We start from the raw sequence: 112,137 nt of genomic DNA, 5'->3' as shown, positions 1-112,137 counted from the left end.
GGCCCCTTGGTGAAGGTCCTGCCCTCGATCGCGCTCGCGCTCATCGTCTGGCTGGGGGTTGAGGATCGATGACCTACGATATTATTCTCTTCCTGCATGTCATCGGTTCCACGGTCCTGCTCGGCACGGGGGCTGGCATCGCCTTCTTCATGGTCGCCTCGAACCGAACCAAAAATCCTGCTCTGATCGCACATGTTTCCGGGATTGTTGTCCTTGCCGATACAGTGTTCACGGCAACTGCCGCCGTGTTTCAGCCCATTACCGGATTGATGCTCGCCCGCGAGGTCGGCTGGCCCCTCCTTGAGGGCTGGGTCGCCCTCTCGCTTGCTCTCTACGTCTTCGTCGGCCTGTTCTGGCTTCCGGTGGTTTGGATGCAGATACGTATGCGAGACTTGGCGCGGGCCGCGCAGGATGCAGGTCAGGATCTACCTGACGCCTATCATCGCCTTTATCGCTGGTGGTTCGCTTTCGGGTTTCCGGCCTTTGCCGCAGTCCTGATGATCTTCTGGTTAATGCTTACAAGACCGTCCATCGGCTGGTGATCATCATATCTTGGCGGTCGAAGCTAAATCTTTGTGGTAAAATGCCACTCATATGCTTCGTGAGATTCGCCATTCGTTGCGCTGTTTCCGCTGCTTTTTCTGGTGGATAAGTGGGTTTGACTTTTACGCCACGTCCCTGACAAGAGTTTAGATCGTTGTCTGCCGGCCCCAGTGATCGTCACCCGCGAGCGCGGATCAGCACGGACATGAGAGGCTGGAACGTAGCGGGCCGCAAGCCGGTATGTCCGCTGTAGTCTAGAGCGAAGCGACAAGACCAAATGTCACGGCGGGGCAAGCGGTCATTCTTCGAAAATGCAGCGAAGGTCCGCTATCAGGTGAGGGGCAAAAACCTTCAACAATTGGCTGGGTTTTGAGCGAGGGTTTTGGCAGCCCGCAAATATTCAATAAAATTAGAAATGGCCCACACCGGAGAGGACGGTGCAGGCCATATCGTTAAGGTATGCGGCGGGAGCCGCATGTGCGATGCTATTTCAGAGATGCAACTCCGAGCGAAACACTGAACTCGTCGCACCAGATATAGACTTCGTTGAAGTCATCAACATTTACAGACGCTGGAACCACGTAGGCTTGGAGGCCACCAAAATTTACCAGATCGCCAAGATCGGATGCTTTGACGTATTCGCCATCTTTGCCAAAGCCAACGCTTGGGTCTGGCGCGCCGTCGAGGCTGAAGTCTGTGTCGAGGATAACAATAGCGCCACCGCCTTCAGTTTTCACAACAGTGACACCACCTGTCGTGATGTGATTATTGGCACCCGTGAAGGTTCCTGTGACAGCTACTTCTTCAGCTGACGACAAGGTTGGAGTCAGTGCTGCTACGGCTAGAAAGGTTGCGGCTGCGGCGGTTGTGAAGAGCGATTTCATCGTAAATTCCTTAGATTGGTTTGGCAGTTTCATGTCTGCTGTGCCTCTAAGTTAGAGTTCTGTACTGATCGGTACAATACACAGTTTCGTTAGTTGTGTACTTATCAGTACATAACTATAGCTTACGGAAGATAAGGAGTTTTCTTTATGGCCCGCCCTAGGAAATTTGATATCGAGGACGCCCTCAAAGACGCGATGAATATCTTTTGGCAGCATGGCTATGATGCTGCATCTCTCGCGGTTCTTCTTGAGGGAATGGGGATGACCCGCAGTAGTCTTTATCAAGCGTTTGTAGACAAGAAGACCTTGTTCCTGAAAGCTCTCGACAGGTATGAAGTCGAGGCAGTCGATGCGGCTATTGCGGTATTGACGACTGGGTCTGAAGATGGCGCAGAGCGCATTGACAGGCTTTTCTGCAGCGTAATCGAAGCTGTGAAAAACGGTGATCAGCGAGGGTGTTTATTGTGTTCCGCAGCTGCTGGTCCTGCGGCAGTAGACCCAGATATTTCGGAAGTCGTGCAACGGCAACTCAACAAGATGAGCCAAGCATTTTATGTGGCACTGACACAATCGGCCGCCCACGCGCATACGAGCGAGCAGGAGCGGGGGGATATGGCAGAAATGCTCCTCTCTCAATATGTTGGGCTTCGCACAATGATCAGATCGAAAACCCGAGACGAGGCAGTCCAAAAGAGCGTGAATGCCATGAGAAAATTTGTTGGCGGCGGGAGGTCGGAAGTGTCTGCATGAGCAGACACTGATCCAACAAACAACAAATCAGGCTGCCGCAAAGCAGTCCGTGAGCAGCCTGCTCAAAATGACTTCATAGCAATATATAGCATTCAAAAACGACCGTCTTTGGAACGGTTCGCTGAACCAAAACAGAGAGTGATGATCCACTCCGACCAGGGCTCTCCGTTCACCAGTACAGAGTCGCGATCGTTTCTTAGCAAACATGATCTGGATGCCAGTATGAGCAGGCGTGGGAGCCGCCATGACGCTGCTGTCGCAGCGAGTTTGTTCCAGCTTTTGAAACGGGAACGGATCAGGCGGCAGAGATACCTCACACGGGGTGCTGCAAGGCATGACGTGTTCGATTACATCGAGAGGTTTTACAACCCAACACGCAAGCACACCAACAACGGCACGCTGTCGCCGGTTGACTATGAAGGAAGAGAGTTGAACCTGAAAAAAGCAGGCATCTAGGAAACTAGGGGCACCTCATGTCGCGGTTTGACGGCGTATTCAGGCACTCTTTATCTCTCGCGCCTTTGCATCGCTTTCAGAGCAACCGTTGTCGATTCAGGTGAATATCCTCGAAGATCGCAGCGTAGATCCTCTTCAAGCACGGGCAACGTTGCCGCCAACCTCTTCACACAAATCGATAAAAAGCTTCACATTCCTGTTACAGCCCAACGCCATGTCAGGCGCAGTGATTGGCGCGGGGGTGGTCAGGCGATGGCCGCTGCTCTTGCGTCTCTTCATCTTTGGGGGACCACCAAGGTCCAAAAAATCGGCGCAGCCGGTGCCCGCGGGGGCCGCTGCGTTATTGCACGTGCCCAGCATGGGCATACAAAAGACCGGAGCTAACACATGACCCGAATTTCACTCGCCTCGGCCGCTGCGCTGGCACTTTTTGCCAATGCCGCATCCGCCCAGACCGAAATCAGCTGGTGGCATGCCATGGGCGGCGCGCTGGGCGACACGGTCAACCAGATCGCGACCGATTTCAACGCCAGCCAGTCCGACTATGTCATCACCCCCGTGTTCAAAGGCACCTACGAAGAGGCCTTGACCGCTGGCATCGCCGCCTTCCGCGCAGGCGAGCAGCCGAACATCTTGCAAGTTTTTGACGCTGGCGCAGCGACCGTGATTGCCGCCCAAGGCGCGACCATTCCGGTGCAGGATCTGTTGATCGACAACGGTGTCGATTTCAACATCGAAGACTACATCTCCGGCGTGCGCTACTTCTACGCCGATAGCGAAGACAAGATGATCGGCATGCCGTTCAACTCTTCCTCGCCCATCATGTACTACAACGTGCAAGCGCTGGAAGCCGCAGGCGTCACCCCGCCCAAGACCTACGAAGAATTCGAAACCGTGACCGCCCCCGCGCTGGTCGAAGCCGGCTATATCCCGCTGGCGCAGTCCCACTCCCCGTGGATCTGGGTCGAAAACTTCATGTCCCGCCATGATCTGCCGTTTGCCACGAACGACAACGGCTACACCGGTCTGGACACCCAGATCCTAGTGAATTCGCCAGAGCTGAAAATGCACTGGAACAAGGTCAAGGAATGGCGCGATGCGGGTTTCTACGAATGGTACGGTGCCGCTTGGAACGACAACCAAAAGCCGTTTGAAGAAGGTAAAGTCGCGATCTGGATGGGCTCTTCGGGTTCTTTCGGTGGGCTAAGCAAACTGGACCTGCCCTTCGATTTTTCGGCAACTGTTTTGCCGTACTGGGAATCTGTCACGGCAGAGCCAAAGCAGACCTTTATCGGCGGCGCGGCGCTCTTCGCCATGTCCGGCAAGTCTGAAGCGGAAAACGCCGCAACGGCTGCGTTCTTTCAGTACCTGACATCGCCTGAAACGCAGGTCATGTGGCACAAGGAAACCGGTTACGTTCCGGTCACCACCGCTGCCTACGAGATGGCCAAGGCTGAAGGCTACTATGACGAACTGCCTGCTGCTGAAGTTGGCATCGAGCAGCTGTCGCTGCCCGCAGGCGAGTACACCAAAGGCTATCGCATGGGCTTTTACGTGCAGATCCGCGACGTGATGAACCGCGAATTTGGCCGCATCCTGGCCGGTGATACCAGTGTCGACGACGCCTTCACCGCGATCGAGGCCGAATCGAACGAGCTGCTGGCGAAGTTCGCCCAGACCCAAGGCTAATCACGAAAAATCGCCGAAGGCCCCCTGCGGCCTTCGGCACCCCTTTGGAAATGTCTCATGAAACGTGCCGGATTTACCTCAGCATGGCTGCCAGCCATGCTTTTACTGCCTCAATTGGCAGTCATCGCGATCTTCTTTTACTGGCCCGCAGCCCACGCGCTGCGATCATCATTTTACCTCCAAGACCCCTTCGGGTTCGGTGAAACCTTTGTCGGGCTGTCAAACTTCACATCCCTGCTGACATCCGCCGCCTATAGCCGCGCCGCGTGGTTCACGGTGTTCTTTACGCTGATCGTCACCTTCGGATCGCTTAGCATCGCGCTGCTGCTTGCGGTTAAGGCCGACAAGGTCATTCGGGGGGCTAAGACCTATCGCACGCTGCTGATGTGGGTCTATGCCGTCGCCCCGCCCGTGGCCGGCGTGATCGGTCTGATCATGTTCAACCAAAGCTGGGGGCCGCTCAAGGAATTCTTTGCGCTGTTCGGCTGGGACTTCAAACTGGGCGTGAACTACTTCGATACCGCCTTTGCAATGATCGCCGTGTCGATCTGGAAACAGGTGCCGGTCAATTTCATCTTCTTCCTGTCTGGCCTGCAATCGATCCCGAAATCAGTGCGCGAGGCGGCGTTGATCGACAACCGTTCTGCCACAGGTCGGTTCTGGGACATTACCTTTCCGCTGTTGGCCCCAACTGGGTTTTTCCTGCTGATCACCAATATTACCTACGCGATGTTCGACACCTTCGGCGTGATCGACACGGTGCTAAAGGGGCAGCCGGGCAACAACCCGATGACGCTGGTCTACAAGGTCTATGTTGACGGCTTTCGCGGCAACGATCTTGGCGGATCGTCTGCGCAATCGGTGGTGCTGATGGTGCTGGTTCTGGCGCTGACCGTGTTCCAGTTCCGCATGATCGAACGCCGCATCCATTACACCTGAAGGACCGTGCAGATGACAACTCACAAACGCCGCCTGCGGCTGTCCACGGTGGTGGACCACGCCATTCTGATCGCCGGATCGCTGCTGATGATCGTGCCAGTGCTGATGCTGGTGCAGATGACCTCTATGCCCGATCTGATTAATATGAAGACCGGGCCAAGCCTGTCGATTGGCGACCAATGGGTGCCCAACTTTGAAAAGGCGATGTTTCAGGCCGACGGCTTTTCCGGCATCAACACCGGTACGCGGATGCTGATGAACTCGTTCATCCTTGGCATCGGCTTTGCCTTCGGCAAGATTTTTGTCGGCATGCTTGCTGCCTATGCGATCGTTTACTTCCGCATGCGCTATGCCTCGCTCGCGTTCTGGATCATCTTTACCACGCTTCTTCTGCCGCTCGAAGTGCGCATTCTGCCGTCCTACGAAGTTGTGCAGCGACTGGGGATGCTGAACACCTATCAGGGCCTAATCATCCCGCTGATCGCTTCGGCCACCGCGACGTTCTTTTTCCGCCAATACTTCCGGTCGATACCAGAGGAGCTGGTCGAGGCCGCGCGCATCGACGGCGCCGGGCCCGTGCGGTTCTTTTTTGACATCCTGATCCCGCTTTCGCGCACCATGATCGCGGCGATGTTCATCATCATGTTTGTCTACGGCTGGAACCAATACCTTTGGCCCACCATGGTCACGACTGAAGAGGGGATGTTCACCCTTGTCCGCGGGATCAAGCAAATCACCCAGATGCTGGAAGGCAACCAGATCCCCGAATACGGCCGCGCTAATATGCTTGCCCTGATCGCGATCTTGCCCCCCGTTATGATCGTCATTTTCTTCCAAAGTTGGTTCGTCAAAGGCCTGACTGAATCCGACAAGTAAGGACCACACCCATGTCTCACGTCACACTGACCGCCCTGCGCAAGGTTTACGCCAACGGTTTTGAAGCCGTCAAACCCGCCAGCTATGCCATCACCCCCGGCGAATTCGTCGTGCTGGTCGGCCCTTCGGGCTGCGGTAAATCCACGATGCTGCGCATGATTGCGGGGCTCGAGGATATCTCTGACGGCACGCTGGAAATTGCGGGGCGCGTGGTCAATACGCTCGACCCCGCTGACCGCGATATCGCGATGGTGTTCCAGAACTATGCGCTTTACCCGCATATGACCGTGCGCAAGAACATCGGCTATGGCTTACAGAACCGCAAAATCCCCAAGGATGTCATCGCCGCAAAGGTGGCAGAAGCATCGGCCCTGCTGAACCTTGACGACTATCTTGACCGCAAGCCCAGCCAGTTGTCCGGCGGCCAGCGCCAGCGCGTCGCCATGGGCCGCGCCATTGTGCGAGACCCCGCGCTGTTCCTGTTTGACGAGCCGCTGTCGAACCTTGATGCCAAGCTGCGCAACCAGATGCGGATTGAAATCAAGGCCCTGCAACGCCGCCTTGGCGTCACCAGCATTTATGTCACCCACGATCAGGTCGAGGCGATGACCATGGCCGACCGCATCATCGTGATGAATGCAGGCCGGATCGAACAAATCGGCGCCCCGGCGGAAATCTATCACACCCCCGCGACGACCTTTGTCGCGTCGTTTATGGGGGCGCCGCCAATGAACTTGTTGGACGGCCAGATCGCTGGCGGTGCCGCACGTGTTGGCGATCATACGGTCATGACAGACGCGCCCGCAGCCCCGGGGCCGGTCACCGTTGGCATCCGGCCAGAGGATATTGTCGCCGACCCCAATGGCCCGCTGACCCTCGATATCGCCATCGTCGAAGAACTTGGTGCACACCGCCTGTTGCACGGCACATTGGCGGGCCAACAGCTGAGCGTTCACGTCGGTAAAGACAGCCCCGCCACGACCGGTCCTTTTCGCGCCGCGCTGAAGCCGGGCGCTGTGTCGCTCTTTGACGCCGGAACGGGGGAACGGCTGTGATCGCGACCTTGCCCGCGCTGCCGCTGGTAACAGCACAAGAGCGCACCGCCATTCTGTCCAGCCCGCGCACCGCCGTAGGCCACCGCGCCTTGATGCAGGCGATCCCGGCGATGAATGCGGTGCAATGCGGCGGCACGGCAAGCGCTGCGTCCTTGCCAGACACGCTGTCCGTCGCCGCGTGGAACGTCGAACGCTGCCTGTTCCCGCAGGCCAGTGCCGACCTGCTGCGCCCCTACGCGCCTGACATCGTGCTGTTGTCAGAGGTCGATCACGGCATGGCCCGCACCAGCCAACGCCACACCACGGCGGACATGGCCGGCGCGCTGGGCATGACCTATGCCTTCGGGGTGGAGTTTCATGAACTCGCCCTTGGTGGCCCGACAGAGCGTCATTTTTGCACCGATAATTTCAACGCGTGCGGGTGGCACGGCAATGCGATCCTAAGCCGGGTGCCGTTCGAGCGGGTCACGCTGGTCCGGCTGGACGACCATGGTCATTGGTTCGCCTCGGATGAGCGTGACGCCGACCCGAACCAGCCCCGCGTTGGCGGGCGAATGGCTTTGCTCGCTATTGTACCGACCGCTACGGGCGCGGTCTGCGCCGTGTCGACCCACCTTGAAAGCAACGCGAATGGTGCCCACCGCGCGCAGCAATTTGACCTGCTGATGGACGCCATCGACGCCTTTGCCCCCGGATTGCCCGTTGTGATCGGCGGGGACTTGAATACCGGCAACCACATGCCCCCGGATTTTGACTGGCGGGCAGAGCCGCTGTTCGAACGTGCAGTTTCGCGCGGTTATGACTGGTCCGCGACACCCGATGGCCTGACCACCCGCGCCAGCCTGATTACCCCGCACCCGGACCGCCAGATGAAGCTTGATTGGTTTGCCCTACGCGGCGCTGTGCCATTGGAAACAGCGCTTATCCCCGCGCAAGATCAAACCGGACGCCCCCTGTCGGACCATGATGCTGTGTGGTGCAGGCTGAAAACACAGGGCTAAGCTGTAGCGACTGGCGGATCTGCCGCCTCTGCTCGCACATCGGCGGCAGTTCTGAAAACCTGCATTATATTGACCTGAATCAACTCCAACGCCGCTGAACTGGCGCATTATGACGGTATTGAAACAGGGAGTGCCGCCGATGATGACTGTTACAAAACCAAGTCCGAACAGGGTCGACATCGTCTTGTCTGGCCTTCTTGATACGGCCGAAATGGGCGAAGCCCTTGATGATCTGATTGCGCAGTCAGCGGACGTCACCCACGGCCAGATGCTTTATACTGTGCAGGATTTTGAAATGCCGACGCTGGGCGCGATCACCGCTGAAATCGCGCGCATGCCCAACCTGCTGTCACTTCTGACCCGCTTTGATAAATGCGCGGTCCTCACCGACAGCCCCTGGCTGCGCACCGCTGCCGAATTTGAGGGCGCGATGATCCCGATGATCAGCATCAAGGGCTTTGCATTGGCAGACACCGCCAGGGCAGAAGCGTGGCTTGCGGATAAACCAGACGACGAGAACGAGGAACCCTTCGACAATTTCCCAGTCTAGGGTACGTCAAAGCCGCATGAAACGTCGTCCTCGCAGTGCCCTAAACAAAAGCGGTATCTTATGAAATCTGCCCCGCAAGACCGCCTTGTCACCGCATTGCTGATTATCGCTGCGCTTGGCCTGATCACGGGCAGCGTGTTGTGGCTGTCGGGCAGGGTGGATACGGCGAACATCGTCTGGGCGCTGGGCGTTTGCCCCGTGCTTGCAGTGCTCGTGATCGACATCCTGCGCAGCCTTTTAAAGGGCGAAGTCGGGCTAGATATCGTCGCGGCCCTGTCCATGTCAGCGGCGCTGCTCTTTGGCGAAACCCTTGCCGCCGCCGTTGTCGCGCTGATGTACACTGGCGGCACAGTTCTAGAGCATTTCGCCCAAGGCCGCGCCCGGCGCGAGATGTCTGCCCTGCTATCGCGCGTGCCGCGCACGGCTGCCCGGTATCGCGATGGCAGCTTGGAAGACGTGCCGCTGGACGTCATCGCGCCGGGGGACATGTTGCTGATCCGTCAAGGTGATGTGGCCCCCGTCGACGGCACCATAACCAGCGACAGCGCGATGCTGGACCTATCCGCCCTGACCGGAGAGTCGATGCCCGTGCGCGTGACGTCCGGGCAAAAGGTGATGAGCGGCGCGACCAATGCGGGCGATGCCTTTGACCTGCAGGTCACGCGGGCCGCTGCGCAAAGTACCTTTGCGGGGATCGTGCGGCTGGTCGAGGCGGCGCAGGCGTCTAAGGCACCAATGTCCCGGCTGGCGGACCGCTGGTCGCTGATGTTCCTTGTCGTCACGGTCACGCTTGCGACCGCTGCATGGTGGTTCACAGGCGATCCGATCCGCGCTGTCGCTGTTTTGGTGATCGCGACGCCGTGCCCGCTTATTCTGGCTGTGCCCGTCGCGCTGGTGGCTGGCCTGTCACGGGCTGCGCATTTTGGCGTTTTGATCAAAGGTGCCGGACCGCTAGAGGCATTGGCCCGCATCACGACGCTGATCCTTGATAAGACCGGCACGCTGACAGACGGGCGGCCTCAGATCGTGTCGATTACTGCGCAGGGCGCACTGACGCAGGACGAGGTTCTGTATTTTGCAGCCGCTCTTGATCAGGCGTCGCAACACCCGATCGCGCAGGCGATTGTCGCCGCAGCCAAGGCGGGCGGCGCGAATTTACCGGTGCCGCAGTCCATTGTGGAAACCCCCGGCGAAGGCGTCGCTGGCACGGTCGATGGTCGCCGCGTCGTTGTGGGCGGCGCGGATTTTGTCGCCGCAAAGGTCGGCTCTGCTGGCACCGACGCGGCAATGGCTGGTTCGGTTATCGTGGCGCTGGGCGTAGACGGCAAACCAGGCGGCTATCTGGTGATGGCCGATGCCCTGCGCCCGGGCACGGCGCAGCTGCTGGCCGGGCTGCGCGGCCTTGGCGTTGGTCGCATCCTGCTGGCCACCGGTGACCGCCGCGCCGTGGCCGACGCGGTGACGCAAGGGTTGCAACTGGACGCGGTCCACGCCGATCTGACACCGGATCGCAAGGTCGCGCTGGTCGTGGCCGAACATCAGACGGGGCGCGTGATGATGGTCGGTGACGGTGTGAACGACGCCCCCGCATTGGCGGCTGCCGACATCGGCGTTGCCATGGGCGCGCGCAGTGCCGCAGCATCGGCCGAAGCGGCCGATGTCGTACTGCTGGTCGACAACCTTGACCGCCTGCTGCCAGGGATTGAGATCGCGCAAAAGGCCCGCCAGATCGCAGTGCAAAGCGTTGCCGTCGGGATCGGCCTGTCTGTCGCAGGCATGGTCGTTGCGGCCCTTGGGTATTTGACGCCAGTGCAGGGGGCTGTCGCGCAAGAGCTTATTGATGTCGCGGTCATCCTTAACGCGCTGCGGGCACTGCGTATTTCGCCCAGTGTTTGGACAGCGCCAGCCACGACGTAACCCTGCAAGGCGTTCGGTTTTAGCCAGTCACCACCCCGTCTTTCACCAAAACCCGGCGGCGGCACAGCCCGGCGATGGTGTCGTCATGGGTCGAGATCAGGAAGGTCGTGCCTTCCTCTGCATTGATCTGCGCGATCAGCGCCATGACTTGCATCGCCGATGCGCGGTCAAGATTGCCCGTTGGCTCGTCCGCCAAGACCAGTTCGGGCGCGTTCATCAACGCGCGCGCGACGGCGACCCGCTGTTTCTGCCCGCCCGACAGATTGGCCGTGGGAAAGTCGATCCGGTCCGCTAGCCCCATACGCGCCAGTAAATCGCGCCCGCGGGTCCGGGCGGCTGCCGTTTCCCGGCCCTCGCGGACGGCGGTGGGAAACAGAACATTTTCCAGCGCGGTAAAGTCTGGCAGCAGGTTGTGGAATTGAAAAACGAACCCGATGTGCTTGTTGCGGAACTGGGTTAACTGCGCGTCACCAGCGGCCAGCAAGTCCTGCCCCAGCATCGTATAGCTGCCCGATGTCGGCTGCATCAACGTGCCAAGGATCGTCAGCAGCGTGCTTTTCCCAGATCCCGACGCGCCTAGCAGGGCGGCCATTTCGCCCTTTTCCAGCGCCAGCGTCAGACCGCGCAGGACGTGGGTTGCGGCATCGCCGGACCCGTAGGTCTTGACCAGACCGCGCACCTCTAGCAGGGCGCTCATTGGCCGATGGCCGTAACGGGATCGACGCGCGCGGCGGACCGTGCAGGCAGGATAGACGCGGCGATGGCACCGATGACGGTCAGCAGAATGGCAAGGCCATAGCTGCCCTGCGTGATGTCCATCGGCAAAGTGCCGGATCGAAACGCGTCGCGCGTTGGAAACGGCAAAAGCGCCAGATAACCAAGGCCTGCGCCCGTCAGGCCGCCCATCAAGCCGATCAGCGCCCCTTGGGTGACAAAAACAAAGACGACAAAGCCGCGCGATGCGCCCATCGCCCGCATGATCCCGATTTCCGGCCTGCGGCGATAGGTCGACAATAGCAGCGCCGAGGCGACGCCGATGACGATGGTGATCAGCGCGAAGGTCTTCAGGAAATATCCCGTCTGTGCCTGCGCGGCCAGCGCCTCCATCAGTTGCGCAGCACCGTCGGTCCAAGGCACGGCGTCCAATCCGGTCAGCGCTTGAATGCGCAGCGCTGTGGCATCCGCTGCGTTTAGGTCGGTCAGTTTAATTTCGATCCGCGTGGCCCCCTGCGGCAGACCAAAAAGCGAGCGGGCGGTGGACAGGCTGATGAAGGCGCGCGCGCCGTCCATGCTTCCGTTGCCCGTCTGATAGATCCCGCCGAGCGTCAGTAAAGCCGTCGCGCCCTGCGCCGTTTGCAGTCGCAGAACCTGACCGACGGACAAATCCAGATCATCCGTCAGGTCGCGTCCCAGCACGATGACGCCAGCGCCCAGCCTTTCGGACCCCGCGACCGTATAGCCGGCAAGGTTCAGGATCGCGGATTCCAGTCCCGGCTCTACCCCCGTCACGCTGACCTGCGACACCTGCGCGCCGCGTGTTAAAAAACCGGCCCCGGTGATTTGCGGGGAAACGGCTATGACGCCCGGCACGGTGGCAATCAAAGGGGCCCAAGTGGCGGCCTGCGATAGCGTTGCAGTGCGGGTGCTGCCGCGTTCTGACGCAAGCAGGACATGCCCCGGCGGCGTCACCAGAAGCGGGGGATCGGTATCCTCTGCCGTGATGGTGATGTGGGGGATGTCGCCCACGGTGCGCGACAGGATGAATTCCGCCAACCCGCCAATTAGCGCGGACATAAAGATAAAAATGAAAACGCCGACAGCGACGCCTAGCACCAAAAGCGCGGTCTGGGCCTTGCTGGCCGTCAGATACCGCGCCGCGATCTTGATGGCATAGCGCATCAGGGGGTCGCCACCGTAACGGATTGTCCGTCAGTGACACCGCTGGCATCCGTGATGACAACGTCGCCCACCGCAAGGCCGGATGTGGCGATCAGCCGATCTGCGGGCCAGTCCACGACAGACAGGGCGCGGCGTGCGGCCTTGCCGTCGGTGACAACATAAACATCGCCGCCTGCCAGCGCCGTGCGCGGAACCGTCAGCGCGGCGTCCCGCTGGTCAACGACGATATTGGCCACCACGGTCAGGCCGATGGGGGCCTTAGTCGGGGCATCAAATGTCATCTTAATCGCAAGCCCGCCGGTGGTGACGTCCACCCGGTCAGAGACAAAGCTGACATGGCCATCGCGCACTTCGCTTTCGCCAGCGAGCTGCAAATGCGCAGTCTGCTGCAAGGCGATCTGCGTGGCATAGGCTTCATCCACGTCCGCCGCGACCACGATGTCGCCCAGATCGGCAAGGGTCAGTAGGGGAAGGGTGGGGCCAACGATCTGTCCCGCCTCGACCTGTAGTTGCAGCACGCTACCCGCGATCGGCGCACGAATCGTCAGATTGTCCAATGCCACCTGCGCCTGATCAAGCAGGGCGGTTTGACGCGCAACCTCTTGATCTGCGGACTGCACAGCGCGGGCGTCCGCCTCTAGCACGGCGCGGGCGACGTTGGTGCCAAGCGCCTTGGCGCGGGCGTAGGTTTCCGTTGCTTCAGTTTGGGCAACCAAGGCCGCGTCTAGGCCCGCGACCGCTTGGCGCAAAACGGTGTTCTGCGCGGCGGTGTCGACCTGTGCCAGCGGTTGACCTGCTGCTACGACGTCGCCTTCGGCCACCATAAGCTCTGTCAGATTGCCACTGGCGACGGACCGCACGTCGACCGGTCTGACCGCCGCAACCCGGCCGTTGACCGCAAGGATTCGCGTCACGGGGGCAAGCGCTGCGACCTCAACCGCGACCAGTGGCGGGGCGGCAGGCCAAAGCGTAATATACGCCAGAGCCGACAAGGCGACAGCGACCACAAAGCCGCTGATCCATCGCCACCAACGCCGCGGGGCAGGGGCCGCTTTGATCACGGCAGGGACCTGATGCGGCGGTTGCTGCGGGACCACCGCGGTGGCTGGTGTGACTGTCGGTGCCGGGTTCAAGACAAAACCTTTCGTAGAGCGGGGGCCGTTCAGGCTGCGTGACCTGAAGGGGCGCTACCCGATGACACTACGATAGGCGTTTGATGCACAATTGCTTTGATCTAAATCAGCCGCGCGATGCGCGCTGGGACAGGCCAAGCCAAGGTTTTGCAGACACTGACGCTGCCGGAATGGGCAGTGCCTAGTCGCGGCTGCAGAACAGATCGTAGACCAGATCGATCACCTGACGGGACCGGTCGTCTGCAAGGCTATAGAAAATCGTTTTGCCGTCACGGCGCGGTACGACGAATCCTTCTAGCCGCAAGCGTGCCAGCTGTTGCGACACAGCGGCCTGCCGGGCAGAGAGCAACGCCTCTAGTTCCGTCACGGATTTCTCGCCGCTGGCCAAGTGACACAGGATCATCAGCCGCCCCTCGTGGCTGATCGCCTTAAGAAAATTCGCCGCCTCGGTGGCGTTCTTCATCATCTTGTCGAGGTCTTCACCCCGGATGCTGTCATCAATGATCGGAATACCCACAGGCCAGCCTATTGTTCTAAGTCATTTTTGGTCACAAGACCTTTAGTGCATGAAGATCGCCGCGTCATGCGTCTAATTGATCACTTCACTGCCAGCGTCCGCGAACATGCTGTCCAGCAGACCCCAGAAAAAATCAGGCCCCGGATAGCCTTCGATACGGTTCACTTCCGTGCCCGCGGCGATCAGCACAAAGGTCGGCGTAAAGACCACGGGCCGGGCAAGGGTCAGATCGTCCGGCACCGGGTCGCGCAGATCAATGCGCCGCAGTGGTGCTAAAGCGGCTTCTGGCGTTTTGGGATAGATCGGCCCAATTTCGGCGTTCCACCGGACGCACCACTGGCAGCCAGCCTGTTCGACCATCACCAATTCCATCGCGGGTCCGGTGTCCTGCGCCGCGGCGGGGGCGCCGGCCAAGAGCATCATCGCGCCAAGCGCAGTGCGAAGTGTGATCATAGTCGCAACCTTCCACGGCGATTGACGGAATGCATTACATAACTCATAATTTGAATATGTGAATAACTCAAGGAACGTACGCGTGTTCGATATGACATACCTTGGGGCCGCATTCGCAGGCTTGCTGTCGTTCTTTACGCCCTGCATCTTACCGATGGTGCCGTTCTATCTGTGCTACATGGCCGGAATTTCCATGTCAGAACTGCGCGGCGACGATGAAATCGCCCCCGGTGCGCAGGGCCGATTGGTGCTGCAGGCCGTGTTCTTTGCGCTGGGCGTCACGACGATTTTTATGCTGCTTGGCATGGGGGCAACGGCGGTAGGCCAAGCCTTTGGTCAGTGGAAGCAGCCTCTTAGCTATGTCGCGGCGGCGGTGCTGTTCGTGTTTGGTCTGCATTTCCTTGGTGTGGTCCGCATCCCGTTTTTGTACCGCGAAGCGCGCGTTGAAAGCAAAGTCGAGCCGACGACTGTTGTCGGGGCCTATGTTATGGGCCTTGCCTTTGGTTTCGGCTGGACGCCCTGCGTCGGGCCAGCGTTGGCGGCGATCCTGATGATCGCCAGCGGCATGGGTGACATCTGGCGCGGCGCGTTGTTGCTGGCCGTTTACGGTGTCGGCATGACTGCCCCATTTGTGGTGGCCGCGCTATTTGCAAAGCCCTTTCTAGGCTGGGTGCAACGGCACCGCGCCGCCATGGGTTATGTTGAAAAGGCGATGGGGATCATGCTGATTATCTTCGCCATTTTGATCGTTACCAATTCCATAAATGTCATTGCCCAATGGATGATCGACACCATTCCTGGTGCCGGATCTCTTGGCTAAAGGGAGGATAAGATGCTGAAATCACTCACGCTTGCGCTGGCTCTTGTTGCTGCGCCCGTCATGTCCGCCACGGTTGGCGACGATGGGCTGCACAAGGCACCGTGGATCATCGACACCTTCAAGGACCTGCGCGAGGATTTGGCCGACGCGGGTGCCGAGGGCAAGCGCCTGATGGTCATCATCGAGCAACGCGGCTGCATCTATTGCACCAAAATGCACGAGGAGGTTTTCGTGCTGCCGGTCATCGAAAAGCTGCTGACCGACGACTATTATGTGGTGCAGCTCAACATGTTTGGCGATCTTGATGTCACGGACTTTGACGGCACCGTGCTGCCGGAAAAGGACATGATCGCGCGGTGGAATATGATGTTCACCCCAACCATGATGTTTATGCCCGAATCTGTCCCGGACGATGTTACCGCCGTGCAGGCCGCTGTCGCCACCGTGCCGGGTGCTTTTGGCAAATTTACGACCTTCAATATGCTGAACTGGGTCAAGAATCATGGCTACGACAGCGACGAGCCGTTCCAAAAATACCATGCCCGCATGATCGAGGCGGGTGCCTTTCCTGAATGATCCCAGCGACTTGAGTATGCCGCACTGCAGAAACATTCAAGAATTGTAATTTGTAATTGCGTTATGCTGTCACACCGGTCTACCCTGTATGCAACGGAATGCGAACATGCAGGGGAGGTGTCATGAACCGCACGCTTACAGCCATCGCAGGGGTATGCCTTGCTACGACTGCTGCCGCGCAAGAGGTGGCACCACTCGACGTCAGCTTTGATGAATACGGTGCAATTGCCGCGTCCTTGTCCGGTGTTCCGGGCGATGCGGCCGCCGGCAAAGAGGTGATGTCAGAACGCAGCATCGGGAACTGTGTGGCCTGTCATCAGGTCACCGCGCTCGAGGCTACGTTTCAAGGCAATGTCGGCCCGTCTTTGGACGGTGCAGCGGATCGCTGGGATGAATCCCAGCTGCGCGGCATCGTGGCAAACGCCAAGATGACGTTCCCGGAAACGGTCATGCCCGCCTTTTACAAGGTCAACGGCTATATCCGCCCCGGCGACGCCTACACTGGCAAGGCAGGCACAGAACCACTGCCGCCACTGCTGAGCGCACAACAGATCGAAGACGTCGTCGCCTATCTGACGACGCTCAAGGAATAACGCGGCCCAAAGGAAGAGGTCATCCGATGACAATCACACGTAGACAAACATTTATGATGGCGCTTGGCGCGTCCGTCGCAGCGGCCATGCCGTTTCGCGCTTTTGCTGACGCGTCCGAAGACTCGATCGCAGCCTTTACCGGCGGTGCCGAGATGGGAACCGAAGGTCTGACGCTGACCGCGCCAGAGATCGCGGAAAACGGCAACACCGTCCCGGTCGAAGTCAGCGCACCCGGCGCTGTGTCAATCATGCTGCTGGCCACGGGCAACCCGACGCCAGACGCCGCGATCTTTAACTTCGGCCCGCTGGCTGCGTCGCAAACGGCGTCCACCCGGATCCGCTTGGCCAAGACGCAGAACGTGATGGCGATTGCGAAAATGGCGGACGGCAGCTTCGTTCAGGCCACGCAAGAAGTGAAGGTTACCATCGGCGGCTGCGGCGGCTGATCAGGAGGATATGAACAATGGCTGACAACGTAAAACCCAAGGTCCGCGTACCCAAAACAGCGGCCGCAGGCGAGGCGATCACGCTGAAGACCCTGATTTCGCACCCAATGGAATCCGGGCAGCGCAAGGATGACGCGGGCAACCTGATTCCGCGCTCGATCATCAATCGCTTTACCTGTGAATTCAACGGCCAGAGCGTCATCGACGTGACGATGGAACCGGCGATTTCCACCAACCCTTATTTCGAGTTCGAGGCCACCGTGCCAGAGGCCGGGACATTCACCTTCACATGGTATGACGACGACGGCTCCGTCTACACCGAAAGCCAGGACATCGCGATCGGGTAACCCGAAGCGGAGGACGACAGGGGAGGGACGACAATGAGAACAACAGGACTTTTGACCGCCGCCATCGCATTGGTTGCGACCGGTGCTGTGGCCCAAGATGACCACCAGCTGGTCACAAACGGCGACATCGAAATCGTGACCGAAGCGCCCGCGCCCGACTATATTTCGGGCCTGCGCACAATCTACTCTGGCTGGCGTTTCCGCGACGCGTCGCTGCAGGAAATGCAGATGGACGACTTCGAAAACCCGGCCATCATCGCCGTCGATAAAGCCATCGTGCAATGGTCAACGGTGGACGGCACCGAAGGCAAATCCTGCGCGTCCTGCCACGAAGATGTAGAGCAAAGCATGCTTGGCGTGCGCGCGGTCTATCCGAAATGGAACGAGGACGCAGGCGAAGTGCGCACCCTTGCGATGCAGATCAACGACTGCCGCACCGAGAACATGGGGGCCGAGGCGTGGAAATACGACGGCTCTGACATGACCGGGGCAGAGGCGCTGATTTCCATGCAATCACGCGGCATGCCGGTCAACGTGGCCATTGATGGCCCCGTGGCTGACACCTGGAAGCAGGGCGAAGAGATGTATTACACGCGCTATGGCCAGCTAGAGTTGTCCTGCGCGTCCTGCCATGAAGAAAACTATGACAACTACATCCGCGCTGACCACCTGAGCCAAGGCCAGATCAACGGCTTCCCGGCGTTCCGTCTGAAAAACGACGGTTTGGTGCAGACGCACAACCGCTTTAAGGGCTGTATCCGCGACACGCGTGCGGAAACCTATAGCCCAGGCAGCGCCGAATTCGTCGCGCTAGAGCTTTATGTTGCATCGCGCGGTAACGGCCTGTCGGTCGAAGCGCCGTCAGTTCGCCCGTAACAAACAAGCCCGCGCGTGGTTTTCCCATGCGCGGGCTTTTCTGCCTCTCATTATATTCCAAATCGTGAATAAGTTTACCAAAGGACCGCGCCCATGATCTCTCGTCGTGATTTCCTGCAGGCCAGTGTGGCGGCATCCGCCATCATCGGCGCGTCCGGGTTTGGCCGCTGGGGCCGTCTGGCCGCGCAGCAGGCGCTGACGCAGGACCAGTTGTTGCAGTTCGATACCTACGGCAATGTGTCCCTAATCCACGTCACTGATATTCACGCGCAGCTCAAGCCGATCTATTTTCGCGAACCGTCTGTGAACCTTGGCGTCGGCCCGAACAAGGGAGAGGTGCCTCACATCACCGGCGCCGACTTCCGCAAGCTTTATGGTATCGATGATGGGTCCGCGTCGCACTATGCGCTGTCGTCCGGCGACTTTAGCGCGCTGGCGCAGGGCTATGGCAAAATGGGCGGCCTTGACCGGGTCGCCACGGTTATCAACGCTATCCGCGCCGACCGCCCGGATGCGATCCTGCTGGATGGCGGCGACACATGGCATGGCTCCATGACGTGTTACGAGACGCAAGGCCAGGACATGGTCAACGTCATGAACCTGCTCAAGCCTGACGCCATGACCTTCCACTGGGAATTTACCCTTGGGTCCGACCGGGTGCGCGAAATCGTCCAGGATTTGCCGTTTGCAGCCATGGGGCAGAACATCTTTGACGCCGAATGGGACGAGCCCAGCGAGGATTTCAAACCCTACGAATTCTTTGAGCGCGGCGGCGTAAAGGTCGCCGTGATCGGTCAGGCCTTCCCCTATATGCCCATCGCCAACCCCGGCTGGATGTTCCCCGAATACAGCTTTGGTATCCGCGACGCGCATATGCAGGACATGGTCAACGAGGTGCGCGGCATGGGTGCCGAACTGGTCGTCTGCCTGTCGCACAACGGCTTTGACGTGGACAAAAAGATGGCCGCAAATGTCACCGGCATCGACGTCATCCTGTCTGGGCACACCCACGACGCGCTGCCAGAACCTGTGCTGGTCGGCGAGACGATCATCGTCGCCTCTGGTTCGAACGGGAAATTCGTCAGCCGGGTTGATCTGGATGTGCGCGATGGCCGCATGATGGGTTTCCGTCACAAGCTGATCCCGATCTTCTCTGACGTCATCACCCCTGACGCAGAAGTGGCAAAAGCCATCGACGCCGAACGCGCGCCGTTCAAAGACCGGCTAGAGGAAGTCATCGGGCGCACCGACGACACCTCTTTGCTGTATCGGCGGGGCAATTTTAACGGCACATGGGACGACCTGATCTGCAACGCTCTGCTCGACCAGCGCGATGCGCAGATCGCCTTGTCGCCCGGCGTACGCTGGGGGCCGTCGATCTTGCCCGGTTCTGATATCACGCGCGAAGACATCTGGAACGTCACTTCGATGACCTACGGCAAGGCCTACCGGTCCGAAATGACCGGCGAGACGCTGAAGCTGATCATGGAAGACGTGGCCGACAACCTGTTCAACCCCGACCCCTACTATCAGCAGGGCGGCGACATGGTTCGCGTCGGCGGCATTGGTTATAAGATCGACATCACCAAACCTATTGGAGAGCGGATTTCCGACCTGACGCTTTTGGCAACGGGCGAGGCGATTGACGCCGCCACGCCATATGTCGTCGCCGGCTGGGCCTCGGTCAACGAGGATACCGAAGGGCCGCAGATCTGGGATGTGGTCGAGGATTACATCGCATCACAGGGCACCGTGTCGGTGCCCGACAACACCAACGTCGTCGTTGTTGAATAGGGGAACATCATGAAGACCTTTGCACTCGCAGGATTGCTGGCCATCACCGCCACCTTTGCCATGGCGGAAGGGGTCAACCACAAGGTCGCCGTCCACGTCGACGAGAACGATCCGCAGGTCATGAACATGGCCCTGAACAATGTCGGCAACCTGATCAGCTATTACGCAGAGCAGGGCGATACCGTCACGGTCGAGGTCGTTACCTACGGCCCTGGCCTGATGATGCTAGTCGAAGGGGAAAGCCCCGTCGCCGACCGCATCGCCGCGATGACCTTGGCAAATGACGGCCTGACCTTCGCTGCCTGTGCCAACACATTGGCCGGGATGGAGAAAAAGGCGGGCCACGACATTCCCCTGATGTCAGAGGCGACGGTCGTCCCCTCTGGCGTCGTGCAACTGATCACCCTGCAAGAAGATGGATACGCCTACGTGCGGCCCTAGGGCCCGTTGGCCGAGAAGGAGAGAGACATGGAACACTACAAGGGCTTGAAGCCATCCCGCCGCAATTTTCTGACAGGGGCTGCCGCTGTCGGCGGTGCGCTGGCCGGATCGCGGTTGTCGGCGCAAACCGCCGATCCGCTGATCGTAAACCCGCAGCCGTGGCGCCAAGACCTTGGCGCTGGCGTTGATGCCGCGCCCTACGGTGTGCCGTCAAAGTTCGAGGCTGACGTCATCCGCCGCGACGTGCCGTGGTTGACTGCTGACGCCGTCAGCTCGGTCAACTTTACGCCGCTGCACGCGCTAGACGGGATCATCACACCGAATGGGTTGTGCTTTGAACGTCACCACGGCGGCGTCGCCGTGATTGAGCCGTCAGAGCATCGCTTGATGATCAACGGTTTAGTGGACAAAGAACTGGTCTTCACGATGGAAGACCTGATGCGCTTCCCCCGCGAAAACCACGTCTATTTCCTGGAATGCGCCGCCAACTCCGGCATGGAATGGGCTGGCGCGCAGCTGAACGGCTGCCAGTTTACCCACGGCATGATCCACAACGTGCAATACACCGGCGTGCCCCTGCGGCTGCTGCTGGAAGAGGCCGGCGTGAAGACCGAGGGGAAGTGGATCATGGTCGAAGGCGCTGACGCCGCTGGCATGAACCGCTCTATCCCGATGGAAAAAGCGCTGGATGACTGCCTGGTCGCCTTCAAAATGAACGGCGAGGCGCTGCGCCCCGAGCAAGGCTATCCCCTGCGGCTGGTCGTGCCGGGTTGGGAAGGCAATATGTGGGTCAAGTGGATCCGCCGGATCGAAGTCGGCGACCAGCCTTGGCACGCCCGCGAGGAAACCAGCAAATATACCGACCTGTTGGCCAACGGCGTCGCGCGTCGCTTCACGTGGGAAATGGACGCAAAATCCGTCATCACATCGCCGAGCCCGCAAGCCCCGATCACCCATGGCAAAGGCCCGCTGGTCATCACAGGCGTCGCATGGTCCGGCCGCGGTACGATCCCGCAGGTGGACGTGACGACCGATGGCGGCATGAACTGGCACAAGGCCCGCATGTCTGGCCCTAGCTTCGATAAATCGATGCATCGTTTCTATTATGAAATGGACTGGGACGGCGCGCCGCTGCTGCTGCAAAGCCGGGCGCATGACAGCACCGGATACGTGCAGCCAACCAAGGACGCGCTGCGCAAAATCCGCGGCGAAAATTCAATCTACCACAATAATGGTATCCAGACTTGGGCCATCGATGCTGACGGAAAGGCTGAAAATGTCGAAATCTCTTAATCTCGCTGCAGCCCTACTGACCTTTGCCACCGCCGCCGCCGCGCAAGACGTGGCACCGTCAAAGGACGGCGGATATGGCATCGGCCGCGCTGCGATGCCCGAAGAAGTCGCTGCTTGGAACACCGACATACGCCCCGATGGCATGGGCCTGCCTGTCGGTAGCGGCGATGTGCTGACGGGCGAAGATATCTACGTCGAAAACTGCTCTGTCTGCCATGGCGACTTTGGCGAGGCTGTCGGTCGCTGGCCTGTGTTGGCAGGCGGTGGTGGTACGTTGGAAAACAAGGATCCGGTCAAGACTGTGGGCAGCTACTGGCCCTATTTGTCGACCGTGTTCGACTACGTGAACCGCGCCATGCCTTTTGGCCACGCAGCCTCGCTCAGTGATGATGAAACTTATGCGCTGACGGCCTATATCCTTTATCTGAACGATCTGGTGGATGATGATTTCACCCTGTCGAACGAAAACTTCACCGAAGTGTCCATGCCGAACGTCGATAACTTTATCGACGACGACCGGGCAGAGACGGAGTTTCCGATCTTCATGGCTGAAGCCTGCATGGAGAACTGCAAAGACAGCGTCGAGATTACGATGCACGCCAGCGTGGTCGATGTGACGCCAGAGGAAACGGCCGCCAAGGCAAACGAGGCCGCCGCAGAAGCAGCCGCTGTTGAAGCCCCTGCTGCCGAGCCTGTCACCGAAGCCGCAGCAGAGCCAGCAGCCGAACCTGAACCAGCAGCAGAGCCCGCCCCGGTGGTTGTCGCTGCCGCTGATCCGGCCCTTATTGCGGACGGCGAAAAAGCATTCCGCCAGTGCAAATCCTGTCACATGGTGGGCGAGGGGGCACAAAACCGCGTCGGGCCAGAGCTGAATGCGATTATGGGCCGCACCGTCGGTGCCATCCCTGATTTCCGCTATTCGGACGTGTTTCAGGATGCGATGGCCGCGGGCGAGGTTTGGGATAACGACAAGCTGCACGCCTTCCTTGCCAACCCCAAGGACGCGATGCCCGGCACCAAAATGTCGTTCCGCGGCGTGCGTGACGCCGCCGATATCGACGCACTGATCGCCTATCTGCAAAGCGCCAGCCCATAAGGCAGCGCATCACATAAAGGACCAGTCCCATGCGTAAATTTGCCCTCGCCTTTGTCCTTGTCGCCAGCCCCGCGCTGGCGCAACAGGCCACCGTCTATGACTATGACGGCAGCTTTGACGACGCGACCTTTGGTGTTGAAACTGCCATTGTGGGGCGGGGGCTAGTGATCGATTGGACCAGCCACGTCGGGGAAATGCTGGAACGGACCCGCGCCGATGTTGGCAGCGACGTCGTGATCTATGACAATGCCGATATCTTCATGTTCTGCTCTGCCACGTTGTCCCGCAAGGTGATGGAGGCTGATCCCGCCAACATCGCCTATTGCCCCTACGGCGTGTTCGTCACTGACAAGGACGGTAAAGTGCAAGTCGGCTACCGCAACCAACCCGAAGGCGTCATGCAAGACGTGCAGGCGCTGCTGGACGACATCGCGCGCGAAGCCGCCGGGCAATAGGAAAAGGGGCCGCCCTGCCGGTCAGGCCGGCGGCCCCTTCCGCGTCCATTAGGTGAGCGGCTCAAATCGGAACGCATTCCCGTCCCGTACCGCCCGGCCAAGTCCGGGGGCGGGTAAGTGGAACCCGGCAAAAACGGTGCCTGTATCTGCCAATTGCGCCAATAGCGCAGCGCGGGTTTCGGCCCCTTGCGCGGTGTCCTGATCGGACCCGTTCGGCCAATCGGGCCGGACAAAAGCGATGTGGTGATTGGCAATACAATCGCCCAGCACCATCACGGTCTCTTCTTCTGTTGCGATTTCAAACGCCATATGACCGGGGGTATGCCCGTGGGTGGCGCGGGCAGTGATACCCGGCAGGACCTCATCGCCATCGTTGAACAGATTGATGCCCTCGGCCAGTACCTCTAGCCTGCGGGCGGCCCCGACGGCAAAGGTCAGGCGGTCGGCGGCAATCGTATCGGGCAGGGCGGGGTCGGTCCAATAGTCCCACTCGATCTGCCCCATATGATGCTGGGCATTGGCAAAGAGTGGTTCGTCGAAATCGTCCAGCGCGCCCCACAGATGGTCAGGGTGGCCATGGGTAAAGACAACGTCTGTGACGTCCTCTGGCGTGATCCCCAGCGCATCCATCGCGGCCATCAGATGCCCGGCGGTTGGCATGAAATCTGGGCCAGAGCCTGCGTCGAACAGCACGGTGCGATCGTCACCCCGCCAAAGCGTCAGGTTGCAATCTGGCAGCAGCGAAGCCGCGCCAGCCAGACCGAAAGGTTCCAGCACGGCGTCCGCCTCGGCCACGGGGATATCGCCCAGCACGAAACTGCGCGGCAGCATCAGGTGACCATCGCTCAGCGTATCAAGCATGCCCGCGCCCAGGCTAAGCGTGGTATTCGCCCAGGCGATACGCGGCAGCACCGCGCTGCCAGCCACTGCAATCACCCCCGAAATCAATGTCCGCCGCGAAATCTTCATGGTCGCCCCCTCATATTCGTATCTTTGAATGATAGCAGGGTGGCTGTCATCGGCAAAGCGAATTTAGGCGATCCGGGCAAAGCCTGTAATCAATTGGCGTAGCCCGATCCCGGCCCCGGCAAAGATGCCAGCCATGACCAGCGGCGCCGAATAGGCCAGTACTGAAATCGCGGACAGACCTTGACCGATGCTGCATCCCATTGCCAGCACTGCGCCAACACCCATCAACGCGGCCCCGGCAATCTGGCGGCGCAATTCCCGCGGATCTTCGCAGGCTTCCCAGCGGAAATGGCCTTTGACCAGCGACCCGATGAACGCCCCCAACAGCACACCAAGGACAGAGCCGATGCCGAACGACAAGGAACTGCCGGACGCCGTCATCGCGTAAAGCATGGTCTCGCCCAAGGGGGCGGCAAAGGTGTGGGATTCCACGACTGTCGGCGCAAAGCCTGCGACCGCGACCCACTGCGTGCCCGCCCAGCCCGACACAATCGCCAGCCCGACACAGACGCCCCAAAAGACAGCCCTTAGGTTTGACCGGAAAGGGGCCGCAGACAGTGTCATTGCCAGAACGGCAGCCCCGATGGCGATGCCAATGCCGTTGACGGGCAGACCTGTTAGTCCCGACAGTTCTTGCGCAATACCCGGTGCCGCGTCGGCTGGCGTCTGCGCAAAGGCCGCGACACGCAGGTAAGCCAGCGGGCCAGAGATTGTCGCAAATGCGGCCAATCCCATGACCAAAACGATGACGAAGGACCGCAGGTCACCGCCGCCGAGCCGCGCCAATGCGCCGTAGCCGCAGTTGCCCGCCAGCGCCATGCCGTAGCCAAACATCAATCCGCCAAGGATGCTGGCCAGTGGTTGAAAGGCAAAGGCTAGATAGATCGTCTGTTCAGGCTGCAGCAGCCCGGTGGCCGCAAGGGCGAAACTGCCGATGATCGCCGTGCCAATCGCTATGCCCCACATCCGCAAACGCGTGTCATCTTGCGCGTATAAGGCATCCTCGATCGCGCCGAGGGTGCAAAAACGGCCCAGCCGGGCCGCAAGCCCCAAGACCATGCCGCCAAGCAGCCCCAGCAGCGCCAGAACTGTCGGCTCTCCCATGTTGTTCATCATCCCCAGCCCTCCAACCGTAAGGACTTATAGGTCAATTCCATTCGGAAAAATATAGATCTGGGTGATCTTCCGCCTTTGTTTCCGCATCGCGACAACTTCGTGATCGGGGCGGAACCTGATTGTCGCTTTGGGTGCGATGGGGCAGTGTCATCAGGTAATTCCTGAATGCGATATCCGCGACCATGACCAAGAAGACCCTGAATACGACCAATCTGGAAAAGCTGGGCGCAGAGCGGCTGGCGGCCTTGGTGATGGATCTGGTGCAGGGAAGCGCCGCATTGCAGCGCCGCGCGCGGCTAGAGATTAGTGCCGCGCAGGGCCCGCAGGATATCGCGGTGGATATCCGCAAACGCTTTGCCATGATGCGGCGCGCGACGGCTTTTGTGAACTGGCGCAAACAGAAGGCCCTGATCAAGGATCTGGACGGTCTGTTGCAGATGATCAACGCGAACGTTGTCCCGTATAACGCAGACGAGGGCTTTGATCTGCTGTGGTCTCTCATCCAACTGGCCCCGTCCATTCACGAACGGACCGACGACAGCAACGGGGCCGTGGGCGACGTATTTCGTGATGCCATCGACGCCATCGCAGCCATCGCCCCGCGGATCAACGTCGCGCCTTTGGTGCTTGCGGACCGCATATTGGACGCCGTCGTGGGGGCCGGCTACGGCGAGTTCGACGGCATCATCCCAGCGACCTCTGCCATCTTGGGCAATACCGGGCTAGAGCACTTGAAAGCCGGTGCCAACGCATGGGCCGATGCTGCGCCCACGCCAGAAGAGGTCGAGCGATACAGCGGCTTTGGCCTGTCGCGGTCGGCAGCAGGCAGCATCCAGCGCAACAAAGACCTGACCCGGTCGGTGATCCTTGCGGACATTGCCGACGTACAGGGCGACGTCGATGCCTATATCGCGCGCTATTCGCCCCAGCAGCTGACCTTTGGCACCATCGCGCCGCAAGTGGCGCGCCGATTGCTGGACGCTGGCCGCGTTGAAGAGGCGATGCAGATTATTCGCCGCGCGATGGCCGAGGGCGGCAAGGCGTCACATGGCACCGCCCGCCATGATCTAGAACTGGTCTTTGAGGACGGCTTGAAACAGCAGGGCAATACGGCAGAGCTGACGGATCATTTGTGGCAGCGCTTTGCCCAGACACTGGACGCAGACAGCCTGCGCAGGCACCTGAAGTTGCTGCCCGACTTTGACGATATCGCCGCAGAGGACGCGGCGCTGGATCTGGCCGAACGCTTTGCCAAGCTAGAGGTCGCGATCGATTTTCTAACCGGATGGCCCGCGCTGGACCGGGCGGCACGCTTGGTGCTGGACCGCGCAAAACATCTGGACGGGGACCAGTTCGAGGCGCTGACCCCCGCCGCAGATACGCTGTCTGAAAAGCACCCGCTTGCGGCCGTGATCATCAGGCGCGCGATGATTGATGACGCACTTATCGGGGCAAAGTCCAAGCGGTACCGTCATGCAGCCCGTCACCTTGCGGAATGCCAGTCGAGCGATGCGCGCATCGATAGCTACGGCGCTTATCCGGATCACAGCGCGTATCTGGCGCATCTTCGGCAGAAACATCACCGCAAATCTGGCTTTTGGGACCTTGTTGCGCCGCCCGGCTGACAGCTTTTGAAACCGCCAATCCGCCCCAAATTTCCCGCGAAGGACAGCGTCATGAAAACCGAGCGTATCACATTCAAAGGCCATTCTGGCGACATGCTGGCCGCGCGCCTTGATCTGCCAGACGGGCCGGTGGGCGCGACTGCGATCTTTGCGCATTGCTTCACCTGCTCCAAAGATATCCCCGCCGCGCGCCGCATCGCCGCCCGCCTTGCGGCCAAAGGCATCGCGGTTCTGCGCTTTGACTTCACCGGGCTGGGCCATTCAGAAGGCGAATTCGCCAACACCCATTTTTCATCGAACGTTGACGATCTATTGCTCGCCGCCGCGTATCTGACGGATCGCGGCATGGCTCCATCGCTGCTGGTCGGTCATTCCCTTGGCGGGGCCGCTGTCATCAAGGCCGCGCCGCAGGTGCCCGGTTTGCGCGCGGTTGTCACGATTGGTGCACCTTTTGCCCCCGCGCATGTGTCGAATAATTTCGGCTCCAAGCTAGATGATATCCAAGAGCACGGGGCAGCGACGGTCAGCCTTGCCGGGCGCGATTTTACCATCCGCAAGTCATTCATTGATGACATCAGCACAGCGTCCCTGCGGGATGCGTTGCGGCACCTGAATGCCGCCTTGCTGGTGCTGCACGCGCCGCGCGATGCGACGGTTGGGATCGACAACGCGAGCGAGATTTTCATCGCTGCAAAACATCCTAAAAGCTTTGTCTCGCTTGAAACGGCAGACCATCTGATCACCGCTGAGGAGGACGCAAAATATGCCGCTGACGTGATCGCGACATGGGCGTCCCGCTATCTAGATATGCCAAAGCCAAAGGCCGCGCCGCAGGTGCCAGAAGGCGTGACACGGGTGTCAGAACGTGACCCGGACGGCCTGCTGCAAGATATTGCTGTAGGCGGGCGGCATCAGCTGATCGCGGACGAACCTGTCAGCGTTGGCGGCAAGGATCTGGGGCCGACCCCTTATGAATATCTGGCCGCGGGACTGGGCGCTTGTACCGTCATGACCATCCGCCTTTATGCGCGGCGAAAGGGCATTCCTCTGACGCATGCCGAAGTCGACGTCACCCATGACCGTGAACATCTGGCCGACTGCGAGAACTGCGAAGAGCGGGCGAACAAGACGGATGTCTTTACCCGCCATCTGCGTTTCGAGGGCGATTTGACAGAAGATCACCGCGCGGGGCTGCTGCGTATTGCAGACAAATGCCCCGTGCATCGCACCCTTGAAGCCGTTGCCGTCATTCGAACGCAGCTTGTTGATTAACTGCGGATAGGGTGCCGTACCCCCGTCGTCAGACCTAAACCAACGTCAAGGCAAAGCTTTGGGCCGTTTGACAGGAACAGGGCTTTATTGCGCATCATAAATCGTCATTCTGTATAGGCTAATAGCGACCACAGTTAGGAACGCCCGATGCCTCTGCAGATGAACCGCGATGTCTTTATTACCTGTGCGGTGACGGGGTCTGGCAATAGTCAGGACCGCTCGCCGCATGTGCCGCGCAGCCCCGAACAGATCGCGGCGTCGGCGATTGCTGCGGCAAAGGCTGGGGCGGCGATTGTGCATTGTCATGTGCGTGATCCGGGCACCGGGGTGCCATCGCGTGATCCGGCGCTGTATCGCGAGCTGTCCGAACGTATCCGCGATGCCGACGTCGATGTGGTCTTGAACCTGACCGCTGGTATGGGCGGCGACATGGTGTTCGGACCGCCCTCTGCCCCGCTACCCCTTCGCCCTGCGACTGACATGGTCAGCGCCGAAGAACGCCTTGTACATATCGAGGATTGCCTGCCCGAAATCTGCACCCTCGATTGCGGCACGATGAACTTTGCCGAAGCCGATTACGTCATGACCAACACGCCCGGGATGCTGACGGCCATGGGCGCGCGCATGGAAGAACTGGGCGTCAAACCAGAGATCGAAGCCTTTGATACCGGTCATTTGTGGTACGCCAAGCAACTGGTCAAAGACGGCGTGCTGTCGTCCCCCGCGCTGGTGCAGCTTTGTATGGGTGTCCCTTGGGGGGCGCCAAATGACCTGAACACCTTTATGGCGATGGTGAACAATGTCCCGGACGACTGGCACTGGTCTGCCTTTTCCATCGGACGCGATCAGATGGCCTATGTCGCCGCCGCTGTGCTGGCGGGCGGCCATGTGCGCGTCGGGCTAGAGGATAACCTGTGGCTGGCTAAAGGCGAGCTGGCCACGAATGAAGCGCTGGTTGCCCGCGCCGCCGGTATTATCACCGCGATGGGCGGCAATATCATGGGGCCGGATGCGGTCCGTGCGAAACTTGGCCTGACAAAGCGAGCACCAAAATGACCAATACAGCAGCGATTATCGGCGGCGGAGTCATTGGCGGCGGCTGGGCCGCGCGCTTTGTCCTGTCAGGGTGGGATGTCGCGATCTTTGACCCCGATCCAGACGCCGGCCGCAAGATCGACGCCGTCATGGCGAACGCCCGGCGGTCCTTGCCCGCCCTGTCAGAGGTGGCTTTGCCGCCGGAAGGCCAGATCAAATTTGTTCCAACGCTGGCCGAAGCCGTCGCAGATGCAGATTGGATTCAAGAAAGCGCGCCAGAGCGGCTGGAGATGAAGCACCGGATCCTGAAAGAGATCCAAACCCACTGCCGCGAGGATGCGCTGATTGGCTCCTCAACCTCTGGCTTTAAGCCATCAGAGCTGCAGCAAGGCGCGCTGCGCCCGGACCAGATCTTTGTCGCGCACCCGTTTAACCCCGTCTACTTGCTGCCACTGATAGAACTGGTGGGCAGCGATAAGACAACCGCGCGTGCCCATGACATTCTGACCCAAATCGGTATGAAGCCCCTGAAGGTGCGCAAGGAAATTGATGCGCATATCGCGGATCGCTTTCTAGAGGCGGTCTGGCGCGAGGCGCTTTGGCTGGTCAAGGACGGCATCGCCACCACGCAGGAAATCGACGATGCGATCCGCTACGGCTTTGGCCTGCGCTGGGGGCAGATGGGCCTGTTCGAAACCTACCGCGTCGCCGGAGGAGAGGCGGGCATGGCCCACTTTATCGCCCAATTCGGACCCTGCCTGCAGTGGCCTTGGACCAAACTGATGGACGTGCCAGAGCTGACGGACGAACTGGTGCAGACCATCGCCAGCCAGTCTGACGCCCAATCCGGTAGCCATAGCATCAGGGAGTTAGAGCGCATCCGCGACGACAATCTGGTGTCCATGATGCGATCCCTCAAGGGGCGCAACTGGGGCGCAGGTGCCTTGCTGAACGAACATGATGCACGGCTGGGCGCGGCAACCGAACCTGACTTCACCAAGCCCATCATCAGCGTGAACCGTACGGTCCCGGTCGATTGGTCCGACTACAACGGCCACATGAACGAAAGCCGTTATGGGCAGGTCTGGTCCGACGCCGCCGATACCGTGATGCGCATGATCGGCGCGGATGCGGCCTATATCGCGGCGGGCCTCAGCTATTTCACCGTTGATACGCACACCAAGTTCATGAACGAATGCCTTGTCGGAGAGCCGATCACCGTCGTGACCCAAATCGTCGAAGGGGCGGGGAAAAAGCTGCGGCTGTACCATGAAATGAAAAACGCGTCAGAAGATGTGGTGGCAAGCTGCACGCAACTGCTGATTCACGTCAGCCTACAGACGCGAAAGTCATGCGAGCCTGCGCCTCTGGTTCTTGAAAAGCTCGCGGCGATCGTAGCGGCGCAGGCTACGATGCAGGCGCAGTCCTAAAACGGCCACGACAATTGAATCGGCCGCGTCCGGAGCGCATCAATAACCGCGACGCCCGATGTCGCGGCCCGTGCGCGCAGCACGACCATCGCAGCAGCGCGCGCGTCCTCGCCTGCGTCGTGGTGGTCAAAATCAAGGCCAAGCTCTTGCTTTAGATTAGCAAGCCCGTGGCCGCCATTGCCCTTCAGCTCTGGCCAGGCGGCGCGCGCAATCGTCACGCTGTCGTGCTAGGTCAGGCGCGGGCGCGGCAGTTGATGGGCGCGGCAAGCCGCATTGATGGCCTTTTCGTCGAAACGGCTGTGCTGCACCATCGGATGCCGAGACAACAGTGGCACCATCGCGGGCCAAATCTGCGCGAACGTCGGCGCGCCGCGCACAGTGTCCGCGCCGATCCCGTGCAACTGCGTGTTAAACGGCGCAAATGCCATCTGCGGGTCAACATAGACCGACCACATATGGATGGTGTCATCATGGCCCACGCAGGCAATACCGATCTGACAGATGCTCGCGCTATCGCCGCAGGCGGTTTCGACATCCAGCGCAATAAACTGGAAATCGCCGTCAGGCATGTCGTCAATCAATGGGGCACCCTGCGCATCAGCGCCTCTTTTATGGCGATCAATGTGTCGCAATAGGCGTGTGGACCGCCGACATCAACAGTCGGCCGCGCATAGGGCTGAAGCCGTCGAAATGATGCCATCGCATTGCAAATTGTCAGGGACAAAACCGTGCAAAAAAATACGTTCAGATCAAAAATGGAAGGAAGGTTTGGTGGAGCCTAGGGGGATCGAACCCCTGACCTCTTGCATGCCATGCAAGCGCTCTCCCAGCTGAGCTAAGGCCCCAAACCGTATGACGCGAACCGCGTCGTCTGTGTGCCGCTGTCTATGCAGCCATCGGGGCGAGATCAAGTAAGAAATCGCGCCCCGACGAGAAGTTTTTTAATCGTCGTCGCCTTTGGCAACATCGGCGATTTCGTCAAGGCTGACGGTATCGTCGTCGTCGTCTTCCAGGACATCATCGCCCAGATCGACGTCCTCGTCTTCATCATCGTCGTCGTCCAGGACCAGATCGTCCTCTTCGTCGGCGACTTTCATCTTCTTGGTCTGCGCATCTTCAGCGTCAGCGACCATGGTCCGGGTTTTGCCAGTGTCTGTGTTCACGACACTGCCCGTGTAGGGGCTGATCACGGGTGACTTGTTTAGGTCATAGAAACGCTTGCCCGTCTCAGGACATAGGCGCTTTGTGCCCCATTCTTCTTTTGGCATGGGTTTCCCCCTTTGAATGTCGGTGCTGCCCTTGCGGCGGCCTGTTTTCCACTGCCATAAGGCAGGCACGGTGTCAAAGACCTTTGGCGCAGGCGGAACAAAGGATCCATATGGGCCGCGATCTGATTATTGGCAACCCCCCGATTACGGTGGACCTGCGTCGGTCGGCTGGCGCACGCAGATTAAGCCTGCGCGTGTCGCGGCTGGATGGCAAAGTCACCCTGACGATGCCGCCCCGCGCGCCAGAGCGCGAGGCGGTTGCGTTTTTGACCGAACGCGAAAGTTGGCTGCGCGGGCACCTTGCGGATGTGACGCCGCCTGTGTCGGTGATTGCAGCGGGCGAGGTGCTGTTTCGCGGTGCGAACCTACCGATCGTGACGGCTGGGGGGCGGCGTGCGCGAATCCGTGATGGGCAGCTGGAATTGCCGGAAGGGGCAGGCGCGCGTGCCGTGATGGCGGTGCTTAAGGCGCAGGCGCGCGATGCGTTGGCGGCGGCCTCTGATCGCTATGCGGCCCAGATCGGGCGGTCCTATGCGCGTTTGACCCTACGCGACACGCGTTCGCGCTGGGGGTCGTGTTCATCCGCCGGTGCGCTGATGTATTCGTGGCGTCTGATTATGGCCCCGCCAGAGGTGCTCGATTACGTGGCCGCCCACGAGGTCGCGCATCTGGATCAGATGAACCACAGCCCCGCGTTTTGGGCCGTCGTGGCCGGTCTGATGCCCGACTATGCGGCGCGGCGGGAATGGCTGCGCGAAAACGGGGAACTGCTTCATCGTCTGCGTTTCGATGATTGACGCCGCCGTGTGCCTGATCCCATGATCGCCCCATGATACAGCCCCGTCCGATTGCGCCCCCCGGTGCCGCCCATGACCGCGTTTTCCGCGCGTTGCGCACGCGTATCCTTCATGGTCAGATCGCGCCGGGCACAACGCTGACCTTGCGCGGCATCGCAAAGGAATATGAGGTGTCGATGACTCCTGCGCGCGAGGCCGTGCGCCGCCTCGCGTCAGAAGGTGCACTGTCGCTGTCAGCGACGGGCCGGGTCAGCACGCCGCTTTTGTCTAACGAACGAATCGAAGAGCTGGCAACGCTGCGTGCATTATTAGAGCCAGAGCTGGCATCGCGTGCCTTGCCCCGCGCGCATTTTGCCTTGATCGAACGGCTCGAGGCGATTAACCACGGCGTAAGCCAGATGGTCACCCGTCACGATGCCAGCGGCTATATCCGCATGAACCTTGAATTTCACCGCACGCTTTATCTGCGTGCGCAGGCACCGGCCATTTTGGCGATGACGGAAACCGTGTGGCTGCAACTGGGGCCGACGATGTGTGCGCTTTATGGCAAATTGAACCGCACAGACCCGCCGACGCATCACCGTTTAATCGTGGCTGCGTTGAAGGCAGGGGATGAACCCGGGTTGCGGCTGGCGGTGCGGGGCGATGTCACCAAGGGTCTGCGGCTTCTTAAAACCTAGCGATTGGCGCTGGCGGCGCAGGGGGCTGTCTGCCCCCCGGCGCTACGCGCCGTCCCCCGAGGATATTTTTAAAACAGAGAGGGCGGGCTTTTACCGGGTCTTAACCTTGTCCCGTCAATCTGGATAAGCGGGACAGGCAGGGATGCCGATGACCGTAAACAGAGAGGCCCCCGGAGGTCATCCGGGGGCTGATCGCATTATTAGGCGTGGATCGCGCCGTCGCCGCAGGCCAAGGCTGCCTCGCGCACAGCTTCGGAGTACGTGGGGTGGGCGTGGCAGGTACGGGCCAGATCCTCTGCTGCGGCACCAAATTCCATGGCAACGCAGATTTCGTGAATCAGATCGCCGGCCATCGGGCCGATGATGTGCGCGCCGAGGATGCGGTCGGTTTCCTTGTCGGCGAGGATCTTAACGAAACCGTCACCCATGAAGTTCGCCTTAGCCCGCGCGTTGCCGAGGAAAGGGAACTTGCCAACTTTATAGGCGCGGCCCGCTTTTTTCAGTGTTTCTTCTGTTTCGCCGACAGAGGCGACCTCGGGGTGGGTGTAGATCACGCCGGGGATCACGCCGTAGTTTACGTGACCGTGCTGGCCGGCCAGAATTTCAGCGATGGCCATGCCTTCATCTTCGGCTTTGTGGGCGAGCATCGGGCCGACAATCGCGTCGCCGATGGCGTAGATGCCGGGGGTGCTGGTCTGATAGCGGGCGTCGACGTCGATCTGGCCGCGCTCTGTCATTTTGACGCCCACTGCGTCTAGGCCAAGGCCGTCCACAAAGGGGCGACGGCCGGTGGCAAGCAGCACGGTATCTGCGGTAATCTCTGCTTCAGTTTCGTCTTTGCGCATTTTGTAGCTGACGGTCGCTTTTTTGTTCTTGATGCTGACGCCTTGGACGGCGGCCCCAAGAATGAACTTCAGCCCCTGCTTGGTCAGCATTTTCTGAAACTGGCGGGCGATTTCCGCATCCTGACCGGGGGTGATGGCGTCAAGGTATTCGACGACCGTCACCTCGGAGCCGAGGCGCGCATAAACCGAGCCGAGTTCCAGCCCGATGACGCCCGCACCGATCACGACCAGCGACTTGGGGATTTTGTTCAACTTCAGCGCACCGGTCGATGTGACGACAGTTTCCTCGTCAACCTCGACGCCCTTCAGCGGCGACGGCTCGGACCCGGTGGCGACGATGATGTGCTTGGCGTCATGGACGTCATCACCGACCTTGACCTTGCCGGGGGCAGGGATCGAACCCCAACCCTTGATCCAATCGACCTTGTTCTTCTTGAACAAAAACTCAATGCCGCCCGTGTTTTGGCTGACGGTTTTGTCCTTGTAGGCTTGCATCTGCGGCCAATCGACCGACGGCGTTTTGCCCTTCAGGCCCATTTCGGCGAAGTTATGTTCCGCTTCATGCAGCATTTCAGTTGCGTGCAGCAGCGCCTTGGACGGGATGCAGCCTACGTTTAGGCAGGTGCCACCGAGCGTGTCGCGTCCTTCGACGCAGGCGGTTTTCAGACCGAGCTGCGCGCAGCGAATGGCCGAGACATAGCCGCCGGGGCCGGAACCGATGATGATGACGTCATAGCTGGCCATTGGGGCCTCCGTTCAGAAAAGGGCAGAAATTAACATAAGCATGGTCGCCAAGAAGCCAAACATCCAGATGATTGACCGCCACGGCGTCAGGCCGAAATAATAGGCTGGCACATAGGCAATCCGCGCAATCAAGAACACCCAAGCGCAGCCTGCGGAAAGGCCGGTCGCCTTGTCGCCAAGCGTGACAACGACCACCGCCAAGGTGAACATGATCAGCGCTTCGAAATGGTTGTTCATGGCGCGGATTAAGCGGCCCGTGCGCGGTGTGACCTGTTCGGGAATTGGTTTACCAAGGCGGTCCGGATCGCGCGGGCCCATGGTTTTGCCATTGGGCAGTTCCATATTCACCCGCACTGACATCAGCGCAAATTGCACCCCTTGCAAAAGACCAGCAAGGGTAAGGACGGTCAATTCAGGGGTCATGGCGGCCTTTGCTTTCGTCAGCGCCGGGCAGGTTAGTCCTGCCCGGCTTATTTTTTACAGGTCCATCAGCAGACGGCGTGGATCTTCTAGCGCTTCTTTCACGCGGACAAGGAACGTCACCGCGCCTTTGCCGTCAACGATCCGGTGATCATAGGATAGCGCCAGATACATCATCGGGCGGATCACAACCTGACCGTTAATGGCCATCGGACGATCCTGGATCTTGTGCATGCCCAGAATACCGGACTGCGGGGGGTTCAGGATTGGCGAGGACATCAGCGAGCCATAGACGCCGCCGTTTGAGATGGTGAACGTGCCGCCCTGCATATCAGCCATGGACAGCTTGCCGTCACGGGCTTTGCCACCCATTTCGGCAATCGCCTTTTCGATACCCGCAAAGGACATCTGATCGGCGTCCTTCAGCACGGGAACGACGAGGCCGGTCGGTGTACCAGCGGCGATGCCCATGTTGACGTAGTTCTTGTAGACCACATCGGTGCCGTCGATTTCGGCGTTCACTTCCGGCACTTCGTGCAGGGCGTGGATGCAGGCTTTGGTAAAGAAGGACATAAAGCCAAGCTTTACGCCATGTTTCTTAAGGAACAGGTCTTTGTATTCGTTCCGCAGATCCATAACGGCGGTCATGTCGACCTCGTTATAGGTCGTCAGCATGGCAGCGGTGTTCTGGCTGTCCTTCAGACGCTTAGCAATGGTCTGACGCAGGCGTGTCATCTTGACCCGCTCTTCGCGGTCAGCTTGATCGGCAGACGATGCTGCGCGCGGGGCTGCTACGGGTGCGGCGGCCTTAGGTTGCGCCAAGGCTTTCAGCACGTCCTCTTTCATCACGCGGCCGTCTTTGCCGGTCGCGGTCACGGCATCGCGGTCGATACCCTTTTCAGCCATCAGCTTTTGGGCAGAGGGGGCGTCTTCGGGATCGCGCGGCTTCGTGTCTTCCGGGCCAGCGTTCACCGTCCCCGTGCCGCCAGTCGCTGGCGTGTCAGCAGGCTTTTCAGCCGGGGCTGCGTCGCTGTTAGCTTTTGGCGCAGAGGCCGCCGCGCTATCCGCGCCGCCTTCGCTGATCTGCGCAAGCAGGGCATCGACGCCGACAGTCTCGCCTTCGGCGGCGACGATTTCGGACAGGGTGCCTGCGATCGGGCTTGGCACTTCGACGGTGACCTTATCGGTTTCCAGCTCGCAAAGCATTTCGTCGACGGCGACGCTGTCACCGGGCTTTTTGAACCAAGTCGCGACGGTCGCTTCGGTTACGGATTCGCCCAAGGTTGGGACACGGACTTCGGTGCTCATTTCGTAATTCCTTCGATGTTCAGGGCCTCGGCGACAAGGGCCGCCTGCTGGGCTTTGTGCTGGCTGGCCAGACCTGTCGCTGGCGACGCAGCGGCCGCCCGACCGGCATAGACGGGCCGTGTGTGTTTCGCTTTGATCCGGGTCAGGCACCATTCAAGGTTGGGTTCCATGAAGGACCAGCCGCCTTGGTTTTTGGGTTCTTCCTGACACCAGACCATCTCGGCGTTTTTGAACCGCTCCAGCTCGTTCACCGCGGATTGGGCGGGGAAGGGATAGAACTGCTCGAACCGCAGGATGTACGTGTCAGTGATGCCGCGGGCGTCACGTTCTTCCAGCAGGTCGTAGTAGACCTTGCCGGAACACATCACGACGCGCTTGATCTTGTCATCCGCCACCAGCTGGGTGTCGGAATGACCCTTTTGCGCATCATCCCACAGCACGCGGTGGAAGGACGAGCCGGTGGTGAAATCGGCAGCATCGGACACGGCCATCTTGTGACGCAGCAACGATTTCGGTGTCATCAGGATCAGCGGCTTGCGATAGCTGCGGTGCAGCTGGCGACGCAGAATGTGGAAATAGTTCGCAGGCGTCGTGCAGTTGGCGACGATCCAGTTGTCGTTGCCGCACATCGTCAGGAACCGTTCCAGACGCGCGCTGGAATGCTCTGGTCCCTGACCCTCATAGCCATGCGGCAGCAGGCACACGAGGCCTGACATCCGCAGCCACTTGGCTTCGCCAGAGCTGATGAACTGGTCGAACATGATCTGCGCGCCGTTGGCGAAATCGCCGAACTGCGCTTCCCACAGGGTCAGGGCGTTCGGTTCGGCCAGCGAATAGCCATACTCAAAGCCCAGCACCGCGTATTCCGACAGCATCGAATCGATGACTTCGTACTGCGCCTGACCCTCACGGACGTGGTTCAGCGGATAGTAACGCTCTTCGGTGTTCTGGTTGATCAGGGCAGAATGACGCTGGCTGAACGTGCCGCGCGTGCTGTCCTGTCCGGCCAAGCGGACCGGGTAGCCTTCCAAAACGAGCGAGCCGAACGCCAAGGCTTCACCGGTTGCCCAGTCAAAGCCTGTCCCGCCTTCGAACATCTGTTTTTTCGCATCAAGCAGACGATCAATCGTCTTGTGAGTGGCGAAATGCTCGGGCGGGGTCGTCAGCGCCTTGCCGATATCGGCCATCGCCTCGGTACTAATCGCGGTTTCGCCGCGCTGATAGTTGTCTTTGTCCCGGTCCAGGTGCGACCAGCGGCCGTCAAGCCAGTCAGCCTTGTTCGGCTTGTAGGTCTTCCCTGCTTCAAATTCAGCATTCAGCATTGACTGGAAAGAGGCTTTCATGTCCTCAATCTCGCCCTCAGGAATCAAGCCATCCTTGACCAGACGATCCGTATACAGCGTCAGCGTCGTCTTTTGCTTTTTGATCTTTGTGTACATGACCGGGTTGGTGAACATCGGCTCGTCGCCTTCGTTGTGACCAAAGCGGCGGTAGCAAATGATATCCAGCACCACGTCTTTGTGGAACTTTTGGCGGAATTCCGTCGCGACGCGAGCGGCGTGGACCACAGCCTCTGGATCGTCACCGTTGACGTGGAAAATCGGTGCCTCGACCATCAAGGCGATATCGGTGGGGTAGGGGCTGGACCGGCTGAAGTGCGGCGCTGTGGTAAAGCCGATCTGGTTGTTCACCACGATATGCATCGTGCCGCCCGTGCGGTGGCCACGAATGCCGGACAGCTGAAAGCCTTCTGCAACAACGCCTTGGCCAGCAAAGGCAGCATCGCCGTGCAGCAGGATCGCCATAACCTTAATACGGTCCTTGTCGTTCTTCTGGTCTTGCTTGGCGCGCACCTTACCCAGCACGACGGGGTTCACCGCCTCTAGGTGGGACGGGTTGGCCGTCAGCGACAGGTGAACAGTGTTGCCATCAAACTCGCGGTCGGACGACGCACCAAGGTGATATTTGACATCGCCAGAGCCTTCGACGTCTTCGGGCTTAAAGCTGCCACCTTGAAATTCGTTGAAGATCGCGCGGTAAGGCTTCTGCATCACATTGGCCAGAACCGACAAACGGCCGCGGTGTGGCATGCCGATCACGACCTCCTCCATGCCGAGCTGGCCACCGCGCTTGATGATCTGCTCCATCGCGGGGATCAGGCTTTCGCCGCCGTCCAGACCGAAACGCTTTGTGCCCATGTATTTGACATGCAAGAACTTTTCAAAGCCCTCTGCCTCGACCAGTTTGTTCAGGATTGCCTTGCGGCCATTCTGGGTGAAGCTGATTTCCTTACCATACCCCTCGATCCGCTCTTTCAACCAAGCGGCTTCATCAGGGTTAGAGATGTGCATGTACTGCAGCGCAAAGGTGCCGCAGTAGGTACGCTTCACGATGGCCATAATCTCGGCCATGGTGGCGACCTCAAGGCCCAGTACATTGTCGATAAAGATCGGACGGTCCATGTCGGCTTTGGTAAAGCCATAGCTTGCCGGATCCAGTTCCGGATGCGCGGTGACTTCGCGCATGCCCAGTGGATCCAGATCAGCAATCAAGTGGCCGCGGATGCGGTAAGCGCGGATGATCATCAACGCGCGAATGCTGTCCAGAACGGCGGCGCGAACCTGGTTCTCGGTCAGGTTGACGCCCTTTTCCTCGGCCTTTGCAGCGATCTTTTTGCCAGCAGCAGCCGGTTCCTGCGCCCACTGGCCATCCAGCGCCTGCGTCAGGTCATCGTTTGGTACTGGCGGCCAGTCCATCCGGCCCCAGCTTGCACCAGCGGCCTCGGCCTTAGCATCGGCGGGCGCATCACCCAAAGCGGCAAAGAAATCCCGCCAGCTTTCATCAACCGCCTGCGGATTATCCGCATAACGCGCGTAAAGTTGCTCGACGTAATCGGCGTTATGCCCTTGCAAAAAGCTAGAGGCGTGAAGCACGTCGTTCGGGGATTGGTCGTTCATGGCAGAGCCTTTCGGACAGCACGGGTGGTTAAAGGGGTCACGGACCCAAAAATGGGAGGGCGGTTAGAGGTCATAGGTGTCCACCGGCGGCAACGATGCCTTCGAGTAGATCTCGCTGATTGCTTTGTCGTTGCAATAGACGCTTCTCCAAAGCCGCCCGCGCTAGGCGGCTGTGCCCACGTGAAACAGCGGCTGTCAGAAGTTCTTGCATATAGCGATCAGAGAAACGACGACGACGAAAATCGTCGAAGAATGTTTTTCGGGTCAGTGTCCCCTCAAGCGCGGAGACCGCCGATGGTTTAAGAAGTTGCATCGAAGCCAGCACCGGCATGAACGGGTGGGTCAGCCACGGGCAGGGAAACATGACCGAATTTGCCCCGACGAGGCGAAGCGCGTGCAACTTGTCTTCGACAACCATAGGGTCGTAAAAGACATAATTTTTGGCGGCGCAAGCTGCACCTTCCGCCCCGTCGACATAGGGACCGGTCCAATCGCCTAGCCCGCGACCTGGTTCGAACCGACGTTCAAAAGGCACGACATCATGGATCAGCGAAGTTTGCGGATTGAACGTGACGGTGATTGGATCGGGGAACAAGCGCGAAAATGTGAGTGCACCGAATCCACCCATGGAATTTCCGTATAAGCTGAACCCGCTATAGGCGGGCACCAGCGTGTTGGCGACAAGCGTTTCAAGGGTGGGATAAAGATCAGGGCAGCGATACCAATTTTGCTCGATCGCCATGACGCCCAAACAGCCCCAGCCCTGCTCTAGTATTAACTTGTCGCCCCACGGCCGGCGCTGATCATTGCTGTTCAACGCGGCACGATTGTCAAAGGTCGCCACAAGGCGATCCTTCCCAGGGATATGCACAATCACATGGGTTGGCAGCTCGATATACTGCCCGCCCAGTTCACTAACCTCCTTTCGGATGTCAGCGAACTGGGCGTAGCGGCCAGTGGATGTGTCTTGCGCGTTCATTGCAAGCGAGCCTTACTTTGCAATAGCTGCCAGAACGGCCTCGCCCAGCGTCGCAGGGCTATCCGCGACGATGATGCCAGCGGCTTTCATCGCTTCGATCTTGCTTTCGGCGTCGCCCTTGCCGCCAGCCACGATGGCACCAGCGTGACCCATGCGGCGACCCGGAGGTGCGGTGCGGCCAGCGATGAAGCCCGCGGTTGGCTTCCAACGGCCCGCTTTACGCTCGTCAGCCAAGAACTGTGCGGCTTCTTCTTCAGCAGAACCACCGATTTCACCGATCATGATGATCGAGTGTGTTTCGGGGTCAGCTAGGAACATCTCGAGGATGTCGATGTGCTCGCTGCCCTTGATGGGGTCGCCGCCGATGCCGACAGCTGTGGACTGGCCCAGACCCGAATCGGTCGTCTGCTTGACGGCCTCATAGGTCAGCGTGCCGGAGCGGGACACAACACCAACGCTACCGCGTTTGTGGATGTGGCCGGGCATGATGCCGATCTTGCAAGCGTCGGGGGTGATGACGCCGGGGCAGTTCGGGCCGATCAGGCGGGACTTGGAGCCTTCCAGCGCGCGCTTGACCTTCATCATGTCCAGCACGGGGATGCCTTCGGTGATGCAGATGATCAGCTCCATCTCGGCGTCGATCGCCTCTAGGATCGAATCGGCTGCGAAGGGCGGCGGAACATAGATGACCGAGGCATTTGCTTCGGTGCGTGCACGTGCTTCGTGGACCGAATCAAAAACCGGCAGGTCAAGGTGCGACTGACCGCCTTTGCCGGGGGTCACGCCGCCGACCATCTTGGTGCCATAGGCGATGGCCTGCTCAGAGTGGAATGTGCCCTGCGAGCCGGTGAAGCCCTGACAGATGACGCGGGTGTTTTCGTTGACGAGAATGGCCATTGGGGCCTCCGTATATTGTGTCTTGGCGGTCGCCCGCCGGAAATTAGCGGAACATGGCCTGCGCGATGATCAGACCAGCCTGACGGCCAAAGGCCGCTCCGGCATTGATCTCGCCTGTGGGGGCGGGTTGCGCAGACTCTACGATGATGACGTCCGTCGCGGCCTGTTCACTTGCAGGCAAGATCGTCACAGGTGTGGCCAGCGCGGCCCCACCAGACGGGCTTTGCGACTGCGGCCCGGACCTGACTTCGCCGGCATCACTGCAGGCTGCCGTCAGGCCAAGCGTCGCAAGCAGAGCGACGGAACGAATCACCCCTTCACCGCCTTCACGATCTTCTGCGCGCCGTCCTTCAGGTCGTCGGCAGCAATCACATCAAGGCCGGAATTGCGGATGATCTCTTTGCCCTTCTCCACGTTCGTACCTTCAAGGCGCACGACCAGCGGAACCTTTAGGCCGACTTCTTTCACTGCAGCGATCACGCCTTCGGCAATGACGTCACAGCGCATGATGCCGCCGAAGATGTTGACCAAGATACCTTTGACGTTGGGGTCAGAGGTGATGATCTTGAACGCTTCCGTAACCTTTTCCTTGGTCGCGCCGCCGCCCACGTCGAGGAAGTTGGCAGGCTCTGCGCCGTACAACTTAATGATGTCCATCGTTGCCATGGCCAGACCAGCACCGTTGACCATGCAGCCAATTTCGCCGTCCAGCGCGATGTAGTTCAGGTCGTACTTGGATGCGGCCAGTTCCTTGGGGTCTTCTTCCGTCTCGTCGCGCAGGGATGCGATGTCGGGGTGGCGGTACATGGCGTTGCCGTCAAAGCTGATCTTGGCATCAAGAACCTTCAGATCGCCCTTGTCGGTCACGATCAGCGGGTTGATCTCCAGCATTTCCATGTCCTTCTCGGTGAAGGCTTTGTAAAGCTGACCCATCAGGGTGACGCACTGCTTGACCTGACCGCCAGTCAGACCCAGCGTGAACGCAACGCGGCGACCGTGGAATGCCTGATAGCCGGTGGCGGGATCGACGCTGAACGACAGGATCTTTTCCGGCGTGCTGGCTGCGACTTCTTCGATGTCCATGCCGCCTTCGGTCGAGCAGACAAAGCTGATGCGGCTTGTCTGACGATCAACGAGCAGGGCCAGATACAATTCTGTTTCGATGCCAGAGCCGTCTTCGATGTAGATGCGGTTCACAACCTTGCCAGCGGGGCCAGTCTGGTGCGTAACCAGCGTGCGGCCGAGCATTTTCTTGGCTTCCTGTGCGGCTTCTTCAACCGACTTGGTCAGGCGAACACCGCCCTTTTCGCCGGCGTCAGCCTCGACGAAGTGGCCCTTGCCGCGACCACCTGCGTGGATTTGTGCCTTGACCACCCACAGCGGGCCGTCGAGTTCGCCAGCCGCGGATTTCGCGTCTTCGGCTTTCGTGACCGGGCGGCCGTCACTGACCGGGGCCCCGTAAGTCCGCAGAAGTGCCTTGGCCTGGTATTCGTGAATGTTCATGTCGCGTCCCTTGTCCGATTGGGTTTGTAGCCTTGAACCATATCTGGATTTAACAAAAAACTACTGGACGCTGTTCCTGACAATAAATCCGACATTTGTGATCACAGCCACGAAACGTGTGATCACAAAGCTGATTATTTCAGCAGGCGTGGACGATTTCTTAATAATCCGCCCGCCAAGCTGCGCAATCGACTCATGGGTCGGCCAACCCTGCGCTGAAATGTGCGCACCCCCGTGGACCTTTTGCGCAAGCCATCGCTGACAAGGGCAGGGCGCATCGTGCAAAATTGAAAAAGCCGCGCCGCAAATTCTGCGGCGCGGCTTTCAAGCATTATGTCCTGATGCGGCGATTAGGCCAGCGTCGGGTCAATTTCTTTGCATGCGGCGACAAGGCCCTTCACGGCGTCGACGGACTTGTCGAACATCGCCTGCTCGGGCTTGTCCATCTTGATCTCGACCACACGCTCGATGCCGCCAGCACCGATGATCGTCGGCACGCCAACATAGAAACCATCAAGGCCGTAAGCGCCGTCAACATGCGCGGCGCAAGGCAGCAGACGCTTCTGGTCCTTCAAGAAAGCCTCGGCCATCTCGATCGCGGATGTTGCGGGGGCGTAGAAGGCAGAGCCGGTCTTCAGCAGGCCAACAATCTCTGCGCCGCCGTCACGGGTGCGCTGCACGATGGCGTCCAGCTTGTCCTGCGTGGTCCAACCCATCTCGACCAGATCGGGCAGAGGAATGCCGCCAACGGTGGAATAACGGGCCAGCGGCACCATGGTGTCGCCGTGGCCGCCCAGTACGAATGCTGTCACGTCGCGCATGGACACATTGAATTCGTCAGCCAAGAAGTGGCGGAAGCGGGCAGAGTCGAGCACGCCAGCCATGCCGCAAACCATCTTGTGCGGCAGACCAGAGAATTCGCGCAGCGCCCAGACCATCGCGTCCAGCGGGTTGGTGATGCAGATCACGAAAGCGTTCGGCGCATGGGCTGCGATGCCTTCGCCAACGGATTTCATAACCTTCAGGTTGATGCCTAGCAGGTCATCACGCGACATGCCCGGCTTGCGCGGTACACCAGCGGTCACGATGCAGACGTCAGCGCCCGCGATATCGGCGTAATCATTCGTGCCCTTAAAAGAGCCGTCGAACTTGGCCGAGGGGCCCGATTCGGCGATATCCAGCGCTTTGCCCTGCGGCGTGCCTTCGGAGATGTCGAACAAGACGACATCGCCAAGTTCTTTGACAGCTGCGAGGTGGGCAAGCGTACCACCGATTTGTCCGGCGCCGATAAGTGCAATCTTGGGTCTGGCCATAGGAAGGCTCCTGCTAATATGCGGGTTGAACTTGGCGAGCTGGTTATTCCTTTGACATAAGGGGTGCAAGGGGACAGCCAAGAACACCCTTTTCCGGGTCTTAATCGCCAGCGTAATTTCACCCGGCGAAGGCTATCTTTCATAAGGTTTCGATGATGATCACCTTCGATCTACTTTTTTTCGCGCTTGCCATTCCGGCGGTCCTATTTGCGGCTATTTCCAAGGCGGGCTTCGGGTCTGGGGCCGCCTTTGCCGCCTCTGCCGTGCTGGCGCTAGTGGTGCCGCCGGGGGCGGCGCTGGGCATCATGTTGCCCTTGCTGATGCTGATCGATGTCACATCCTTGCGGCCTTATTGGCGCAAGTGGGACGCCCCATCGTCGCTGCATATCTTGATCGGTGCGGTGCCGGGCGTCGTGCTGGGTGCGTTTATATACGCCGCTGTAAACGCAGATTCGTTTCGTCTGCTGATCGGGGTGATCTGCATCGCCTTCGTGATCTGGCAGGTCGGGCGGTCGCGCGGGATAATTCGCGTCGGCAGCTTCAAATTCTCCCGCCCTTGGGCATGGGTCACAGGGCTGACCGCCGGTTTCACCAGCTTCGTCAGCCACGCTGGAGGCCCCCCGGTCGCGGTCTTTCTGCTAGGCCAAAACGTGCCCAAGACGACCTATCAGGCCACAACAGTCATCGTCTTCTGGGCGATCAACCTGATGAAGTTCGTACCCTATTTCTTTCTGGGGATCTTTAACGCGCAGACCGCAATGGCAGATCTGTTCCTCGCGCCGTTTGCCATCGCTGGCACGTATATCGGCGTGCGGGCACACAACTATGTATCGGACCGAGTGTTCTTCGGCCTGACGTATGTCTTGTTACTGGCGACCGGCACCCGTCTGCTCTGGCAAGCGCTGACTTAAGCTTAAGCCAAAACGAAAAAGGCCGCCCACGATGGGGCGGCCTGATCACAAATCCAGCGTGGATTAGTTCATCGGTGCTTCGTACTGGGGCAGCTCTTCCAGCTGCTCTTCGGTCATCGACACATAGGCGCGCATGTCGTCGCCGTCGGTCTGCTTCATCAGCTGTACGTCATCATAGGCGATGGACACTGGCTTTTCGCCCAGACCCAGGAAACCGCCTACGTCAACGATCACGTCGGTCACTGTGCCGTCTTCGGCAATGATCAGATCGCTGATTTCGCCAACTTCTTCGTCATTCGGTCCATAGATATCGAGGCCGGTCAGCTCTTCTGCTGTGACGTCCGCGTTCACGGCTGTGGTGTAGCCGTCCTTTTCCATCATTGGCGCGCCTGCACCGTCCATGGTGTCGGCCGATTCCATGTTGGTCGATGTGGCGTCAGTGTCGGACATCGTGTCCGTCATCTCTTCCGTTGTCGTCTCGGTCATGGTGTCGGCTGGCATCTCTTCGGCTGGCATGGCTTCATCAGTCGGGGCCATTGTGTCGGTTGTGGCTTCTGGTGCCAATGTGCCGTCAGTGGTTGCGGGCGCTTCGGTGGTCATTGCGCCGTCAGTGGCAGTGCCATCAGCAGCGACGTGGCTTTCAGCAAATGCGCCGTTGGCAACAACAAGAGCAATCGCGGTAGTTGCAAGAAAACGTTTCATGACTGGTTCCTAACGAGTGGTTTCATGGGCCAGAGCTTCTAGCCCTTCTATGTCCACACAACGCCGCTATTTCGCGTTTGGTTGCACATCGTTGGGTTAATATTTGCGCGGCGGCGATAAACCGCCAGTGCCTAGGTCGGGGTCGCGGGAACCAGCCCGTCGCGGTGCATCAGGCTGAAATCGTGGCCTGATGCGATAATGCAAGCAGGCCCGCCGGGCTGGGTTATGGTCATCGTCCATGTGCCCTTTGCGCTGACATAGATATCGATCAACAGGTTCTGCGGTGTCAGTGCCGTTGCCAATGGATGCTCTTTATATATGCGCGCCAACGCGGCAGGCATGTCGGCCGATGACAGGCAGACCGCCCCTTGCGCGAACACACGCGGAGCGAGCATCATGAAAAGGCTAAAGGTCAACAGCAGGTGGGTCATATGGCGGCGCATGGCGTGTCCTTTGATTGCATGCCCCAATCCTGCGCTGCCGTGGTAAATCAGCCCGTCAGGCACCGCGCGGCAGGGTTAACACGCTGCGCTGCGGCATTTTGGGGTTGAACTATTGCGTCTCATTTGATCAATTTCGCGCAATCTTATTGCGAGGCTGAAAATGCAAACCCGTCCCACCCGCTCTGCCCTCTATATACCAGGCTCTAAACCGCGTGCGCTGGACAAGGCGCGCGGGCTGACCTGCGACGTCATCCTGTTCGACCTTGAAGACGCAGTCGCCCCCGATGCCAAGATCGAGGCGCGCAGCAACTTGCATGATGCCTTGGCGCAGGGCGGCTATGGTGGGCGGCTAAAGCTGGTGCGGATCAATGGGCTGGACACAGACTGGGGCGCTGATGATGCCCGCGCCGCAGCAAAGATGCCCTGTGATGGCGTGCTGGTGCCCAAGGTCAGCAGTCCCGCCGATCTGGATGCCGTCGCCGATTTGGTGCCGGACCTGCCACTTTGGGCGATGATGGAAACCCCGCTGGGCATCCTGAACGCGCAAACCATCGCCGCCCATCCCCGGCTTGAAGGCTTCGTGATTGGCACCAACGATCTGGCCAAGGATATGGGCAGTCGCACCCGCGCCGCCCTGACCACTGCGCTACAGCACTGCTTGCTGGCTGCGCGCGCCGCTGGGATTGTCGCCATCGACGGCGTCTATAACGCCTATCAAGATCAGGACGGCCTGCAGCGCGAATGCATTGAAGGGCGCGACATGGGGTTTGACGGCAAGTCCCTGATCCATCCAGCGCAATTGGACACGGCCAACGCTGTCTTTGGCCCAACGGCCGAGGATATCGACCTTGCCCACCGCCAGATCGCGGCCTTCGACGCCGCCGTGGCCGAAGGGCAGGGGGTGGCTGTTCTGGACGGCCGCATCGTCGAGAACTTGCATATCGTCACGGCCCGGGCCACGCTGGCGAAAGCAGACGCTATCGCCGCATTGGAGCGCACATGACACTAATCCTACTGGGCCTGATCTTGTGGTCAGGCAGCCACCTGTGGAAGCGGCTTGCACCTGAAAGCCGCGATGCCATGGGGCCAAAGGGACGGACTGCCGTGGCAATCCTGTCGGTGCTTGGCATCGTCTGCATGGTAATCGGCTACCGCGCCGCCGACGGCGCTGTGTACTGGGGCCGCACGCCCGCGATGACAGGTATCAATAACCTACTGGTCTTGCTGGCCTTCTACCTTTTTGCCGCCTCTGGCAAAGGCACCCGCGTCACCCGTGCGATCCGTCATCCGCAATTAACCGCCGTCATCGTTTGGGCTGTGGCGCATTTGCTGGTGAACGGCGACACCCCGTCCTTCTTGCTGTTTGGCGGTTTGTTGGTCTGGGCCGTGGCGGAAATCTTTGTGCTGAACAAGGCGCTGGGCCCGCGCGGCGCTTATCACGCGCCACCCATCAAATCGGAAATCATTGCAGTTGTCGCGACGCTGGTCGTATTTATCGTCGCTGCCGGTATTCACATCGCTCTTGGCTACAACCCATTCGGATAAATCATGACCAAAATCTATCGCCTCCTGACCGAAGACGACACCTCTGCCTTCTGCCACAAAGTCTCTGACGCCCTGTCCAAAGGGTGGGAGCTCTATGGCACGCCTACCTACGCCTTTGATCAGGCGAACGGCGTCATGCGCTGCGGGCAGGCCGTGACCAAGGACATTTCGGTCGACTATCACGCCGATATGAAGCTGGGGCAGCAATGACCAAAACCAACGCCGGCCGCTTTTTCGAAGATTACGCGGTCGGCGATGTCATTACCCACGCCGTGCCGCGTACGATCCAAATGGGGGAACGGGCGCTGTATCACGCGCTTTACCCCGCGCGGCACGCCCTGCATTCTGCCGATACCTTTGCGCAAAGCTGCGGTTTGCCGTTCAGCCCGCTGGACGATCTGGTCACTTTCCATACCGTCTTTGGCAAAACCGTGCCCGATGTGTCCCTGAACGCTGTCGCCAACCTTGGTTACGCCGAAGGCCGCTGGGAAACCCCGCTTTGGCCGGGTGATACCATCACGGCCACGTCCGAAGTGATCGGCGTGAAGCAGAACTCCAACGGCAAAAGCGGCGTCGTGTGGGTCCGCACCACTGGTCGCAATCAGCACGGCGCAGTCCTGTTGTCCTATGTTCGCTGGGTCATGGTCCGCAAACGCGGTGATGGCCCTGCGCCGCAAACCGTCATTCCTGATCTATCGGGTAGCGTTGCTGCCACTGATCTGGTCATCCCCCGCGGGCTGGATTTCACCAACTACGACTTCGCCCTCGCGGGCGAGCCGCACCGCATGAGCGACTATAAGGTTGGCGATATTATCGACCACGTCGACGGCGTCACTGTGGAAGAAGCAGAACATATGCTGGCCACCCGCCTGTGGCAGAACACTGCCAAGGTCCACTTTGACGCGACCAACCGTCCTGACGGCAAGCGGCTGATTTATGGCGGCCACGTCATCAGCCTTGCCCGCGCGTTGTCTTTTAATGGACTAGCCAATGCGCAGCTGATCGTTGCGCTGAATGGCGGGGCCCACGCTAATCCTTGCTTTGCAGGCGACACGGTGCGGGCCTGGTCCGAAGTGCTGAATACCGCTGAAACCACTGCCCCGGGCATCGGCGCAATCCGCCTGCGTCTGGTCGCGACAAAAGGCACCGCTGGCGAATTGCGGGATGATGACGGCAAATATTTACCCGATGTTCTTCTTGATCTGGATTATTGGGCGCTGATGCCACTTTAAGGGGCGCGATAACCTCGACTACAAGTTTTGTGATCACGCCTTGAAAATACGTGATCACAAACGCCCAAAATCCGCCGGGCGCGGCGTTATCGCGCAGAATTTGACCGCCGCTGCGCGTGACTTCGCGTTCGTGATGGTGCAGAACTAGACCAATTGCGCACCCGGACGCGGGATGCCGTAGCTTAAGGGAACTGACATGGCTGATGCAAACCGGGGCAATCGCCCGCTTTCGCCGCATTTGACGATTTACCGTCCGCAGTGGACGTCGATGACGTCGATCTTTACGCGGATCACCGGCAATGCGCTGATTGTGACCGCGCTGCTGATCGTATGGTGGTTTGTCGCCGCTGCGACCGGCCCCGACGCCTTTGCCACCGCTGATGGTTTCATCACCAGCTGGTTTGGCGATCTGATCATGTTCTTCTCTGTCGCGGGGATCTGGTATCACACGCTCGCTGGCATCCGTCACCTGATCTGGGACAGCGGCCGCATGCTAGATGTCGACAAGTCGGAAACGTTCGGTCAGGCCATGGTGCTGATCGCCGTGCTGCTGACGATTTTCACTGTCATCGTGCTGTAAGGGGTTCTGACCATGGCTTATATGACCGACCGTAAACGCGCCGCTGGCATGGGTTCCGCAAAATCCGGTACCCAGCACCACTGGCACATGATGATCAGCTCTGTCGCACTTGCTGGCCTGATCCCTTTGTTCATCTTCACCTTCGGCAGCATCTACGGCGCGCCCTATGAAGATGTCGTCGCCTATTATCAGCGTCCGTTCCCGGCGATCGTCGCATTGCTGACAATCGCTGTCGGCTTCATCCACTTTCGCGGTGGTGTGCAGACCCTGATCGAAGACTACGTTCACGGCACAGCCAAGAAGGTCGCGATCATCGCGATGATCTGCCTGTCCTATACCGCAGCTGCGGCCGGCGTTCTTGCCGTCGCTAGCCTTGCCCTTTGAATCGCTTGAGGAACTGACCGATGGCTGCTTACGAATACGAAACCCACACTTATGACGCGATCGTTGTCGGCGCTGGCGGCTCTGGCCTGCGTGCGACGCTGGGTCTGGCCGAACAGGGCCTGAAAACCGCCTGCATCACCAAGGTGTTTCCGACCCGGTCCCACACCGTTGCGGCCCAGGGCGGCATCGCTGCGTCCTTGTCCAACATGGGCCCTGACCACTGGCAGTGGCACATGTATGACACCGTCAAAGGCTCTGACTGGCTGGGCGACACCGACGCGATGGAATACCTCGCGCGTGAAGCCCCCAAGGCTGTGTATGAGCTAGAGCACTACGGCGTGCCGTTTTCCCGGACAGAAGAAGGCACGATCTATCAGCGCCCCTTCGGCGGCCACACCACCGAATTCGGTGAAGGCCCCCCCGTGCAGCGCACCTGCGCCGCAGCCGACCGCACAGGCCACGCGATCCTGCACACGCTGTATGGTCAGTCGCTGAAGCAGAAGGCCGAGTTTTACATCGAATACTTCGCCATCGACCTGATCATGGGCGAAGACGGTCAGTGCCAAGGCGTTGTCGCATGGAAGCTGGACGACGGCACCATGCACGTCTTTAACGCCAAGATGGTCGTGCTGGCCACGGGCGGCTATGGCCGCGCCTACTTCAGCGCGACCTCTGCCCATACCTGCACCGGCGACGGCGGCGGCATGGTCGCCCGTCAGGGCCTGAAACTGCAGGACATGGAATTCGTGCAGTTCCACCCCACCGGCATTTACGGCGCTGGCTGCCTGATCACCGAAGGCGCGCGCGGCGAGGGTGGTTACCTGACCAACTCCGAGGGCGAGCGCTTTATGGAGCGTTATGCGCCGACCTATAAGGACCTTGCGTCCCGCGACGTCGTATCCCGCTGCATGACGATGGAAATCCGCGAAGGCCGCGGTGTTGGCCCGAAAAAGGACCACATCCACCTGAACCTGAACCACCTGCCGCCGGAAACGCTGGACCTGCGCCTGCCGGGCATCACCGAATCGGCCCGTATCTTTGCTGGCGTCGATCTGACCAAAGAGCCGATCCCGGTGCAGCCGACCGTTCACTACAACATGGGCGGCATCCCCACGAACTATTGGGGCGAAGTGCTGAACCCGACGGACGAAAACCCCGATGCCGTCGTGCCTGGCCTGATGGCCGTGGGCGAGGCAGGGTGCGCCTCTGTGCACGGTGCGAACCGTCTTGGCTCTAACTCTTTGATCGACCTCGTGGTCTTTGGCCGCGCCGCCGCGATCAAAGCTGGCGAAATCGTTGACCCAAACACGGAAAACGCGCCGCTGAACCAAGCGTCCGTTGATGCGGCGTTCGACCGTTTCGACAAACTGCGCAACGCCAATGGCAGCACCCCGACCGCTGCCCTGCGCCTTGAAATGCAAGAGGCCATGCAAGCCGACGCCGCCGTCTTCCGTACGGATAAGACGCTGGCCGAAGGCGTGGAAGCGATGAAAAAGATCGCCGCCAAGCTGGACGATCTGCACGTGACCGACCGCAGCCTTGTCTGGAACAGCGACCTGATGGAAACGCTGGAACTGACAAACCTGATGCCGAACGCGCTGGCGACCATCGTCTCTGCCGAGGCGCGTAAGGAATCCCGCGGTGCCCACGCGCACGAGGATTACCCTGATCGCAACGACGCAGACTGGCGCAAGCACAGCCTTGCGACAGTGGACGGCGCGAATGTGAACCTGACCTATCGTCCGGTCCACATGGACCCGCTCACCACCGAAGCTGAAGGCGGGATCGACCTGAAAAAGATCGCACCGAAAAAGCGGGTGTACTGATGCGCGCTTTCGGCCTGATTGCGGGTTTGGCGGTGTTGGCGGCTTGCACTCCGCCCACGCCACCGACCTTGCAACAGGTCGAAGCCAAGTGCAGCCAAGAGGCACGCGCAGCGGCCGGACCGACCGGTCAGGTCACTGTCGGTGCCTCTAGCAGTAACGGGCTGCGCTCTGGCATCTCGATCGGTGTGACGGACGATTTCTTGCGCGGCCGCGATCCGGCCGTCGTTTATGCGGAATGCTACACCCGGTTGTCCGGTGCCGCGCCGCTGACCCCTTATTCGCCTACCGCAGCCCGGTAAGGCCGTTTGCAGACAGGAGCCTGAGACATGGTTGAATTCACGCTACCCAAAAACAGCCGCATGGTGACGGGCAAGACTTGGCCCAAGCCAGACGGTGCCAAGAACACGAAAAAGGTGCAGGTTTATCGCTGGAACCCTGACGACGGCAAAAACCCGCGTTTGGATACCTATTTTGTCGATCTGGACACTTGCGGCCCGATGGTTCTGGACGCTTTGATCAAGATCAAAACCGATATCGACCCGACCCTGACGTTCCGCCGGTCTTGCCGCGAAGGGATCTGCGGATCCTGCGCGATGAACATCGACGGCGTGAACACGCTGGCCTGTATTTCTGGCCTTGATGAAGCCAAGGGCGATATCAAGATCTATCCGCTGCCGCACATGCCTGTGGTTAAGGACCTGATCCCCGATCTGACGCATTTCTATGCGCAGCACGCCAGCATCATGCCGTGGCTCGAAACCAAGACGAATGCTCCCGCGAAAGAGTGGAAGCAGTCGATCGAGGACCGTGAAAAGCTAGATGGTCGCTACGAGTGCATCATGTGCGCCTGCTGCTCTACCAGTTGCCCGTCTTACTGGTGGAACTCTGACCGCTACCTTGGCCCAGCTGCCTTGCTGGCGGCGCACCGCTGGATCGTTGACAGCCGCGACGAGGCGACGGGCGAGCGTCTGGATGATCTGGAAGATCCGTTCAAACTGTATCGCTGCCACACGATCATGAACTGCGCCAAGGCTTGCCCTAAGGGTCTGAACCCGGCCAAGGCGATTGCAGAGATCAAGCACATGATGGTCGAGCGGATCGTTTAATCCTGACTGGACGTTACAACGCAAACGCCGTCCCTTGTGGGCGGCGTTTTGTTTTGAGTACTTAGAAAAAAGGGAGGAACGACATGGGCGAGCCTTTGGACGCACAGGCGCTGCGGGACATCGCGCCGGTCATCTGTTATCCCAATGACAGCTTGGCTGTACCGCAAGCCGCATTGGATCGCGGTGCCTTACCGCTTGTGCCGGTGTCTCGCGTCACTGTTCCTGCCCGAGAGGCCGCATCGATCCGCGTGAAGGCGGGGCAGGTGCTGCGCATTCACTGCCTGGACGGGCCGCAGGTGGGTGATTTGAACCTGTTCAACGCAAATGACCTGTCAGAGCGGTTCTATTCTGGCAAAACTCGCGCCCTGCACGGCAGCCATGTCACCACTGGCGACCAGCTTTGGTCGAACTTCCCCTATCTGCGCCCTATGGCGACAGTCACGCATGACACGCTGGGATGGTACGGGCGGGATGCATATGGCGGTGCGGTGCACGACGTGATCGGGACGCGCTGCGATCCCTATACGGCGCGGCTGCTCGGCGGGGGTGATTACCATCACTGCTGCCATTCTAACCTGACCCGCGCCTTGGCTGATGCGTCTGGCCTGCCGCTGCTGGATGCGGAACCGCATGTGCATGATGTGCTGAACGTTTTCATGTGCACCGGTTTTACCGCAGACACCGGGCAGTACTTCATGAAAGCCAGCCCCGTGCGCAAGGGCGACTACTTAGACCTTCTTGCGGAAATTGACCTGCTTGCGGTCCTGTCGGCCTGTCCCGGTGGTGACTGCAGCGCCCAGCATTCGTCCGACACGGCGGTCTGCTATCCCCTCGCGATGGAGGTGCTGGATCCAAAAGGGGCGGAACCTTGGCAGGAGCCGCCCCTAAATTCGTATTCACGCAGCCACGGCGTTTAGGCGAAAGCGGCTTCCAGCGCGATTTCAACCATATCGCCAAAGCTACGCTCGCGTTGATCGGACGGCAGCGCCTCTCCGGTGATGATGTGGTCGCTGACGGTCATCACGGCCAAGGCGCGGCGCTTGTAACGGGCGGCAAGGATATAAAGCTCTGCCGCTTCCATTTCGACTGCCAGAACGCCATGACGGATCATCTGTTCCGTAAGGTCGGTACGTTCGGCATAGAAGGTGTCAGAGGAATAGATGCTGCCGACATGGGTTGGGGTGCCGCGCTTTGTCGCCGCAGCATGGGCCGCCTGCAGCAGGCCGAAATCGGCGACGGGGGCGTAGTTCAGTTCGCGAAAGATCGTGTCCGACGGGGTGCCGGAAGAGCAGGCCGTCATTGCCAGCACCACGTCGCGCACCTTGGTTCGATCCTGCATGCCGCCGCAGCTGCCAATCCGGATCAGTGTCTGGACGTCGTAATCCTTGATCAGCTCGTTCGCATAAATCGACATCGACGGCATACCCATGCCCGAACCTTGAATGGTGACGCGGTTGCCATTCCACATGCCCGTGTAGCCCAGCATCCCGCGTACTTCGTTAATGCAAACGGCGTCGGTCAAAAACGTCTCTGCCGCCCATTTGGCGCGGTAAGGATCGCCCGGCATCAGGACGGTTTCAGCGATATCACCGGGTTTTGCGCCAATATGAATAGTCATGTCTTGGTTTCCTTGTTGTTTCGACCGAGTATTGCTGGAAACCGCATCGAAAGAAAAGCCATGCTACGCTACGTGATCTTTCTGCCGCTTCTACTGGCCGCCCCCGCCACGGCGCAAGACGCGCAAGAATTGGCCCTGGCCCGCACTGTGCTGAGCGATCTACAAACGCTGTCGTTCAAGAAAAAACGTGAATACTGCGGCTATCTTGGGCTGACCCGGGACGGCACATTGATCAGCAGCGATCCGGTGGCTGGCGATATGGCTAGCTGCGCCGCGCGCTTCCCGGACGACATTGCGGTGATCGCGTCCTATCATACCCATGGCACATTCGATGAGGGCTATTTCAACGAAATGCCCAGCACGATTGACGTGGAAAGCGATAGCGCCGCCTATATGAATGGATATGTGGCAACGCCTGGTGGACGGTTGTGGTTTATCAACGGTCGCACACGGGTATCGCGGCAGATTTGTGGTTTAGGGTGTTTACCTGTCGCACCCCAATTCCGCAAAGAGGCTGATGGCGAGGTTGCCGAAGAATATACCTTCGAGGCATTGCGACGCCATCAGCGATAGATTTAGATTTCCAGCGTGCTGGGATCTGTGCCGTTTGCCATTTCCGACTTGTACCATTCAGGCTGGCGGCCTTTGCCGGTCCAGGTCTGTGTTGCGTCGGCAGGATTGCGATACTTAGGCGCAGAAACGGACTTTGGACCGCTGCCGCCACGCTTTTTGCTGCCAGCCATATCGGCCAGGTCGCTCAACGAATAGCCGAAATCAGCGGCTGCTTTTGCAGCGGCGTCATGGGCCATCTTCAATTCGCGGCTCTCGACGCTCTTCAGCGCGGCATCGACGTCCTTGCGCAGTTTTTCCAGATCCTTGCGGGTCATAGATTTTAGATCGGCATTCATATTCAACTCCTGAAAAAGGCGCCGGGAATAGTCCCAATAGGCCCGATATAATGCATTTGTACCGAAGTCGATAATATTTAGTTAATGCTGTCCTATAGTGCAGCGACTTCTGGCCGGTCAACCAAAGTCACGATGTCTTCCATAATGCGATTAAGGCGGAAATCCTTTGGCGTATAAACGCGGGCAACGCCCATTTTCTGCAAGCGCAGCGCGTCTTCGTCAGGAATGATGCCGCCAGCAATAACGGGAATATGCCCAAGCCCAGCAGCCTGTAATTTCAGCATAAAGCTTTCAATAAGAGGTATATGTGACCCCGAAAGGATCGAAAGGCCGATGACATGGGCCTCGTCATCCTGCGCGGCCCGCACCAATTCATCAGGAGTCAGGCGAATACCCTCATAGGCAATATCCATTCCGCAATCACGCGCACGAGTTGCAATTTGTTCCGCGCCATTGGAATGACCGTCTAAGCCGGGCTTTCCGACGAGAAACTTCAACCGGCGCCCTAATTTCGCCGAAACCGCATCCACGCGCGCGCGAATCTCGTCCAGATCTTCTGTGCGATTTGACGGCGCGTGGCTGACACCCGTGGGCGCGCGGTATTGGCCAAAGGCCGCCCGCACGACGTCGGCCCATTCGCCTGTTGTCACGCCGGCCCTTGCCGCATCAATCGAGGGGGGCATGATATTTGTGCCATCTTGTGCGGCCTTGCGCAGGGCTGTCAGGGCAGCCTCAACCGCTTTGGGGTCGCGCGCGGCCTTCCATTTTGCAAGGCGATCAAGCTGGTCCGCCTCTGCCGCTGGGTCGGATACCATGATGGCATCGTCGCCAGCGGTCAGCGGTGATGGCTCGCCGCTTTCCCACTTGTTCACCCCCACCACTGTTGTGGCGCCGGTTTCGATCCCGCGGATACGGGCGGCGTTGGATTTCACCAATCGCCCTTTCATGTAGGCAATCGCTTCGACCGCGCCGCCCATGCCGTCAATTGTTGCCAATTCTGCGCGCGCACCGTCCATCAAAGCCTGCACTTTACGATCAATCGCCGGGTTGCCGTCGAATAGATCGTCAAATTCCAAAAGGTCCGTCTCATAGGCCAGAATTTGTTGCATGCGCAGGGACCATTGCTGGTCCCAAGGCCGCGGCAGACCCAGCGCTTCATTCCAAGCGGGCAATTGCACAGCCCGTGCACGGGCGTTTTTCGACAAGGTCACGGCCAGCATCTCGATCAGGATGCGATAGACGTTGTTTTCTGGCTGCTGTTCCGTCAGCCCAAGCGAATTGACCTGCACGCCATAGCGAAAGCGGCGATATTTGGCGTCCTCTACCCCGTAGCGTTCGCGGCAGATTTCATCCCATAGGGCGACAAAGGCGCGCATTTTGCACAGCTCTGTCACGAAACGAATCCCCGCGTTCACAAAGAAAGAGATTCGTCCGACCATTTGCGGGAAATGCTCTGCGGGTACTTTGCCTTTCAAATCGTCCAGCACTGCCGTTGCGGTTGCAAGTGCGAATGCCAATTCCTCTTCCGGTGTCGCGCCGGCCTCTTGCAAATGGTATGAACAAACGTTCATCGGGTTCCATTTGGGCAGGAATTCACGGGTATAGGCCGCGATATCGGTAATCATCCGCAACGACGGGGCAGGGGGGCAAATATAAGTGCCCCGCGACAGGTATTCTTTGATGATATCATTTTGCACGGTGCCTTGCAGGGCCGAAATATCGGCCCCTTGTTCCTGCGCCGCCGCGATATAAAGCGACAAAAGCCAAGGCGCCGTCGCGTTGATCGTCATCGAGGTATTCATTTGGTTCAGCGGAATATCTGCAAACAGCATCCGCATATCGCCCAAATGGCATACTGGGACCCCGACCTTACCGACCTCGCCCTGCGCTAATTCATGATCGCTGTCATACCCCGTTTGCGTCGGCAAATCGAAGGCCACGGATAATCCGGTCTGCCCCTTTGCCAAATTGCCGCGATATAGCGCATTCGACGCTTTCGCGGTGGAGTGACCAGCATAGGTGCGAAACAGCCAAGGGCGGTCGGTCATTGGGGAATCTCCGTCATTCATTGCGCAACTTTATTACGTTGAGTGTCGGTTATATGTAACTTTGAACCGCCGTCAAGCGCTGCGCTGCGGCATGGCGGGATTTACGAGGCGGCGCAAACCTGTCACGGTTCCGCCATGACGCATTCCGTGACCCTGCCGGCCTGGGCCTTTGTCCTTATTGTGCTGTTCGCGGCCGTGACCTTTGCGTCGCATTTCCTGTTTCCTTCTGTCCGCTGGTTCTTTCGCAAAAGGGCAGAGCGGGTCATTGCGCGGCTGAACCAGCGTCTTGCGCGCCCGATAGAGCCGTTCAAGCTCGCGCGCCGCTACGACATGATCCAGCGACTTATCTATGATCCAGAGGTGACGCAGGCGATTGTCGATTATGCCCACGAACACGACGTTCCCGAAAACGTCGCCTTTGAAAAAGCCAAAAGCTACGCCCGCGAAATCGTCCCTAGCTTTTCTGCGACGGCCTATTTCTCTTTCGGGATGCGGGTCGCGCGGTTTTTGTCCAACACACTATACCGCGTTCGCATCGCGACTTTTCCACGCCAAGAACTGAACCAGCTTGACCCAGAGGCGACGATCATCTTCGTGATGAACCACCGCAGCAACATGGATTACGTCCTTGTCACCTATCTGGTCAGCCGCGCTGGCGCGCTGTCCTATGCGGTCGGCGAATGGGCGCGGGTTTGGCCGCTATCCGCGCTGATCCGCGCGCTTGGCGCTTACTTTATCCGCCGCCGGTCGCGCGGTGATTTGTACCGCCGGGTGCTGGCCCGCTACGTCCAGATGGCCACCGATGCAGGCGTCACGCAGGCCATGTTCCCCGAAGGCGGCCTATCCTTGAACGGAGAGGTGAAGCCGCCCAAGCTGGGCCTGCTGAACTACATCGTCAGTAATTATCGCCCGGGTGGGCGGGACGTAATCTTCGTCCCCGTAGGACTGAATTATGACCGTGTGCTCGAAGACCAATTCCTGATCGGCGCTGATAAACGCGGCGTCCGGCGCTTTCGTCCGCCTGCGATGACTGTGTTACGCGGGATTTCTTGGCATCTTTGGCAACGCATCACCCGGCGCTTTGACGGTTTCGGCACCGCCTCTGTCGGCTTTGGCGAGCCCCTCGAACTCTCGCTCTTCCTTAAGGCGCACCCAGACCTGACGGGCGATCGGACAGAGGTCGTGGCGACTGAATTGATGGACCGGGTCCGCGCCGTCGTCCCTGTTCTGGCCACCCCGCTGATCGCGCGTCTTTTACTGCGCAGCCCTGGCCTATCCCCGGCAGAGCTGCTGACGCAGACGACCATCTGCCTTGACGCACTGCACACCCGCGACATGCCGCTGCCGCAGCGCAGCCCTTCTATCCTCGTCGATGACACCCTGTCCCGGCTGACAGAACGCGGGCTGGTCGCCGTCACGCCCCAAGCCATCACGATCACCGAACGCGGGCAGGACATCTTGACCTACTACGCCAATTCCATCGCGCACCACTTTCCAGACGAAGAATCCGTTACGTAATTAAATTACAAAATACTCCGCTTTGGGGTTGCATCATTACGCTGCGCTTGCATACTCAGGCACAGAAGCCGACTCTGCAGCGCGGCAAAAATATGATGGATGCAATGATGGAGACGGACATGCCCCTTGATCTGGACCCCGCCACCAAGGCGAGCCAAAAGCCCCTTTACGCAATCGGTGAAATGCCGCCCCTTGGCCATGTGCCGGACCAGATGTACGCTTGGACGATCCGGCGCGAACGGCACGGCGAGCCTGAAAAGGCGTTCGAGGTCGAAATCGTTGCCTGCCCCAAGCCCGACAGTCATGAAGTGCTGGTCATGGTGATGGCCGCTGGCGTCAACTATAATGGCGTTTGGGCGGGCCTTGGCGTGCCGATCAGCCCGTTTGACGTGCACGGCGCCGATTTCCACATCGCCGGTTCCGACGCTTCTGGCATCGTTTGGGCTGTGGGCGACAAGGTGAAGCGCTGGAAAGTCGGCGACGAGGTTGTGATTCATTGCAACCAGGACGACGGCGATGACGAGCACTGCAATGGCGGCGATCCCATGTTCTCGCCTAGCCAGCGGATCTGGGGCTATGAAACCCCTGACGGCTCTTTCGCCCAGTTCACCTGTGTGCAGTCGCAGCAATTGATGCCCCGCCCGCAGCACCTGACGTGGGAAGAATCCGCCTGCTACACCCTGACGCTGGCGACCGCTTACCGCATGTTGTTCGGCCATGAACCGCACGACCTGAAGCCCGGTCAAAACGTGCTGGTCTGGGGGGCCTCCGGCGGCCTCGGGTCCTATGCGATCCAGCTGATCAATACGGCAGGGGCTAATGCAATCGGCGTCATCTCAGACGAATCCAAGCGCGAATTCGTCATGTCGCTGGGGGCCAAGGGCGTGCTGAACCGCAATGATTTTAGCTGCTGGGGCCAGATGCCCACGGTAAACACGCCCGAATACAAAGAATGGTTCAACGAGACCCGCAAGTTCGGCAAGGCGATCTGGGAGATCACAGGCAAGGGCAACAACGTCGACATGGTGTTTGAACACCCCGGCGAGGCGACCTTCCCCGTCTCAACCTTCGTGTGCAAACGCGGCGGCATGGTTGTGATCTGCGCCGGCACCACCGGCTACAACCTGACCTTTGACGTGCGCTATATGTGGATGCACCAAAAGCGGTTGCAGGGCAGCCACTTTGCGAACCTCAAGCAGGCCTCTGCCGCCAATAACCTGATGGTCGAACGCCGCCTTGATCCGTGCATGTCCGAAGTGTTCGGCTGGGACGACATCCCCGCCGCTCACACCAAGATGCGCAAGAACGAGCATAAGCCCGGCAACATGGCCGTGCTGGTGCAAAGCCCGCGCACCGGTTTGCGCACCTTTGAAGACGCGCAGTTTGAATCGCGCGGCTGAATAACACGGCTGAAGCTATCGCAAGGCGTCCGCATCTGCGGGCGCCTTTTGCCATTTAGAATCTGTTCATCTGTATGACCAATCACTGACCTGCACGCCCTGCGCCCAGCAAAGGGCCTTTGGTACCCGTCAAGTCGGTTCCGTGACGCCCATCGTTTGAAGTCAAATGTTTGTGCGGCTGGCACCCCCCTATATCGGGGGAGGCTTAAGAAGTGAGTATTTTGTTAAATTAACGCGTGCTACCTTGAGTTGTTAATGACTCATTAACGATTTGTAAGGGAGTGTGAACGTGGGACATAAGTGGATAATCGACGTTCTGGCCGACTTGGAGTCTTTCGCGTTCCAAAATGGTCTGCCTCTTGTGGCGGATCGGATGCGTGAAGCCGCAGTCGTGGCATCGGCAGAAATCGCGTCGACATCCGAGGGCCACGCAGGCCGGGTGCGCATTGATGCGGAACAAACTGAACCGCTTTTTGCAGCGGCTCGAAGCCACAGACCAGCTTGACCAACTTCAAGAGCTGATCGTTAGCTTGCGGCAGGCGTTAAATGTCGATCACGTCGTCTATCACTGGGTCAGCGTCGACGGCGAACAATACGGATTTGGAACCTACGACCCCGGCTGGGCGCAACGCTATCAGGACATGGAATATATCCGCGTCGATCCGGTGGTGTCGGGCTGTTTCCAACGCTTTCACCCTGTCGATTGGAAGCGGATGGACTGGTCGTCAAAGGCCGCCCGGGCATTTCGCGCCGATTCGATTGCGCACGGCGTCGGCAATCAGGGTTTCACGATTCCGATACGCGGCCCTAATGGGCAGTTCGCCCTTTTTACCCTATCGCACACTGCGACAGATGCCGAATGGGACGCCTTCACCGCTGATTACCAGCGCGACTTGATTGTGATCGCCCATTTTCTGAACGCCAAGGCGCTTCAAATCGAAGCAGGTCGTACCCCCGATGCGATACGCCCGCTATCCCCGCGCGAGGTTGATGCGCTCAGCTTTCTGGGCATGGGCTATTCCCGGTCTCAAGCCGCTGATTTGCTGTCGATTTCCGAACATACGTTGCGGGCCTATATTGAAAGCGCACGGCATAAACTGGGTGCCCTCAACACCGTCCACGCTGTGGCCCGCGCCCTGTCCGAAGGGCTGATCATCATCGGCGGCGCTGCCAAAGATGCGCCCGGCGGCTGGCCGGGACGCCAAGGCGATACCGATGTTGCGCCCGACTAAGCACCGTTCGCAGGGCATCATTTTCTTAACCAAGTGATCCGAAGACTACCCCATCGCAACGACAGGGGCCTTCGCCATGATTCGCTACATCTATGCCAACGACTTCCACCGCCACCCGGACCTACAAGCCAGCATGCACAAAGACCGCGCCGCCCAATTCCGCGACCGCCTGAAGTGGGAGGTCTCGGTCGATAAGAACGGCTGGAAACGTGATGAATACGACGCGATGAACCCGCTTTACGTTGTATGGGAGGAGACGCCCGGCGTGCACGGCGGGTCCATGCGCTTTCTGCCGATGTCGGGGCGCACCATGGTGAATGACCACTTTGCGGATTTGATGAGCGGCGAAATCAAAAGCCCGCTGATCTGGGAATGCACCCGCTTTTGTCTGTCCCAAGGGGCCAGCCCGCGCGTCGCTGGTCTGCTGATGCTGGCGGGCGGGGAATTGATGCGGGCGTTCTCCTTGACCCATCTGCTGGGTGTCTTCGATGCCCGCATGATCCGCATCTACAACGCCATCGGTGCCGCGCCAGAGGTGCTCGGTAGTTCTGGCACCGGGCGCGATACGATCAGCGTCGGGCTTTGGCCTTACCGCGCGGATGACCGGCTGAAGGTGTTGCGCCGGGCCGGCGTTAGCTCTGCCATATCAGAGGCGTGGTTCGCGCGATCCTTTGGCCATGTAATCGGGCAGGCATCGTCAGAAAAGGCGGCCTGACATCTGGCAGGGGGCGGCGGGGGCGGATAGGGTCGCGCCATGAATACACCCGCCCCCACCATCACCTTTTCCGAAGATCAGGCCGCCGCTTGGGACAGTGTCGAAATGACGCTGCGCCAGTCCGGCGTCGATCTGAACAATGACCTTCTGCAGCCGCCGCAAAGCGACGTCAGCGAAGTCCTTGCGGTGATCGGCAAGGCGGGCAGCGGCAAAACGATGCTTTTAGCAGAGCTTTACCGCGCGCTGGAAAAGGCCGGGGTCGAGATCGTCTCTGGTGACTACGAGGGCAAAAAGCGGACCGGTCGACGCACGCTGGCGATTTTGGCCCCGACGAACAAAGCCGCGTCCGTGCTGCGCAATCGCGGCGTACCGGCGACGACGATTCACCGGATCCTGTACACCCCCGTTTACGACCCCGAATACGAAAAAGTCGCCGAATGGCTGGCCGGGCAGGGCGAGCGGCCGGATGTGGAACAGCTGACCGATGTCGCGCTGGACCGGGCCTATGTGTCGTACCAAGGGCACAAATCCATTCCGGCTGCGCTGGCTGCCGCAGGTCTGCGCGGCAGTGATTTCATCACCGGTTGGAAGCGGCGTGAAGAGACGCTGGATATTGGGTTTATCGACGAATCCTCGATGCTGGATGCCAAGCAGTTCGAAGACTTGCAGGAAATCTTTCCCACGCTGATCCTGTTCGGCGATCCGGCGCAGTTGCCCCCTGTGCAATCCAGTGGCGGCATGGTGTTTGAAACGCTGCCCGAAAAGCGTGTGTTGACGCTGAACCGCATCCACCGGCAAAGCGCGGATAGCCCGATCCTTGATCTGGCGCACGCGCTGGCCGATCCGATGCTGGATTTCTACCATTTTGAACGCATGGTCGCTGAGGCGGCAGAGAAGGACGAGCGCGTCGTCATGGCGCAGCGGGTAGAGGCGGATTTGATGGCCCGCTCGCCCTGCCTTGTCTGGACGAACAAGACCCGCATCCGCCTGATCCATGCCTTTCGCGCCGCCTATGACGCGCCGGGCGATAGCCTGCTGCCGGGCGAGCCGCTGATCTGCGACGGGATCGAATTGCCGGTGAAGCACCGTAAAAAGCGGCTCGATCTAGAGGCACGCGGCCTGATCAAGGGCGCGCAGGTTATCTATCTGGGACCTGGAAAACGGCCCGGTTTCAGCCGTTTGCATGTGCTGGGCGCACTGGACCCGCAGATGTCCGCCGCGAGCATCGTGAAAATCGAACTTGAGGGCGATGAAGAGCCGTTCATCCCCTTTGCCGCCAAGATGGGCGCGACGTTCCTGCATGGCGCCGCCGTGACGATCCACAAAGCGCAGGGCAGCCAGTGGGACACGGTCCAAGTCTTTGCCCCCGATATCGAAATGGCATCGCGCATGGGCCGGGTCGAGGCGGGGCAGCCGCTGTGGAAACGGCTGGCGTATGTTGCCATCACGCGGGCCGAAAACCAGCTGCGCTGGGTCGTGCGGAACCGTCTGGCGAAACCGGCAGAGCCGTTCTTGCGGATCGACGATCTGGACAAGGGGCCAGCGCCGCTGACCCTGACCATGCAAGAGGACGACGAATAAGGCGGCACCTTATCCGCGGATAAAACGTACGCCTTATTTATCAAATATTTACCTTTTTAGCGCAGCAGCCCCAGCAGAGGCAGCCCAGCCTGCGGCGATCGCGATCACCAGCGATAGCAGGCCGTAAAAGAACGGCTGCACATGGGCAAGGTTGTAAAGCCAGCGTTCCAGCCCGACCTTTTGTACCGGAATGACCGTGCTGTGGGTGTCGATCACCTTGCCGCCGCGCGTCAGAAAAATCCGGGCAAGATAGTCGCCCTCAATCAGGTTGGCGGGCAGACTGAATGATGTGCGGAATAGCGTGTCTTGTTCCAGATCGACCGCGCCTGCGTTCATCTGAAAAAGCGCGTCTTTGGCCCGGATACGGATCAACGCTTGGCTGAACGTGTCGCTGTCGTCCACGGTGGCCCCGACGGACCGGATCGCGCGGGGGATGGTGACGCGGTTACGCAGGTCTTCGGTATCGCTCAGCACGTCCTCGATCGGGCCGCTGGTGGCGACGGCATAGAAGGACGGGGCACGGTCGACGATCACCTCGTCTGTATTGACCCAGATGCCCATGCGCCGCTGTTTGCGAAAGACCGACACGGTCTGGTCGGGGCCGGACACGGCGATGATGACGCCCAGCTTACCCTTGTCGAGCGGCTCTGGCGCGGTGCGGCTAACAGCACCGAAGATCAGGATGTCAGAGCCGTCAAAGGTGGCGGTAATGGACACGGAATCTTGGCTCAGGCCCAGCACGATGGTTTCGCTATGGGCCTGCGTGGCGAAAAAGATCAGGGCGAGGATGGCGCGGATCATAGGTCACCTGCCGCTTTAAGAGAGTACAGCTCTGCCGGTTGCAGCAGCAGATCAAGGCCAAGTTTACCGCAGACCAGCAGCACCAAGAGGGCGAGCAAGATGCGCAGGCTTTCGGCCTTTAGCTTGGCACCGATGCGGGTGCCGACTTGGGCACCGATGACGCCGCCGACGATCAGCAGCAAGGCCAGCATGATATCGACGGTATAGTTCGTCGTGGCGTGCAGCATCGTGGTGTAGGCCGTGACAAAGATGATCTGGAACAGCGAAGTGCCGATCACGACTTTGGTCGGCATGCCCAGCAGATAGATCATGGCAGGCACCATGATGAACCCGCCGCCGACGCCCATAATTGCGGACAAAATGCCGACCAAAACGCCGACCAGCAGGGGCGGGATGACCGAAATATAAAGGCCAGAGACGCGAAACTTGACCTTAAGCGGCAGGTTGTGGACCCAGTAGTGATGCTTGCGCGTCTTGCGTGCGCCGGGCTTGCGCGATTTCAGGATCGCGTTCAGGCTTTCCACCAGCATCAGCGCGCCGATGATGCCAAGGAAGACGACGTAGAACAGGCTGACCAGCAGATCGACTTGGCCAAGGCTGCGTAGGTAGTTGAAGATCAACAGCCCAAGGGTAGAGCCCACGAGGCCGCCGATTAGCAGGACCGTGCCCATGCGCAAATCGACGGTGCGCCGTTTTAAGTGCGCCAGCAGCGCAGAAAAGGACGAGGCGACGATCTGGTTGGTCGAGGTGGCAACCGCCACGGCAGGCGGGATGCCGACAAAGAACAACAGCGGCGTGATCAAAAAGCCGCCGCCGACGCCGAACATACCCGATAAGACGCCAACCAGCCCGCCCAATCCCAGAATTAGGAAAATGTTAACCGAAACTTCTGCGATGGGCAGGTAAAGTTGCATCGAACGTCCGATTGGAAGTGGTTTAACCCACCAGACTGCGGATCGGCGGCAGTGTCAAACGGACAGGTTAGCGTTCTTTGACGTAGGGCTCGCCTCCGGCCTTTGGGGGGATGGCTTTGCCGACAAAGCCGGCAAGGATCACGACGGTCAGAATGTAGGGCAGGGCGTCAAGCAGCTGGGTCTGGACGCTGAAGCCAAGCGTGCGCTGGATTAGGTCGGGACGCAGGGCAAGCGCCTGCAGAAAGCCGAACAGCATGGTCGCGCCAAGGGCGGGCCAAGGCTTCCATTTGGCGAAGATCAGCGCAGCAAGGGCGATATAGCCACGGCCCGCGCTCATGTCTTTGGTAAAGCCGGCCTGCAGGGCGGTGGCAAGGTAGGCACCGGCCAGACCGCAAAGCACACCGCAGATCGCAACAGCGGCAAAGCGCAGGCCGACGACGGACACGCCAGCGGTATCAACAGCGGCGGGGTTTTCGCCCACGGCGCGCAGGCGCAGGCCAAAGCGGGTCGCGTAAAGCACCCACCACGTCACGGGCACGATCAGCAGGGCGATATAGACCAGCGCGGTGTGGCCGGAAATCAGCTCGTAATAGATCGGGCCAAGGATGGGCACGTCGCGCAGGGCGTCGGCAAAGGGCAGGGTGATTGGGTTGAACCGTGCAGCGCCAGCAAGCTGGGGCGTGCGGCCACCTTGACCGAACCAGCTTTGCGCGATGACGACGGTCAGGCCAGCGGCCAGAAAGTTGATCGCGACGCCAGAAATCAGCTGGTTGCCGCGAAAGGTGATCGAGGCGACGCCGTGGATCGCGGACAGCAGCAAGGACGCACCGATGCCAGCCAGCAGGCCGACCCAGACGTTGCCGGTGGTGTAGGCGATGGCAGCGGACAGGAAGGCGGCGGCAAGCATCTTGCCCTCTAGCCCGATGTCAAAGATGCCAGCGCGTTCGGAATACAGGCCCGCGATACAGGCCAGCAGCAGGGGCGTGGCCAGACGGACGGTGGAATCAAGCAGTTGCAGAAGCGTCATCAGGTCCATGGTGTCACTCCGCCGCGGTCAGTTTGGATTTACGCTGGGCCGCACGGCGCCGCGACAGAAAGAAGCTTTCCAGCGGCATGCGGACCATGTTGTCTAGGGCCCCTGTGAAGAGGATCACGAGGGCTTGAATCACGACGATAAGTTCACGCGGGATGCTTGTCCAAAGCGCTAGTTCCGCGCCGCCTTGGTACAGGAACCCGAACAGGATCGCGGCAAGGAAGACGCCAAAGGGATGGCTGCGGCCCATCAGGGCGACGGCGATCCCGATAAAGCCTGCGCCCTCTACCGCGTTCAGAACAAGGCGTTCAGCTTCGCCCATGACGTTGTTTATCGCCATCATGCCAGCCAGTGCGCCAGAGATGGTCATAGAGATCATGATGATTTTGGTCGGGCTGATGCCTGCGTATTTGGCGGCCGATTCCGAATGGCCAAAGGCGCGGATTTCATAGCCCAGACGCGTGCGCCAGATCAGCGCCCAGACCGCGATGCAGGCGGCGATGGCGACGAAAAAGGTGATGTTGGCAGGCGCGCCGCGGAACATCACGGTGTCAGCGGTTGAGAACATATCTTGGAACGACGGCAGGTGCGTCGGTTCGGGGAACTTGCCCGTCGAAGGCTCCATGCTGCCCGCAGGTTTCAGCGCGCCGACCAGCAGGTAGTTCAGCAAAGCGGCTGCGATGAAGTTGAACATAATCGTCGTGATGACGATGTGGCTACCGCGCTTGGCTTGCAAATATGCGGGGATCACGGCCCAAGCGGCACCGAACAGGGCCGCGCCCAGCGTGCCGCCGAGTAGGGCGAGCGACCAATGCGGCCATGGGATATAAAGGCAGACAAGGGCGACGCCAAGACCGCCGAGGACGGCCTGACCTTCGCCGCCGATGTTAAACATGCGGGCGTGAAAGGCGATGGCGACGGCGAGGCCGGTAAAGATGAAATTCGTCGCGTAATAAAGGGTATAGCCCCAGCCATAGGTCGATCCGATGGCACCATCGACCATCAGCTTCAGCGCCTCCCACGGGTTTTCACCGATGGCAAGGATCACGAGGGCAGACAGCAGCGCGGCCAGCACCAGCGAGATAACGGGGATCAGGACCACATCGGCCCATTTTGGCATCGCATCCATGATTTATACCTTCTCGCCTGTACCGGCGTAGGCCAGACGTTCTTCGATTTGGGCGACGGTGACATCGGCGGGATCGCCGGTCATGCCAGCCATCAGCATCCCGAGTTCTTTTTCGTCTGTCTTTGCCGGGTCGCGTTCGCCCATGATGTGGCCGTCAAACATGACTGCGATGCGGTCGGACAGGGCCAAGATTTCTTCAAGCTCGACACTGACCAGCAGGATCGCCTTGCCTTGATCGCGCAGGGCAACGATTTGCTGGTGGATGAATTCGATCGCGCCGATATCGACGCCGCGTGTGGGCTGGCCGATCAGCAGCAGGTCGGGATTACGCTCGATTTCCCGCGCAAGGACGATTTTCTGCTGGTTGCCGCCAGAGAAATTCTTGGCCGCCAATTTGGGATCGGGCGGGCGCACGTCGAAACGGGCCATCTTCTCTTCGGTATCTTGCAGCATCGCGGCGTGGTTCATGAAGGGGCCGGTGCGGAATTTGTCGTCAAGGTGGTAGCCGAAGGCGATGTTTTCCCACGCGGCGTAATCCATGATCAGACCTTCGCGCTGGCGGTCTTCTGGCACATGGGCAATGCCGCGCGCACGGCGGCTTTGGCCGTCGGATTTGGTGCCGGTCAGATCAATCGGCGTGCCGTTCATCAAAATGGTGCCGGTGCCTTTTTCATAGCCGCCCAGCACTTCCAGAAGCTCGGACTGACCGTTGCCCGCGACGCCCGCGATGCCAAGGATTTCGCCCGCACGCACCTGAAGGTTGATGCCCTTAAGGCGGTGAACGCCCTTGTCGTCGGTGACGTTCAGGTTTTGCACATCCAGAATGACCGCGCCCGGGACGCTGGGTGTTTTGTCGACCTGTAGCAGGACTTTACGTCCGACCATCAGCTCTGCCAGCTCTTGCGGGCTGGTTTCGGACGTCTTGACCGTGGCGGTCATCTGGCCGCGGCGCATGACGCTGACGGTGTCGGTGGTTTCCATGATTTCGCGCAGTTTATGCGTGATCAGAATGATGGTTTTGCCTTCGCGGCGCAGGTTTTCAAGGATTCGGAACAAATGGTCCGCTTCCGCCGGGGTCAGCACGCCGGTGGGTTCGTCAAGGATCAGGATGTCAGCCTTGCGATACAGTGCTTTCAGGATTTCCACACGCTGCTGCATGCCAACGCCGATGTCTTGCACCAGCGCGTCGGGTTCGACGTTCAATTCGTATTCATCGGCCAGCGCCTTAAGCTCGCGCCGCGCGCGGGCAAGGGACGGGCGCAGCAGGCCGCTGTCTTCGGCGCCAAGGACGATGTTTTCAAGGACGGTAAAGGTCTCGACCAGTTTGAAGTGCTGGAAGACCATGCCGATGCCGGCCGCGATGGCGGCTTGGCTGTCGCGAATCTCTACTTTTTTACCAGAGATAAAGATCTCTCCGGCGTCGGCTTTGTAAAAGCCGTAAAGGATGCTCATCAGCGTGGATTTGCCAGCGCCGTTTTCACCGATGATGCCGTGAATCGTGCCGGGCATGACGCGGATGCTGATGTCTTTGTTGGCCTGCACAGGGCCAAAGGCCTTGGAGATGCCTTTGAGTTCGATGGCGGGTGCGGTCATGCTGTGATCCCTTCTGCGCCGACAAAGCCGACAAGGCGGGCGATTTTGCCGTCCTGCAAGCCCGCGACATAGGTGCCGTGCTGGCGCGCTGCGCCGTTTTCGCAAAAGGCGACGATGGTGCGCTGGTGGTCGCCGTGGCCATCAGATTGCACGACCTTTGCCGTCCAGCCGGGTGCATTGGCGGTGAACTGGCCGACGTAGGCGTCAAGGCCGTCCAGCGTCGTGATATCCGCGCCGGTGCGGGGATCGGCGTAAACAAACTGATCGGCCATGGCGGCAGCAATCAAGTCGCGGCGCTGGGCGGCGTCTGCTGTGCCCCAAGCGTCGAAAAAGGTCTGGATCATGTCTGTCATGCCGGGTCCCCTGATGGATAAGGGCCGCGCCGATGGATCAGCGCGGCCCCGAATAGTGTGGCCTGAATGGTGCTTAGAACGTCAGCGCCGGGCAGGATTCGTCGGACATGTAGTCGTGAACCATGATGGACCCGTCAGAGATGCCAGCCTTGGCTTCTTCGACAGCGGCCAGCATTTCTGGGGTGACGAGGGATGCGTTGTTCTCGTCCATCGCATAGCCGACGCCGTCTTCGCTAACGCCGAGGGATGCAACGCCGGGCTCTACGTCGGTGCCAGCTGTGAAGGCGTCATAGACAGCGACGTCAACGCGCTTAAGCATCGAGGTCAGGACCTGACCGGGGTGCATGTAGTTCTGGTTTGCGTCAACGCCGATGCCCAGCATCTCGTTATCGGCAGCAGCTTGCAGGACGCCAACACCGGTGCCGCCAGCAGCCTGGAACACAACGTCAGAGCCTTGGGACTTCTGCGCCAGTGTCAGTTCGGTGCCTTTGACCGGGTCGTTCCATGCGGCGGGGGTGGTGCCGGTCATGTTGGCGATGACGGTCACGTCAGGGTTCGCAGCCTTCGCGCCTTCGGCATAGCCGCAAGCGAATTTACGGATCAGCGGGATGTCCATGCCGCCGACGAAGGACACGGTGCCGGTCTTGGACGCCATAGCGGCCAGCATACCGACAAGGTAGGAACCCTGCTCTTCGTTGAAGACGACGGATTTGACGTTCGGCGCGTCGACAACGGCGTCGATGATCACGAACTTGGTGTCGGGATAATCGGCAGCGATGTCACCCAGCGGTGTCATGAAGGAAAAGCCAGCCATGACGATGGGGTTCGAGCCGGATTCGGCAAAGCGGCGCAAAGCCTGCTCGCGCTGGGCGTCGGACTGCAGTTCGACTTCGGCGAACTTGCCGCCGGTCTCTTCTGCCCAACGGGTCGCGCCGTTGAAGGCGGATTCGTTGAAGGATTTGTCGAACTTGCCGCCAAGGTCAAAGATGATTGCGGGGTCAGCCATAGCAGCGCCGGCGGACAGCGCCAGAGCGGCGGATGCGCCGAGGAATTTTGTGAAAAGCGTCATTGCAGAGTCTCCCAGAGGACGATGTTATTTTCCGAACGGTTTAGCCCGTCCGTGTTGCATTAAGAGATAAGGCAATGTGGCGCGGCGGGGGTCAACCGTTTCTTTGCGGAACATGCTGCATCTTTTGCCATAAGGTCAAATATCAGGCGCTTGTTAGCGGTATCAGCGTCCGGCGCAGGACAAGCGCATCGACGGCAGGGCCGTTTGCGCGGTCATAGTAGGCGCGGCGCTGGCCGACTTTTGCAAAGCCAAGGGCGGTATAAAGCGCGATGGCGGCGGCGTTATCGGCGGCAACTTCTAGAAAGACGGTGGCGGCGCCGTCTTGTTGTGCTTGATCGCAGAAACCCGTGACAGCCTTGTAGGCAAGGCCTTTGCGGCGTTGATCTGGTGCTGTGGCGACGGTCAGGATTTCAGCTTCGTCCATGATAACGCGGCCTAGGACAAAGGATGCAGGCGTCCCGCATAGGACGGCTCCGCGATGCGCTAGCAGGGCTGTGAACTCAGCCGCGGACCAAGGGCGGTCAGTGGTAAAGGCCAGTTCATGCGTGGCGGCCAGATCGTCCGGTGTCATGGGATGATGGTGGGCGGCGCATCGCGCGCGGGCGCGGCATCTGCAGGGCGCAGATAAAGCGGCGCGGGGCGTTCGGGGTGATCCATGCGGTAGATCGGATCGGCCGCAAGCAGGGCGATTCCCTCGATCACACTGACGGCTTGCGGGCCGGTCGGCAGGCCGTGGGCGGCCAAAAGAATCGGGGCCATATCGCCAAGGACAGTCACATCATCAGGGCCAGCGACGGCGAGCGCCCCGGTCAGATCGGTGAAAATCGGCTCTGATTCGGGCCAGCCGTCGGTGAAGCGTTGGGCATAAACCATGTCGCGCGGCGCGGCAGCCGTGGATAGGATCGGGCCAGATGTGCCGAAGGCCTGCGCCTCTAGCACGCCGACGCCGACGGCAGGCTTGTTCAGTCCAAGCGCAAGGCCGCGGGCGGCGGCCACGGACATGCGGATGCCGGTGAAATTGCCTGGCCCGGTGCCAACGCCGATGACGTCGATATCGGCCCAGACAAGGCCCTCTTTCGCCAACATCTCTTCCAGCATGGGCATCAGATGTTCCGCCTGACCGCGCGCCATATCGTCGGTGCGGGTGATGATGCGGTCGCCAATCAGCAAAGCCCCCGCGCAGCGCGGGCCAGAGGTGTCAAAGGCGATGACGGTGGGATCGTCGCTCATGCGCGGGTCCTGCTTTGGTCGGGAAACGAGAGGATGGGCTTGGGAGGAACATGCAAAGGCCCGGCGCGATGCACCGGGCCTGTTCGCATTAAGGCTGACCTGTCACGGCTTAGGCCGCGACGGGGCGGACTTCGGTCACTTCTGGAATGTAGTGACGCAGCAAGTTTTCGATACCCATTTTCAGCGTCAGCGTGGACGAGGGGCAACCGGCGCAGGCACCCTGCATATGCAGGTAAACGACGCCGCGTTCAAAGCCGTGGAACGTGATGTCGCCGCCGTCTTGTGCCACTGCGGGACGTACGCGGGTATCGAGCAATTCTTTGATCTGCTCAACGATCGCGCCATCTTCGCCGTCATGCGCGGCATGGCCGGACACGGGGGTATGGTCCGCGCCCATGACGGGCTGGCCGGACTGATAGTGTTCCATGATCGCACCCAGCAGGGCAGGCTTGATATGGTCCCAATCCACAGCTTCGGCTTTGGTGATGGTCACAAAGTCCATGCCAAAGAATACACCGTCGACGCCGTCCACGGCGAAAAGGCGCTGCGCCAGCGGGCTAGAGCCTGCGGCATCGGGGGTCGGGAAGTCGGCAGTGCCCATATCCAGCACGGTCTGACCCGGCAGGAACTTAAGCGTAGCGGGGTTTGGCGTTGATTCGGTCTGGATGAACATGAAAACCGTCCTTTTTTGTCAGGTATCAGATATGCGCCTTTGTGGCGCTTTCGTCAAGGTTTGGAACCATTCTAACCTATCTCAGGTAATGGATTCCAGCTTTTCCTTGGAGAGATCGCCCGGCACGATGGTGATCGGGATCGGCAAGGTGCCCGCCTGCCGCGATAGCGCGTTAATCAGCGGGCCAGGACCTTTGTTGTCGGTGCTCGCCCCAAGGACAAGGACGCCAATGGCGGGGTCTTCGGTGATCTGGGCCAGGATTTCGGGCATTACCTCGCCTTCGCGGATCACGAGTTCGGGGTTCACGTTTTGGCGATCCCGCATCCATTTGGCGAAAACTTCAAAGTGGACCTCGATCCGCTCGCGGGCTTCTTCGCGAAAGATTTCCCCGACGCCGATCCAGTGATTAAATTCGTCTGGCGGGATAACCGACAAAACGGTGACGCCCGCGCCCGTCTTGGACGCGCGCATCGCGGCATATCGCATAGCGTTCAGACATTCGCGGCTGTCATCCAGCACGACCAGAAACTTGCGCATGGTGTCCCCCTTGTTTGCGCGCATCGTGCCGGATCATCGGCGCGCTGGCAACGGTTACAGTGTTTCGGACGCGGCCCAGTCCCAATACATCTGCCGCACGCGGTCTGTGACCGGGCCGCTGTTGTAACGCACGTCGTCAAAGGCGCTGACGGGGGTGACCTTCATCATGTTGCCGGACAGAAAGACCTCGTCGGCGCTGCGGAAGTCGTCAAAGGTCAGCACGGTTTCGCGCACATCAATGCCGTCAGCGCGCAGGTTTTTGATGTGCCGCGCACGGGTGATTCCGGCCAGAAACGTGCCGTTGGGGATGGGCGTAAAGACAACCCCGCCGCGCACCATAAACACATTGGCGCTGGCGGTTTCGGCGACATTGCCCATGGCGTCGGCGACAAGCGCGTTGCCAAAGCCCTTGGACCGCGCCTCTGCGAGCATGCGGGCATTATTGGGGTAAAGGCAGCCGGCCTTGGCGTTGACGACGTTGTCCTCCATCACGGGGCGGCGGAAACGGGTGGTGGTCAAGGTGGTGCTGGCACCAGCGGGGGCCATCGGGATCGCCTCTAGGCTGATGGCGAAGCCCGTAGAGTTTTCGCGCGGCACGATGCCCAGATCGCCGCCATCAAGTGCCCAATACATCGGGCGGATATAGACGGCGGTGCCCGGGGTGTAGCGGGCAAGCCCCTCGCGGACGATTTGCACCATGTCATCGGCGGCCACGGTCGGCGTAATCATCAGCGCTTGGGCGGAGCGGTTTACGCGGGCGCAATGGGCGGCCAGATCGGGGACAACGCCATGGGCATAGCGTGCGCCGTCAAACACGGTGGTGCCCAGCCAGGACCCATGGTCCGCTGCGCGCATGACGGCCAAGTCGCCGTCGTGCCAACGGCCTTCGAAATAGGTGGTGATCTGGGTGCCGGTTGCCATGACTGCGCCTTTCGGGAAACGTTGACGGCACAGTATGCAACAGGGCGCGGGGGGTAAAGGCGGCGCATTCACGCTGTGAACACGCCGCCACAGGCCGCTTTTGGGACAGGGTGCGGCCCAGTCGAAATGCAGCCGGGGAACTGCGGGGGTAGTTTGACCCGGGGGTGGAATCAGTTTTGTGACAGGGCCTGCACAGGATAAGCGTTCAGCAGCGCTTGCAGGTCGAAAGGCGTGTTGTTCATCTGCAGATTGCCATCCGCATCGCGGGGCCAGTCGGCCTCTTCACGGTCGACGTAAAGCTCTACACCATTTTGATCCGGGTCGCGCAGATAGATCGCCTCGGACACCGCATGGTCTGCCGCGCCGTCTAGCGTTAATCCTGCCGCCAACACGCGGTGCAGAACGGCGGCTAATGTGGCCCTGTCGGGATACAGAAAAGCGATATGATACAGCCCTGTGTGCCCCGGCGGCGGCGGGGTTGCCCCGGCGCTTTCCCAGGTATTCAGGCCGATATGGTGATGATACCCACCAGCGGACAAAAACGCTGCCTGTTTACCATAACGCATCGTGACTGCAAAACCGAGGACATCGCGGTAAAACGCAATGGCGCGCTCTAGGTCAGCGACCTTGAGGTGAACATGGCCGATACGCGTGGCGGCGGGGGCTAGGTTTGTCATGGTGAAATCTCCTTCACCACGAACATAATCGCTACGCTACTGCACAATAGGCGGCATTTCCAAACCGAAGCTCTGCACAATAGCGCAGGTCCGCCCTTCTTCTGGTCGAAAATACCTCCGCCGGAGGCAGCTGCCGTCCGGCAGCTTCGCTTTTCACCCGCGAGCCGAAAAAGCGACCGTGCCGCGCGTTAGCGCAGCAGGCCGACGATATCGTAGGTCCGGGCAAGGATCGGCGCGGCAATGGCGCGGGCGCGTTCGGCCCCGTTTGCAAGGATGCGGTCGATCTCGGCAGGATCGTCCATCAAGCGCGTCATCTCGTCCGAGATCGGGGCAAGCTTATCGACGGCCAAGTCAGCCAGCGCAGGCTTGAAGCGGCCCCAGCCAGCGCCGGCATATTCGCCGATCACAGCCTCTGACGTTGTGTCGGACAGGGCGGCGTAGATATCGACCAGATTGCGCGCCTCGGGGCGGTCTTTCAGACCATCGAGGGTGTCTGGCAGTGGCTCCGGGTCGGTCTTGGCCTTCTTGAACTTCTTGGCGATCGTGTCCGCGTTGTCGCGCATGTTGATGCGCTCCATGTCCGACTCGCCGGATTTGGACATCTTTTTCGTGCCGTCACGCAGGTTCATCACACGGGTGGCGGGGCCGTCGATGACGGGGATCGTTTCAGGGAAGAAATCGACCTTGAAGTCGTGGTTGAACTTGTTCGCGATGTCGCGTGTCAGCTCTACGTGTTGTTTCTGATCCTCGCCCACGGGCACATGCGTCGCGTGATACAACAGAATGTCGGCGGCCATCAGGGACGGGTAGGCGTAAAGGCCAAGCGATACTTTTTCAGCGCCCGATCCAGCCTTGTCCTTGAACTGGGTCATGCGGTTCATCCAGCCGACGCGCGCAACGCAGTTAAAGATCCAGCCAAGTTCAGCGTGCTGGCTGACACGCGACTGGTTGAACAGGATCGATTGCGCGGGATCTAGGCCAGCGGCAAGGTAGCCTGCGGCGACTTCGCGGGTCGCGTGGCTTAGCTCTGCGGGGTCCTGCCAGACCGTGATCGCGTGCAGATCGACGACGCAATACATCGTCTCCATCTCGCCTTGCATGCCGACGAAGCGCTTGATTGCGCCTAGATAGTTGCCAAGCGTCAGGCCGCCAGAAGGCTTGATGCCGGAAAAGACGCGGGGGGTGAAGGTCGCTTTGGTCATGGGATCATCCGGGGTGGTCACAGGGGGCAGGGTGTCATACCCATGCCAGAGCCGCACTCGAACTTCAACAACAGGTGGACATGGCTGCCGTCCGCCTCTGCCAAGGTCATAGATTTCATGAGCGACGATCCTGCCCCCTTTGAGAGCCCATTCAACACCATTCCGCCGGTCATCATTGTGCTGGTGGCCATCGTCGCCGCGATCGAGCTGACGCTAAGCGCAGGCGCGACAGGGCTGGTGGGCGGTCCCGGCGCGATCGGCTGGCGGCTGTCGGCGCTGAACGACTACGCATTTTCGCCTGCGGTGTGGGACTATGTGTGGACGCGCGGCGATACCAGCCCAGAGCTACTGAAGCGGTTTATGACCTATGCCTTTGTGCATGGCAGCTTTACGGACGCGCTGTTTGGTGTCGCGTTGCTGCTGGCGCTGGGCAAGTTCGTGGGGGATGTGTTTTCCGGCGCGGCCACTTTGGCGGTTTTTGTGATTGGCACGCTGGTGGGCGCACTGGTTTACGGTGTTTTCGTCAAGGGCGCCGTGCCGCTGTTTGGCGTCTGGCCTGCGGTCTACGGGCTGATCGGTGCCTTCACCTATATCCTGTGGCTGCGTCTTGGGCAGGCCGGGCAAAACCAGATCGCGGCCTTTCGGCTGATCGGGTTTCTGTTGGGACTGCAGCTGGTCTTTGGTCTGATCTTCGGGTCCAGTCCGATGTGGATCGCTGAATTGGCGGGCTTCGTGGCTGGCTTTGCGGCGTCAGTGGTGCTGGCTCCGGGTGGGTGGACTGCCTTGCTGCACCGGTTGCGCCAGCGGTAAGCCCGGGTGCCTCCGGCGGGAGTTTATTGGGCAAGGTGAATGGGATCAGCGGCGCAGCGCGCGGCGGAATTCGTGGAGTTTGAAGGCACCGACGGCTTGGCCGATCGCGAAGTAGCTGATGATGCCAGTGGTCACGAGGGCGGTCAGCGCGATGTAGCGCAGACCCGGCGTGCCGAAATAGGGGCCAAGGATGACTTGGGTGATCCACAAGGCAACACCCATGCCGCCAGATGCGATGATGATGCGCCAGATGCGGGTCTTGAACCGGGCGTCCAGATTTGCCGCTTCGCCCATATCACGAGAGCCGCGCCAGAGCATGACGACCATGGCCCAGCCGGTCATGGTGGTGCCAAGGGCGGCGGCGATGAAGCCGATGAAGGGCGACAATCCAACGGCGAGCACGAGGTTCAGAATCATCGCGGCGACAGCGTATTTAAATGGGCTACGTGTGTCTTCGCGGGCGAAGAACAGTGGTTGCAGCGTCTTTTGCAGCACAAAGGCCGGCAGGCCGAGGCCGTAAACTGCCACGGTCAGGGCGGTGGCGGCCGTATCGTCGGCGGTGAAGGCCCCGCGCTGAAAGAGCACCGAGGTCAGCGGCATCGGGATGACGACCAGCGCGACGGCGGCAGGGACTGTCAGGGCGAGGCTAAGTTCAGACGCGCGGTTGAACGCATCGCGCCCGCCCGCCGTGTCGCCGCCGCGCAGACGGCGGGACAGGTCGGGCAGCAGCACCACGCCGATCGCGATGCCGACGACGCCAAGGGGCAGCTGGTAAAGGCGGTCCGCGTAGTTCAGCCACGCGACGGCACCTTCAAAGAAGCTGGCGACTTGGCGGCCCACCAACAGGTTGATTTGCACCACGCCGCCCGCCAACGCGGCCGGGGCGGCGATATAGGCGAGGCGCTTGAGTTCTGGCGTCATGCGCGGGCGTTTCAGGCGCAGCGGATAACCCGCGCGGGCGGCGGCCCACCAGACAACTGCCATCTGCACAAAACCTGCGAAAGGGACGGACAGGGCAAGGGAATCGCCGACGCGCAGGCCGAGCGCTTGATCAAGGCTGACGCCCAAAGTGTCGCTGAGCGGGCGGCCAAGCGCGGCAGCGACGATGATCGCAAGGATGAAGACGACGTTCAGCAGAACCGGGGCGGCGGCGGCGGCCATGAAGCGGCCCGTGGCGTTCAGCACGCCAGACAGCAGCGCGGCGAGTGAGATGAATAGGATATAGGGAAAGGCGTAGCGGCCATATTCCACAGCCAGATCAAAGCGTTCGTCGCCGCGAAAACCGGATGCCATGGCCGTAACCAGCAGGGGCATGAAGACGATGCCGAGGATGGTGAAGAACGTCAGGATAACGGCCATGCCGACAAAGGCGTCTTGGGCGAATTCCTCGGCGCCATCGCCGCCTTCGACCTTTTTTGAAAACATGGGGATGAAGGCCATGTTGAACGCGCCTTCGGCGAAGAAGCGGCGGAAAAGGTTGGGCAGGGAGAAGGCGACCAGAAACGCCTCGGCCACGGGGCCGGTGCCAAGGTAGCCCGCGATCATGATGTCGCGCGCGAAGCCCATGACGCGGCTTAGCAGGGTCCAGATGCCGACAGTGAAAAAGCCGGACATCAGGCGGATCGGTTTCATGGCGTGGCCCCTAAGATTGCGGCGTCACGTGTGCGCCCGTTCCGCGCCGCGGTCAATGGCCTCGCGCAGGCGCTTTTCAAGGCTGTGGCGTTTGCTTTCGCTGTGGAATTTCAGGCCCGTCAGGTCCTTGACGTAGAAGGTATCGACAGCCTGTTCGCCGTAGGTCGCGATGACGGCAGAGGCGATATAAACATGGGCGTTCGCTAGCGTGCGGGTCAGGTCGAACAGCAGACCAGCGCGGTCGCGGGTGTCGACCTCGATGATGGTATAAATCTCGGAGCCTTCGTTATCGAAGGTGATGTTGGTTGGCACACGGAAGGCGCGCATGCGCTTGGGCAATTTATCGCGGTCGGCAAGGGCGTCGCGCGGCACAACTTCGCCAAGCAGCGTCTTGTGGATCATATTGCGCAGGCGGGGCAGGCGGGTTTCCTCGAATGGGTGCCCGTCGGCGTCTTGGATCCAGAAGACGGCGGTCGCGTAGCCATCCTTAGAGGTGTAGCTGCGCGCATCGACGATGTTCGCGCCAACAAGCGCCAGTGCGCCGGTCATGCGGGAAAACAGACCCGGGTGATCGACCATGGCAAAGCAGGCGCGGGTGGCATCGCGGTCGGGGTCGGGCATCAGGTCGATCCGAATTTCGTCGTCGGGAATGTCGCGCAGAAGTCCGGCAAAGATGACGTGGGTCGCGGGGGGCAGACCCTGCCAGTAGGGCCCATAGTGGCGGCCCATTTCCTTTTTGATATCCGCAGGTTCCCACCCGTCCAGCGTATCGCGCAGACTGCGCTTGGCGACGGTTTCGCGGGTCTCGCGGTTCACGTCCTCTAGCCCGTTATCAAGGGCAGAGCGGGTCGCGGCGTGCAGGTTGCGCAGCAGGACGGCTTTCCAGTTGTTCCACGTGCCGGGCCCAACGCCGCGAATGTCGCAGACGGTTAGCACGGTCAGCAGATCCAGCCGTTCAACGGATTTCACAGCCTTGGCAAAGCCGCGGATGGTGCGCGGTTCGGATATGTCGCGCTTTTGCGCGGTGTCGGACATGAGCAGGTGATAGCGGATCAGCCATTCGACTGTTTCGCATTCCTTTTTCGACAGGCCTAGGCGGGGGCAGAGGCGGCGGGCGATTTGCGCGCCAAGGATAGAGTGATCCTCTGGCCGGCCCTTGCCGATGTCATGCAGAAGCATGGCGACGTAAAGGACCTTGCGGTTCACCCCAGCCTTCAGAATGCCAGAGGCGAGGGGGAGGCTTTCGATCAGCTCTCCTCGTTCGATCTGGGAGAGGTGGCTGATGCATTGGATCGTGTGTTCGTCGACGGTGTAGTGGTGATACATGTTGAACTGCATCATCGCCACGATCGGGGCAAAGTCGGGCAGGAACGCGGCCAGCACGCCGAGTTCGTTCATGCGCCGCAGGGATCGTTCGGGGTTGCCGTGTTTCAGCAGCAGGCCCAGGAACAGTTTGTTCGCGTCCGGATCATTGCGCATCGCGTCATCAATCAGGTGCAGATTGCCCTTGATCAGGCGCATGGCGTCGGGATGCATCAGGGTGCCGGTGCGCATCGATTCCTCGAAAATGCGCAGCAGGTTCATCGGGTCTGCCAGAAAGGTTTTCGGGCCAGAGACGGTGAGGCGGTTCTGCTTGATGTCGTAGGGCGGCTTGGTCTTGGGTTTGCGTTTTAGCAGCCGTTCCAGCATCGGCGCGGCCTTGGCATGGCGGCGTTCTTGGGCGACGAGGAAGATCCGCGTCAGATCGCCAACCATTGTGGCATGGCGGAAATAGGCCTGCATAAAATGTTCAACGCCGCGCCGCCCGCCGCCGTCGGCGTAGCCCATGGCGTCAGCCACGGCGACCTGCATGTCAAAGGTCAGCTGATCCTGCGCACGGTTTGCGATCAGGTGCAGGTGGCAGCGCACGGCCCACAGGAATTCATGCGCAGCGCGGAACGCCTCGTATTCCTCTTGGGTGAAAACCTTGTGGCGCACCAGTTCCGATGCGTCGCGCACACCGTGGATATATTTGCCGATCCAATACAGCGATTGCAGATCGCGCAGACCGCCTTTGCCCTCTTTCACGTTAGGCTCGACCATGTAGCGTTGGCCGCCTTGCTTGCGGTGGCGCTGGGCGCGTTCCTCTAGCTTGGCATCGATAAAATCGGGTGCGGTGGATTTGAAAAGCTCTGTCCACAGGCGCTTGCCTAGCTGTTCGGCCAAGGCGGCGTCGCCGGTCAGATAGCGGTATTCCACCAATGACGTGCGGATGGTGTAATCTTCTTCGGCTAGGCGCAGGCAATCCTTGATGGTGCGGCTGGCGTGGCCGACTTTCATCTTAAGATCCCAAAGCATGTAGAGCGTGGATTCGATCACGCTTTCGGCCCAGGGGGTCATTTTATAAGGGGTCAGGAACAGCAGGTCGACGTCGGAATGGGGGGCCATTTCGCCGCGGCCATAACCGCCGACAGCGATGACGGACAAACGTTCGCCGTCTGTGGGGTTGGATAGGGGGTGCAGCCGATTGCGGGCGACGTCCAGTACAGTGGTCAGGATCTGGTCGGTCAGCCAGCTATAGGCGCGGGTCGTAGGACCGGCGCGAAAGGGCTGCGCCTCGAACGCGGTCTTGATCGCGGCGCGGCCAGCGGCCTGCGCATTTTTCAGCAGGCCCACGGCAGCGGCGCGCAGCGCCTTGTCGTCCGGCGCAATCAGGTTGGCCGCATCCAATGCGATCTGCATCGCGGGGGCGTCAAAGATTTGCAGCGCCGGAAGGATCAGATCCTGCGGCGCTGCGTCGATTTGGGGCGTGTTCAACTTAGCTGCCAGTCCGGCCAAAGCTGCGCGGCGCGTTCTGCAGAATGACCATCTGATTGCCGCGCACGGTGGCGACAGCAAGGCCGCGCTCGTTCAGGCCATTGGGCAACAGGCGGAAGATACCGTTGGTGCCTTGAAAGCCTTGCTGCGTGGTCAGCGCAGATTTGGTCAGCGCATTGCGGTTGCCGGTGGCGACCAGCGCGCCAACGGCGGCGATGCCGTCATAGGCAAGGCCCGCGAGCGGGTGCGGATCGCTGCCATAAGCGGCGCGGTAGCGCGCTTCGAAGTTCGCGACCATGCCGCGGTCTGGCACGGCGAACAAACCGCCCTGAACACCGGGAAGCGCTAGCGCTTGCGGTGCGGCGGCCCAGTTGGTCAGGCCAATGTAGCGGGTCAGGCCGGGGTTGATCCCTGCCTCTGGCAACGAGGTCGCGATCAGGGGCAGGTCAGCGTTGGCACCTGCGGTCAGGAACACGGCCTGCGCGCCTGCGGCTTTCAGCGTCTCGGCAATCTGCGGCGTGGCAGACACGATACCTTGCTGGGACAGGGGATAGCTGCCGACACCGGCAACCTGTGCGCCATTGGCCTGCACGGCAGACACAATCGCGTCGCGGCCAAGCTGACCGCCAAGATCGTTCGCGTGCACGATGCCGAAACGCTCTACTCCGGTCTGGCGGGCATAGCTGACAAGGCGGTTCGCGGTATTGTTGAAGGTCGCGCCAAGGATAAAGACGTTACCGCCAGCCACGGTGGGGTTGTTCGACAGTGCCAGCACGTTGACGTTGCGCGCGGCGACGGCATTGCCGACGGGGTTCACGGTTTCGCCGTACAGCGGGCCGATGATGATCTTGGCACCTTCGTCCACGGCTTGCGTGGCTACGCTGGCGGCCTTCGCTGGGTCGGCACCGCTGTTGTAGACGCGCAGGTCAATCTGCACGCCATTCAGGTCGGCAATCGCCATGCGGGCGGCGTTTTCAAGGTTGCGCGCGAGTGTGGCATCGTTCGAATCGCCCGATCCACCGGGGACCAGTAAGGCAACCTGAACAGGCGCGTTGGGATCGATAGCAACGCCTGTATCAGTTGCGTTGTTCATGGGGACGGCGACACAGGCCGCCATCCACAACATGGCAAACAGCGCAGTGGCGCGGGCGGCCCATCGCCGCAGATTCGGTGTCGTCGCGTGGGGCAGCAGGGCAGTCATCGGCGGCATCCTCTTGTTTTCCGGGCCTCAAGGTGCGACGGGCGTTGTCCTCACGCCTGTTCCGCCCCATGGTTCAAGGCTCGGGTATCATAAAGCAGCAGGCACAGGGGTCTAGGCATGAATCACGAGATCAGACCATTGGTTGCGGGATTGTATCTGGTGGCAACGCCGATCGGGTCGGCGCGGGACATCACGCTGCGCGCGCTGGATATCTTGGCCAGTTGCGATGTGATCGCCGCCGAAGATACGCGCACAGCGCGTAAGCTGCTGGAAATCCACGGTGTTCCGCTGGGTAAACGCCCCGTTATCGCGTTCCACGATCATAGCGGCGAAGGGCAGATCAATCGGTTCGTTGCCGCGATCGCAGAGGGTAAGTCTGTGGCTTGCGTCTCCGAGGCGGGCACACCTTTGATCGCGGACCCAGGGTATGAACTGGCTCTGGCAGTGCAGGCCGCCGGATTACCGGTGACGGCCGCGCCCGGTGCCTCGGCCGTGTTGACGGCGCTGGCCGTCGCAGGATTGCCGACGGACCGCTTTGCCTTTGTCGGCTTTTTGTCAGCGGCGCAGGCGCAGCGCGCGACCCAACTGGCCGATCTGCGCGATCTACCATTCACTCTGGTGTTTTATGAATCGCCAAAACGCGTTCATGGAATGTTAGCGAGTGCGTGCGAGATTTTAGGGGAAGGTCGGTCAGCGGTGGTGTGCCGGGAGCTGACGAAAAAGTTCGAAGAGGTGTCGCGCGGAACCTTGGGGTCGCTTGCCCGCGATTTTGAAGGTCGCGCCGTGAAGGGTGAAATTGTTGTCCTGATCGGGCGCGCTGGCGCTGAAACGATTGAAGCCGTGGATGTGGAAACAGCACTGCGCGATGCGATGAAGTCGATGCGTGTGAAGGATGCGGCGACTGCAGTCGCGGGCGCATTGGGGCTACCACGGCGGCAAGTGTATCAGACAGCTCTTGGGCTGGAACATAAGGATGAGTGAAGATGCAGGCCATGATATGCGCAGACGGGACCAATAAACCGGGAAAAGCTGTGCAACACCGTAGCCGGGCAAATTATCATGCGGGGCTGGCGGCCGAGGATATCGTGGCGCGTAATTACGCACAGCGCGGTTGCGCAGAGGCCGCCCGACGCTGGCGCGGTAAGGGCGGCGAGATTGACCTGATTGTGCGCGATGGCGATTCTGTTGTGTTCGTCGAGGTTAAAAAAAGCCGCACACATGGGCGGGCAGCGGAACGGGTGACACGGCGGCAAATGGACCTAATTTGCATGGCAGCGTCCGAGTTTGTCGGGCTTGAACCGCGTGGCGCGTTGACGCCGATGCGGTTTGATGTGGCAACCGTGGACCAGTCTGGACAGGTTCAGGTGATCGCCAATGCCTTTGGTGGATGGTGACCTGCCATTGCGCAACGGGTGGGGCGGCGCCATATCGGATGGAAATCCGATCCAAAGGGCCAGGCTATGACATTAAAAGTTGCGATTCAGATGGACCCGATCGGTCCAATTAATATCGACGCGGACAGCACATTTCGTATTGCTGAAGAGGCGCAGGCACGCGGGCACAGCCTATTTTACTATACGCCTGACAAACTGGCGTTCAATCAGGGCCGCGTCACCGCGCGGGGCTGGCCGCTGACGGTGCGCCGCGAAAAGGGTAACCACTTTTCGCTTGGCGAAGAGGTCGAGGTCGATTTGTCGACGTTTGATGTGGTGTGGCTGCGGCAGGATCCGCCTTTTGATATGGGCTACATTACCACGACGCATTTGCTGGACATGATTCGTGACACGACGATGGTCGTGAATGATCCCTTCTGGGTGCGCAATTACCCCGAAAAGCTGCTGGTTCTTCAGTTTCAAGATCTGACGCCGCCGACCATGGTTGCACGTGATCTGGACACGTTGCGCAGCTTCCGGGCGGAGCATGGGGATGTCATCCTTAAGCCGCTGTACGGTAACGGCGGGGCTGGTGTTTTCAAGCTGGTGCAGGGCGATGGCAATCTGGCGTCGCTGCATGAACTGTTTGCCGGTATCAATCGCGAGCCGCTCATTATGCAGAAGTTTCTGCCTGCCGTATCCAAGGGCGATAAGCGGGTCATTTTAGTTGATGGTGAGCCTGTTGGTGCGATCAATCGCGTGCCTGCGGCGGGAGAGACCCGGTCGAACATGCATGTCGGCGGCCGGCCTGAAAAGGTTGAGCTGACGGACCGCGACCGCGAGATTTGCGCCCGGATCGGGCCGCTGCTGCGCGAGAAGGGGCAGATCTTTGTCGGGATTGATGTGATTGGCGAGTGGCTGACGGAGATCAACGTCACCTCTCCGACCGGTATTCAAGAGCTTGAGCGGTTTGACGGCACGAACATCGCGGAAAAAATCTGGCTGGCGATCGAGGCACGCCGCGCCGCCTAGGGTAGGCGGAGAACGGGGGCTGGTCCCAGCGGGACTGGCCCAAGCGCCATTGCGCCATTCGCGAAAGTCAGTGGCAGGCTGACGGCACCGTCGTTTGCGAGCATGCCGACCACGGCTTTGATCGTTTGAACAGACGCTGGCGCGATCACGCCAAGATTTGCCAATAAATCAACTGCCGTCAGCCAGCCCTGGGCTTTGAGGTCGATGCGACCCGTAGGCAGCCCCGCGGCATCAACGGTAACTGATCCGCTGCCGGTCAAGCGGATGTCGCCCCAAGTTGCCTCAATGCTATTAAGCATGGCTGTGGTGATAAGGGGACGCGTCGGCAGGAAGGCTTGCCGGTCAAGCGGGCGGTCAAGGGTAAGGGTCGCATCCATCACCAATTGTGCCGGGCCGTTCGGATAGACCTGCAAGGCTGGTAAGACTGCGACGTCGGTTAAGTTTAGATAGGCTTCATAGGTGTTGGCCTGCGGCGCAAGGCTGCGCAGCGCCAGTAAGGTGCGCTCTGTTTGCAGTGTCCAGCCGTCGCCGGATTTGATCGCCAGATTTTGCCCCTCTGCCGTCATGCTGTCAAAGCTAAGGGCAGTGTTGGCGGCGACATCGACGTTGGCCTGCAGGCTGTCCGAGGTGACATCGAATGTCTGACGTCCGACCTGCAAGGTTTGCTGCGGCGCGAGGGTCGCGATGATTTTGTTGGGGCGGTAGGACAGGGCGGCGGTTTGCACCCAAGGGGCCTGCCAGATCAGCCCGCCGCCGGGTGATGTGACGGTCAAATCGCGGGCGGTGACGTCAAAGCGAGAGGGGAAGCCGCCGGTTTTCAGGGTTTCCGTCTCAACCTGCCAACCTTGCGATGTTGCCGCGTTCAGCCCGGCCTGCAGTCCGCGATCAAGGCCGCGCGCGGCGACAAACCAGACGCCCGCGTAAATCGCAGAGAGCGTCAGAACGATGACCAACAGCAGCTTCATGACAGACCCCTCGTATTCAGTTGGCCTCGCGTTTATAGGGGCACAGGGAAAAGGACCAGTCACATGAGCTTGTGGGTTTTCGGGTATGGATCGTTGCTGTGGAACCCCGGTTTCACGCCGGTCGCGGCGCGGCGTGCGGTGTTGCATGACTACCACCGCAGCTTTTGCATGTTGTCGATCCACCATCGCGGCACGCCGGAACTGCCGGGGCTGGTTCTGGCGCTGGATGCGGTGCCGGGCGGACAATGCACGGGGATGGCGCTGTGCGCTGATGACAGCGATGCGGATGAAGTTTTGCAGATGCTGCGCGAACGCGAATTGGTATCGTCAGCCTATGTCGAGCGGATCGTGACCTTGCAGACTGAAACGGGACCGCAAGACGCGGTGGCCTATGTGATTGACCCGGATCATGAACAATATGTGCAGCTGGATCTGGAAACACAGGCCCAGATGATTGCCCGCAGCACGGGCGGGCGCGGGCCTAACCCAGAGTATCTGTTTCGGACCGCCGCGCATCTGGATCAGATGGAGATCGTCGATCCTGACATGCGCTGGTTGAGTGCGCGGGTGCAGGCGCTGGGCGAGGCGGATTAACCATTTACGTTTGGCCCGTAGGCCCCTTAGGCTGCGGTCAATTGACAGGACAGGACAGCCGACGTGACGGATTTCAACAGGCCGGAAGTGCCGCCGCAGTTTTCCCAACCTGTGCGCCAAATTACATCCATGCTGATCGCGCTGGGGCTGGTGGGGGCGGGCCTGTATCTGGGCTTTGCCGAGATGCGGCTGATCTTTTTGTCCAACCCCTACCTGAACGGCCTGATCCTGGTCGTTTTCATTCTTGGCGTCGCTTCGACCTTTGCGCAGGTCTGGCAGCTGATGAAATCAGTCGAGTGGATCGAAGGTTTTGCGACCAACCGCGTCGGGCACCGGATGACGATTGCGCCATCCTTGCTGGCGCCGCTGGCGACATTGCTGCGAACGCGCGGTGCGCGGATGCAGATTTCGTCAACGGCAGCGACGTCCATTCAGGACTCGGTGGCGCAGCGCATTGACGAAGACCGAGAGATGACGCGCTATCTGGGTAGCACGTTGATTTTCCTTGGTCTTTTGGGGACATTCTATGGTCTGGCGACCACGGTACCCGCGCTGGTAGAGACGATACGGTCACTTAATCCTGCCGATGGCGAAAGCGGCGCCGATATCTTTGGCCGGTTGCAGCAGGGGCTGGAAAGCCAGCTAGGCGGCATGGGCACGGCGTTTTCGTCATCCTTGCTGGGTCTTGCCGGATCGCTGATTGTTGGTTTGCTCGAGCTGTTCGCCGGGCACGGACAGAACCGCTTTTACCGCGAGTTGGAAGAATGGCTGTCCACGATCACCCGGCTTGGCTTTGCCAGCGGTGAAGACGGTGCATGCGGTGAAGACAGCGCGATGATGCAGGCCTTTGCCGAACATATGGGCGCGCAACTGGATACGATGCGCGGTATGTTTGTGCAGGCGGAACAGACGCGGGGGCAGGCGGATGATCATCTGACCCAGCTGACCCGCACGATTGAACGGCTGGTCGATACGCAGCGCGGCAGCGGCGCGGATGTCGCCCTTTTGACGCGGATTGCAGAGGGCCAAGAGCGGCTGATCGCGCAAATGCAGGACGGCGGCGTCGACGGTTTGGATGCGGAAAGCCGGATGCGGCTACGGTCCATCGACACGCAAATGCTGCGCCTGCTAGAGGACGTCGCCGCCGGACGGCAGGAAACGCTGGCCGATTTGCGCAGCGATTTGGCCGGGCTGACCCGCGCGGTAAAACAGTCGCGGCGGGACGTGTAAGTCATGGGTTTATCGCGGCGCAATCAGCGGATGAACGCGAACATTTGGCCCGGTTTCGTGGATGCGATGACTGGGCTTTTGCTGGTGCTGATGTTCGTGCTGACGATCTTTATGGTGATTCAGTTTGTGCTGCGCGAAACGATCAGCGGGCAGGAAACGCAGCTTGACGATCTGGCGGGGCAGGTGGCTAGCCTGACCAGTGCGCTGGGTATTGCGGAAACGGCGAATACCGCGCTCTCAGCGGATAATGACGCGCAATCCAGCCGGATCGCGCTGTTGCTGGACGAGCGGGATCAAGCGGCGTCAGATCTGCAAGCGGCGCAAAACCGGGTCACCGGGTTCGAGGCGCAGGTCGCCGGGTTGCTGGCGCAGCGCACAGATTTGTCCGCCCAAGTTGCTGGGCTTGAGGCGACAAATGCGGATCTGATGACGCAGCAACAGCAGCAGGAATTGGCGCTGGCCGCCGCGCGGTCAGAGGTCGACGCGCAGGCCGAAGCTGCCCGTCTGGCAGCGGCCCGGCGCGAGGCGTTGCAGGCGATGGTCGCTGATTTGCAGGCGCAAAGCGACGGCTTGCAGGGGCAAACTTCGGAGCAGACGCGCCGTATTAGTGATCTAGAGGCGGCGCAATTGGCTGATGCCGCCGCAGTGGAAGCCTTGCGCAAGCGGCTAGAGGGGGCGGACACCGAGTTGACCGCCTTGACCCTGTCGCTAGAGGCGCAGCGCCGCGAGGCTGAGGAAACGCTAACCTTGCTGGCGGCGGCCAATGCGGCCCGCGATGCGTTGCAGGCCGATCTGGAATCGGTCGATGGCGGCCGGGCAGACGCGTTAACCGAGGCGGAGCGTCAGGCCGCTTTGCTGGCCACAGCGCAGGCGGCGTTGTCGCAAGAGCAGGCGCAAAGCCTAGAGGCGCAACGGCAAACGGCGCTGCTGAATGAGCAGGTTGCGGCGTTGCGCCAGCAAGTTGGCACACTGCAATCGTTGTTGGACGTGACTGAAACGGACGGGCTGGACGCGCAGGTGCAGATTGAGCAGTTGGGCGCGCAGTTGAACACGGCGCTGGCCCGTGTCGCAGCAGAAGAGCGCCGCCGCCGCGCGCTGGAGGAAAGCGAACGGCAGCGGCTAGAGGCAGAGAATCAGGATCTAGAACGCTTCCGGTCTGATTTCTTTGGCGAATTGCGCGGATTGGTCGAAGGCTTGGACGGCGTGCAGATTGAAGGCGACCGGTTTGTGTTCTCGTCCGAGGTGCTGTTTGGCACCGGTGATGCGACCTTGTCTGCGCGGGGACGCGAAGAGATTGGCAAGGTGGCAGGGTTGCTGCGGCAGATCGCGGATAATATCCCAGACAATATCGACTGGATCATCCGCGTCGACGGGCACACGGATAATGTGCCGCTGTCTGGCAATGGCGTTTTTGCCGACAATTGGGAACTGTCCCACGCGCGCGCGCTGTCCGTGGTGAAGTATATGGAAACGCTTGGCATTGCACCGAACCGGATGTCTGCCAACGGCTTTGCAGAGTTTCAGCCGCTAAACCCGGCCAATACCGCTGCAGCCCGCGCGCAGAATCGGCGGATCGAGCTAAAGCTGACGGAACGCTAGTTCAGCGTGACCTGGGTGGTCTGCACATCCAGCAGATCGCCGTCGCGGCGCAGTTCAATCGTGCCGGTATAATCGCCAGCGGACCAGCCGCCGGGGGGCGTGCGTTTGCCGCCAGCGCGGTATAGTTGGGCCTGCGTGCGATCTAGGGTTTGGGTGTTGGTAAAAACGTCCCCTTGCGGGCCGCGAATGGTGAGGGTCATAAGATCGCCCGTGCGGCCACCAAAGGCAAAGCCCCAGACCACAAGCGCGGGGGCCGTCGTGGGCATCGCGTTTTGGGCGGCGGTGCCCGCTTTGATCGTATCGAATTCGGGGACAGCATCGCTAAACCCTGCCGAGATCAGCCCGCCGGGGGTAAAGGGCACAACCATGTTCCAAAGCGTTTTGTCCGGGACGGTGCCGCAGGTGTTCAGCGCATTCGGCGCGAAAGGATCGACAACCGCGCCGTCCTTGCGGACCGAAAGATGCACATGGGGGAATTGGGTCGCGCCGGACAAGCCGACCTGCCCGAGCACTTGCCCCATGGCCACGGTCTGCCCGGTTTGCACCGTGACAGAGCCTTTTTTCATATGGCAATATTGCGTTTCCCAGCCATCCCCATGGCTGACGACAATGCCGTTGCCGCATTCGCGGTCAGAGACATCTGGCGCGCCGGGGGTGCCTTGCAGGATGTCAGCCATATCATCGCGGACGCCGCGCACTGTGCCGGGGGCAGAGGCGAGGACATCGACGCCTGCCGTCTGCATCGCGAGGGTCGGAAGCGCGAAATCAGTGCCTTTATGCCCGTCATAACTCAGGTTGCCGCATTGGGAATCCTGCGCGCCGGGCCCGGGATCGTGGTCGGCGGTCTGCTGGATATAGCAAGTTTGCGTCAGATCGCAGTCTAGCGGCGGCTCTAAAAGAATATCCCCCGCAGCCGATGTGGCTGCGAGGGACAGGGTCGTTATCGTGATCAGCCGGATCATTCAGCCGTAAGCAGCGGAGGCTTCTTGCCAGAGATCCGGGCCTGTTCTGGCGCTTCAAACGTAAGCTCCAGATCCTTGCCTTTGACGCCGACCTTGACCAGGCCGCCCTTGGTCAGCTTGCCAAACAGCAGCTCTTCGGCCAGCGGCTTTTTGATGTGCTCTTGGATGACGCGGCCCAGCGGGCGCGCACCCATTTTGACATCATAGCCTTTCTTGCCAAGCCACTCGGCAGCAGCCGGGGTCAGTTCGATATGGACGTTGCGGTCGATCAATTGCGCCTCAAGCTGGAGGACGAACTTTTCGACCACCTTCATGATCACCTCTTGTGGCAGCGTGCCGAAGCTGATGATCGCGTCCAGACGGTTGCGGAACTCCGGCGTAAAGATCCGCTCGATCGCAGCCATATCCTCGCCCTCGCGGGATTCGCGGCCAAAGCCCATGGCGTTTTTGCCAATTTCAGAGGCACCAGCGTTCGAGGTCATGATCAGGATCACGTTGCGGAAGTCGGTCGTCCGGCCGTTGTGGTCGGTCAGTTTGCCGTGGTCCATTACCTGCAGCAGGATGTTGTAGACGTCAGGGTGCGCCTTTTCCATCTCGTCCAGCAGCAACACACAGTGCGGGTTCTGATCGACGCCGTCGGTCAGCATGCCGCCTTGATCAAAGCCAACATAGCCCGGAGGCGCACCGATCAGCCGCGAAACAGCGTGCTTTTCCATGTATTCGGACATGTCAAAGCGGATCAGTTCAACACCCAGCGTATCCGCCAGCTGCTTTGCGACCTCTGTTTTACCCACACCAGTTGGGCCTGCGAACAGGTAGTTACCAATCGGCTTTTCTGGCTCGCGCAGACCCGCGCGGGACAGTTTGATGGCGGACGACAAAGCTTCGATCGCTTTGTCTTGACCGAAGACGACACGCTTGAGCGAACCTTCGAGATCTTTGAGGACCTCTGCGTCGTCCTTGCTGACGTTCTTGGGCGGGATGCGGGCGATCTTAGCCACGACGGCCTCGATCTCTTTGATACCAAGCGTTTTGCGGCGCTTGGAATCGGGCAGCAGTTGCTGCGACGCACCCGCTTCGTCGATCACGTCGATGGCCTTGTCCGGCAGTTTGCGGTCGTTGATGTAACGCGCGGACAGTTCCACAGCCGCCTTGATGGCGTCGGCAGTGTATTTCACGCCGTGGTGCTCTTCAAAGTACGGCTTCAGACCCTTGAGGATCTTGACCGCATCTTCGACCGAAGGCTCGTTCACGTCGATTTTTTGGAAACGACGCGCCAGCGCGCGATCCTTTTCAAAGTGTTGGCGGAACTCTTTGTAAGTCGTCGAACCCATGCAGCGCAGTTTGCCGCCCTGCAACGCAGGTTTCAGCAAGTTGGACGCATCCATTGCGCCACCAGAGGTCGCGCCAGCGCCAATGATCGTGTGGATTTCGTCGATGAACAGAACCGCATCCTTGTGGTTCTCCATCTCGGTCATCACGGCTTTCAGGCGCTCTTCGAAATCGCCGCGGTAGCGGGTGCCGGCCAGCAATGCGCCCATGTCGAGGCTATAGATCGTGGCCTTAGCCAGAACCTCTGGCACTTCTTTCATGACGATCTTGTAGGCAAGGCCTTCGGCGATAGCCGTTTTGCCCACGCCGGGATCGCCCACCAGAAGCGGGTTGTTTTTACGGCGGCGGCATAGAACCTGAATGCAGCGCTCGACTTCATGGGCCCGGCCGATCAGGGGATCGACGTCGCCTTTGCCTGCCTTCTCGTTCAGGTCCACGCAGTATTTTGCCAGCGCGGATTCCTTTTTGTCGCCGTCGGTGACGCTTTCGTCTTCATCGGGCTGTGGGCTGCCATTGACGGGGCGGCTTTCGCCAAAGGCCGGGTCTTTGGCGACGCCGTGCGCTATGAAATTGACGGCGTCGTAGCGCGTCATATCCTGTTCTTGCAGGAAGTAGGCGGCGTTGCTTTCGCGTTCGGCAAAGATTGCGACCAGCACGTTTGCGCCCGTGACTTCGGTGCGGCCAGAGGACTGCACATGAATCGCGGCGCGCTGAATGACGCGCTGAAAGGCAGCCGTTGGCACGGCTTCAGAGCCGTCGACGTCGGTTTCCAGCGTCGACAAATCGTCGCTGATGAAATCTTCTAGATCTTTACGCAACTCATCCAGATTGACGGAACACGCCTGCATGACGCGGGCGGCGTCCGGTTCATCAATCAGCGCCAGCAGCAAATGCTCTAGCGTGGCAAGTTCGTGGCGGCGGGCGTTGGCCAAGGCCAGCGCGCCGTGAATGGACTGCTCAAGCGTCGTTGAAAAAGATGGCACTTCGGGTGCTCCTTGCTGTTCGGAAGGTCCGGCGGGCTGGCACCCGCTATGGACCGTGGCCTTAGTGTTCAAGGTTTGGGTTTTCGGCCCAACCTTCAAGTTTTTTCTTGTCCGATGTGTTCACAAAAAGACTGACGTGGTGTGAACAGGGCGGTCGAGGGGGCAAATTTACGCAAATCTGCCCAAGTGGCGTCAAAACCGATCCCTGCGGGCGCGGATTTCGGTGAAAATATCGGCAGGTTGTGCGCCAGCCATATCAAGGGCCTTTGCCAAAACCGGGTCGTCGGCGCGTAGAAACGGGTTTGTTTCACACTCCAGCGACAATGGCGATGGAACAGTCGCGAGGCCGTTTTCCCGCGCAGTCCGTGTCGCCGCTGCACGAGAGATAATAGCAGAATGGTCCGGTTCAAGAGACAAAGCAAACGCTGCGTTCGTCGTCGTGTATTCGTGACCAGAGCAAACGACCGTGTCGGCGGGTAGTGCGCGCAGGCGTTGCAGGCTGTCCCACATCTGCGCTGGCGTGCCTTCAAACAGGCGGCCGCAGCCCATCGCCATCAGGCTGTCGGCGGTGAACAGCAGGTTTTCAGATGGTAGGTGAAAGGCGATATGGCCGACGGTGTGGCCATAAACCTCGATCACGTCGGCCTGCACGCAGCAGACGGTGAACGTGTCGCCGCCCGCAACAGCAAGGTCGAGGTCTGGCAAGCGATGCACGTCGGCTTTCGCGCCGATGACGCGGGCATTGCCGCGCAGGGCGGGCAGGGCCTGCACATGATCGTCGTGGTGGTGGGTGAGCAGGATGTCAGTCAGGGTCCAGCCGCGTGCATCAAGGGCAGCTTGAATCGGCGCGGCCTCTGGCGCGTCGATCAGCGCGGTTTGCCCTGTCGCAGCGTCGTGAATCAGGAATGCGTAGTTATCATTCAGGCAAGGGACGGTGATCAGTTCAACGGGCATGGCAAATTCGCTTTTCTTTGGTAGGGTGGTGCTTAAGACCGCCTTGGGACCTCGCACTTTGTAATGCATCTGGACGTACTTCAACTGCGTAACTTCTATTATCGCAGCGCCCTTGGCCGGGCGGCGCAGAAGGTCATACGTGATGAACTGGTGCGGATGTGGCCAGAGGCAAAGGGCCAGACTGTCGCAGGCTTTGGTTTTGCCGTGCCTTTGCTGCGGCCTTATCTGGGGCAGGCGCGGCGTGTCATCGGTCTGATGCCCGGCCCGCAAGGCGTGATGCCGTGGCCGGCGGGGCAGCCGAATGTATCCGTGCTGTGCGAAGACACGCTGTGGCCCATACCCACCGGGTTCGTGGACAAGCTGGTCGTGATGCACGGGCTAGAGACGTCGGATCACGCAACCGCGGTGCTAAGTGAATGTCACCGCGTGTTGGGGCCGGGGGGGCGGGTGATCTTTATTGTGCCAAACCGCGCCGGGCTGTGGTCGCGGTCGGATCGCACCCCGTTCGGCTTTGGCCGGCCCTATTCGCCGAGCCAGTTGGAAAGCCAGCTGCGCGGCCATGGTTTCGATATCGGCACCGTGCGCGCGACGCTGTATCAGCCGCCATCACACCACCCGGTCTGGCGGCGGATGGCAGGCCTGCTGGAACGTGCAGGCCATGCGATCCCAATGCTAGCGGGCGGCGGCGTGCTGATTGTCGAGGCTTATAAGCAGTCGCCAGCGACCAGCGGACCCGGCCTGCGCGTGCGGCGGCGTGAAACGGCGCTTGCCCCCTTCCCAGAGGCCGCACCCGCATAATGGTGCCCCGCGGCGTGATGACGCGCTGCGACAGATCGTCCTTTGGCGCGCGCAGACGTCTAAACTGGGGCTTATAAGACGCTAAACATCGCCTTAACATGTTGCGGGATGCAAACTCCTCTGCTAGATCGACGCTGATTTTAATGCCTCGGTTACTTCGGGGAGACGTGAACGCCTCCGGACCCTTTTGGGGTCGCGGGGGCCTTATATCGGAAGGGTGGACGTGTCCGAACCAGCTTCGATCACTCAGGGTATCGCCGGGCGCTATGCGTCGGCGGTGTTTGACATCGCTAAAGACGGCAACAATCTCAAGGCGATGGAACAAGACGTCGACGCGCTTGACGCGGCTTTGTCCGAGAGCGCGGATTTCCGCGATCTGATCACATCGCCTCTTTATAATCGTGAACAGCAAGCTTCTGCCGTGAAGGCGATCGCGCAAAAGATGGCACTGTCGGATACGATGGCGAATCTTCTTGGCCTGTTGGCTGACAAGCGTCGCCTTTTCGTTCTGGCCAGTATCGTTGGTACGCTGCGCGACCTTTTGGCCGAGGACCGTGGCGAGGTCACCGCAGAGGTGACCAGTGCCAAGGCTATGACCAAAGCTCAAAGCGACAACCTTGCTAAGGCTCTGACTGAACAGGTCGGCAAGTCGGTCAGCATTAAGGAAACTGTGGACGCCTCCATTCTTGGTGGTCTGATCGTCAAGGTCGGCTCGCGCATGATCGACACGTCGATCGCGTCCAAACTCAACGCACTCCAGAACAACATGAAAGAGGTCGGATAAATGGCGATCCAAGCGTCTGAAATCTCTGCGATCCTAAAGGACCAGATTAAAAACTTCGGTCAGGATGCCGAAGTCGCCGAAGTCGGCCGTGTGCTGTCCGTCGGTGACGGTATCGCCCGCGTTTATGGCCTTGATGCCGTGCAAGCCGGTGAGATGGTCGAATTCCCCGGTGGTATCCGCGGCATGGCCCTGAACCTCGAAACCGACAACGTCGGCGTCGTGATCTTTGGTTCCGACCGTGACATCAAAGAAGGCGACACCGTCAAGCGCACCAAGTCCATCGTGGACGTGCCTGCTGGTCCAGAGCTGCTGGGCCGCGTTGTTGACGGTCTGGGCAATCCGCTGGACGGCAAAGGTCCGATCAACGCATCCGAGCGCCGCGTCGCAGACGTCAAAGCGCCGGGCATCATCCCGCGTAAGTCGGTTCACGAGCCGATGCCAACGGGTCTGAAGTCCATCGACGCCATGATCCCAATCGGCCGTGGCCAGCGCGAGCTGATCATTGGTGACCGTCAGACTGGTAAGACCGCTGTCGCGCTCGACACCATTCTGAACCAGAAGTCGTATAACGACGCTGCCACCGATGACAGCCAGAAGCTGTACTGCATCTATGTTGCTATCGGTCAGAAGCGTTCGACTGTTGCTCAGCTTGTGAAAAAGCTCGAAGAGACAGGCGCGATTGAATACACGACTATCGTCGCTGCAACGGCTTCCGATCCTGCACCAATGCAGTATCTGGCACCGTACTCTGCCACCGCGATGGCCGAATATTTCCGCGACAACGGCAAGCATGCTTTGATCATCTATGATGACCTTTCCAAGCAGGCTGTGTCCTATCGTCAGATGTCGCTGTTGCTGCGTCGTCCACCAGGGCGTGAAGCATACCCAGGCGACGTGTTCTATCTGCACTCTCGTTTGCTGGAGCGTTCGGCCAAGCTGAACGAAGACAACGGTTCTGGCTCGCTGACGGCTCTGCCGATCATCGAAACCCAGGGCGGCGACGTGTCCGCGTTTATTCCGACGAACGTGATTTCGATCACCGACGGTCAGATCTTCTTGGAAACCGAACTGTTCTTCCAGGGCATCCGTCCTGCTGTGAACACGGGTCTGTCGGTGTCTCGTGTGGGTTCTGCAGCCCAGACCAACTCGATGAAATCCGTCGCAGGTCCGGTTAAGCTGGAACTGGCGCAGTACCGCGAAATGGCGGCCTTTGCGCAGTTCGGTTCCGATCTGGATGCCGCAACGCAGCGTCTGCTGAACCGTGGTGCCCGCCTGACAGAACTGATGAAGCAGCCGCAGTATTCGCCGCTGACCAACGCTGAAATCGTCACCGTGATCTATGCGGGCACGAAGGGCTTCTTGGACAAGATCCCCACAAAAGAAGTTGGTCGTTTCGAGGCTGGTCTGCTTAAGCACATGCGCAGCGAAGGCCGCGACGTTCTGGACATGATCACGAACGAAGATCCCAAGATCAAAGGCGATGCAGAAGCCAAGCTGAAGGCAGCCATCGAAGCCTTCGCCAAGGATTTCGCGTAACCTTTGCCCGAGAGAGGAGTTTAGGTTTTGCCTAGTCTCAAGGACCTTAAAAATCGGATCGCGTCGGTCAAATCGACCCGCAAGATCACCAAGGCCATGCAGATGGTGGCCGCCGCAAAATTGCGGCGGGCACAGGACGCAGCCGAGGCCGCGCGCCCCTATACGGAGCGATTCAACGCGGTCATGGCAGGCCTGAGCCAAGCAGCAGAGGGTTCGCCCTCTGCGCCAAAGCTGTTGGCTGGCACTGGGTCGACCCAAACGCATCTGCTGGTTGTCATGACCGCAGAGCGCGGCCTGTGCGGTGGCTTTAACGCCAACATCGCCAAGCTGGCCCGCGTGCACGCGAAAAAGCTGGTTGCCGAAGGCAAGACTGTCAAAATTTTGACCGTCGGTAAAAAGGGGCGCGATTCATTGCGCCGCGAGCTGGGCGATCACTTTGTCGGTCACATCGACATGTCCGACGTCAAGCGGATGTCCTATGCCGACGCACAGCGCGTCGCAAAGGATGTACTTAACCGTTTTGACGCGGCTGAATTCGACATCGCAACGATCTTCTTCTCGCGGTTCGAAAACGTTGTGTCGCAGCACCCGACAGCGCAGCAGATCATCCCGGCCAAGTTCGAAGCCGTGGCGGATGCCGCAACCGCAAGCACGCTTTACGACTACGAGCCCAGCGAAGAGGCCATCTTGGCTGACCTGCTGCCGCGCGGCGTCGCAACGCAGATCTTTGCGGCTTTGCTGGAAAACGCAGCGTCCGAGCAGGGCGCACGGATGTCCGCTATGGACAACGCAACGCGCAACGCCGGCGACATGATCGACGATCTGACCATCGAGTTTAACCGCTCGCGTCAGGCGAAGATCACGAACGAGCTGATCGAAATCATTTCGGGCGCTGAAGCGCTCTAAGAAGACTGGAGAAACACTTATGGCAAACGCAAAAGGCAAAATCACGCAGGTGATTGGTGCCGTCGTGGACGTCCAGTTCGGGGATCACCTGCCCGAAATTCTGAACGCCCTGACCACCGACAACAACGGCAAGCTGCTGACGATGGAAGTCGCCCAGCACCTTGGTGAAAACACCGTGCGCTGCATCGCTATGGACGCGACCGAAGGTCTGGTCCGCGGTCAAGAAGTCACCGACATGGACAACACGATCACCGTGCCCGTCGGCGACGCGACCCTGGGCCGCATCATGAACGTCGTTGGCGCGCCAATCGACGAACGTGGCCCCATCGGCGAGACCGAGCGTCGCTCGATCCACGGCGATGCACCATCCTTCGAGGCGCAGTCGACCGCGTCCGAAGTTCTGGTCACCGGCATCAAGGTCATCGACCTGCTGGCTCCCTACGCAAAGGGCGGCAAGATCGGCCTGTTCGGCGGTGCCGGCGTGGGTAAGACGGTTCTTATTCAGGAACTGATCAACAACATCGCAAAAGTGCACTCGGGCTATTCCGTGTTCGCTGGTGTGGGTGAGCGGACCCGTGAGGGTAACGACCTGTACTACGAATTCATCGAGTCCAAGGTCATCAACATGGAAGACCTGACAAAGTCCAAAGTGGCTCTTGTCTACGGTCAGATGAACGAGCCTCCGGGTGCCCGTATGCGCGTTGCGCTGTCCGGTCTGACGATGGCAGAAGCCTTCCGTGACCAGTCCGGTACTGACGTTCTGTTCTTCGTGGACAACATCTTCCGCTTCACGCAGGCTGGTTCCGAGGTGTCCGCACTTCTGGGCCGTATCCCGTCCGCTGTGGGCTACCAGCCAACGCTGGCAACCGACATGGGCCAGATGCAGGAACGCATCACGTCCACTAAGAACGGTTCGATCACGTCCGTGCAGGCCATCTACGTGCCCGCCGACGACCTTACCGACCCGGCACCTGCGACGTCCTTTGCGCACCTTGACGCGACCACGGTTCTGAACCGTGCGATCTCGGAAAAGGGTATCTACCCGGCTGTTGACCCGCTGGACTCCACCTCGCGTCTGCTCGATCCGGGCATCGTGGGCGAAGAGCACTACAAAGTGGCGAACGACGTTCAGCAGATGCTGCAGCGTTATAAGTCCCTGCAGGACATCATCGCCATCCTTGGCATGGACGAGCTGTCCGAAGAGGACAAGATGACCGTTACGCGCGCCCGTAAGCTGGAGCGTTTCCTGTCCCAGCCGTTCGACGTGGCAGAAGTCTTTACCGGCTCGCCAGGCGTTCAGGTTGCTTTGGAAGACACCATCGCGTCGTTCAAAGCCGTTGTGGCTGGTGAATACGATCACCTGCCAGAGGGTGCCTTCTACATGGTTGGCGGCATCGATCAGGTTATCGCTAAAGCCGAGAAAATGGCCGCAGACGCGGCGTAAGGAGCGATCATGGCAGAAACTCTGCAATTCGATCTCGTCTCGCCCGAGCGCCGGTTGGCCTCGGTCGAGGCCTCCGAGGTGCAAATCCCCGGTGCCGATGGCGACCTGACGGCGATGGCGGGCCACGCGCCCACCATCACCACCCTGCGTCCGGGCGTTCTGCGCATCGTGCGCAGTGGCGGTACTGACGAATTCGTGGTGCTTGGCGGTTTCGCTGAAATCACGGCAACGTCAGTGTCGGTTCTGGCCGAAAGCGCACTGCCACGCGGCGAGATGACGCAAGAGGTATTTAACGGACTGATGGCTGACGCTCACGCTGAGATGTCGAAAGCCAAGGACGTGTTCAAGAATGAGCCCGGCCCGGTCGACGACGCGGCAAAGCTGATTGCAGATATGGTGGCCATTGGCACCCATATTGGACTTGATCCAAAGCAGTCAAACTTCGGCTAAACGCTGTATTTTGGTAACAAATTTTAAAAGGCCCCGCATTCCGGGGCCTTTTTGCTGTCTTAAGGGCTTCTTTTGGAAGACTGAGGCAGAATTAATCAACAATCTTTTTCTGGATAAACTTAACGATGCGTAAATTCGCAAGCCATACGGTCGGCATTGATCAGGGCAATCTTGTCCTGTTTTCTGACTTTGAAGACGACGGTGAAATGTGGACGGGAGAGGGGCCGCGCCTGACCCGGCATGCGGTGCTGTTCTCGGACCGCTATGATGCTGCGCCGGTGGTGCAGGTGTCGCTGGCAATGTGGGATATTTCGAACAATGCCAACGCGCGGGCCGATGTTTCATCTGAAAACATCACCCGCGAAGGCTTTGATATCGTGTTCCGGACGTGGGGTGACACGCGCGTGGCGCGTGTCAGAGTGTCTTGGATGAGCGTTGGGCCGATCCCCAGCGACGAGGTCTGGGACCTTTAACGGCCGTAGACGCCCTCATAGATCGGCTGCAGTGTCTTGTGGTTGAACAGGGACGACACGGATGTGCCGTTCCATGTGTTCAAGATCGCCTGTGCAAAGATCGGTGCCGTTTTCACGATGCGGATATTGGGGCAGGCGATGGTTTCCGGCTTTGGCATGATCGTGTCTGTGATCACGAGGTTCTTCATCACAGACTTGCTGACGCGTTCAATCGCGGGGCCGGACAGGACGCCGTGGGTGATGTAGGAATGCACTTCGCGCGCGCCGTTTTCCATCAGCACTTCAGCCGCTTTGCACAGGGTGCCAGCCGTATCGACAAGGTCGTCGACGATCAGGCAAACGCGGTCTTTGACGTCACCGATAACCGTCATCTCGGCCACTTCGCCTGGTTTGCCGCGCCGTTTGTCGACGATGGACAGGGGGGCACCGATCCGCTGCGCCAGATCGCGGGCACGGGCCACGCCGCCGACATCGGGGGACACGACCATGATGTCGTCCATCTGATCTTTGAAATTGTGCATGACGTCCAGCGCCCAGACAGGGCTGGCGTACAGGTTATCCACGGGGATATCGAAAAAGCCTTGGATCTGCGTCGCGTGCAGATCGAGCGTCAGAATGCGCTCCACCCCGGCCTCGACCAGAATGTTGGCGACCAGCTTGGCGGTGATTGGCGTGCGGGCCTTGCTGCGACGGTCTTGGCGGGCATAGCCGAAATAGGGCATGACGGCCGTGATCCGCGCGGCTGAAGATCGGCGCAGCGCGTCCGCGATGATCAGCAATTCCATCAAGTTGTCGTTGGTCGGGTTCGACGTCGGCTGGATGATATACATATCCTCGCCGCGTACGTTTTCGAACACTTCAACGAAGATCTCTCCGTCATTGAACCGTTCAACCCGCGCATCGACCAAGTTGACGTCCATGCCACGGTGCATCGACATGCGGGCCGCGACGGCCTCTGCCAAGGGGCGGTTCGCGTTGCCGGAAATCAGCTTGGGTTCGTGCAGGTTCGCCATGGGGGGTCCTTATCGCCACATCGCGGAATCGCCCGCGTTGACACCGCCTAGCACACCACTACGGTCCCGAAAACACTCTCGCAGGAAAGGCTGACGAAAATGGCCCATATCGATTACTACTTCGCAACGATTAGCCCCTATACTTACCTTTGCGGGGTCCGTCCGGCGGACATCGCAAAGGCGCATGGGGCGACGATCACCTATCGTCCGATCGATTTGATGAACGTCTTTTCCCGCACCGGCGGTCAGCCTCCTGCGGAACGCCACCCCAATCGGCAGGCCTATCGTTTGCAAGACATGCGCCGCCGCGCGGGGATGACCGGATTAAAGATGACCGAAAAGCCTGCGTTTTTCCCAACCAACCCCGCGCCCAGCTCTTACGCGATTATCGCAGCGCAGGCCGCAGGTGGCGGCGATCTGGGCGCATTGGTCGCCGGGATCACCCGCGCATGCTGGCTTGAGGATCGCAATATCGCAGATGACGACGTGATCCGCGACTGCCTGACCGCCGCCGGCTTTGACGCTGCGCTGGCCGACAAAGGGCTGCTGGCGGGGGCAGAGGCCTATCACCGCAACACCGAAGACGCCGTGCGCCTTGGCGTGTTCGGCGCGCCGTTCTTCATCACCGATGGCGACGAGCGGTTCTGGGGCGAGGATCGTCTAGCCGATCTGGACGCTCATCTTTCCGGGCGCATCTGATGAGCATTGAAACGCGGGGCGGCCGCGAAGTGAAAGTGCTGCGCCTTGGCGCGCCGCCTGCAAATCTGCTGCTGCACTGCACCTTGGCCCGGTCAGAGGCGCTGTTGCCACTGGCGCATACGCTGCCGGGCGGGTCTGTGCTGATGGACTTGCTGGGCCATGGCAAGTCTCCTGATTGGGACGGGCAGGGGGATTACCAAAGTGCGAACGCCGCCGCCGCGCTGGACCTGTGCGAGGGGCCAATGCATGTCATCGGCCATTCGTTCGGGGCGACGGTCGCACTGCGCATGGCGCTGGATCACCCAGAGGCTGTCGCGCGGCTGACCTTGATCGAGCCTGTCTATTTCGCCTTGGCAACGGATGCGGCGGCGCAGGCGGACCATGTTGCGCGGTTCACGCCGATCTATGCGGCCTACAATGCTGGTGATCTGGAAGAGGCCGCACGGCTGTTTCACGGCGACTGGGGCGGTGGTGCGTGGGATGCGATGCCGGACCACACGCGGGCCGGGTTTGCGCGGCGGATGCCCCTGATCATGGCGGGAACGCCGTCGATACAGAATGATATCCACAATGCCGCTGGACGGCTGTCGCAGCTGCGGATGCCAATCACCTTGATCCGCGGCGAATTTTCAGCGCCGATCATCCCGGCCATTCATGCCGGGATTTGCGCGGCCGTGCCACAAGCGCGGGATCACGTCGTGCCGGGCGCGGGCCACATGGTGCCGATGTCCCATGTGGCGCAGGTCGCGCAGATTATTGCGTCAGAAGCGTGATGAACTGGTCAATCGCCGCGTGATCGCATGACCAGTCACACACTAGCCGCCCGGTCAGGACCTCGTCCGCCGGGCCGCTGTCCGGATCGCCAGAGGTGACGTAGTAATGCGCGCCTGCGGCCAGCATGCGCTGATGCAGCCCGCGGGGGGCGTCAAAGAACACAAGGTTCGATTGCGACTGATACTGGATTTCAACGTCTTTCGCGGTCTTCAGGCCCGTGATCAAGCGGGCGCAGGCGGCGTTGGCCTTAGCCGCAAGCGTGAGCCACAGATCGTCCGTCAGATAAGCTTCCATCTGGGCGGACAGGTAGCGGTGCTTGGAAAACAGATGCGCGCCGCGCTTGCGCCGCAGCTCGAATTCCCACGACGCGGCGGGGTCGAAAAAGATGCAAGCCTCGACACCCAGCAGGCCGTTTTTGGTGCCGCCAAAGCTGACGGCGTCGATGCCAGCTTTCCATGTCATTTCCGCTGGTGAACAGCCAAGCGACACCAGCGCATTGGTGAAGCGGGCACCATCAAGGTGGGTCTTTAGGCCAAATTCATGCGCAACGGCGGTCAGGGCCTGCAATTCAGCAACGGAATAAACCGTCCCCTTTTCAGTGGCCTGCGTGATAGAGACCGGTCCGCGCTGGGGGCCGTGCACGCCGCGAGTTTCCTCGCCCAAGATCGACGCGCGCAGGGCGTCCGGGGTCATCTTGGCATCTGTCGCGGGCACCAAGGTCAGCTTGGTGCCACCGGTATAAAACTCGGGCGCGTTGCATTCATCTTCGTGGATATGCGCCATGGGGCTGCAAAAGATCGTGTCCCACGGGTTCGATAACGTGGCGAGGGTTAGCGCGTTTGCAGCGGTGCCGGTGGCAACCAGATGCACGGCAGCTTCTGGCGCCTCAAAGATCTCTTGGATCATGGCGCGCACGCGGGTCATGCCATCGTCGCTGCCGTAGCCGCTGGCATAACCGGTATTGGCGTCCATCAGCGCCTGCATCACAGAGGGGTGGGCCGGGCCCGCGTTGTCAGAGGTAAAGAACATCTAGGTCGGCTCCTCGATGATGTTGTCTTCCCATTCGTCGTCGTTCACGTCGACTTCCGACAGGGTCTGCCCGCGCATGGTAACGCCAGCGGTGTGGGGGCTGTCCGGATCACCCGACAGCAGCGGATGCCAAGGATACAGATCGCGCCCTTCCGCCACGAGGCGATAGGCGCAAGTCTGCGGCAGCCAATACATATTGTCCGCGATGGTCTTTGGCGTCAGCACGATACATTCAGGTACAAATTTGTGCCGCACTTCATAGCGGGCGCAGAGGCAGGATTCGTTGTCGAGTAGGCGGCAGGCGACACGGGTTAGGGCGACTTCGCCGGTGTCTTCGTCCTCTAGCTTGTTCAGGCAGCATTTGCCGCAGCCATCGCACAGCGCTTCCCATTCGGGGCGCGACAGCTTGGCCATGGGGATGGTTTTCCAGAACTTCGGGCGCAACCCGCTGCGGTCAATGGCGTCAGACATGGGATAGGATCTCTCTTGCCTTGGTGCAGTCGGCGTCCATCTGGTCGATCAGGGCCGGCAGGCCGTCAAACTTCAGCTCTGGCCGTAGGTAATCGACAAGGGCGACGCTGATGTGCTGGCCGTAAAGGTCGCCTTTGAAATCAAAGATAAACGTCTCACAATTGGGGACTTCGCCGTTGAACATCGGGCGTACGCCGATACTGGCGGCCCCGTCATAGCGGCCCGCGTGGGGGCCTTTGGCGATATCGACGCGCACGGCATAGACGCCGAATTTTGGCGGGTGCAGGCCTTCGATGGACATGTTCGCGGTGGGATAGCCCAATTCGCGGCCACGCTGGTCACCGCGAATGACTTCGCCCACGATGCGGTGCCAATGGCCCAGCATGGCGGCAGCGTCGCGCGGCTTGCCATCGGACAAGGCCGTGCGGATCGCGGTAGAGCTGACGCGCCCGCCTTCGAGCGCAACCATAGGGGCGACGGTGACGCCAAAACCCATCTCAGCGCCGTAGCGTTGCAGGTCAGCAGCATTGCCTGCGCGGTCTTTACCAAAGCAGAAGTCAGCCCCGATCACGACATGGGCTAGGCCAAGGCGGTCATGGATCACTGTTTGCGCAAATTCGCGGGGGCTAAGCGCGACAAGGGCGGCATTGAACGGCACCTCGTACAGCTTTTCCACGCCTTGCTTGGCGAGTTCGTTCGCGCGCGCCTCGGCGTTCATCAGGCGAAAGGGCGGGGCGTCGGCGGCGAACAGCTGGCGTGGATGCGGCTCGAACGTCATCAGGCCAAGCGGTGCGCCAAGTTGCGTCGCGGCACCCCGGGCTGCGTCGATCACGGCGCGATGGCCCAGATGAACGCCGTCAAAATTGCCAATGGCGGCGGCGGCACCGCGGTCGGCGGGATCAAGATAGAGTGTGTCACGAATGATGCGCATAGCGATTGCGTAGCGCGGTGCGGCACCCGGCGCAAGGTGCGCGCAGGGCAGGGGCTGGCTTCAGTCGAACTTGCCAGACGGTGCCAACACGACGGCCTCGCCTGCGAGGACTTTTTTGCCGTCCACGAGGCAGCGGGTGTCCAGTGTGACCTTGCGCTTTTTGTAGTCGATTGCGGTGACTTCGACCTCTGCTGTGACCATGTCGCCGGGGCGCACGGGGGCCAAAAAGCGCAGGGATTGGCCCAAATAAACCGTGCCATGACCCGGCAGCTGTTCCCCGATCACGGCAGAGACAAGCCCTGCTGTCAGCATGCCGTGGGCGATGCGACCCTCAAAGATGGTGTCTTGGGCATAGGCATCGTCAAGGTGGACGGGATTCCGGTCGGTGCTGACCTGCGCGAACATCTCGATATCCTCGTCGGTGACGACCTTGCGCAGGGACCGCATCATGCCGACTTCGAGGTTTTCAATCACGATGGTACCGCGGGGGGAATTGTCGAGCATAGCGCAATCCTTAAAGTTACAAACGACCCAATAAGGCGGATCATTTGTAACTAAATTACGCTGCAGGTGCGAAATGTCAACTGCGCCCTTGGTCGAATGGGGGGCGGTTAGCGCAGAAAGCCGATGGCATAGGTCGGGTTGACCTGCTGTGTGGCAAGATAGGATTCAAGCGCCGGACCGGCGGGGTGCATGTCGGTCGTCTGCGTTTCCGCGGCGGCCAGACCGCCGGTGATGAACAGCGAATCAAGGTCTTCTTGCTGCCCGCCAAGAATATCGGTGTGGATGCCGTCGCCGATGCAGATGATCCGCGTCAGATCCGCGCCGCCATCAAGCTGCGACAGCCGGCGGCGGGCAAGGTCATAGATCGGCGGATGCGGTTTGCCGAAATACAGACTTTCGCCGCCCATTTCGGTGTAGAGTTTCGCCAGAGCGCCAGCGCACCATTCCCGGCTTTCGCCGCGATCGACAACGATATCGGGATTCGCGCAAAGCAGCTTTAGCCCGCGCTGCTTGGCCGCCAGAAATTGTGGGCGATAGACGGACGGATCGGCGTGTGGGTCGGCAGGGCCGCAGCAGACGATGCCGTCAGCCTCGTCCAGCGGAACCTGCGTGATTTCAACCGGGTTGGCGAGCATATCCATCGGTTTGAAAAAGCTTTGGTCGTGGTCTTCGCCCATGAACCAGACCTTTTGGCCAACGGCACCTTCGAACATAGCGGCGCGGGCGCTGTCGCCAGAGGTCGCGATGGCGTCCCAGCTGTCGTCAGGAATACCCATGCCTTGGATCTGTTTCTGGACAGAGGTCCAGGGGCGCGGGGCGTTGGTGACAAGGATCACGCGGCCGCCCGCTTTGCGATAATCCTGCATCGCCTTGACCGCGTCCGGGAAGGCCGTGACGCCGTTGTGCATGCAGCCCCAAAGATCGACGAAAGCTGCGTCGTATTCGCTGGCGATGTCGAGGAAGCTGTGGACGATCTGGGTCATGGCGTGGCCTTCATGGGGGGGTGATGCCGGAGGCCAGTGTCGGAGCCTCCGGCGGGAGTATTTCGGGCAAGATGATGACGCGAAGCCGCTACGCCCGCTTTGGTTTACTTCTTCAGGTTTGGAATGATCTGCTTTTTGCGGCTCATCACGCCGGGCAGAACAACGGTGTCGCCCGCGGTGTCGGCATCAAAGGACGCCTTGGCGACCTGCTTGGTCAGATCGTTGGGCAGCAGCATCGTGGCTTCTTCACGGATGATGTCGACGACGAAGAGCAGGACCTGATCGACGCCGTCTTCGGCTGCGACGGCGGGCATGGCAGCGACCAGCGCATCCTTGCGGTCAAGCACGACGGCGGGCGAGGTGGTTTCCAGTACGGAGACGCGGAATTTGGTGCCGTCGATCTCGTACTCTTTGGAGTCCATGCGCAGCAGATCGGCGTCAGAGAAGGCGCTGACATCGGATTTGGCGGCGAACATTTCATCCGCGTAGGATGCGATGTCGATGCCCAGATCGGCGGCGAGGTCTTCGGCAAGTTTCTGATCCACAGGCGTTGTGGTCGGCGAGCGGAAGGCCAGTGTGTCGGACAGGATGCAGGACAGCATCAGGCCTTTGATGCCTTCGGGCATTTTGGCCGCTTTGTCGCCCATCAGTTGGTGCATGATGGTGGCGGTACAGGCCAGCGGGCGGATCGTGATGTCGATCGGGCCTTTGGTTTTGATGCCGCCGACCAGCAGGTGGTGGTCGATGATCGCCTGCACGTCGGCGCCGTTGATGTTTTCTGGCAGTTCAGCCGGGTTATTGGTGTCGACGATGACGCAGGCTTGGCCATCGGTCACGTCGCGGACGATTTCAGGCAGGGCAAAGCCCCAGCGCTTGGCGACAAATGCGGCTTCTGTGTTGGGCTGGCCCAGTAGGACGGCCTTGGCATCGACGCCTGCGTCCTTCAAGAACCATTCCCAGATCAGGGGGGACCCGGTGGAATCAGTGTCGGGGGATTTGTGGCCGAAGATCAGGGTGGTCATTGTCATTTCGCCTATGCTGATGAATGATTTTCCCGCCTTATAGTGGCGATGACGCGTGCTGTCACGCAAGTCGGGAATACAATGACTAAACCACGCGAAGCTGACCTTTACCCCGCCATCAAGGCGCATCTGACCCGGCAGGGCTATGACGTGAAGGGCGAGGTGGGCGCGGCTGATGTCGTCGCCCTGAAGGGCGAAGAGATGCTGGTGGTTGAGCTAAAGACTGGCTTTTCGCTGACGCTGTTTCACCAAGGCATCGCGCGGCAGGCGGTGACAGATCAGGTGTATCTGGCGGTGCCTGCGGGCGGGCAGCGCAAGGCGATGCTGGCCAATGTCGGGCTGGCGCGGCGGTTGCGGCTGGGCGTGATGACCGTGCGTTTGCGCGACGGGTTTGTCGAGGTGATGGCCGAGCCCGCGCCATTCACGCCGCGCAAATCGCCCAAGAAGGCGAAGGCGATCAAGAAAAAGTTTGCGCGGCTTAAGGGTGATCCCAATGCGGGGGGCGCGACGCGGCATGGGCTTGTGACAGGTTACCGGCAGGATGCAGTGGCCTGCGCCCGGTTTCTGGCGGTGCATGGCGAATCCACCGGCGCGCGGATCAAGGACTGGGCAGAAGTGCCCGATGCGACGCGAATCATGGCAAATGACCATTACGGCTGGTTCACCCGCGTGCGGCGCGGCGTTTACGATTTGACGGCTGCGGGCCGCAAGGGGCTGGCGGATTGGGACGACAGCTAAGGCTGCGTGATAGTCCAACCGGCCTGCGCCAGCAGGTTCATGAGGCCAGTTTGCCCTTGCAGGTGGGCCGCGCCGACGGCGACGGTGATATGGTCATGGGTGGCGGCGGCCTGCGTGATCATGGGCATCCATGCCCGGTTGCGGTCGGTCAGAAGTTGTTGTTCCGATAGATCGAAAAGCGCCTCTGCCTCTGCCGCGTCGATGCCCGGAAGCAGGTGGGTCGCCGCGCGGGACACGTGCCAAAGCTCTGCGGTATGTCCGGCAAAGTAGCTGTCCAGCATGGTGGCGAACATGGCGGCCTGCAGGTCAGGTGGCGATAAGGCCAGCCGCAGTTGATCGACCTGCACATCGATGGGGTCGCTGCGCATCATGTTAAACAGGGTATCCCAAGGCTCTAGCGCTTGCACTGGCACGCCGGCCGCCGCCGCCTGATCCATCATTAAGCCGTCCAGCCCATCCTTGCCCGATTGAAGATCGGCCATGGCACAGGGCGGAATAGCAAGCGTCAGGGCGACGTACCAAGGCTGCATCTTGGAAAGAAGAATCGCGGGGATACCCCGGTCGCTGGCGGCCTGCACGATGGCTTGCCAGGTCGCTTCGTCCATCCGTTCGGGCAGGGTGGGGCCGTCTGGCATAAAGATCAGCGCCGGGTCCGTGGTCATCGCTTGCGTCAGATCGGCCTTTTCCTGCGGTCCCGCCTCGACCAGCAGCAGGTCGCTGGCGGCGACGATGGGGGCTGTGCGGGCGGCCAAGGGAATCAGGCGCGGATCAAAAAGGTGCATCGTGCCGATCACGTCGATCTGCGTGCCGCCTTTGACAGCGCGAAAGAAAAGTCCCTGCCCGTAAGGCGTGTTCGCAACCGCCTGCGCCACAGCGTCGCGGTCGGTTTGCGTCAGAAGCGTCTTGATGTCAGGCCCGCTGCACAAGGCATGGGCCGGACCGGTCATAGCGATCAAGAGGACGATCAAAAAAGCGCGCATGGCGGGTCCTTATGTGGCGAGATGCCGCCCAAGCTTAAGGCGGGATTAAGGTGTCCGCCATAAGGCATGGCGGATCGGGTGCAATCCGGTTGACAGGTGCCGCGCGGGTGCCTAACTAACCGTCGCTGGCACTCGACCTAGGTGAGTGCTAACGAAATTTGAAACGCTTCAAGGAAGGTTCACAAGATGGCATTTAAACCTCTGCACGACCGCGTGCTGGTCCGTCGCATCGAAGGCGAAGACAAGACCAAGGGCGGTCTGATCATCCCTGATTCCGCTAAGGAAAAGCCTGCTGAAGGCGAAATCGTTTCCGTCGGCACCGGTGCCCGCAAGGACAACGGCGAGCTGATCGAGATGGCCGTTAAGGCTGGCGACAAAGTTCTGTTCGGCAAGTGGTCCGGCACCGAGGTCAAGCTTGATGGCGAAGACCTGCTGATCATGAAGGAAAGCGACATCCTCGGCATCATGTAATGCCCGGACGCCTTGGCGCTTTTGCGCCTTGGCCCATCGCTTTTCCAACCCACTACACAATTTTTAGGAGCACATGAAAATGGCAGCTAAAGACGTCAAATTCGGCACCGACGCCCGCAATCGCATGCTTAAGGGTGTCAACATCCTTGCAGACGCCGTCAAAGTGACGCTGGGCCCCAAAGGCCGCAACGTTGTTCTGGACAAGTCCTTCGGCGCACCGCGCATCACGAAGGACGGTGTTTCTGTCGCCAAAGAGATCGAACTGGAAGACAAGTTCGAGAACATGGGCGCACAGATGGTCAAAGAAGTCGCGTCGCGTACCAACGACGAAGCCGGTGACGGCACGACGACTGCAACCGTTCTGGCGCAGGCCATCGTCCGCGAAGGCATGAAGTCCGTCGCCGCTGGCATGAACCCAATGGACCTGAAGCGCGGCATCGACCTGGCAACTGCCAAAGTCGTCGAAGCGATCAAGGCAGCTGCACGTCCGGTCAACGACAGCGACGAAGTTGCACAGGTCGGCACGATCTCTGCCAACGGCGAAGCTGAAATCGGTCGTCAGATCGCTGACGCGATGCAAAAAGTCGGCAACGAGGGTGTCATCACCGTCGAAGAGAACAAAGGCCTCGAGACTGAGACCGATGTTGTTGAAGGTATGCAGTTCGACCGCGGCTACCTGTCGCCTTACTTCACCACCAACACCGAGAAGATGACAGCAGAGCTGGATGACGTCATCATCCTGCTGCACGAGAAGAAACTGTCGTCCCTGCAGCCAATGGTTCCCCTGCTGGAATCCGTGATCCAGTCGCAGAAGCCACTGCTGATCATCTCGGAAGACGTCGAAGGCGAAGCTTTGGCGACGCTGGTCGTCAACAAGCTGCGCGGCGGCCTGAAGATCGCTGCTGTGAAGGCACCGGGCTTTGGTGATCGTCGTAAGGCCATGCTGCAGGACATCGCAATCCTGACCGGCGGCCAGGTCATCTCTGAAGATCTGGGCATGAAGCTGGAAAACGTGACCATCGACATGCTGGGCTCTGCCAAGCGCGTGACGATCACGAAGGACACCACCACCATCATCGACGGTGCTGGCGAAAAGGCCGAGATCGAAGCACGGGTCAACCAGATCCGCGGCCAGATCGAAGAGACCTCTTCCGATTACGACAAAGAGAAGCTGCAAGAGCGTGTTGCTAAGCTGGCTGGCGGCGTTGCTGTCATCCGCGTCGGCGGCATGTCCGAAGTCGAAGTGAAAGAGCGTAAGGACCGCGTCGACGACGCCCTGAACGCAACACGCGCTGCTGTGCAAGAAGGCGTCGTCGTTGGTGGCGGTGTTGCTCTGGTGCAGGCTGGCAAGTCGCTTGACGGTCTGAAGGGTGCGAACTCTGACCAGGACGTCGGCATCTCGATCATCCGCAAGGCGCTGGAAGCACCGCTGCGTCAGATCGCCGAAAACTCCGGCGTTGACGGTTCGGTTGTTGCTGGCAAGATCCGCGAAAGCACCGATCCGACCTTCGGCTTCAACGCACAGACCGAAGAATATGGCGACATGTTCAAGTTCGGCGTCATCGACCCTGCAAAAGTCGTGCGCACCGCGCTGCAAGACGCAGCATCGGTCGCTGGCCTGCTGATCACCACCGAAGCTATGGTTGCTGATCGTCCTTCGAAAGACAGCGGCAACGGCGGCGACATGGGCGGCATGGGCGGAATGGGCGGCATGGGCGGCATGATGTAAGAAACATTTAGGCCATCTGGCCTGAATGATTTCAGTGGGGGTGCGGGGTTTGCTTGCAAACGCCAAAGCCCCCACACATCGCCGAACAGACGCTTTACCGATCTGAACGTTACAAAAGACGGGCCCGCAGTGCAGACTGCGGGCCCGTTTTCGATCTTAGAGCCCGATTTAAAACTATTTGAGTGAGTTCAGTGGTTTGTGATTCTGTTCGGTTGTGAAGCTGAATGGAGATCACAATGGCTTGGACTGAACTCACCCGCCGTCAACATGATCGAAAAGGCGATAAATACGCAAGCGATATGAAGGATGCGGAATGGGCGTTGATAGCGCCTTCGATGTCGCCGCCGAAGACAACTGGTCGGCCCCGTACGACATGTTTGCGCGACGTGGTCGACGCACTCCTCTACATTGCAACGACCGGATGCCAATGGCGTATGTTGCCCAACGACTTCCCGCCGGTTTCAACGGTTCGGGGCTATTTCTACGCGTGGCGCGATGACG

General features: G+C 60.1%; 118 protein-coding genes, 1 tRNA gene and 1 pseudogene (1 of these 120 only partly in view). 65 read left to right on the top strand and 55 right to left on the bottom strand.

Annotated elements, in window-relative coordinates; genetic code table 11:
• Both BM131_RS11630 and BM131_RS11625 read left to right on the top strand, forming a co-directional pair.
• Positions 1–72, top strand: the 3' portion of a protein-coding gene (locus BM131_RS11630) for an SDR family oxidoreductase (protein WP_090189628.1). It extends 1,221 nt beyond the left edge of the window; the window shows 72 of its 1,293 coding nt (coding positions 1,222–1,293); its start codon lies beyond the left edge, outside the window; it ends in the stop codon at positions 70–72.
• Positions 69–542 (top strand): DUF2269 family protein, encoded by a 474-nt coding sequence (locus BM131_RS11625; protein WP_090189626.1) that lies wholly within the window; start codon positions 69–71, stop codon positions 540–542. The genes BM131_RS11630 and BM131_RS11625 overlap by 4 nt, the downstream gene beginning before the upstream one ends.
• 486 nt (positions 543–1,028) lie before the next feature.
• On the opposite strand, the gene BM131_RS11620 is transcribed toward BM131_RS11625, so the two are convergent.
• Positions 1,029–1,460: a DM13 domain-containing protein gene (locus BM131_RS11620; protein WP_245754221.1), complete on the bottom strand. Its 432-nt coding sequence runs from the start codon at positions 1,458–1,460 to the stop codon at positions 1,029–1,031.
• A gap of 114 nt (positions 1,461–1,574) precedes the next feature.
• Between BM131_RS11620 and BM131_RS11615 the strand changes: the two genes are divergently transcribed.
• The 9 genes and pseudogenes from BM131_RS11615 (at position 1,575) to BM131_RS11570 (ending at position 10,660) form a co-directional block, all read left to right on the top strand.
• Complete coding sequence (locus tag BM131_RS11615) at positions 1,575–2,177, top strand: TetR/AcrR family transcriptional regulator (RefSeq protein ID WP_090189624.1); 603 nt, start codon at positions 1,575–1,577, stop codon at positions 2,175–2,177.
• Positions 2,178–2,300: 123 nt separating this feature from the next.
• Positions 2,301–2,633 (top strand): annotated as a pseudogene (locus BM131_RS11610) (IS3 family transposase); the annotation flags it as partial.
• Positions 2,634–3,020: 387 nt separating this feature from the next.
• Complete coding sequence (locus BM131_RS11600) at positions 3,021–4,322, top strand: extracellular solute-binding protein (RefSeq protein ID WP_090189618.1); 1,302 nt, start codon at positions 3,021–3,023, stop codon at positions 4,320–4,322.
• Positions 4,323–4,379: 57 nt separating this feature from the next.
• A complete protein-coding gene (locus BM131_RS11595) occupies positions 4,380–5,261 on the top strand; it encodes an ABC transporter permease subunit (RefSeq protein ID WP_090189615.1) in 882 nt (293 codons plus the stop codon).
• Between the two features lie 12 nt (positions 5,262–5,273).
• Positions 5,274–6,137: an ABC transporter permease subunit gene (locus BM131_RS11590; RefSeq protein WP_090189612.1), complete on the top strand. Its 864-nt coding sequence runs from the start codon at positions 5,274–5,276 to the stop codon at positions 6,135–6,137.
• Positions 6,138–6,148: 11 nt separating this feature from the next.
• Positions 6,149–7,192 carry an ABC transporter ATP-binding protein gene (locus tag BM131_RS11585; protein WP_090189610.1) on the top strand — a complete coding sequence of 348 codons (1,044 nt, stop codon included), beginning with the start codon at positions 6,149–6,151 and terminating at the stop codon, positions 7,190–7,192.
• Positions 7,189–8,193, top strand: a complete 1,005-nt coding sequence (locus BM131_RS11580) for an endonuclease/exonuclease/phosphatase family protein (protein WP_090189608.1) — start codon at positions 7,189–7,191, stop codon at positions 8,191–8,193. Before BM131_RS11585 ends, BM131_RS11580 begins: the two co-directional genes overlap by 4 nt.
• A gap of 139 nt (positions 8,194–8,332) precedes the next feature.
• The gene (locus BM131_RS11575; RefSeq protein ID WP_090189607.1) at positions 8,333–8,743 is read left to right on the top strand and encodes a SpoIIAA family protein; all 411 of its coding nucleotides are present in this window, start codon (positions 8,333–8,335) and stop codon (positions 8,741–8,743) included.
• Between the two features lie 60 nt (positions 8,744–8,803).
• Positions 8,804–10,660: a heavy metal translocating P-type ATPase gene (locus tag BM131_RS11570; protein WP_090189605.1), complete on the top strand. Its 1,857-nt coding sequence runs from the start codon at positions 8,804–8,806 to the stop codon at positions 10,658–10,660.
• Positions 10,661–10,679: 19 nt separating this feature from the next.
• Here the strand turns inward: BM131_RS11570 and BM131_RS11565 are convergent, their stop codons facing one another.
• The 5 genes from BM131_RS11565 to BM131_RS11545 all read right to left on the bottom strand — a co-directional run bounded on the left by BM131_RS11565 (position 10,680) and on the right by BM131_RS11545 (position 14,662).
• Complete coding sequence (locus BM131_RS11565; protein WP_090189603.1) at positions 10,680–11,357, bottom strand: ABC transporter ATP-binding protein; 678 nt, start codon at positions 11,355–11,357, stop codon at positions 10,680–10,682.
• Positions 11,354–12,559, bottom strand: a complete 1,206-nt coding sequence (locus BM131_RS11560; RefSeq protein ID WP_090189602.1) for an ABC transporter permease — start codon at positions 12,557–12,559, stop codon at positions 11,354–11,356. The genes BM131_RS11565 and BM131_RS11560 overlap by 4 nt, the downstream gene beginning before the upstream one ends.
• Entirely contained in the window at positions 12,559–13,692 is a 1,134-nt protein-coding gene (locus BM131_RS11555) for an efflux RND transporter periplasmic adaptor subunit (RefSeq protein WP_245754220.1), read from the bottom strand. Before BM131_RS11555 ends, BM131_RS11560 begins: the two co-directional genes overlap by 1 nt.
• A gap of 181 nt (positions 13,693–13,873) precedes the next feature.
• Positions 13,874–14,209 carry an ArsR/SmtB family transcription factor gene (locus BM131_RS11550; RefSeq protein WP_245754219.1) on the bottom strand — a complete coding sequence of 112 codons (336 nt, stop codon included), beginning with the start codon at positions 14,207–14,209 and terminating at the stop codon, positions 13,874–13,876.
• A 72-nt stretch (positions 14,210–14,281) separates the two neighbouring features.
• A complete protein-coding gene (locus tag BM131_RS11545; protein WP_090189600.1) occupies positions 14,282–14,662 on the bottom strand; it encodes a hypothetical protein in 381 nt (126 codons plus the stop codon).
• Between the two features lie 82 nt (positions 14,663–14,744).
• On the opposite strand from BM131_RS11545, the gene BM131_RS11540 reads away from it, so the two are divergent.
• From BM131_RS11540 to BM131_RS11490, 11 genes are all read left to right on the top strand, one after another.
• The gene (locus tag BM131_RS11540; RefSeq protein WP_090189598.1) at positions 14,745–15,482 is read left to right on the top strand and encodes a cytochrome c biogenesis CcdA family protein; all 738 of its coding nucleotides are present in this window, start codon (positions 14,745–14,747) and stop codon (positions 15,480–15,482) included.
• A gap of 12 nt (positions 15,483–15,494) precedes the next feature.
• Entirely contained in the window at positions 15,495–16,058 is a 564-nt protein-coding gene (locus tag BM131_RS11535; RefSeq protein WP_090189596.1) for a thioredoxin family protein, read from the top strand.
• Positions 16,059–16,180: 122 nt separating this feature from the next.
• Positions 16,181–16,651, top strand: coding sequence for a sulfur oxidation c-type cytochrome SoxX (gene soxX / locus BM131_RS11530; RefSeq protein ID WP_090189594.1), 471 nt, complete (start codon positions 16,181–16,183; stop codon positions 16,649–16,651).
• Between the two features lie 26 nt (positions 16,652–16,677).
• On the top strand, positions 16,678–17,097 hold the full coding sequence (gene soxY, locus BM131_RS11525; RefSeq protein ID WP_090189592.1) for a thiosulfate oxidation carrier protein SoxY: 420 nt from the start codon (positions 16,678–16,680) through the stop codon (positions 17,095–17,097).
• Between the two features lie 17 nt (positions 17,098–17,114).
• Entirely contained in the window at positions 17,115–17,444 is a 330-nt protein-coding gene (gene soxZ, locus BM131_RS11520) for a thiosulfate oxidation carrier complex protein SoxZ (RefSeq protein WP_090189590.1), read from the top strand.
• Between the two features lie 33 nt (positions 17,445–17,477).
• Positions 17,478–18,320, top strand: coding sequence for a sulfur oxidation c-type cytochrome SoxA (soxA, locus tag BM131_RS11515; RefSeq protein WP_090189588.1), 843 nt, complete (start codon positions 17,478–17,480; stop codon positions 18,318–18,320).
• A gap of 93 nt (positions 18,321–18,413) precedes the next feature.
• Positions 18,414–20,114: a thiosulfohydrolase SoxB gene (soxB, locus tag BM131_RS11510; protein WP_090189586.1), complete on the top strand. Its 1,701-nt coding sequence runs from the start codon at positions 18,414–18,416 to the stop codon at positions 20,112–20,114.
• A 9-nt stretch (positions 20,115–20,123) separates the two neighbouring features.
• Positions 20,124–20,555, top strand: coding sequence for a DsrE family protein (locus tag BM131_RS11505; RefSeq protein ID WP_090189584.1), 432 nt, complete (start codon positions 20,124–20,126; stop codon positions 20,553–20,555).
• Positions 20,556–20,582: 27 nt separating this feature from the next.
• Positions 20,583–21,848 (top strand): sulfite dehydrogenase, encoded by a 1,266-nt coding sequence (soxC, locus tag BM131_RS11500; protein WP_090189582.1) that lies wholly within the window; start codon positions 20,583–20,585, stop codon positions 21,846–21,848.
• Positions 21,832–22,944 carry a c-type cytochrome gene (locus BM131_RS11495; protein ID WP_090189580.1) on the top strand — a complete coding sequence of 371 codons (1,113 nt, stop codon included), beginning with the start codon at positions 21,832–21,834 and terminating at the stop codon, positions 22,942–22,944. The genes soxC and BM131_RS11495 overlap by 17 nt, the downstream gene beginning before the upstream one ends.
• A 29-nt stretch (positions 22,945–22,973) precedes the next feature.
• Complete coding sequence (locus BM131_RS11490) at positions 22,974–23,399, top strand: DUF302 domain-containing protein (RefSeq protein ID WP_090189578.1); 426 nt, start codon at positions 22,974–22,976, stop codon at positions 23,397–23,399.
• 48 nt (positions 23,400–23,447) lie between these two features.
• On the opposite strand, the gene BM131_RS11485 is transcribed toward BM131_RS11490, so the two are convergent.
• Together BM131_RS11485 and BM131_RS11480 are read right to left on the bottom strand one after the other, a co-directional pair.
• Complete coding sequence (locus tag BM131_RS11485) at positions 23,448–24,368, bottom strand: MBL fold metallo-hydrolase (RefSeq protein ID WP_090189576.1); 921 nt, start codon at positions 24,366–24,368, stop codon at positions 23,448–23,450.
• Between the two features lie 63 nt (positions 24,369–24,431).
• A complete protein-coding gene (locus BM131_RS11480; RefSeq protein WP_090189574.1) occupies positions 24,432–25,484 on the bottom strand; it encodes a YeeE/YedE family protein in 1,053 nt (350 codons plus the stop codon).
• Between the two features lie 182 nt (positions 25,485–25,666).
• On the opposite strand from BM131_RS11480, the gene BM131_RS11475 reads away from it, so the two are divergent.
• From BM131_RS11475 to BM131_RS11460, 4 genes are all read left to right on the top strand, one after another.
• On the top strand, positions 25,667–27,109 hold the full coding sequence (locus BM131_RS11475) for a DUF6880 family protein (protein ID WP_090189572.1): 1,443 nt from the start codon (positions 25,667–25,669) through the stop codon (positions 27,107–27,109).
• Between the two features lie 51 nt (positions 27,110–27,160).
• Complete coding sequence (locus tag BM131_RS11470) at positions 27,161–28,381, top strand: bifunctional alpha/beta hydrolase/OsmC family protein (protein WP_090189570.1); 1,221 nt, start codon at positions 27,161–27,163, stop codon at positions 28,379–28,381.
• Positions 28,382–28,528: 147 nt separating this feature from the next.
• Positions 28,529–29,437 carry a beta-keto acid cleavage family enzyme gene (locus tag BM131_RS11465; RefSeq protein ID WP_090189569.1) on the top strand — a complete coding sequence of 303 codons (909 nt, stop codon included), beginning with the start codon at positions 28,529–28,531 and terminating at the stop codon, positions 29,435–29,437.
• Positions 29,434–30,846 carry a carnitine 3-dehydrogenase gene (locus BM131_RS11460; RefSeq protein ID WP_090189568.1) on the top strand — a complete coding sequence of 471 codons (1,413 nt, stop codon included), beginning with the start codon at positions 29,434–29,436 and terminating at the stop codon, positions 30,844–30,846. The genes BM131_RS11465 and BM131_RS11460 overlap by 4 nt, the downstream gene beginning before the upstream one ends.
• Here BM131_RS11460 and BM131_RS20730 read toward each other — a convergent pair.
• From BM131_RS20730 to BM131_RS11445, 4 genes are all read right to left on the bottom strand, one after another.
• Positions 30,843–31,064 carry a 3'-5' exonuclease family protein gene (locus BM131_RS20730; RefSeq protein ID WP_342713966.1) on the bottom strand — a complete coding sequence of 74 codons (222 nt, stop codon included), beginning with the start codon at positions 31,062–31,064 and terminating at the stop codon, positions 30,843–30,845. The two genes, BM131_RS11460 and BM131_RS20730, sit on opposite strands and share 4 nt — an antisense overlap.
• A 9-nt stretch (positions 31,065–31,073) precedes the next feature.
• On the bottom strand, positions 31,074–31,427 hold the full coding sequence (locus BM131_RS20725) for an exonuclease domain-containing protein (RefSeq protein ID WP_342713965.1): 354 nt from the start codon (positions 31,425–31,427) through the stop codon (positions 31,074–31,076).
• Positions 31,428–31,615: 188 nt separating this feature from the next.
• Positions 31,616–31,691: transfer RNA gene (locus BM131_RS11450), tRNA-Ala, on the bottom strand.
• 96 nt (positions 31,692–31,787) lie between these two features.
• Positions 31,788–32,114, bottom strand: coding sequence for a TIGR02300 family protein (locus tag BM131_RS11445; protein WP_090189567.1), 327 nt, complete (start codon positions 32,112–32,114; stop codon positions 31,788–31,790).
• A 110-nt stretch (positions 32,115–32,224) separates the two neighbouring features.
• Between BM131_RS11445 and BM131_RS11440 the strand changes: the two genes are divergently transcribed.
• Positions 32,225–32,911: a M48 family metallopeptidase gene (locus BM131_RS11440; RefSeq protein ID WP_090189565.1), complete on the top strand. Its 687-nt coding sequence runs from the start codon at positions 32,225–32,227 to the stop codon at positions 32,909–32,911.
• A 32-nt stretch (positions 32,912–32,943) separates the two neighbouring features.
• Entirely contained in the window at positions 32,944–33,591 is a 648-nt protein-coding gene (locus tag BM131_RS11435) for a GntR family transcriptional regulator (RefSeq protein ID WP_090189563.1), read from the top strand.
• Between the two features lie 200 nt (positions 33,592–33,791).
• Here the strand turns inward: BM131_RS11435 and lpdA are convergent, their stop codons facing one another.
• The 9 genes from lpdA to mdh all read right to left on the bottom strand — a co-directional run bounded on the left by lpdA (position 33,792) and on the right by mdh (position 44,557).
• Positions 33,792–35,180: a dihydrolipoyl dehydrogenase gene (gene lpdA / locus BM131_RS11430; protein WP_090189561.1), complete on the bottom strand. Its 1,389-nt coding sequence runs from the start codon at positions 35,178–35,180 to the stop codon at positions 33,792–33,794.
• Between the two features lie 12 nt (positions 35,181–35,192).
• Positions 35,193–35,603, bottom strand: a complete 411-nt coding sequence (locus BM131_RS11425; RefSeq protein ID WP_090189559.1) for an MAPEG family protein — start codon at positions 35,601–35,603, stop codon at positions 35,193–35,195.
• Between the two features lie 54 nt (positions 35,604–35,657).
• Positions 35,658–36,908 carry a 2-oxoglutarate dehydrogenase complex dihydrolipoyllysine-residue succinyltransferase gene (gene odhB, locus BM131_RS11420; RefSeq protein ID WP_090189557.1) on the bottom strand — a complete coding sequence of 417 codons (1,251 nt, stop codon included), beginning with the start codon at positions 36,906–36,908 and terminating at the stop codon, positions 35,658–35,660.
• Positions 36,905–39,865 (bottom strand): 2-oxoglutarate dehydrogenase E1 component, encoded by a 2,961-nt coding sequence (locus BM131_RS11415; RefSeq protein WP_090189555.1) that lies wholly within the window; start codon positions 39,863–39,865, stop codon positions 36,905–36,907. Before BM131_RS11415 ends, odhB begins: the two co-directional genes overlap by 4 nt.
• 70 nt (positions 39,866–39,935) lie before the next feature.
• On the bottom strand, positions 39,936–40,844 hold the full coding sequence (locus tag BM131_RS11410) for a hypothetical protein (protein ID WP_090189553.1): 909 nt from the start codon (positions 40,842–40,844) through the stop codon (positions 39,936–39,938).
• 12 nt (positions 40,845–40,856) lie between these two features.
• On the bottom strand, positions 40,857–41,741 hold the full coding sequence (gene sucD, locus BM131_RS11405) for a succinate--CoA ligase subunit alpha (RefSeq protein ID WP_090189551.1): 885 nt from the start codon (positions 41,739–41,741) through the stop codon (positions 40,857–40,859).
• Between the two features lie 43 nt (positions 41,742–41,784).
• Entirely contained in the window at positions 41,785–42,054 is a 270-nt protein-coding gene (locus BM131_RS11400; RefSeq protein WP_090189549.1) for a hypothetical protein, read from the bottom strand.
• Positions 42,051–43,244, bottom strand: coding sequence for an ADP-forming succinate--CoA ligase subunit beta (gene sucC / locus BM131_RS11395; protein ID WP_090189548.1), 1,194 nt, complete (start codon positions 43,242–43,244; stop codon positions 42,051–42,053). Before sucC ends, BM131_RS11400 begins: the two co-directional genes overlap by 4 nt.
• Before the next feature lie 350 nt (positions 43,245–43,594).
• Positions 43,595–44,557, bottom strand: coding sequence for a malate dehydrogenase (mdh, locus tag BM131_RS11390; RefSeq protein ID WP_090189546.1), 963 nt, complete (start codon positions 44,555–44,557; stop codon positions 43,595–43,597).
• 155 nt (positions 44,558–44,712) lie between these two features.
• On the opposite strand from mdh, the gene BM131_RS11385 reads away from it, so the two are divergent.
• On the top strand, positions 44,713–45,468 hold the full coding sequence (locus tag BM131_RS11385; protein ID WP_090189744.1) for a sulfite exporter TauE/SafE family protein: 756 nt from the start codon (positions 44,713–44,715) through the stop codon (positions 45,466–45,468).
• A gap of 63 nt (positions 45,469–45,531) precedes the next feature.
• On the opposite strand, the gene BM131_RS11380 is transcribed toward BM131_RS11385, so the two are convergent.
• A complete protein-coding gene (locus tag BM131_RS11380) occupies positions 45,532–46,170 on the bottom strand; it encodes a PRC-barrel domain-containing protein (RefSeq protein WP_090189544.1) in 639 nt (212 codons plus the stop codon).
• A gap of 131 nt (positions 46,171–46,301) precedes the next feature.
• A complete protein-coding gene (locus BM131_RS11375; RefSeq protein ID WP_090189542.1) occupies positions 46,302–46,613 on the bottom strand; it encodes a hypothetical protein in 312 nt (103 codons plus the stop codon).
• 160 nt (positions 46,614–46,773) lie between these two features.
• On the opposite strand from BM131_RS11375, the gene BM131_RS11370 reads away from it, so the two are divergent.
• The 10 genes from BM131_RS11370 to BM131_RS11325 all read left to right on the top strand — a co-directional run bounded on the left by BM131_RS11370 (position 46,774) and on the right by BM131_RS11325 (position 54,203).
• Positions 46,774–47,616 carry an HpcH/HpaI aldolase/citrate lyase family protein gene (locus tag BM131_RS11370; protein WP_175499297.1) on the top strand — a complete coding sequence of 281 codons (843 nt, stop codon included), beginning with the start codon at positions 46,774–46,776 and terminating at the stop codon, positions 47,614–47,616.
• Positions 47,613–48,158 (top strand): NnrU family protein, encoded by a 546-nt coding sequence (locus BM131_RS11365; RefSeq protein ID WP_090189538.1) that lies wholly within the window; start codon positions 47,613–47,615, stop codon positions 48,156–48,158. Before BM131_RS11370 ends, BM131_RS11365 begins: the two co-directional genes overlap by 4 nt.
• A 3-nt stretch (positions 48,159–48,161) precedes the next feature.
• Positions 48,162–48,368 carry a DUF1737 domain-containing protein gene (locus tag BM131_RS11360; RefSeq protein WP_090189536.1) on the top strand — a complete coding sequence of 69 codons (207 nt, stop codon included), beginning with the start codon at positions 48,162–48,164 and terminating at the stop codon, positions 48,366–48,368.
• Positions 48,365–49,390 (top strand): MaoC family dehydratase, encoded by a 1,026-nt coding sequence (locus tag BM131_RS11355; RefSeq protein ID WP_090189534.1) that lies wholly within the window; start codon positions 48,365–48,367, stop codon positions 49,388–49,390. Before BM131_RS11360 ends, BM131_RS11355 begins: the two co-directional genes overlap by 4 nt.
• 196 nt (positions 49,391–49,586) lie before the next feature.
• Entirely contained in the window at positions 49,587–49,970 is a 384-nt protein-coding gene (sdhC, locus tag BM131_RS11350; protein WP_090189532.1) for a succinate dehydrogenase, cytochrome b556 subunit, read from the top strand.
• A 12-nt stretch (positions 49,971–49,982) separates the two neighbouring features.
• A complete protein-coding gene (gene sdhD, locus BM131_RS11345) occupies positions 49,983–50,354 on the top strand; it encodes a succinate dehydrogenase, hydrophobic membrane anchor protein (RefSeq protein WP_090189530.1) in 372 nt (123 codons plus the stop codon).
• Positions 50,355–50,374: 20 nt separating this feature from the next.
• Entirely contained in the window at positions 50,375–52,180 is a 1,806-nt protein-coding gene (gene sdhA, locus BM131_RS11340; protein ID WP_090189528.1) for a succinate dehydrogenase flavoprotein subunit, read from the top strand.
• Positions 52,180–52,479 (top strand): hypothetical protein, encoded by a 300-nt coding sequence (locus tag BM131_RS11335; RefSeq protein WP_090189526.1) that lies wholly within the window; start codon positions 52,180–52,182, stop codon positions 52,477–52,479. The genes sdhA and BM131_RS11335 overlap by 1 nt, the downstream gene beginning before the upstream one ends.
• Before the next feature lie 27 nt (positions 52,480–52,506).
• Positions 52,507–53,286, top strand: coding sequence for a succinate dehydrogenase iron-sulfur subunit (locus BM131_RS11330; protein WP_090189524.1), 780 nt, complete (start codon positions 52,507–52,509; stop codon positions 53,284–53,286).
• 83 nt (positions 53,287–53,369) lie between these two features.
• A complete protein-coding gene (locus tag BM131_RS11325) occupies positions 53,370–54,203 on the top strand; it encodes an urea carboxylase-associated family protein (RefSeq protein WP_090189522.1) in 834 nt (277 codons plus the stop codon).
• Here BM131_RS11325 and deoD read toward each other — a convergent pair.
• Positions 54,200–54,904, bottom strand: coding sequence for a purine-nucleoside phosphorylase (gene deoD / locus BM131_RS11320; protein WP_090189520.1), 705 nt, complete (start codon positions 54,902–54,904; stop codon positions 54,200–54,202). The genes BM131_RS11325 and deoD overlap by 4 nt on opposite strands.
• Positions 54,905–54,964: 60 nt before the next feature.
• Here deoD and BM131_RS11315 point away from each other — a divergent pair, with 60 nt between their 5' ends.
• Positions 54,965–55,477 carry a DUF4329 domain-containing protein gene (locus BM131_RS11315; protein WP_175499295.1) on the top strand — a complete coding sequence of 171 codons (513 nt, stop codon included), beginning with the start codon at positions 54,965–54,967 and terminating at the stop codon, positions 55,475–55,477.
• Between the two features lie 2 nt (positions 55,478–55,479).
• On the opposite strand, the gene BM131_RS11310 is transcribed toward BM131_RS11315, so the two are convergent.
• Both BM131_RS11310 and BM131_RS11305 read right to left on the bottom strand, forming a co-directional pair.
• Complete coding sequence (locus tag BM131_RS11310; RefSeq protein ID WP_090189515.1) at positions 55,480–55,812, bottom strand: H-NS histone family protein; 333 nt, start codon at positions 55,810–55,812, stop codon at positions 55,480–55,482.
• 92 nt (positions 55,813–55,904) lie between these two features.
• Entirely contained in the window at positions 55,905–57,860 is a 1,956-nt protein-coding gene (locus BM131_RS11305) for a protein meaA (protein ID WP_090189513.1), read from the bottom strand.
• 135 nt (positions 57,861–57,995) lie between these two features.
• On the opposite strand from BM131_RS11305, the gene BM131_RS11300 reads away from it, so the two are divergent.
• From BM131_RS11300 to BM131_RS11280, 5 genes are all read left to right on the top strand, one after another.
• Positions 57,996–59,378, top strand: coding sequence for a 1-acyl-sn-glycerol-3-phosphate acyltransferase (locus tag BM131_RS11300; RefSeq protein ID WP_090189511.1), 1,383 nt, complete (start codon positions 57,996–57,998; stop codon positions 59,376–59,378).
• 119 nt (positions 59,379–59,497) lie between these two features.
• Positions 59,498–60,778: a crotonyl-CoA carboxylase/reductase gene (ccrA, locus tag BM131_RS11295; RefSeq protein WP_090189742.1), complete on the top strand. Its 1,281-nt coding sequence runs from the start codon at positions 59,498–59,500 to the stop codon at positions 60,776–60,778.
• A gap of 449 nt (positions 60,779–61,227) precedes the next feature.
• Positions 61,228–62,010: a helix-turn-helix transcriptional regulator gene (locus BM131_RS11290; protein WP_090189509.1), complete on the top strand. Its 783-nt coding sequence runs from the start codon at positions 61,228–61,230 to the stop codon at positions 62,008–62,010.
• Between the two features lie 76 nt (positions 62,011–62,086).
• Positions 62,087–62,725, top strand: coding sequence for an acyl-homoserine-lactone synthase (locus BM131_RS11285; RefSeq protein WP_090189507.1), 639 nt, complete (start codon positions 62,087–62,089; stop codon positions 62,723–62,725).
• Between the two features lie 39 nt (positions 62,726–62,764).
• Positions 62,765–64,306: an ATP-dependent DNA helicase gene (locus BM131_RS11280; RefSeq protein ID WP_090189506.1), complete on the top strand. Its 1,542-nt coding sequence runs from the start codon at positions 62,765–62,767 to the stop codon at positions 64,304–64,306.
• A 48-nt stretch (positions 64,307–64,354) separates the two neighbouring features.
• Here the strand turns inward: BM131_RS11280 and BM131_RS11275 are convergent, their stop codons facing one another.
• The 14 genes from BM131_RS11275 to trpS form a co-directional block, all read right to left on the bottom strand.
• Entirely contained in the window at positions 64,355–65,107 is a 753-nt protein-coding gene (locus tag BM131_RS11275; protein ID WP_090189501.1) for a TIGR02186 family protein, read from the bottom strand.
• Positions 65,104–66,021 (bottom strand): sulfite exporter TauE/SafE family protein, encoded by a 918-nt coding sequence (locus BM131_RS11270; RefSeq protein WP_090189499.1) that lies wholly within the window; start codon positions 66,019–66,021, stop codon positions 65,104–65,106. Before BM131_RS11270 ends, BM131_RS11275 begins: the two co-directional genes overlap by 4 nt.
• Before the next feature lie 67 nt (positions 66,022–66,088).
• A complete protein-coding gene (locus BM131_RS11265) occupies positions 66,089–67,057 on the bottom strand; it encodes an ABC transporter permease (protein WP_090189497.1) in 969 nt (322 codons plus the stop codon).
• 4 nt (positions 67,058–67,061) lie between these two features.
• On the bottom strand, positions 67,062–68,183 hold the full coding sequence (locus BM131_RS11260) for an ABC transporter permease (RefSeq protein WP_090189495.1): 1,122 nt from the start codon (positions 68,181–68,183) through the stop codon (positions 67,062–67,064).
• Between the two features lie 3 nt (positions 68,184–68,186).
• The gene (locus BM131_RS11255; protein ID WP_090189493.1) at positions 68,187–69,776 is read right to left on the bottom strand and encodes an ABC transporter ATP-binding protein; all 1,590 of its coding nucleotides are present in this window, start codon (positions 69,774–69,776) and stop codon (positions 68,187–68,189) included.
• Positions 69,773–70,129, bottom strand: a complete 357-nt coding sequence (locus BM131_RS11250; RefSeq protein WP_090189491.1) for a nuclear transport factor 2 family protein — start codon at positions 70,127–70,129, stop codon at positions 69,773–69,775. The genes BM131_RS11255 and BM131_RS11250 overlap by 4 nt, the downstream gene beginning before the upstream one ends.
• Positions 70,130–70,202: 73 nt before the next feature.
• Positions 70,203–71,198 (bottom strand): BMP family lipoprotein, encoded by a 996-nt coding sequence (locus BM131_RS11245; RefSeq protein WP_090189489.1) that lies wholly within the window; start codon positions 71,196–71,198, stop codon positions 70,203–70,205.
• A gap of 142 nt (positions 71,199–71,340) precedes the next feature.
• The gene (locus BM131_RS11240) at positions 71,341–71,769 is read right to left on the bottom strand and encodes a GNAT family N-acetyltransferase (protein WP_090189487.1); all 429 of its coding nucleotides are present in this window, start codon (positions 71,767–71,769) and stop codon (positions 71,341–71,343) included.
• The gene (tsaB, locus tag BM131_RS11235; protein WP_090189485.1) at positions 71,766–72,428 is read right to left on the bottom strand and encodes a tRNA (adenosine(37)-N6)-threonylcarbamoyltransferase complex dimerization subunit type 1 TsaB; all 663 of its coding nucleotides are present in this window, start codon (positions 72,426–72,428) and stop codon (positions 71,766–71,768) included. The genes BM131_RS11240 and tsaB overlap by 4 nt, the downstream gene beginning before the upstream one ends.
• A 109-nt stretch (positions 72,429–72,537) precedes the next feature.
• Entirely contained in the window at positions 72,538–73,101 is a 564-nt protein-coding gene (locus BM131_RS11230; protein ID WP_090189483.1) for a NifU family protein, read from the bottom strand.
• 81 nt (positions 73,102–73,182) lie between these two features.
• Positions 73,183–73,638 (bottom strand): universal stress protein, encoded by a 456-nt coding sequence (locus BM131_RS11225; protein WP_090189482.1) that lies wholly within the window; start codon positions 73,636–73,638, stop codon positions 73,183–73,185.
• 54 nt (positions 73,639–73,692) lie between these two features.
• Positions 73,693–74,559 (bottom strand): branched-chain amino acid aminotransferase, encoded by an 867-nt coding sequence (locus tag BM131_RS11220; RefSeq protein ID WP_090189480.1) that lies wholly within the window; start codon positions 74,557–74,559, stop codon positions 73,693–73,695.
• Positions 74,560–74,729: 170 nt separating this feature from the next.
• Positions 74,730–75,236 carry a VOC family protein gene (locus BM131_RS11215; protein WP_090189478.1) on the bottom strand — a complete coding sequence of 169 codons (507 nt, stop codon included), beginning with the start codon at positions 75,234–75,236 and terminating at the stop codon, positions 74,730–74,732.
• Positions 75,237–75,424: 188 nt separating this feature from the next.
• Positions 75,425–76,438, bottom strand: coding sequence for a tryptophan--tRNA ligase (trpS, locus tag BM131_RS11210; RefSeq protein ID WP_090189476.1), 1,014 nt, complete (start codon positions 76,436–76,438; stop codon positions 75,425–75,427).
• 117 nt (positions 76,439–76,555) lie between these two features.
• Between trpS and BM131_RS11205 the strand changes: the two genes are divergently transcribed.
• Positions 76,556–77,248, top strand: a complete 693-nt coding sequence (locus BM131_RS11205) for a rhomboid family intramembrane serine protease (protein WP_090189474.1) — start codon at positions 76,556–76,558, stop codon at positions 77,246–77,248.
• 45 nt (positions 77,249–77,293) lie between these two features.
• On the opposite strand, the gene murJ is transcribed toward BM131_RS11205, so the two are convergent.
• From murJ to BM131_RS11190, 3 genes are read right to left on the bottom strand one after another with little or no spacing between them, the layout of a single operon-like run.
• Positions 77,294–78,880: a murein biosynthesis integral membrane protein MurJ gene (gene murJ / locus BM131_RS11200; RefSeq protein ID WP_090189472.1), complete on the bottom strand. Its 1,587-nt coding sequence runs from the start codon at positions 78,878–78,880 to the stop codon at positions 77,294–77,296.
• Positions 78,881–78,904: 24 nt separating this feature from the next.
• Complete coding sequence (locus BM131_RS11195; RefSeq protein ID WP_245754218.1) at positions 78,905–81,676, bottom strand: [protein-PII] uridylyltransferase; 2,772 nt, start codon at positions 81,674–81,676, stop codon at positions 78,905–78,907.
• Position 81,677: 1 nt separating this feature from the next.
• Complete coding sequence (locus BM131_RS11190; protein ID WP_090189470.1) at positions 81,678–82,877, bottom strand: penicillin-binding protein activator; 1,200 nt, start codon at positions 82,875–82,877, stop codon at positions 81,678–81,680.
• A 117-nt stretch (positions 82,878–82,994) separates the two neighbouring features.
• On the opposite strand from BM131_RS11190, the gene rsmI reads away from it, so the two are divergent.
• From rsmI to gshB, 3 genes are all read left to right on the top strand, one after another.
• Positions 82,995–83,858: a 16S rRNA (cytidine(1402)-2'-O)-methyltransferase gene (rsmI, locus tag BM131_RS11185; protein ID WP_090189468.1), complete on the top strand. Its 864-nt coding sequence runs from the start codon at positions 82,995–82,997 to the stop codon at positions 83,856–83,858.
• An 11-nt stretch (positions 83,859–83,869) separates the two neighbouring features.
• On the top strand, positions 83,870–84,271 hold the full coding sequence (locus BM131_RS11180) for a YraN family protein (RefSeq protein WP_090189738.1): 402 nt from the start codon (positions 83,870–83,872) through the stop codon (positions 84,269–84,271).
• A 66-nt stretch (positions 84,272–84,337) separates the two neighbouring features.
• A complete protein-coding gene (gshB, locus tag BM131_RS11175; RefSeq protein ID WP_090189466.1) occupies positions 84,338–85,282 on the top strand; it encodes a glutathione synthase in 945 nt (314 codons plus the stop codon).
• Here gshB and BM131_RS11170 read toward each other — a convergent pair.
• Positions 85,279–86,247 carry a DUF2125 domain-containing protein gene (locus BM131_RS11170; protein WP_175499293.1) on the bottom strand — a complete coding sequence of 323 codons (969 nt, stop codon included), beginning with the start codon at positions 86,245–86,247 and terminating at the stop codon, positions 85,279–85,281. The two genes, gshB and BM131_RS11170, sit on opposite strands and share 4 nt — an antisense overlap.
• 63 nt (positions 86,248–86,310) lie before the next feature.
• Between BM131_RS11170 and BM131_RS11165 the strand changes: the two genes are divergently transcribed.
• From BM131_RS11165 to BM131_RS11155, 3 genes are all read left to right on the top strand, one after another.
• Positions 86,311–86,841, top strand: a complete 531-nt coding sequence (locus BM131_RS11165) for a gamma-glutamylcyclotransferase (protein ID WP_090189736.1) — start codon at positions 86,311–86,313, stop codon at positions 86,839–86,841.
• Between the two features lie 129 nt (positions 86,842–86,970).
• Positions 86,971–88,071 (top strand): biopolymer transporter ExbB, encoded by a 1,101-nt coding sequence (locus BM131_RS11160; RefSeq protein WP_090189734.1) that lies wholly within the window; start codon positions 86,971–86,973, stop codon positions 88,069–88,071.
• Positions 88,072–88,074: 3 nt separating this feature from the next.
• Positions 88,075–89,670, top strand: a complete 1,596-nt coding sequence (locus BM131_RS11155) for a peptidoglycan -binding protein (RefSeq protein ID WP_090189463.1) — start codon at positions 88,075–88,077, stop codon at positions 89,668–89,670.
• On the opposite strand, the gene BM131_RS11150 is transcribed toward BM131_RS11155, so the two are convergent.
• The 3 genes from BM131_RS11150 to gloB all read right to left on the bottom strand — a co-directional run bounded on the left by BM131_RS11150 (position 89,667) and on the right by gloB (position 93,901).
• The gene (locus BM131_RS11150; RefSeq protein ID WP_175499291.1) at positions 89,667–90,632 is read right to left on the bottom strand and encodes a M23 family metallopeptidase; all 966 of its coding nucleotides are present in this window, start codon (positions 90,630–90,632) and stop codon (positions 89,667–89,669) included. The genes BM131_RS11155 and BM131_RS11150 overlap by 4 nt on opposite strands.
• Positions 90,629–92,947, bottom strand: coding sequence for an ATP-dependent Clp protease ATP-binding subunit ClpA (gene clpA, locus BM131_RS11145; protein WP_090189461.1), 2,319 nt, complete (start codon positions 92,945–92,947; stop codon positions 90,629–90,631). Before clpA ends, BM131_RS11150 begins: the two co-directional genes overlap by 4 nt.
• 192 nt (positions 92,948–93,139) lie before the next feature.
• Positions 93,140–93,901: a hydroxyacylglutathione hydrolase gene (gene gloB / locus BM131_RS11140; protein WP_090189459.1), complete on the bottom strand. Its 762-nt coding sequence runs from the start codon at positions 93,899–93,901 to the stop codon at positions 93,140–93,142.
• Positions 93,902–93,964: 63 nt separating this feature from the next.
• On the opposite strand from gloB, the gene BM131_RS11135 reads away from it, so the two are divergent.
• From BM131_RS11135 to BM131_RS11105, 7 genes are all read left to right on the top strand, one after another.
• Positions 93,965–94,699: a class I SAM-dependent methyltransferase gene (locus tag BM131_RS11135; protein ID WP_090189458.1), complete on the top strand. Its 735-nt coding sequence runs from the start codon at positions 93,965–93,967 to the stop codon at positions 94,697–94,699.
• 223 nt (positions 94,700–94,922) lie between these two features.
• A complete protein-coding gene (locus BM131_RS11130; RefSeq protein ID WP_175499289.1) occupies positions 94,923–95,483 on the top strand; it encodes a F0F1 ATP synthase subunit delta in 561 nt (186 codons plus the stop codon).
• Complete coding sequence (gene atpA / locus BM131_RS11125; RefSeq protein WP_090189454.1) at positions 95,484–97,019, top strand: F0F1 ATP synthase subunit alpha; 1,536 nt, start codon at positions 95,484–95,486, stop codon at positions 97,017–97,019.
• 27 nt (positions 97,020–97,046) lie between these two features.
• Positions 97,047–97,925, top strand: a complete 879-nt coding sequence (locus tag BM131_RS11120; protein WP_090189452.1) for a F0F1 ATP synthase subunit gamma — start codon at positions 97,047–97,049, stop codon at positions 97,923–97,925.
• A 19-nt stretch (positions 97,926–97,944) separates the two neighbouring features.
• Positions 97,945–99,369, top strand: coding sequence for a F0F1 ATP synthase subunit beta (atpD, locus tag BM131_RS11115; RefSeq protein ID WP_090189450.1), 1,425 nt, complete (start codon positions 97,945–97,947; stop codon positions 99,367–99,369).
• Between the two features lie 9 nt (positions 99,370–99,378).
• On the top strand, positions 99,379–99,819 hold the full coding sequence (locus BM131_RS11110; protein ID WP_090189448.1) for a F0F1 ATP synthase subunit epsilon: 441 nt from the start codon (positions 99,379–99,381) through the stop codon (positions 99,817–99,819).
• A 125-nt stretch (positions 99,820–99,944) separates the two neighbouring features.
• A complete protein-coding gene (locus BM131_RS11105) occupies positions 99,945–100,292 on the top strand; it encodes an H-type lectin domain-containing protein (protein ID WP_090189446.1) in 348 nt (115 codons plus the stop codon).
• Here the strand turns inward: BM131_RS11105 and BM131_RS11100 are convergent.
• The gene (locus BM131_RS11100; RefSeq protein WP_090189444.1) at positions 100,289–101,305 is read right to left on the bottom strand and encodes a ribose-phosphate pyrophosphokinase; all 1,017 of its coding nucleotides are present in this window, start codon (positions 101,303–101,305) and stop codon (positions 100,289–100,291) included. The two genes, BM131_RS11105 and BM131_RS11100, sit on opposite strands and share 4 nt — an antisense overlap.
• A gap of 99 nt (positions 101,306–101,404) precedes the next feature.
• Between BM131_RS11100 and BM131_RS11095 the strand changes: the two genes are divergently transcribed.
• Both BM131_RS11095 and BM131_RS11090 read left to right on the top strand, forming a co-directional pair.
• Entirely contained in the window at positions 101,405–102,004 is a 600-nt protein-coding gene (locus BM131_RS11095) for a 2-hydroxychromene-2-carboxylate isomerase (protein ID WP_090189442.1), read from the top strand.
• Entirely contained in the window at positions 102,004–102,777 is a 774-nt protein-coding gene (locus BM131_RS11090; protein WP_090189440.1) for an alpha/beta fold hydrolase, read from the top strand. Before BM131_RS11095 ends, BM131_RS11090 begins: the two co-directional genes overlap by 1 nt.
• Here BM131_RS11090 and BM131_RS11085 read toward each other — a convergent pair.
• From BM131_RS11085 to BM131_RS11060, 6 genes are all read right to left on the bottom strand, one after another.
• Positions 102,758–103,807, bottom strand: coding sequence for a threonine aldolase family protein (locus BM131_RS11085; protein ID WP_090189438.1), 1,050 nt, complete (start codon positions 103,805–103,807; stop codon positions 102,758–102,760). The two genes, BM131_RS11090 and BM131_RS11085, sit on opposite strands and share 20 nt — an antisense overlap.
• Positions 103,808–104,278: a YcgN family cysteine cluster protein gene (locus tag BM131_RS11080; RefSeq protein ID WP_090189436.1), complete on the bottom strand. Its 471-nt coding sequence runs from the start codon at positions 104,276–104,278 to the stop codon at positions 103,808–103,810.
• On the bottom strand, positions 104,271–105,209 hold the full coding sequence (locus BM131_RS11075) for a bifunctional riboflavin kinase/FAD synthetase (protein ID WP_090189434.1): 939 nt from the start codon (positions 105,207–105,209) through the stop codon (positions 104,271–104,273). Before BM131_RS11075 ends, BM131_RS11080 begins: the two co-directional genes overlap by 8 nt.
• Before the next feature lie 60 nt (positions 105,210–105,269).
• Positions 105,270–105,713, bottom strand: coding sequence for a MaoC family dehydratase (locus BM131_RS11070; protein ID WP_090189432.1), 444 nt, complete (start codon positions 105,711–105,713; stop codon positions 105,270–105,272).
• A 107-nt stretch (positions 105,714–105,820) separates the two neighbouring features.
• Entirely contained in the window at positions 105,821–106,696 is an 876-nt protein-coding gene (locus BM131_RS11065; protein WP_090189431.1) for a TIGR01459 family HAD-type hydrolase, read from the bottom strand.
• A 104-nt stretch (positions 106,697–106,800) separates the two neighbouring features.
• Positions 106,801–107,718 carry a manganese-dependent inorganic pyrophosphatase gene (locus BM131_RS11060; protein WP_175499287.1) on the bottom strand — a complete coding sequence of 306 codons (918 nt, stop codon included), beginning with the start codon at positions 107,716–107,718 and terminating at the stop codon, positions 106,801–106,803.
• Positions 107,719–107,799: 81 nt separating this feature from the next.
• Here BM131_RS11060 and BM131_RS11055 point away from each other — a divergent pair, with 81 nt between their 5' ends.
• Entirely contained in the window at positions 107,800–108,456 is a 657-nt protein-coding gene (locus BM131_RS11055; RefSeq protein WP_090189728.1) for a DUF2161 domain-containing phosphodiesterase, read from the top strand.
• Here BM131_RS11055 and BM131_RS11050 read toward each other — a convergent pair.
• The gene (locus BM131_RS11050) at positions 108,453–109,436 is read right to left on the bottom strand and encodes a TraB/GumN family protein (protein WP_090189429.1); all 984 of its coding nucleotides are present in this window, start codon (positions 109,434–109,436) and stop codon (positions 108,453–108,455) included. The two genes, BM131_RS11055 and BM131_RS11050, sit on opposite strands and share 4 nt — an antisense overlap.
• Positions 109,437–109,622: 186 nt before the next feature.
• On the opposite strand from BM131_RS11050, the gene groES reads away from it, so the two are divergent.
• The 3 genes from groES to BM131_RS11035 form a co-directional block, all read left to right on the top strand.
• Positions 109,623–109,907 (top strand): co-chaperone GroES, encoded by a 285-nt coding sequence (gene groES, locus BM131_RS11045; RefSeq protein WP_090189426.1) that lies wholly within the window; start codon positions 109,623–109,625, stop codon positions 109,905–109,907.
• A 79-nt stretch (positions 109,908–109,986) separates the two neighbouring features.
• Positions 109,987–111,636: a chaperonin GroEL gene (gene groL, locus BM131_RS11040; RefSeq protein ID WP_090189725.1), complete on the top strand. Its 1,650-nt coding sequence runs from the start codon at positions 109,987–109,989 to the stop codon at positions 111,634–111,636.
• Positions 111,637–111,872: 236 nt separating this feature from the next.
• Positions 111,873–112,137: transposase (locus tag BM131_RS11035; RefSeq protein ID WP_139222617.1), on the top strand; the 265-nt coding region annotated here is incomplete at its 3' end.

Origin of the sequence: Loktanella salsilacus (assembly GCF_900114485.1) — a bacterium.
Lineage (GTDB): Bacteria > Pseudomonadota > Alphaproteobacteria > Rhodobacterales > Rhodobacteraceae > Loktanella > Loktanella salsilacus.
Note: the sequence above shows the minus strand (reverse complement) of the source record. Positions and strands in the feature narration are given on the sequence as shown.

Coding starts and splice junctions, on each gene's coding strand:
- BM131_RS11435 (WP_090189563.1), top strand. CDS start 32,944: ATGATACAGCCCCGTCCGATTGCGCCCCCCGGTGCCGCCCATGACCGC.
- BM131_RS11070 (WP_090189432.1), bottom strand. CDS start 105,713: ATGCTCGACAATTCCCCCCGCGGTACCATCGTGATTGAAAACCTCGAA.
- BM131_RS11355 (WP_090189534.1), top strand. CDS start 48,365: ATGACCAAAACCAACGCCGGCCGCTTTTTCGAAGATTACGCGGTCGGC.
- sdhC (WP_090189532.1), top strand. CDS start 49,587: ATGGCTGATGCAAACCGGGGCAATCGCCCGCTTTCGCCGCATTTGACG.
- ccrA (WP_090189742.1), top strand. CDS start 59,498: ATGCCCCTTGATCTGGACCCCGCCACCAAGGCGAGCCAAAAGCCCCTT.
- BM131_RS11600 (WP_090189618.1), top strand. CDS start 3,021: ATGACCCGAATTTCACTCGCCTCGGCCGCTGCGCTGGCACTTTTTGCC.
- soxC (WP_090189582.1), top strand. CDS start 20,583: ATGGAACACTACAAGGGCTTGAAGCCATCCCGCCGCAATTTTCTGACA.
- BM131_RS11560 (WP_090189602.1), bottom strand. CDS start 12,559: ATGCGCTATGCCATCAAGATCGCGGCGCGGTATCTGACGGCCAGCAAG.
- BM131_RS11255 (WP_090189493.1), bottom strand. CDS start 69,776: ATGACCGCACCCGCCATCGAACTCAAAGGCATCTCCAAGGCCTTTGGC.
- BM131_RS11495 (WP_090189580.1), top strand. CDS start 21,832: ATGTCGAAATCTCTTAATCTCGCTGCAGCCCTACTGACCTTTGCCACC.
- soxB (WP_090189586.1), top strand. CDS start 18,414: ATGATCTCTCGTCGTGATTTCCTGCAGGCCAGTGTGGCGGCATCCGCC.
- BM131_RS11490 (WP_090189578.1), top strand. CDS start 22,974: ATGCGTAAATTTGCCCTCGCCTTTGTCCTTGTCGCCAGCCCCGCGCTG.
- BM131_RS11150 (WP_175499291.1), bottom strand. CDS start 90,632: ATGATCCGGCTGATCACGATAACGACCCTGTCCCTCGCAGCCACATCG.
- BM131_RS11505 (WP_090189584.1), top strand. CDS start 20,124: ATGAAGACCTTTGCACTCGCAGGATTGCTGGCCATCACCGCCACCTTT.
- BM131_RS11290 (WP_090189509.1), top strand. CDS start 61,228: ATGCGGAACAAACTGAACCGCTTTTTGCAGCGGCTCGAAGCCACAGAC.
- sdhD (WP_090189530.1), top strand. CDS start 49,983: ATGGCTTATATGACCGACCGTAAACGCGCCGCTGGCATGGGTTCCGCA.
- BM131_RS11590 (WP_090189612.1), top strand. CDS start 5,274: ATGACAACTCACAAACGCCGCCTGCGGCTGTCCACGGTGGTGGACCAC.
- BM131_RS11215 (WP_090189478.1), bottom strand. CDS start 75,236: ATGACAAACCTAGCCCCCGCCGCCACGCGTATCGGCCATGTTCACCTC.
- BM131_RS11270 (WP_090189499.1), bottom strand. CDS start 66,021: ATGCAACTTTACCTGCCCATCGCAGAAGTTTCGGTTAACATTTTCCTA.
- BM131_RS11360 (WP_090189536.1), top strand. CDS start 48,162: ATGACCAAAATCTATCGCCTCCTGACCGAAGACGACACCTCTGCCTTC.
- BM131_RS11090 (WP_090189440.1), top strand. CDS start 102,004: ATGAGCATTGAAACGCGGGGCGGCCGCGAAGTGAAAGTGCTGCGCCTT.
- BM131_RS11110 (WP_090189448.1), top strand. CDS start 99,379: ATGGCAGAAACTCTGCAATTCGATCTCGTCTCGCCCGAGCGCCGGTTG.
- BM131_RS11365 (WP_090189538.1), top strand. CDS start 47,613: ATGACACTAATCCTACTGGGCCTGATCTTGTGGTCAGGCAGCCACCTG.
- BM131_RS11370 (WP_175499297.1), top strand. CDS start 46,774: ATGCAAACCCGTCCCACCCGCTCTGCCCTCTATATACCAGGCTCTAAA.
- BM131_RS11265 (WP_090189497.1), bottom strand. CDS start 67,057: ATGGACCTGATGACGCTTCTGCAACTGCTTGATTCCACCGTCCGTCTG.
- BM131_RS11160 (WP_090189734.1), top strand. CDS start 86,971: ATGCTGATCGCGCTGGGGCTGGTGGGGGCGGGCCTGTATCTGGGCTTT.
- BM131_RS11335 (WP_090189526.1), top strand. CDS start 52,180: ATGCGCGCTTTCGGCCTGATTGCGGGTTTGGCGGTGTTGGCGGCTTGC.
- BM131_RS11460 (WP_090189568.1), top strand. CDS start 29,434: ATGACCAATACAGCAGCGATTATCGGCGGCGGAGTCATTGGCGGCGGC.
- sucC (WP_090189548.1), bottom strand. CDS start 43,244: ATGAACATTCACGAATACCAGGCCAAGGCACTTCTGCGGACTTACGGG.
- BM131_RS11245 (WP_090189489.1), bottom strand. CDS start 71,198: ATGACGCTTTTCACAAAATTCCTCGGCGCATCCGCCGCTCTGGCGCTG.
- BM131_RS11155 (WP_090189463.1), top strand. CDS start 88,075: ATGGGTTTATCGCGGCGCAATCAGCGGATGAACGCGAACATTTGGCCC.
- BM131_RS11065 (WP_090189431.1), bottom strand. CDS start 106,696: ATGACCCAGATCGTCCACAGCTTCCTCGACATCGCCAGCGAATACGAC.
- lpdA (WP_090189561.1), bottom strand. CDS start 35,180: ATGGCCAGCTATGACGTCATCATCATCGGTTCCGGCCCCGGCGGCTAT.
- BM131_RS11315 (WP_175499295.1), top strand. CDS start 54,965: ATGCTACGCTACGTGATCTTTCTGCCGCTTCTACTGGCCGCCCCCGCC.
- BM131_RS11330 (WP_090189524.1), top strand. CDS start 52,507: ATGGTTGAATTCACGCTACCCAAAAACAGCCGCATGGTGACGGGCAAG.
- soxZ (WP_090189590.1), top strand. CDS start 17,115: ATGGCTGACAACGTAAAACCCAAGGTCCGCGTACCCAAAACAGCGGCC.
- BM131_RS11570 (WP_090189605.1), top strand. CDS start 8,804: ATGAAATCTGCCCCGCAAGACCGCCTTGTCACCGCATTGCTGATTATC.
- BM131_RS11105 (WP_090189446.1), top strand. CDS start 99,945: ATGCGTAAATTCGCAAGCCATACGGTCGGCATTGATCAGGGCAATCTT.
- BM131_RS11410 (WP_090189553.1), bottom strand. CDS start 40,844: ATGAACGCGCAAGACACATCCACTGGCCGCTACGCCCAGTTCGCTGAC.
- BM131_RS11465 (WP_090189569.1), top strand. CDS start 28,529: ATGCCTCTGCAGATGAACCGCGATGTCTTTATTACCTGTGCGGTGACG.
- BM131_RS11170 (WP_175499293.1), bottom strand. CDS start 86,247: ATGAAGCTGCTGTTGGTCATCGTTCTGACGCTCTCTGCGATTTACGCG.
- BM131_RS11310 (WP_090189515.1), bottom strand. CDS start 55,812: ATGAATGCCGATCTAAAATCTATGACCCGCAAGGATCTGGAAAAACTG.
- BM131_RS11380 (WP_090189544.1), bottom strand. CDS start 46,170: ATGAAACGTTTTCTTGCAACTACCGCGATTGCTCTTGTTGTTGCCAAC.
- BM131_RS11300 (WP_090189511.1), top strand. CDS start 57,996: ATGACGCATTCCGTGACCCTGCCGGCCTGGGCCTTTGTCCTTATTGTG.
- BM131_RS11100 (WP_090189444.1), bottom strand. CDS start 101,305: ATGGCGAACCTGCACGAACCCAAGCTGATTTCCGGCAACGCGAACCGC.
- BM131_RS11225 (WP_090189482.1), bottom strand. CDS start 73,638: ATGCGCAAGTTTCTGGTCGTGCTGGATGACAGCCGCGAATGTCTGAAC.
- BM131_RS11620 (WP_245754221.1), bottom strand. CDS start 1,460: ATGAAACTGCCAAACCAATCTAAGGAATTTACGATGAAATCGCTCTTC.
- trpS (WP_090189476.1), bottom strand. CDS start 76,438: ATGACCAAAGCGACCTTCACCCCCCGCGTCTTTTCCGGCATCAAGCCT.
- BM131_RS11060 (WP_175499287.1), bottom strand. CDS start 107,718: ATGACCACCCTGATCTTCGGCCACAAATCCCCCGACACTGATTCCACC.
- BM131_RS11230 (WP_090189483.1), bottom strand. CDS start 73,101: ATGTTCATCCAGACCGAATCAACGCCAAACCCCGCTACGCTTAAGTTC.
- BM131_RS11470 (WP_090189570.1), top strand. CDS start 27,161: ATGAAAACCGAGCGTATCACATTCAAAGGCCATTCTGGCGACATGCTG.
- BM131_RS11075 (WP_090189434.1), bottom strand. CDS start 105,209: ATGCGCATCATTCGTGACACACTCTATCTTGATCCCGCCGACCGCGGT.
- deoD (WP_090189520.1), bottom strand. CDS start 54,904: ATGACTATTCATATTGGCGCAAAACCCGGTGATATCGCTGAAACCGTC.
- BM131_RS11190 (WP_090189470.1), bottom strand. CDS start 82,877: ATGACTGCCCTGCTGCCCCACGCGACGACACCGAATCTGCGGCGATGG.
- BM131_RS11625 (WP_090189626.1), top strand. CDS start 69: ATGACCTACGATATTATTCTCTTCCTGCATGTCATCGGTTCCACGGTC.
- rsmI (WP_090189468.1), top strand. CDS start 82,995: ATGAATCACGAGATCAGACCATTGGTTGCGGGATTGTATCTGGTGGCA.
- sucD (WP_090189551.1), bottom strand. CDS start 41,741: ATGGCCATTCTCGTCAACGAAAACACCCGCGTCATCTGTCAGGGCTTC.
- BM131_RS11545 (WP_090189600.1), bottom strand. CDS start 14,662: ATGATCACACTTCGCACTGCGCTTGGCGCGATGATGCTCTTGGCCGGC.
- BM131_RS11085 (WP_090189438.1), bottom strand. CDS start 103,807: ATGTTCTTTACCTCTGACAACGCGGGCCCGGCCCACCCCTCTGTGATG.
- BM131_RS11440 (WP_090189565.1), top strand. CDS start 32,225: ATGGGCCGCGATCTGATTATTGGCAACCCCCCGATTACGGTGGACCTG.
- BM131_RS11445 (WP_090189567.1), bottom strand. CDS start 32,114: ATGCCAAAAGAAGAATGGGGCACAAAGCGCCTATGTCCTGAGACGGGC.
- groES (WP_090189426.1), top strand. CDS start 109,623: ATGGCATTTAAACCTCTGCACGACCGCGTGCTGGTCCGTCGCATCGAA.
- atpA (WP_090189454.1), top strand. CDS start 95,484: ATGGCGATCCAAGCGTCTGAAATCTCTGCGATCCTAAAGGACCAGATT.
- tsaB (WP_090189485.1), bottom strand. CDS start 72,428: ATGAGCGACGATCCCACCGTCATCGCCTTTGACACCTCTGGCCCGCGC.
- BM131_RS11165 (WP_090189736.1), top strand. CDS start 86,311: ATGAGCTTGTGGGTTTTCGGGTATGGATCGTTGCTGTGGAACCCCGGT.
- soxA (WP_090189588.1), top strand. CDS start 17,478: ATGAGAACAACAGGACTTTTGACCGCCGCCATCGCATTGGTTGCGACC.
- mdh (WP_090189546.1), bottom strand. CDS start 44,557: ATGGCCAGACCCAAGATTGCACTTATCGGCGCCGGACAAATCGGTGGT.
- BM131_RS11220 (WP_090189480.1), bottom strand. CDS start 74,559: ATGGCAACCGGCACCCAGATCACCACCTATTTCGAAGGCCGTTGGCAC.
- BM131_RS11135 (WP_090189458.1), top strand. CDS start 93,965: ATGCATCTGGACGTACTTCAACTGCGTAACTTCTATTATCGCAGCGCC.
- BM131_RS11260 (WP_090189495.1), bottom strand. CDS start 68,183: ATGGATGCGATGCCAAAATGGGCCGATGTGGTCCTGATCCCCGTTATC.
- BM131_RS11575 (WP_090189607.1), top strand. CDS start 8,333: ATGATGACTGTTACAAAACCAAGTCCGAACAGGGTCGACATCGTCTTG.
- BM131_RS11385 (WP_090189744.1), top strand. CDS start 44,713: ATGATCACCTTCGATCTACTTTTTTTCGCGCTTGCCATTCCGGCGGTC.
- BM131_RS11285 (WP_090189507.1), top strand. CDS start 62,087: ATGATTCGCTACATCTATGCCAACGACTTCCACCGCCACCCGGACCTA.
- gloB (WP_090189459.1), bottom strand. CDS start 93,901: ATGCCCGTTGAACTGATCACCGTCCCTTGCCTGAATGATAACTACGCA.
- BM131_RS11595 (WP_090189615.1), top strand. CDS start 4,380: ATGAAACGTGCCGGATTTACCTCAGCATGGCTGCCAGCCATGCTTTTA.
- BM131_RS11275 (WP_090189501.1), bottom strand. CDS start 65,107: ATGATCCGCGCCATCCTCGCCCTGATCTTTTTCGCCACGCAGGCCCAT.
- BM131_RS11055 (WP_090189728.1), top strand. CDS start 107,800: ATGACTAAACCACGCGAAGCTGACCTTTACCCCGCCATCAAGGCGCAT.
- soxY (WP_090189592.1), top strand. CDS start 16,678: ATGACAATCACACGTAGACAAACATTTATGATGGCGCTTGGCGCGTCC.
- BM131_RS11325 (WP_090189522.1), top strand. CDS start 53,370: ATGGGCGAGCCTTTGGACGCACAGGCGCTGCGGGACATCGCGCCGGTC.
- BM131_RS11375 (WP_090189542.1), bottom strand. CDS start 46,613: ATGCGCCGCCATATGACCCACCTGCTGTTGACCTTTAGCCTTTTCATG.
- BM131_RS11205 (WP_090189474.1), top strand. CDS start 76,556: ATGAGCGACGATCCTGCCCCCTTTGAGAGCCCATTCAACACCATTCCG.
- BM131_RS11280 (WP_090189506.1), top strand. CDS start 62,765: ATGAATACACCCGCCCCCACCATCACCTTTTCCGAAGATCAGGCCGCC.
- BM131_RS11240 (WP_090189487.1), bottom strand. CDS start 71,769: ATGACACCGGACGATCTGGCCGCCACGCATGAACTGGCCTTTACCACT.
- odhB (WP_090189557.1), bottom strand. CDS start 36,908: ATGAGCACCGAAGTCCGTGTCCCAACCTTGGGCGAATCCGTAACCGAA.
- BM131_RS11535 (WP_090189596.1), top strand. CDS start 15,495: ATGCTGAAATCACTCACGCTTGCGCTGGCTCTTGTTGCTGCGCCCGTC.
- BM131_RS11485 (WP_090189576.1), bottom strand. CDS start 24,368: ATGAAGATTTCGCGGCGGACATTGATTTCGGGGGTGATTGCAGTGGCT.
- BM131_RS11415 (WP_090189555.1), bottom strand. CDS start 39,865: ATGAACGACCAATCCCCGAACGACGTGCTTCACGCCTCTAGCTTTTTG.
- atpD (WP_090189450.1), top strand. CDS start 97,945: ATGGCAAACGCAAAAGGCAAAATCACGCAGGTGATTGGTGCCGTCGTG.
- BM131_RS11095 (WP_090189442.1), top strand. CDS start 101,405: ATGGCCCATATCGATTACTACTTCGCAACGATTAGCCCCTATACTTAC.
- BM131_RS11425 (WP_090189559.1), bottom strand. CDS start 35,603: ATGACCCCTGAATTGACCGTCCTTACCCTTGCTGGTCTTTTGCAAGGG.
- BM131_RS11565 (WP_090189603.1), bottom strand. CDS start 11,357: ATGAGCGCCCTGCTAGAGGTGCGCGGTCTGGTCAAGACCTACGGGTCC.
- BM131_RS11615 (WP_090189624.1), top strand. CDS start 1,575: ATGGCCCGCCCTAGGAAATTTGATATCGAGGACGCCCTCAAAGACGCG.
- murJ (WP_090189472.1), bottom strand. CDS start 78,880: ATGAAACCGATCCGCCTGATGTCCGGCTTTTTCACTGTCGGCATCTGG.
- BM131_RS11585 (WP_090189610.1), top strand. CDS start 6,149: ATGTCTCACGTCACACTGACCGCCCTGCGCAAGGTTTACGCCAACGGT.
- BM131_RS11305 (WP_090189513.1), bottom strand. CDS start 57,860: ATGACCGACCGCCCTTGGCTGTTTCGCACCTATGCTGGTCACTCCACC.
- BM131_RS11180 (WP_090189738.1), top strand. CDS start 83,870: ATGATATGCGCAGACGGGACCAATAAACCGGGAAAAGCTGTGCAACAC.
- BM131_RS11250 (WP_090189491.1), bottom strand. CDS start 70,129: ATGACAGACATGATCCAGACCTTTTTCGACGCTTGGGGCACAGCAGAC.
- groL (WP_090189725.1), top strand. CDS start 109,987: ATGGCAGCTAAAGACGTCAAATTCGGCACCGACGCCCGCAATCGCATG.
- BM131_RS11475 (WP_090189572.1), top strand. CDS start 25,667: ATGACCAAGAAGACCCTGAATACGACCAATCTGGAAAAGCTGGGCGCA.
- sdhA (WP_090189528.1), top strand. CDS start 50,375: ATGGCTGCTTACGAATACGAAACCCACACTTATGACGCGATCGTTGTC.
- BM131_RS11050 (WP_090189429.1), bottom strand. CDS start 109,436: ATGCGCGCTTTTTTGATCGTCCTCTTGATCGCTATGACCGGTCCGGCC.
- BM131_RS11080 (WP_090189436.1), bottom strand. CDS start 104,278: ATGTCTGACGCCATTGACCGCAGCGGGTTGCGCCCGAAGTTCTGGAAA.
- soxX (WP_090189594.1), top strand. CDS start 16,181: ATGAACCGCACGCTTACAGCCATCGCAGGGGTATGCCTTGCTACGACT.
- BM131_RS11480 (WP_090189574.1), bottom strand. CDS start 25,484: ATGATGAACAACATGGGAGAGCCGACAGTTCTGGCGCTGCTGGGGCTG.
- gshB (WP_090189466.1), top strand. CDS start 84,338: ATGACATTAAAAGTTGCGATTCAGATGGACCCGATCGGTCCAATTAAT.